This is a genomic window from Lysobacter enzymogenes, from assembly GCF_900106525.1.
In the GTDB taxonomy this organism is placed as follows: domain Bacteria; phylum Pseudomonadota; class Gammaproteobacteria; order Xanthomonadales; family Xanthomonadaceae; genus Lysobacter; species Lysobacter enzymogenes.
In genome coordinates, this window is sequence record NZ_FNOG01000008.1 from 1 (window position 1) to 115,343 (window position 115,343).

Here is a 115,343-nt window from a genome sequence, read left to right on the forward strand (position 1 = left end):
TTTCGTTTCGTCAACCACCCGTCGAAACCGCCTGCCGTACCGCGCTCCGTCCGACCTCACCATCCGTCGTCCGGGCCGCGCATCTTACAGCTTCGTTTCAGTTCGTCAACACTCACCGAAACCGCCGTTTTCCGCGCTCCCTACAAGCGCTGTTCCGCTTGCCGGGCCGCGCATCTTACAGCCTGCTTTCGATTCGTCAACACTCGTCGAAAACCGCTGTTTTTGCGCGTTCCCGCATGCGCTGATCTGCTTGCGGGCCGCGCATCGTACAGCATGTTTTCGATCCGTCAACACGTTTCGAAACCGCCGCCTTCCGCGCGTCCCGCCGACCGAACAAAGCGTCGTTGGGAGCCGCACATTATGCGCAGATGAATGGGGCTTGGGAAGGGGGTCTGCGGGGTTTGGGGCGGATTTTTTCGAGACGCCGCTCAAGGGGCTGAAACGGCAAAGTCTTGCGGGGGCTTGGGCGCTTGCGGCCCTCACCCCAACCCCTCTCCCGCAGACGGGAGAGGGGCTTAAAGCGGGATCAGGAAATCAGGCGGACGCGGGCGAAGGTGCGCTTGCCCACGGTCAGCACGCCTTCGAAACCGGGGGCGAAGGTCAGTTGGGCGTCTTCCACCACTTGCCCATCGACCTTTACCGCGCGCTCCTTGAGCTTGCGGTTGGCCTCCGAGTTGCTCGGCGTCAGCCCGGCCGCCGTCAGCAGGGCGGCGATGCGCAGGCCCTCGGCCGGCACCGTTACGTCGGTCAGCGGCAACGAGGACAGGTCGCCCTCGCCGCGTACGGCCGCATTCCAGCCCTCCACCGCGGTTTCCGCCGCTGCCGCGCCGTGGAACCGCGCCGCCAGCTCGCGCGCCAGGCGCAGCTTGAGGTCGCGCGGGTTGAGCTGGCCGGCGTCGATCTCCTGTTTCAGGCGCGCGGCCTCGGCGATCGAGATCTCGAAGCTGAGCAGATCGATCCACCGCCACATCAGCGTGTCGTCGATCTTCATCGCCTTGGTGACGATGTCGATCGCCGGCTCGTTGATGCCGATGTAGTTGCCCAGCGACTTGGACATCTTGGCCACGCCGTCCAGGCCCTCCAGCAGCGGCATGGTCAGCACGATCTGCGGCGGCTGGCCGTGGTGCTCCTGCAGGCCGCGGCCCATCAGCAGGTTGAACTTCTGGTCGGTGCCGCCGAGTTCGACGTCGCACTTGAGCGCGACCGAGTCGTAGCCCTGCACCAGCGGATACAGAAATTCGTGGATCGCGATCGGCTGCTGGCCGGCGTAGCGCTTGGCGAAGTCGTCGCGCTCGAGCATGCGCGCGACCGTGTGCTGGGCCGCCAGGCGGATCATGTCCGCCGCGCCCATCTGGCCGAACCATTCGGAATTGAAGCGGACCTCGGTGCGCGACTTGTCGAGCACCTTGAACACCTGCTCGGCGTAGGTCTCGGCGTTGGCCAGCACGTCTTCGCGGGTCAGCGCCTTGCGGGTGGCGTTCTTGCCGCTGGGGTCGCCGATCATCCCGGTGAAGTCGCCGATCAGGAAGATCACCTGGTGCCCCAGGTCCTGGAACTGCCGCATCTTGTTGAGCAGCACGGTGTGGCCCAGGTGCAGGTCGGGCGCGGTCGGGTCGAAGCCGGCCTTGATCCGCAGCGGGCGGCCGAGCTTGAGCCGCGCTTCGAGCTCTTCGAGCTTGATGATTTCGTCGGCGCCGCGGGCGATCAGATCCAGGGCTTCTTGTACGGAGGTGGACACAGGCGGACTCGCAGGACGGTCGCGAGCGATTTTGTTAACCGCGTCACGAATTCAGGTTAATTGGGGGTTAAACGAAACTGTACCAGTTGATGGCGAAAAACCCTATTCAGGACAAGGGTTTGACGCGTACTGCTCGCGTGTCTATGGTAACGCCGCTACGTGGCCTTCACACCTCGTCCGAGGACTCCTTCCATGACAGTACCCGAGCAGGCTTCCAGTGTGGGCGCCGAACGACGCGAACGCCTGAAAGCCCTGCGGGAAAAGGCACTGAAACGGAAGGTGCTGGCGCGCCATCTGTCCGATGGCTTCAATGGTCGCTGGAGCGGCCGCCAGTGGGTCCAGGTCGGCCTGTTCGCGACCTTGGGCATGATGGTCGCCGCGGTCATTCCCGGTTTCAGTCAGTCCACCGCCTCGGTGCGCGCACACGAGCCGCGCCAGTCGCTGGCCCTGGCGCTGCCGCCGCTGACCCTGGCCCGGCTCAAGGGCGAGACCGGCGACAGCTGGCAACTGGTGCGGGTCAACCGCGGCCAGACCTTGGGTTCGGTGTTCAAGGACATGGACATTCCGAAGTCCACCATGAGCCAGATCCTCGAGCAGCCCGGCGCGCGCGAAGCGCTGATGCGGATGAAGCCGGGCGCCGAGTTGGGCTTCGACATTCCGGTCAACGGCTCGCTGCGCACCTTCCGCTACGACCAGGACGAGGGCCACCGGGTCGAGCTGAGCATCGCCGGCGACAAGGTCACCGACAAGAAAGTCATCGCCCGCCCGAGCCAGGTCCGCACCGTGGTGCTCAGCGGCAAGGTCGGCAAGTCGCTGTTCCGTTCGGCGCGCAAGGTCGGGCTGACGCCGGCCAACATCAATACGCTGACCGACGACATCTTCAAGTACGACATCGACTTCAACGAGGACGTCGGCGGCGACGACCGCTTCAGCGTGGTGGTCGAGCAGACCTGGCGCGAGGGCGAGCTGATCAGCACCGGCCCGATCCTGGCGGCGACCTTCACCAGCGACGGCAAGCTGCACACCGGCTTCCGCTTCGACCGCGGCGGCAAGCCCGAGTACTTCACCGGCGACGGCCGTCCGCTGAAGAAGAGCTTCATCCGCATGCCGATTCCGTATGCGCGCCTGACCTCCGGTTTCGGCAGCCGCCGCCATCCGGTGCTGGGCAGCATCCGCATGCACGCCGGCGTCGATTACGCGGCCGGCACCGGCACCCCGATCATGGCCGCCGGCGATGCGCGCGTGCAGTTCATCGGCTGGAAGGGCGGCTACGGCCGCGCGGTGATCCTCGATCACGGCCGCGGCTACACCACGCTGTACGGGCACATGTCGAACTTCAGCAAGATCAAGCCGGGCCAGCGCATTCCGCAGGGCACGGTGATCGGCTACGTCGGCGCGTCGGGCCTGGCGACCGGTCCGCACCTGCATTACGAATTCCGGGTCAACGGCGTGCACCGCAACCCGCTGTCGATCACCATGCCGCCGCCGGAGCCGCTCAGCGGCATGGCGCTGGCGCAGTTCCGCCAGCAGACCGCGGTCGCGCTGGGACGGATCCGCCAGGTCGAGAACATCATCTACGCCGATGCCGGCCCGGCGCCGGGCGCGGCCCCGGCGGTCGCGGCGGCGGCCACTGCCAAGACGGTCGCGGTGGCGAAGACCAAGAAGAAGAAGACCTCGCGCGGCTGAGCGGCGCGATCGTCCCGGCGACCTGGTCGCGACAACAGGGGCCCTGCGGGGCCCTTTGTTTTTTGTGCGAATGTCGGGATGCTGCGACGCTGAGTCGGTATCGCGGATGCACGATTCGCAGCAGATCGCGGGGCGCGGTTTACGACCACCACCTATCGGGCGCCGTTGAGCGCCGCTCAAAGGCTTTCGTCATGGCTGAAAACTCTTCGATCCCGGCAGACAGCCACGTCGCTACGCCCACCGCAGGCCTGCGAGGCTTTCGTCATGGTTGATAGCTCTTCGATCCCGGCCGACAGCCGCGTCGCTGCGCCCACCGCAGGCCTGCGAGGCTTTCGTCATGGTTGAGAACTCTTCGATCCCGGCTGACAGCCGCGTCGCTACGCCCGGCGCAGGCCTTTATCTTGGACTTATCTCAGGCACCAGCGCCGACGGCATCGACGCCGCGCTGGTGCGCTTCCACGCCGGCGCCGCGCCGACCCGCTGCGAGCTGGTGCTCGGCCGCACTTATGCCTGGGACGCGACGCTGCGCGAGCGGCTGGTCGCGCTCGGCCAGGGCGGCGATGCGCGCTCGCTGGAGGAACTGGGCACGCTCGATATCCAGACCGCCGAGGCGTTCGCCGAGGCCGCGCGCGCCCTGCTCGAGGAGGCCGGCGTGGCCGCCGCCGAGGTCGCGGCGATCGGCTCGCACGGCCAGACCGTGCGCCATCGCCCGGCCGGCGCCGGGTTCGACGGCCGACATCCTTTCACCTGGCAGATCGGCGACGGCGCGGTGATTGCCGAGCGCAGCCGCATCGCCACGGTCGCCGATTTCCGCCGTCGCGATGTCGCCGCCGGCGGCCACGGCGCGCCGCTGATGCCGGCCTTCCACGCCGCGCTGCTGGGCTCGGCCGACGAGGACCGCGCCGCGCTCAACCTCGGCGGGATCGCCAATTTCACCCTGCTGCCGGCGCGCGGCGAGGTGCGCGGTTTCGACACCGGCCCGGCCAACTGCCTGATGGACGCCTGGGCGCTGCGCCACCTGGGCCAGGCCTTCGACGCCGACGGCGCGTTCGCCGCGCAAGGCCAGGTCGATGCGGCGCTGCTGGCGCGCCTGCTGGACGAGCCTTGGTTCGCGCTGGCGCCGCCCAAGAGCACCGGGCGCGAGCAGTTCCATCTGGATTGGGTCGACGCGCGCCTGGGCGGCGGCGAGCGGCCGCAGGACGTGCAGGCGACCTTGCTGGAACTCAGCGCGGTGACCATCGCCCAGGCGCTGCGCGCGCAGCAGCCGGCGACCCGGCGGGTGCTGGCCTGCGGCGGCGGGGTGCGCAACGGCGCGCTGCTGGCGCGGCTGGCGGCGCTGCTGCCGCAGGCGACGGTGGAGACGACCGCGGCCTACGGCCTGGACCCGGATTTCGTCGAGGCGATGGGCTTCGCCTGGCTGGCGCGGCAGACCCTGGCGGGGTTGCCGGGCAATCTGCCCAGCGTGACCGGCGCGCGCGGGTTGCGGGTGTTGGGGACGGTGCATCCGGCCGCCTGACCGAACCGGCCGAAAGCCCCTGTAGGAGCGGCGCGAGCCGCGACGCGGGCAGTGGGCGGCCGAGGAGTGCGGAGGCGCGATGGGGCTGCGGGACGACTCCGGCCCCAGTGAGTGGCGCCGTGGCTCGGGTTGGCGCGGTCGCGGCTTGCGCCGCTCCTACAGGGAGTTATCGGGGCAGCCGGAGATCTGGCGGGTTGGGCTTTGGGAGGTGGCGCCGTGGTTCGGGTTGGCGCGGTCGCGGCTTGCGCCGCTCCTACAGGGAGCCGGCGGGGCGACCAGAAGCTCAGCCTTCGCGGTTCGGGCGGAATTCTTCCAGCAGTTCCAGGCCGCTGAGGTCGGGGCCGGCCGGGCGCGGGGCCGGGGCGTCCTTGGGGTCGGCGCGGCCGATCATGGCGAAGCCGGGGTCGCTGGGAATGCCTTCCAGCGCCGCGATCGCCTCCTGCAGGGCGCGGCTGTCCTGGGCTTCGAACCGGCCGGCCATTTCGGCCTCGACCGAGAACAGGCCGGTCTCGATCAGGTGCAAGGCGGTGCGCTGCAGGCTCCAGCCGCGCAACTCCGCCACCCGGCGCAGCCGGTCGGAGAGTACGGGGTCCAGGTTGTGCAGGATGATGTCGGTCACTGCGTGCGACGTTGCCACCCAAGCCTGCGCAGCGCAACACAAAATTGGCGAAACCGCGTTCAGGAACACGGCTTGACGGGCACGTTTTCAGCGCGCTCGTTCAGTAACGAAGTCAGGTTCGCGACAGGTCCGCAGGTGCCGGCCGGCGCAGCGCCAAGGCGATGCACAACACCACCGCCGGCAGGCCGACCAAGGCGGTGCCGACGAAGAACAGCGCATAGCCTTCCAGCAGGGTGCGGCCGGCCGCCAGCTCGGTCACCGCGACCCCGGACAGGCCCTTGAGCAGCTTGCCGAGCAAGGCATAGAACGAGCTCAGCAGGGCGTACTGGGTGGCGGTGTAGCCGATGTTGGTCAGGCTCGACATGTAGCCGACCAGGGCCACGCCGGCGTAGCCGTTGCAGAAGTTGTCGATGACCATCGCCGCGGTGAACACGGTCGAATCGCTGCCGTGCAGGGCCAGGTAGGCGAAGGCCAGGTTGGAGGCCGGGCCGAGCACGGCGCCGGCGATCAGGGTCGGGATGAAGCCGAAGCGCACCGCGGTCAGGCCGGCCGCGGCGACGCCGGCGATGGTCGCGACCAGGCCGAACGAGCCGCGCACCGCGCCGACGGTTTCCTTGTCCATCTTCAGGTCGGCGTAGAACGGGTTGGCCATCGGCCCGAGCAGGAAATCCGGCAGCCGGTACAGGCTGATCGCCAGCAGGATCAGCAGGGCCATGCGCCCGTGCTGGCGGAAGAACGCGACGAACGGGCCGATCACCGCGTCGAACAGGCCGCGCGCGGTGAACAGCGCCGGGTGCGGCGCGGCCTGAGCGATCTCGCTGGCGCGCGGCTCGCGCGCCCGCAGCGTGGCGATCACGCCGACGCCGAGCAGCAGCGCCATGAGTTCGTAGGACAACCGCCAGCCGGCGTGCGCGGCCAGGATCAGGATCAGCGAGTCGGTGACGAGCAGCGCGCCGCGATAGCCCAAGGTGGAGGTCGAGGTCAGCAGCCCCTGCTGCTCGCCGTTGTCGGCGCTTTCGATGCGCCAGGCGTCGATGACGATGTCCTGGGTCGCCGAGGCGAACGCCACCACCAGCGCCAGCGCGCCGAACACGGTCAATTGATCGAGCGCGACGCCGCCGAGCAGCAACTGGCCCTGGCGCGGCTCGACCAGCGCCATGCCGACCAGCGCCGCGGCGGCGACGAACTGCGACAGCAGCATCCAGCCGCGGCGGCGGCCGAGCCAGCGGCCCAGCACCGGCGCGTCGATCTTGTCGACCAGCGGCGCCCAGACGAATTTCAGCGAATACGCCAGACCGACCCAGGACAGGAAGCCGATCATGCTCAGCTCGATGCCGTTCTCGCGCATCCAGTAGCCGAGCGTGTTGCCGACCAGATAGATCGGGATGCCCGAGCTGAAGCCGAGCAGCAGCATGGTCAGCACCTTGGGCTGGCCCAGGTTGCTCAACACCAGCCGCCAGCCCTTCTTGACCGGACGAGCCGGCGCGGCGGCCGGCTCGTTGGAGGCGCCGGCCTCAGACGTCATAGTCGACCGTGAACGGCGCGTGGTCGGAGAAGCGCGGGTCTTTCAGGATCGAGCAGCCGCGCAGCTTGGCGCGCAGGCTCGGGGTGGCGAACTGGTAGTCGATGCGCCAGCCCACGTCGTTGGCGCGCGCGGCGCCGCGGTTGCTCCACCAGGTGTAGTCCTGGCCTTCGGCGTTGAGCGCGCGGTAAGCGTCGACCCAGCCGCTGTCGTCGGCGCACATGCCGTTGAGCCAGTCGCGCTCGGGCGGCAGGCAGCCGGAGTTCTTCTGGTTGCTGGTCCAGTTCTTGATGTCCAGGCGGCTGCGCACGATGTTCCAGTCGCCGCACAGGACGTAGTCGCGGCCGCTGGCCAACCACTGGTCGAGAATGGGTTTCAGCCACTGCATGACTTCGAACTTGAAGCCCTGGCGCAGGTCGCCGGAGGAGCCGGAGGGGATGTAGAACGAGACCACGCTGAGGTTGCCGAAGCGCGCCTCGATGTAGCGGCCCTCGTCGTCGAACGGGGCCCAGCCCAGCGCGGTGCGCACTTCGTCGGGCTCGCGCTTGGCGTAGATCGCCACGCCGCTGTAGCCCTTCTTGGTGATCGCGTCGCGGAAGAACGCGCGGTAACCGTCGGGCAGGAATTCCGGGCCGCTGAGCTGGTGCTCCTGGGCCTTGGTCTCCTGTACGCACAGCACGTCGGCGTTCTGGGTCTTGAACCAGTCGAAGAAGCCTTTGGTCGTGGCCGAACGCAGGCCGTTGGCGTTGAAACTGATGATGCGCATGCGCGTTCCGGGGCAGGAAGTGCGCACGATCATAGCAACCGGCCGGGCGCGGGTATCATGCCGCGCATGACCCTGGATCCCGATATCGCCGCCGCAGGCGAACGGCCCGCGCCGCCGGACGTGCGCGTCGGCGTGGTCTCGCCGATGCTGGCCCCGGCCGTGCGCGCGCTGCAGGTCGCGCCCGAACAACTGCAGTTCGTCGGCGACACCGCCTACAACCTGGAACAGACCCGCCTGGACCCCAACAGCGAAGCCATGGCGGTGCTGGCCGGCGAGCGCGTGGTCGGTTTCTACCGCCTGGATTTCAGCGTCGAGGCCATCGCCGGCCGCGCCCTGGGCGAGCCCAGCGTGGGCCTGCGCGCCTATGCGATCGACCGGCGCGAACAGGGCCGCGGCTACGGCACCGCGGCCATGCGCGCCTGCATCGAGGACCTGCGCCGGCGCCACCCGCAGCGGCGCCTGCTGGCGCTGACGGTCAACCTGCGCAACCAGGCGGCCATCGCCGCCTACCTCAAGGCCGGCTTCTACGACACCGGCGAGCTGTACCACGGCGGCTCGGCCGGGCCGCAGCACCTGATGCTGTACCGCCTGGCCGCCGCGCCCTCCCCTTCCCCCACTGCGACCGCGCCATGACCGACCACCGCACCCGCTTCCTGCAACTGGCCCTCAAGGCCGACGCCCTGCGCTTCGGCGAATTCACCCTCAAGTCCGGGCGGGTCAGTCCGTACTTCTTCAATGCCGGGCGCTTCGATTCCGGCGCGGCGCTGGCCGAGCTGGCGCAGTGCTACGCCGATGCGGTGCAGTCGCACGGCCTGGACTTCGACCTGCTGTTCGGCCCGGCCTACAAAGGCATCCCGCTGGCCACCGCGCTGGGCTGCGAATACGCCCGCCGCGGCCGCGACCTGCCGCTGGCGTTCAACCGCAAGGAAGCCAAGAGCCACGGCGAAGGCGGGATGCTGATCGGCGCGCCGCTGGCCGGGCGGCGGGTGCTGATCGTCGACGACGTGATCACCGCCGGCACCGCGATCCGCGAAGCGCTCGGCCTGATCGCCGACGCCGGCGGCACGGTCGCCGGCATCGTCATCGCCCTGGACCGGCAGGAAGCCGTGGACCCTGCACAATCCCGACGCTCGGCGGCAGAAACTGTCGCAATCGAACACGGCCTGCCGGTCGTGGCGATCGCCGGCCTCGACGATCTGCTCGCCTTCACCGGCGCCAGCGCCGAGTTCGCGGCCCAGCGCGAGCGCCTGCTGGCCTACCGCGCCGCTTACGGCCGCCAGGCCTGAGCCGCACGCGCTCCGGCCCGGGTGCGGGCCGGATGCGCGGGCCAAAACTGAGAACTTGGTCACAGGTAATTTTTCAGCCGTGGCCCGACTCTTGCGTCACGCCTTGCCGACAGACAGCCCCGAAGGCGGGAACGCGACATGAAAGCCATCCACACCCTGATCGCCGGCGCCGTCGTGCTGGCGCTGGCCGCGCCGCTCGCCTCCGCCCAGGACGCGTCGAAGAAGAAGCTGTATTGCTGGGACGAAGGCGGCCGCAAGGTCTGCGGCGACGCGCTGCCGGCGCACGCGGTCGACAGCGCCCGCACCGAGATCAGCGCCAAGAGCGGCCTAGCCACCGCCCAGGTCGACCGCGCGCTGAGCGCGGAGGAACGCGCCGCCGCCGAGCAGGCCGCGCGCGCGGCGCGCAGCGCGGCGACGGCGGCCGAGGCGCAAAAGCGCCGCGACCGCGCCATGGCCGAGTCCTACGCCACCGAGGAAGACCTGCGCAAATCCTTCCAGGAGCGGATCGTGCTGCTGGACGAGACGGTCAAAGCCTCGCAGCTGGGCATCGAAGGCCGCCGCCAGACCGTGCTGAGCCTGCTGCGCAAGGCCGGCGAGGCCGAGCTCAACGGCAAGCCGGTCGGTTCGGGCCTGGCCGAGAACATCCGCGGCCAGCACGACGAACTGCTGCACCAGCAGGACGTGCTCAAGCAGCAGGTGCTCGAGCGCAGCCTCGCCGACCAGGACCTGGCCACCGCGCTGGAACGCTACAACGCGCTCAAGGCCAAGAACGCCGCCGGCGGCTGAGCGCGGCGCCAGAGCCGGGACCGGCGCCGAAGCCGAGGCCCGCAAACGAAAAAACGCCGCGGCTGCCCGCGGCGTTTTTCGTTGTCGCCTCACGCAGCGCCGGCCGCAGCCGGCGCGCGCCGGTCAGAACGGCAGCGCCAGATCCGGCTTGATCGCGTGCAACTGGGCGCGGAACAGCCCCTGGATGCGCTCCATCGCCGCCTGGGTGTCGGCGTCGAAACGCATCACCAGGATCGGCGTGGTGTTGGACGCGCGCACCAGGCCCCAGCCGTCGGGGAAGTCCACGCGCAGGCCGTCGATGGTCGACAGGCGCGCGCCCTCGAACGAGGCCTCGTTGCGGAAGCGCTCGACGAAGCTGTGCGGGTCGCCCTCGGGCGCGTCGACCTTGATCTCCGGGGTGGCCACGCCGTTGGGCAGCTCGTTGAGGGTGCGGGTCGGCGGGTCGGCCTGCGCAGCCAGGATCTCGAGCAGACGCGCGGCCGAGTAGATGCCGTCGTCGAAGCCGTACCAGCGCTCCTTGAAGAAGAAGTGGCCGCTCATCTCGCCGGCCAGCTCGGCGTCGGTCTCGCGCATCTTGGCCTTGATCAGCGAGTGGCCGGTCTTCCACATCAGCGGGCTGCCGCCGTGGCGCAGGATGTGGCCCGGCAGGCGGCCGGTGCACTTGACGTCGTAGATGATCATCGCGCCCGGGTTGCGCTCGAGCACGTCGGCGGCGAACAGCATCAGCAGGCGGTCGGGGAAGATGTTCTGGCCGTCGCGGGTGACCACGCCGAGGCGGTCGCCGTCGCCGTCGAAGGCGATGCCCAGGTCCGCGTCCAGGCGCTGCACCATCTTGATCAGGTCGACCAGGTTGTGCGGCTCGCTCGGATCCGGGTGGTGGTTGGGGAATTCGCCGTCGATCTCGCAGTACAGCGGGGTGACCTCGGCGCCGATCGCGGCCAGCACGCGCGGGCCGATGTCGCCGGCCACGCCGTTGCCGGCGTCGACCACGACCTTGAGCGGGCGGTCGATCTGGATGTCGGAGGCGATGCGCTGGACGTAGTCTTCGGAGATGTCGCGCTCGGCCAGCGTGCCCGGCTCGGCCGCGGTGTGCAGGCGGCCGCCGACGATGCGGCGGTAGAGATCGGTGATGGCGTCGCCCGACAGGGTTTCGCCGCCGACCACGATCTTGAAGCCGTTGTAGTCCGGCGGGTTGTGGCTGCCGGTCAGCGACACGCAGGAACCGGCGCGCAGGTGGTAGGCGCCGAAGTAGGTGACCGGGGTCGGCGCCAGGCCGATGTCGACGACGTTGCGGCCGGCCTTGCGCAGGCCGGCGATCAGGCCGGCCATCAGGCTCGGACCGGACAGGCGGCCGTCGCGGCCGACCACGATTTCGGTCAGGCCCTGGTCGTGCATGACCGAACCGATGGCATGGCCGATCAGCTCGGCGATGCCCGGATCCAGGCTCTGGCCGACCACGCCGCGGATGTCGTAGGCGCGGAAGATGCCGTTGTCCACGGCCAGCGGCCGCGGCGCGGCTTCAAGGGTGTTATCGCTCACGTTTATTGCATTCGCATCGGCAATAGGAGCGCTCATGGTCTCAGCCAGCGTCTGAACCGGACCTTCCTCCTCGACCGGGCCGCTGCTGCGGCCCAGCCGCTGGCGCAGCCGCGCCAGCACGAAGGCCAGCAGCGTCAGCACCACCGCGGCGATGAAGCACGGCAGCGCGCCCATGCCGAGCGGGCCGCCGGCGATGTCGGGCACCGCCGCGGCCACGCGCAGGTCGCTGCCGGGGATCGCCGCGGCCATCGCCTCGGCGCCGTTGTTGAGCGCGGCGTCGCCGCGTTCGATCGCGCTGAAGCCGCCCTGGCGCAGCGCCAGATAGCTGCTGTCGCCGATGTCGGCCTGTTCCACGCCCTGGCTGACCCGCTGCAGCGGCAGCTGCACGTAGGCCACGCCGACCAGTTGCTCGCCGGCGCGCGCGGGCGCGGCCAGCGCCAGCACCGGCTTGCCGCCGTCGCGCACGATCGCCGCCATCGGCTTGTCGGCGACGATCGCCGCTTCCATCGCGCCGAGCCGGCCGTAGCCGCTCTTGGGCAGGGCCGCGTATTCGGCGGCCAGATCGGCCGGCAGCACCTCGCCGTGGCTGGCGCCGGGCCAGTCCTTGCCGAGTTCGGCGCTGGCGGCCTTGAAATCGCCGGCCTGCAGCGCGGCCTGCATCGGCGCGGCCGCCAGGCGGTCGCGCAGGCGCTTGTGCTCGACGCCGAGCGCGTTGTGGGCGTTGCTCACCGCCGCATCGCGCACCTGGATCAGGTCGGCGCGGCGCGAGGAGTCCAGGTGCTGCTGCACCCCGGCCCAGGCCATCCACAGCGCCAGCACGCCGCACAGCGCCGCGACCGGCAACAGCACGGGCCTGAGTTGCGCCGCGGAGATCTGCGGCTTTTCCAGCTTCACATCGACCATAACCGGCAACATCCCCTCAAAGTGTTCTGTCCCGCGCGCCGGGCGCGGGCCCCCGCAGTCTGCCCGCTTCGCCCGGCCGCGTCCGTCGACTGCGCCTCGCCGCGCCGGATGCGCGGCGCAACCGCGATCGCGGTCCGCCGCATCCGCCCGCGAACCTGCGCGCCCCGCAAACTACAAGCACGATACGTGCCAGCGCGCCCTCCCCCGGGGACGCGCGGCCGCGCTCAGCGTACGCCGGTGTGGCCGAAGCCGCCCTCGCCGCGTTCGCTGGCCTGGAACTGTTCGACCACTTGCAGGCTGGCGCGCACGATCGGCAACACCACCAACTGCGCGACCCGGTCGCCCGGCTGGATCGTATAAGCCTCGCGGCCGCGGTTCCACACGCTGATCAGCAGCGGGCCCTGGTAATCGGCGTCGATCAGGCCGGTGCCATTGCCGAGCACGATGCCGTGCTTGTGGCCCAGGCCGGAGCGCGGCAGCACCACCGCGCACATCGCCGGATCGCCGACGTGCACCGCCAGGCCCGAGGGCAGCAGCGCGGCGTCGCCGGGCTGCAGCACCAGCTCCTGCTCCAGCGCCGCGCGCAGGTCCAGGCCGGCGCTGGCCGGGGTGGCGTAGGCCGGCAGCGGCCATTCGTTGCCGAAACGCGGGTCGAGGATCTTCAGTTCCAGGGTGTGGTGCATGCGCTCTTCCAAAACGAAAGGCCGGCAGCGCCAGGCGCCGCCGGCCGGGACGGCGCGCCGCGGCTCAGGCCGGCCAGCGCGCCAGGATCAGATCCAGCAATTGGTCGGCCAACGCGGTCTTCGGCGCCGGCCCGAGCGCGCGCTCGCCATCGAGCCAGTACACGGTCAGCGCGTTGTCGTCGCTCTCGAAGCCGCTGCCGGACACGCCGACGCGGTTGGCCGCGATCATGTCGACCTTCTTCTTCTCGAGCTTGCCGCGCGCGTAGAACTCCACGTCGTGGGTCTCGGCGGCGAAGCCGACCACCACGGTCGGGCGGCGTGCGTGCACGGCGACCTCGGCCAGGATGTCGGGCGTGCGCACCAGCGCCAGGGTCAGTTGCTCGTCTTTCTTCTTGATCTTGCCCGGGGCGACTTCGGCCGGGGCGTAGTCGGCGACCGCGGCGGCGCCGATATAGACGTCGGCCGGCAGCTGGGCGATCACCGCCTCGCGCATCTGCCGGGCCGAGCGCACATCCACGCGCTGCTGCAGGCCGGGCGGGGTCGGCAGCGACACCGGGCCGGCCACCAGCACCACCTGGGCGCCGCGGCGCGCGGCGGCTTCGGCGATGGCGAAGCCCATCTTGCCGCTGCTGCGGTTGCCGATGAAGCGGACCGGGTCGATGTCTTCGAAGGTCGGGCCGGCGCTGACCACGATGCGGCGGCCGGACAGGTCGGCGGCGCTCATGCGCGGGGCTCCTGGGCCAGGGCGGCCACGATCTCGTGCGGCTCCAACAGCCGGCCGGGGCCGGATTCGGGCTCGGCCATGCGGCCCTCGCCGGGGCCGAGGAAGCCCACGCCCCGGCCGCGCAGGGTGGCGACGTTGGCCTGGGTCGCCGGATGGCCCCACATACGGTGGTTCATCGCCGGGGCGATCGTCACCGGCGCCTCGGAGGCCAGGCACAGGGTGCTGATGAGGTCGTCGGCGAAGCCGTGGGCGAGCTTGGCGATCATGTCGGCGGTGGCCGGCGCGATCAGGATCCGCTGCGCCCAGCGCGCCAGTTCGATGTGGCCCATCGCCAGCTCGGCGGCCTCGTCCCACAGCGACGTCCGCACCGGCTGGCCGGACAGCGCCTGGAAGGTCGCCGGGCCGACGAAGCGGGTGGCGTTTTCGGTCATCGCCACGCGCACCTGGGCGCCGGCGTCCTGCAGTCGGCGCACCAGGTCGGCGGCCTTGTAAGCGGCGATGCCGCCGCAGACGCACAGCAAGATGCGTTGGGCGTGCAGCGGCAAAGAGGGGTCTTGCGCCATGTTCGGCGGGGCTCGCTGGGGGTCTTCGTCATGCATGCGGGGCAGCTCGGTCCGGCCGCCGCGGCGGCCCGGCGATTTCCTACCTCCGCCCGGGCCGATAGCTTACCCGATGGGCCGCAACGCCCCGATCACGCGCGGCGCGCGCCGGCGCGCAAGCTGCGGGCATGCGAATCCAAGAATGGCCCAGCGCGGAGCGGCCGCGCGAAAAACTCCTCGCCGGCGGCGCCGGCGCCCTATCCGACGCCGAACTGCTGGCGCTGATCCTCGGCTCCGGCGTGCGCGGGCACGACGCGGTCGGCACCGCGCGCCGCCTGCTGGCCGAACACGGCCCGCTGGCGAGCTTGCTGGAACAACCGCCGGCACGGTTGTTGCGCATGCGCGGCATCGGCACGGCGCGCGCCTGCGCGCTCAAGGCCGCGCTGGAGCTGGCCGCGCGCAGCCAGATGGCCGACCTGGAGCGCGGCGGCGCGGTCACCGATCCGCCCTCGGCCGGGCGCTACCTGGCCCAGCGCCTGCGCGGCCGTCCGCACGAGGTGTTCGCGGCGATGTTCCTCAACAGCCGGCATGCGGTGATCGGCTTCGAGGAACTGTTCCAGGGCACCGTCGACGGCGCCGAGGTGCATCCGCGCGTGCTGGTCCGGCGGGCGATGCACCACAACGCGGCGGCGGTGATCGTCGGCCACAACCACCCCAGCGGCCACGCCGAGCCCAGCGCGTCCGATCGCGCCGTCACCCAGCGGCTCAAGCAGGCGCTGGCCCTGATCGACGTGCGCTTGATCGATCATTTCGTGATCGGCGACGGCAAGCCGGTGTCGATGGCGATACGCGGCTGGGTGTGAAGGCGGCGGCGCGGGCCGGAACGCGCTAACCGCGCCGGCGGCAAGCGGCGGCCGTTCACTCTTTCGTCACCGCATCGCGCCGGTTCGCCGCCCCAAAGCCGGTGCGGAAGCGAGTAAAATGCGCGGTTCCGCAACGCCCCGCGAAAGCGCATCTCCCGTGAAAACCACCCTCCACGCTCTGGTCGCACAGGCCATCGACGCTCTGCGCGCCGCCGGCACCGTGCCGGCCGACCTGTCCACGCCCGACTTCGTGATCGAACGTCCGAAGAACCGCGGCCAGGGCGATTTCTCGACCAACGCCGCGATGCTGCTGGCCAAGCCGGCGCGCGCCAATCCGCGCGAGCTGGCGCAGAAGCTGGTCGAGGCGCTGCCGGCCAACGCAGACATCGGCAAGGTCGAGATCGCCGGCCCGGGCTTCATCAACTTCCATGTCGACGAAGCCGCCTGGCGCCGCCAGATCGGCGAGGTGTTCGCGCAGGGCGCGAACTACGGCCGCAACGACACCGGCGGCGGCCGCCGCGCCGGCGTCGAGTTCGTCTCGGCCAACCCGACCGGCCCGCTGCACGTCGGCCACGGCCGCGCCGGCGTGATCGGCGACTGCATCGCGCGCGTGCTCGACGCCAACGGCTGGGACGTGGCGCGCGAGTTCTACTACAACGACGCCGGCGTGCAGATCAACAACCTGGCGCTGTCGGTGCAGGCGCGCGCGCGCGGCCTCAAGCCCGGCGACGAAGGCTGGCCGGAGAGCGCCTACAACGGCGACTACATCGCCGACGTGGCGCGCGCCTACCTCGACGGCGCCACAGTCGAATTCGAAAACCACAGCGTCACCGGCAAGGGCGACATCGACGACCTCGACGCGATCCGCCAGTTCGCCGTGGCCAGCCTGCGCCGCGAGCAGAACGAGGACCTGGCCGCGTTCGGCGTCGGCTTCGACGTCTACTTCCTGGAAAGCTCGCTGTACGAAACCGACAAGGTCGAGGAGACCGTGCGCGAGCTGATCGCCCACGGCCACACCTACGAAGAAGGCGGCGCGCTGTGGCTGCGCTCGACCGACTTCGGCGACGACAAAGACCGGGTGATGCGCAAGTCCGACGGCAGCTACACCTACTTCGTGCCGGACGTGGCCTATCACCTGAGCAAGTGGCAGCGAGGCTATCTGCGCGCGATCACCGAACTGGGCTCGGACCATCACGGCTCGCTGGCGCGCGTGCGCGCCGGCCTGCAGGCGCTCGATGCCGGCATCCCGCAGGGCTGGCCGGAATACGTGCTGCACCAGATGGTCACGGTGATGCGCGGCGGCGAGGAAGTGAAGCTGTCCAAGCGCGCCGGCAGCTACCTGACCCTGCGCGACCTCATCGACGAAGCCGGCCGCGACGCGGTGCGCTGGTTCCTGATCGCGCGCAAGCCCGATTCGCAGCTGACCTTCGACATCGACCTGGCGCGCTCGCAGTCGATGGACAATCCGGTCTACTACGTGCAGGTCTCGCACGCGCGCATGCACGGCCTGATGCGCCAGCTGAGCGAACGCGGCCTGTCCTACGACCAGGCCGACGGCCTGGCCCAGCCGCTGGACCTGAACGACGTCGCCGCGCACGAGCTGATCGTGACGATCCTGCGCTACCCCGACGTGGTCGCCGCCGCCGGCCGCGACCTGGAACCGCATCAGACCGCCGCGTATCTGCTGGAGTTGGCGCAGGCCTTCCAGACGTATTACAACGATCATCAGTTCCTGGTCGACGACGCCGCCCAGCGCCACGCGCGCCTGGTGCTGGCGATGGCGACCCGCCAAGTCCTGGCGAACGGTATGGAACTGTTGGGGATCCACGCCCCGGAGGTGATGTAAGTGGCAGCACGACGCGGCAAATCGCAGGCCAAGCGCAACCACCAGAGCAACGACGGCCTGCCCGGCTGGGTCTGGGGCGTGCTCGGGCTGCTGCTCGGGGTCGTGCTGATCCTGGTCGTCCCCAAATACCTCAAGTCCGACGGCAAGGGCGACGGCTTCTTCCGCCCGCAGCCCAATCCCGACGCGCAGCCCGCCGCGGTCAGCGCCGAGGAGGAATCGGTGGCGCCGGAAGGCAACGCCAAGCCGGCGCGCACCGAGGCCGCCCAGGCCAAGGCCGGCAAGCCGGACAAGGGCGGCAAGCCCAAGGACGGCCCGGAGTACGACTTCTACACCCTGCTGCCCGGCCGCGAAGTGGAAATGAGCGACGCCGAGCTGGCCGCGACCGAAGCCGCCGAGGAACAGCGCCGCGCCGCCCAGCAGCGCCGCGCCGGCCAGACCGCCGCAGCCCATCCCAACCCGGACGCGGCCCAGCCGCGCACCGCCGCGCAGACCCAGGCGCCGGCCACCGCCAACCTGCCCAAGCCGGTCGACACGATCGCGCCGGCGCCGTCCAGGCCGCCGACCCAGGTCGCCACCGCCACGCCGCCGCCGTCGACGGTGACGCCCAAGCCGCCGACGGTGTCCGCCACCCAGGGCGGCGCCGGCACGCCGGCCGCCACGGCGACGACCGCCAGCGCCGCGGCCGCCGCGGTCAGCGACAACACCCGCTACCTGCTGCAGGCCGGCGCCTTCCAGGCCTCCGGCCAGGCCGAGGAGATGAAGGCCAAGATCGCCATGCTCGGCCTCGGCGCGCGGGTGGAATCGGCGCAGATCGGCGACAAGACCGTCTACCGCGTGCGCATGGGGCCCTACGGCACCGCCGGCGACCTCGCCGACGCCAAGCGCAAGCTCGCCGACGGCGGGCTGCCGGGGATGGCGATCAAGGTCCAGTAAGTAAGCCGCGCGGCTGTTTCGCGCCGCTCCGCACGCATCCCGCAACGCCCGGCATCGCCGGGCGTTGCGCGTTTTGCCGGAGCGGTTGCGCGATGAGCGTTGCGGAGCGTGCGTTTCGCGGGGTGCGGCCCGGAGGGAGCCGGTCGTGCCCGCCTAGCCATGCCCTCGCCTCTCCCCCCGAGCCCCGCGCACCTGCGCCTTTGCGCCTTTGCGCCTTTGCGCCTTTGCGCCTTTGCGCCTTTGCGCCTTTGCGCCTTTGCGGCTTGCGGCTTGCGGCTTGCGGCTTGCGGCTTGCGTGAGAGCTTGGCCGAAGGCACGGCCGCAGTCCGTCGCAGGCGCGCCTTCCCTGCGAATCCACTACGCCGGCACCGTCGCCGGCGCAGGCCATCGGGCGGTCGAGCGCGCGCACGACCCAACGCCAGCCCGCCTGCCGCACACCCCCGGTTTTCACCCGCGCCATCGCGCCTGGACGCAACCCAGAATGCCGATTGCCCGCAACCGTGCGTCGGCGCGCGGACGCCTTCCGGCAGCGCGCCCGGCCGCAGCGCGACGGCGGTCACCCTGACCCGCGCATCCCGCGAATAGACTTCGCTGGCTGATGCACGTCGTTGGGGATGGGATGGACAAGCGCATTCTTCTGGGCTGCCTGGGCGGGGCAGGCATGCTGTTGCTGTTCGCGTTGCTGACCAAGCTGTTCGGCCTGGACGCGCGCCAGGCGATCAATACCGGCCTCGGCCCGCTGCCTCTGATCGACGTGCTCGCCGCCTTCGTCGCGATGTTCCTCGGCGGCGCCCTGGCCCGTCACCCTCTGTTCCGCTGGATCGCCCTGCTGCTGATGGCAGCGATGTGGGCGCTGACCCTGTTCACCGTGGTCTCGATGGCGCTGCCCGACAGCCCGCCGCCGATGCGCTCGATGGGCGCCGCGCTGAAATTCAACGCGCTGGCGATCGCGCTGACCCTGGCCGCCGCCTTCGCCGGCGCCCTGCTCGGCGAGCGTTTCGGCCAAAAGCGCGCCGGCGCGCTGGGCCGCGACGGTTTGATGCGCCGCTGAACCCAGCGCCTCCCCGCAGAGACCCCGGCCGCTTCGATTCCGACTGTAGGAGCGACGCGAGTCGCGACCGCGGGGCCGCAACTGCGACGGAGCTTTCGGCGTAGCCGCAATCGCGCGGTCGCGGCTTGCGCCGCTCCTACAGGGAGCTGCGGCCGCTTCGATTCCGGCTGTAGGAGCGACGCGAGTCGCGACCGCGAAGCCGCAACTGCGACGAAGCCTTCGACGTAAGCGCGATGGCGCAGTCGCGGCTTGCGCCGCTCCTACAGGGAGCTGCGGCCGCTTCGATTCAGACTGTAGGAGCGACGCGAGTCGCGACCGCGTAGCCGCAACTGCGACGGAGCTTTCGGCGTAGCCGCGATGACGCGGTCGCGGCTTGCGCCGCTCCTACAGGGAGCTGCGGCCGCTTCGATTCCGGCTGTAGGAGCGACGCGAGTCGCGACCGCGTAGCCGCAACTGCGACGGAGCTTTCGACGTAGCCGCGATGGCGCGGTCGCGGCTTGCGCCGCTCCTACAGGGAGCGGCCGCGACTCAACGCGGATCGGATCGCCCACGCAGCCCGGCTTCGCGCCGGGCCGCCCGCGGCGCGGCGCTCAGGCCGCGTCGCTCTCCGCCTGCGCCCGCGCGCGCTTGAGCGCGATCAACGCCGAGGTGTCGGCTTCGCCGTAGCCGCGTTCGATCAGTTCGGCGTAATCGGCCGCGGCCTGGTCCAGGGTCGCGGTGCGCACGCCGGTGTCGCGGGCGATGCCCTGGACGATGCGCAGGTCCTTGAGCATGTGCTGGCACTTGAAGCCGGGCGCGAACTCGTCGCGCAGCATGGTCGCGCCGCGCTTGTCCAGGAACCAGTTGCTGGCGGCGCCGGCCATCAGCGTCGGCAGCAGCTTGTCCGCGGCCAGGCCGAGCTTCTCGGCCAGCGCCAGGCCTTCGCACACCGCTTCGTTGATGCCGGCCACCAGCACCTGGTTGATCGCCTTGGTCGCCTGGCCGGCGCCGGTGGCGCCCATGTGGGTGATGCGCGCGGCGTAGCTGGCGACGATCTCGTGCACCCGCTCCAGCTGCGCTTCGTCGCCGCCGACCATGATCGACAGCTTGCCGTTGCGCGCGCCCTCCACGCCGCCGGACACCGGCGCGTCGAGGAAGCCGATGTCGTGCGTGCCCAGCAGCGCCGCGGCGCGGCGCGCGGTTTCCACCGACACGGTCGAGTGGTCGACCACGATCGCGCCGGGCTTGAGCACCTCGGCCAGCGCGGCCACGTTCTCCAGCACGTCCGCATCGAGCGAGACGCACAGGATCACCACGTCGCAATCGGCGAAGTTCGCCGCCGAACGCGCGGCGCGTACGCTCAGTTCCGACGCCAACGCGTCGGCCTTGGCCTGGGTCCGGTTGCCGACCGCGGTCAGACATCCCTTGGCGTGCACGTAACGCGCCATCGGCGCGCCCATCGCTCCCAGACCGATCACCCCTGCTTTCATTTCGAACCTTCTGCCCGTCGGGGCGTTGATTGTTGCCAAACCATGATGCGGCATCGCCGCCTTGCGCGCTCGTTTCGCGGCCCGGGCCGCGGCCGGCCAGGCCCGGAGCCGGCCGCAGCGGCCGCCGGTTCGCCCCGGCCCGGAGCCCGCAAAGCGCCCACCGTGCGCCGCCGCGCCCTCGATCCCGTTCGTTGCGCCCGCCCATGAACGGGCGGGCCGCCGCCCGGCCGGGCGGCCTCGTCGCGGCCGCTAGCCACCGCGACGGCTCAAGCGGCGCTCAGGCCGCCTTCCACTCGTACACGTCGACCCGGGAGGAGCCGGTCAGGTGCAGCGGGTCGCCGAACGCCAGCACCCGCGCCTCCTCCAGGTCGGCCGCGCGCAGCACGTAGGCGCCGCCGCTCTTGTCGGCGAAGCCGCCGGCCAATTCCAGCCGGGATTGCGCGCGCAGGCCGTCGAGGAACTCGCGGTGCGGGCCGATCTGATCGGTATCGAACTGCGGCAGGCGCATGACCATGACCAAATAGCGGTTCATCGCGCCTCCTCAGGCCAGCGGGGTGTCGTCGAGATAGGTGTAGCCGGTGAGGCCGGTTTCCAGCGCCGCTTCCAGGCGCGCGGCCTCCTCGGCCGGCAACCCGGCGGCGGCGACCTTGGCGCGGTAGGTCGCGCGCAGTTCGGCCAGCTGGTAGCCGACGTAGTCGAGCATGACGTCGGTGGTGTCGCCGCGGCGCTGCTGGGCGAAGCGGTAGCCGTCGCCGTCGGCGCGCACTTCGACCGCGTCGGTGTCGCCGAACAGGTTGTGGATGTCGCCGAGGATTTCCTGGTACGCGCCGACCAGGAAGAAGCCCAGGCGATAGCTTTCGCCCGACTTCAACGCGTGCAGCGGCAGCGAGGTGTCGAGGCCTTCGGTTTCCACGTAGGTGTCGATCTTGCCGTCCGAGTCGCAGGTCAGGTCGGCGATCACGCCGCGCCGCTGCGGCCGCTCGTTCAAGCGCTCGATCGGCGCGATCGGGAACACCTGGTCGATCGCCCACACGTCGGGCATCGACTCGAACACGCTGAAATTGACGAAATACTTGTCGACCAGGCGCTCGTTGAGTTCGTCGAGCAAGTCGCGATGGCTGCGCTCGCTCACGTCCAGGCGCGCGCGCACCGCGTGGGCGATGGCGTAGAACAGGTCGTCGATGCGCGCACGGTGGGTCAGGTCGATCTGGCCCAGCGCGTACAGCGACAGGCCTTCGCCGTGGTGGTGCTGGGCCTCGTGGAACAGCTCCACCGCCGGACGCAGGTCGAGTTCGTCGTGGATCTCGCGCAGGTGGCGGATCACCGCCGGTTCGTCCTCGTGCGCGGGCGGCACCCGGCCTTCGGGCGCCTCCTCGATCTCCGACACGTTGGCCACCAGCACCGCGTGGTGCGCGGTCATCGCGCGGCCGCATTCGGTGACCACGCGCGGCGGGGTCAGGCCATATTCCTGGCAGGCTTCGGCCAGCGGCTGGACGATGTTCGAGGCGTATTGGTTGACGCCGTAGTTGATCGAGCAATAGCTGCGCGACCGGGTGCCTTCGTAGTCGATGCCCAGGCCGCCGCCGACGTCCATGTAGCGCACGTTGGCGCCGAGCTTGGACAGTTCGACGAAATAGCGGGTCGCCTCGCGCATGCCGTTGGCGATGTCGCGCACGTTGGAGATCTGCGAGCCCATGTGGAAGTGCAGCAGGCCCAGGCAATCCTGCAGGCCGTTGTCGCGCAGCTGCTTCCACAGGTCCAGCACCTGGCGCGGGCTGAGCCCGAACTTGGCCTTGTCGCCGCCGCTGTTCTGCCATTTGCCGGCGCCCAGCGAGGCCAGGCGCATGCGCACGCCCAGGCCGGGCTTGACCCCCAGGGCCTTGGCTTCCTCGAACACCAGCGCCAGCTCGGACGGCTTTTCGACCACGATGAAGGTCTCCATGCCGAGCTTGCGGCCGATCAGGGCCAGGCGGATGTACTCGCGGTCCTTGTAGCCGTTGCACACGATCAGCCCGCCGGGCCGGCTCAGCGCCAGCACGGCCATCAGCTCGGGCTTGCTGCCCGCTTCCAGGCCGAAGCCTTCGCCGGCGTGCGAGGCCAAGGTGCCGGCCACGCCCTGGTGCTGGTTGACCTTGATCGGGTAGACCGCGGTGTAGCCGCCGGCGTAGTCCCAGTCCTGCATCGCCTGGGCGAAGGCGCTCTGCAGCTTGCCCAGGCGGTCGCCGAGGATGTCGGGGAAGCGCACCAGCAGCGGCAGCTTGGCGCCGGCTTCGCGCGCGGCGTCGACCACCTCGGGCAGCGGCACGGTCGGGCCGCGCTCGCCGCGCGGCTTGACCACGATCCGGCCGGCGCCGTCGATGTCGAAATAGCCTTCGGACCAATGCGGGATCGAATAGGTCTTGCGGGCCTGATCGAGCGACCAGTCGGACATCGGCGCGTTACCGTCAAAACTGTGGGGAAGGCGCATTCTACAGGCCGCGTCCGCCCGGGGGACCGTTCCGGCGCGGCGCGGAACGGCCGGATCGGCAAAAAACCGCCGCCGCGGCGGCGCCGGGCCGCGGCGGGGCGAGGTTCGACGCCTCCCGCGGCCGGCCGCGCGACGTGCGTTCATACCGGTCCGCTACAATCCGCGCCCCAAGCCCGGCGCGTCCGGGCGCCGCCGGCCGGGCCCGCCCGCGCCTTTCGATCCAGCCAGGCTGGCCGCACCAGCACATCGTCCGACCCAGGAGCACGCGCATGACCAACGAAGCCCAGTGGCATTACGAGAACTTCGAGCCGACCGGCTCGTCCATCGGCTATCGCATCACCCGCAAGCTCGACGAGGTGCAGTCGCCGTTCCAGAAGATCGAGATCTTCGAGACCACCGACTGGGGCAACCTGATGCTGATCGACGGCGCGGTCATGCTGACCACGCGCGACAACTTCCTCTACCACGAGATGATGTCGCACCCGGCGCTGTTCACCCACGCCGCGCCGAAGAACGTCGTCATCATCGGCGGCGGCGACTGCGGCACCCTGCGCGAGGTGCTCAAGCACCCGGGCGTGGAGGAAGCCGTGCAGTGCGACATCGACGAGCAGGTCACGCGCATGGCCGAGAAGTGGTTCCCGGAACTGTGCGACAGCAACGCCGACAAGCGCGCGCAGCTGCTGTTCGACGACGGCATCGCCTACATGGCCAACCGTCCGGCCGGCAGCGTCGATCTCATCATCGTCGACTCCACCGACCCGGTCGGCCCGGCCGAGGGCCTGTTCAACAAGGCCTTCTACGACAGCTGCTTCAGCGCCCTGCGCGAGGACGGCATCCTGGTGCAGCAGTCCGAATCGCCGCTGATGCTGCTCAAGCTGATCCAGGAAATGCGCACCGAGATGGGCAAGGCCGGGTTCCAGACCTTCAAGACCCTGCCGTTCCCGCAGCCGTGCTACCCGACCGGCTGGTGGAGCTGCACGCTCGCGCGCAAGGCCGGCGGCTTCGAGTTCCGCCAGGACGATGCGCAGGCCAAGGGTTTCGCGACCAAGTACTACAACGCCGGCATCCACCACGGCGCGCTGTCGACCCCGGCGTTCGTGGCGCAGGCGCTGGGCGAGTAAAGCGTCTGCGAGCTTCGCCGAAAAAAGCCCCGCACTCGCGGGGCTTTTTCGTAGTGCGGCGGTAGGAGCTGCGAGTCTGCATGCCGTCATCCCCGCAAACGTGGGGATCCGAAGACTTTAGAGCCCAGTCGCGATGAAGCCCTGGATGCCCGCTTTCGCGGGAATGACGGTAGGTGAGTCTCGCCGCGCCTCTCCCAGATCGTCATCCCCGCGAAGGCGGGGATCCAGAGACTTCAGCGCCATGTCGCGATAAAGCCCTGCACGCCCACCTGTACAGGCAAGACGACAGCAGCGCTTCGCACGAATCGACAACAGCGGCCTCGGGGCGATGCCCTCCGGCCGCCGCCTTACCCCGGCAACTCAGCGGAACGCCGCGATCGCCGCCGCGCGTTCGCGCATGACCCGCTCGTTGTCGCGCGTGCTGGTGCCCAGCGGCCGGCTCACGCCGCCCGACACATAGCTCTGGTCGATGGTCGAGAAGTAGCCGATGCGCGGCTGCGGATTCGAGTTCACCGCCATGATCGTGCGGAAGTTCCCCGCCGTGTTGACGTAGCCGTGGCCGTAGGAGAACGGCGTGGTGGTCGGGTCGTTGTCGTGGCGGGCGCCGAACAGGTGCGCGGCTTCGTGCACGAAGGTGAAGGTGCTGCAGGTGTGGTTCTGCACGAAGAAGCCGTTGGCGGCGTTGGCGCCGATCGCCGCGGCCTGGCCGCACAGCAGCGCGCCGCCGCTGGTCTGCAGGCCGTCGCGCACGACCAGGGTCACCAGGTCGGCGGCGGTGCTGTTGCGCTCGGTGGTCGAATACGCGTCGTACCAGCCGTCGTTGGTGACCCGGATGCGCGAGAGCAGCGTATCGGAGACGTTGGTCGCCTGCCCCTGGCTGGCGAAGCGCACCCCGGCGCTTTCGAAGCGCACCGGCAGGACATTGTTGGCGAACGCGGTATTGGACTGGGCGATGAAGAACGCGGCGCGGTCGTTGGCCGAGTTCTGTCCGCCCAGTTCGGTCACCGCTTCCGGGGTATAGACCTGCAGCACGCGGATGACCGTGTCGGCCAGCAGCGCGTTCGCCGCCGGGCGCGCGGCGAGGGCGCGATCGGGCTGCGCCGGCAGATCGGAGTGCGCGGGCGTGTCGTCGGCGCCTTCCAGGCTGGCCGGATCGCGCTTGACCAGGTACTGCTGCGCGCCGTTCTCGGAGGTCAGCAGTTCGTAGACCTCGCCGCTGGCGGCGACGATCTGTCCGGTGACGCGCTCGCCGCGCACCACGAACAAAGCGGTCGACGGCGGCTGCGCGCCGAGCTGGAGCTGGCCGTTGGCCTGCAGCCGGTCGGCGCCCGACCAGACCGTATCGCCGGCGGGCGTGCGGTACGACTTGGCCAAGCGCATGTGCATGCGCGCGCCCTCGGGCAGGCTCAGCGTCAGCTCGCGCTGCGCGCCGGACAGCAGCTTGCGGTCCACCGACACCGCCGCGGCCCATTGCGCGGTCTTGCCGCGCAACATGCCGTTGACGCTGGCCGGTACGTTGGCGGTCGCCGCCGCGGCCAGGCGCGGGGATTGCGCCTGGAACAACTCCGGCGTCGCGCTCGACTGCGCGCCGGCCAGGCTCGCCGACGCCGCGATGGCGACGGTAATGGACGCTACCAGGATGGTCTTGTGCATATGCGTGTCTAACCCCGAAAAGTGCCGCAACGATGAAGGAATCGAAAGCGGCCGCAGCCGCCGGATCGGTTCGCGCCGGCCTCGCCGCACAGCATCGGCGACGACGCGGTAGCGCGAACGCAACTGAGCTTAGGCACGGGGAATGGGGCGCGATCCGAGCGCGCAAGGGCGGCGTGCGCGGCGAAACACGCGGCGCATCACACATTCACAGATTTGCACGACTATCGATGCGGCGCGGATGCGCGGTGCGCGCGGCCGATCCGCACGACGCGCACTCATATGGACTGCATTCGCTGTGGACGCGAACCGGCGCGGACGGCGCCAAAGAAAAACCCCGCAGTTCGCGGGATTAATTCACAGTACCGCTGTAGGAGCTGCGCAAACTGCGACCGCGACACCGCGGTTACGACGCAAGCGTGGTGTCGCGGTCGCAGCTCGCGCAGCTCCTACAAACGCATCACCCGAACAACTTCGCCGCGCCGACGTTGAGCGCATAGCCGCCCACCGTCAGCGTCGCGAACAAGATCGCCGCCAGCAGCATCGGCTTGGCGCCGGCCTGCTTGATCGCGCCGATGTGGGTGCGCAGGCCCAGCGCGGCCATCGCCATCGCCAGCAGCACGGTGTCGATCTGGATCACCGCCGCCTTCCACGCCGCCGGCAACAGGTGCAGCGAATTGATGCCGCTGACCGCGACGAACAGCAGCGCGAACCACGGGATCACGATCTTCGAGCGCTGCGCGCCGGCCTCGCCGCCCGCGCCCAGGCGCGAGGACAGGATCAGCAGGAACGGCGCCAGCAGCATCACCCGCAGCATCTTCTCGATCACCGCCGCCGACGCCGCCTGCTCGCTCACTGCGCGCCCGGCGACCACCACCTGCGCCACCTCGTGGATGGTCGAGCCGGCGAACACGCCGTAGGCATGCTCGCTCAGGCCCAGATACGGATACGCCCACGGGTACACGAACATGCCGACGGTGCCGAACACCACCACCGTGGCCACCGCCACCGACACCTTGTGCGCCTGGCCCTTGACCACCGGCTCGGTCGCCATCACCGCCGCCGCGCCGCAGATCGCGCTGCCGGCGCCGATCAGCATCGAGGTCTCGCGGTCGAGCTTCAGCCAGCGCGTGCCCAGCCAGGTGGCCAGGCAGAACACCCCGGCGACCACGACGATGTCCACCGCCAGCCCGGCCGCGCCGACCCCGGCGATTTCCTGGAAGGTGACCCGGAACCCGTACAGCACGATGCCCGCGCGCAGCAGCATGGCCTTGCTGAAGTCCACGCCGCTGCCGACCTTGCCGGCGATGGCCGGGAACGCGGTGTTGCCGACCACGATGCCCAGCACGATGGCCAGGGTCAGCGCGCTGAGCCCGGCGGCCTGCAGCGCCGGCACCGCGGCCAGGCCCGTGGCCGCGGCCGCGATCGCCGCCGCCAGCGCCAGCCCGGGCCAGAACCCCGGCTGCCGGTGCGCGCCTTGGGGGGCGACGGGGGCGGACGAGGTCGAATGCAGGGCGGCGGACACGGCGGCGTACTCGGCTGGGAAAGACCGCGCCACGGTAGGCCCGCCCCCTGGTGGAGTCCAATACATATAATTCAAGGATCCATGAGTTGAGCTCATAGCCATGAACCTGCACCTGTTGCGCGTGTTCCTGACCGTGGTCGAGCAGCAAGGCTTCTCGCGCGCGGCCGACACCTTGTTCGTAAGCCAGTCGGCGGTGTCCAAGGCGGTGCGCGAGCTGGAGAGCCAGCTCGACCTGCCGCTGCTGGAGCGCACCGGCAGCGACGGCAAGGCGGTGCGCGGCGGCGTCCACGGCATCGCCCTGACCGACCACGGCCGCGCCCTGTTCGAGCACGCCCGCGCGATCTTCGCCCTGGAGCGCATCGCCATCGAGGACATCCGCGACCGGGTCGAGCTGCGCCACGGCCGCCTGCGCATCGGCGCCAGCACCACGGTGGCGGCGTATTGGCTGCCGCAGCAGCTCGGGCCGTTCATGCGCCGGCATCCGCAGCTGGCGACCGAGCTGATCGTCGGCAATACCGAGCAGATCAGCCGCGCGGTGGTCGATTGCGCGGTCGATATCGGCTATGTCGAAGGCGCGGTCGAGGATCCGCGCATCGCCGTGCGCCATTGGCGCGACGAGCCGCTGCGCCTGATCGCCGCGGCCGACAGCGCGCTGGGCGCGCGCCGGCGGCCGTCGATCGCCGAGCTCTCGCGCCAGGCCTGGCTGCTGCGCGAACCCGGCTCGGGCACGCGCCAGGCCGCGCAGTCGCTGTTCGCCGCGCGCGGCATCGTGCCGGAGCGCACGGTCGAGATCGGCAGCAACGAAGCCATCGCCCGCGCGGTCGCCGCCGGCGCCGGCATCGCCCTGCTGCCGGCGACCGTGGTCGCCGACCTGATCCTGATGCAGCGGGTGCGGCCGATCGCCCTGGGCGAGGACGACGCGCTGAGCCGGCCGCTGTACCGGCTGGAACTGGCCAACCGGCCGCGCGCGCCGGCGTTGCAGGCGTTTCTTGCGCAGGAGAGCGAGTGGTGAGCGGCGGCGCGCGGAGCGGAACGGGCTTCGACATCGGTTCGTAGTGTCGAAGAGACTTCGGCGCGGTTTCGAAACGACGCGCCCGCGCACGCAGCCACCTCGGCAAGCGGAATCGTGCTCACTCCGCCCGTCGCGGCTGAACGACAGACATCGCAGCCGGACCCGCCATCGCACCGGCGCCACCTAGTTGTCGCGCGTTCACCCCGCCGCGCAGGCCTGCGCACGCGCGCTGCGCGGCCGCCGCAACGGCCGTTCGGCCTAGGCGCGAAGGCGCGCAAAGTCGCAGTCGCTAGATCGGACGCCCCATGCCGGCGCCCGCGCGCGCCGCCTAGCGTGGCTTCGCCGCACTGCCGCGGCGCCGACTCTTCCACGCCATGACCCTCGCCTCCCCCGCTCCCCGCCGGCTGCGCCGGTGCCTGCTCGCCGCCGCGGCGCTCGTCGCCGTCGCGCCCGCCCTCGCCGGCCCGGCCACGCTGCCGCCGCTGCCCGAATCCGCGCTGCGGCCGGTCGTCGCCGACGGCGCGATCGTCGCCGACGCGCGCGGCCTGTGGGCCGTGCCCGGCTACGGCGACCTGTACGCGTTGTCCGCCGACGGCGCCTCGATGTACCACTACGCCGGCGGCCTGTGCTGGCCGGTCGGCGCCGCCAGCGGCACGATCCTGGACAAGGTGACGGCGTACTACGGCCGCTCGGCGCGGCCGCGCGACTTCGTCATCGCCAGCTCGCGCCAGGGCACCCAGTTGCACGCGGTCGGCCTGAACCGCCTGCCCGCAGCCTGCGCCGCGCCGATCGACCGCAGCCGGCCGCTGTACACCTTCGACGCGGTCGCGCTGACGCTCAAATCGCTGTACGCCTACAACCGCGAGCGCAACCTCGACTGGAACGCGCGCATCGCCCGTCTGCGCCCGACCGCCGCGCGCGCGCGCAACGACGCCGAGCTGCGTCCGGTCATGGCCGAACTGCTGCGCGGCCTCGACGATCTGCACACCGCCTTGTACGGCGAGACCGACGGCCGCAGCTTCGAAATCCAGGGCCAGCGCGGCGCCCACTTCAATCGCCTGCGCCAACGCTTCGACCAGCAGCCGCACGAACTGGCGTTCCTGGACTGGCTGCAGACCTGGATCGCGCAGGAACGCGTGCAGGCCGACGCGCAACTGCTGCCCGGCACGCGCCGCAGCGCGCTCGACGGCCAGGTGGTGTGGGGCCGGCTGCCCGGCGGCGTGGGCTATCTGGCGGTCACCGCGATGGCCGGCGCCGGCGGCAACGAAGACGAGCAACGCGTCGCCGCGGGCCGCGCGCTCGACGCGGCGCTGGCCGACCTCAAGGACACCCGCGCGCTGGTGTTCGACATCGCCCACAACCTCGGCGGGCTGGACATGGTCTCGGCCGAAATCGCCGCGCGCTTCGCCGATCGCGAACGCCTGGCCTACACCAAGCATCCCTACGCCGACACGCGCGTGCAGCCGCAGCCGTTGCGGATCGCGCCGGCCGCAACCGCGCGCTATCTCAAGCCGGTGTATCTGCTGACCAGCGAATTCACCTGCAGCGCCGGCGAGACCTTCACCATGATGATGCGGACCTTCCCGCACGTGGTGCAGGTCGGCCAGCCGACCCAGGGCATCTTCTCCGACGGCCTGGCCAAGTTCCTGCCCAACGGCTGGACCTTCAGCCTGTCCAACGAGATCTACCGCGACGCCCGCGGCGAATCCTTCGAAGCCCGCGGCCTGCCGCCGGACCGATACGCCTCGGTGTACCCGGCGCAGGAAAGCGCCAACAGCTACGGCCGCGCGCTGCGGCGCGTGGCGCAGTGGGCGGCGCAGCGGTGAACCGACGGCGCGCCTGTGGCGTTCGACGCCGCAGGCACGTCGCATTGGAACGCCCGCGCCGGCTTCGTTTGCGACTGTAGGAGCTGCGCAAGCTGCGACCGCGACAGCACGGCTACGGCGAAAGGTCCGTCGCAAGCGTGGTTGCGCGGTCGCGGCTCGCGCCGCTCCTACAGGGGCTTCGGGCAGTTTCGTTTGCGACTGTAGGAGCTGCGCAAGCTGCGACCGCGACAACGCGGCTACGGCGAAAGGTTCGTCGCAAGCGCAGTTGCGCGGTCGCGGCTCGCGCCGCTCCTACAGGGGGCTTCGGGCGGTTTCGTTTGCAGCTGTAGGAGCTGCGCAAGCTGCGACCGCGACTACACGGCTACGGCGAAAGGTCCATCGCAAGCGCGGTGTCGCGGTCGCGGCTCGCGCCGCTCCTACAGGGGCTTCGGGCGGTTTCGTTTGCGACTGTAGGAGCTGCGCAAGCTGCGACCGCGACAACGCGGCTACGGCGAAAGGTTCGTCGCAAGCGCGGTTGCGCGGTCGCGGCTCGCGCCGCTCCTACAGGGGCTCCGGGTAGTTGCGTTTGCGACTGTAGGAGCTGCGCGAGCTGCGACCGCGACAGCAAAGCTACGGCGAAAGGTTCGTCGCAAGCGCGGTTTCGCGGTGGCGGCTTGCGCAGCTCCTACAGCGGCTTCGGGCGGCTTGCGTCGCGGGCGGTCAGTCTTTGCCGCGCATCAGGCCTTCGCGCCAGGCGAACGCCACCGCCTGGGTCCGGTCGGTCACCCGCAGCTTCGACATCAGATTGCTCAGGTGCGCTTTCACCGTTTTCTCGCTGATCGACAGGCTGGCCGCGATCCGCGCGTTGCTGCCGCCTTCGGCCAGCCGCCGCAGCACGTCCAGCTCGCGCTCGGTCAGTTCCGCGAACGGGTCGGCGGCCGGGCGCCGCGGGCGCTGCATGCTGTTGAGGATGCGCCGGGCGATGCTCGGATGCAGGGTCGATTCGCCCACCGCGGCATGGCGGATCGCCTGCAGCAACGCTTCGCCGCGGGTCGACTTGGGCAGGAACGACTGCGCGCCGGCCTCGATCGCGGCGAACGCCAGTTCCTCGTCGTCGGAGGAAGTCAGCACCATGATGTGGCTGCGCGGGCTGGCCGCGCGGATGCCGCGGGTGGCGGCGACGCCGCCGATGCCGGGCATCATCAGGTCCAGCAGCACCACGTCGGGCGCGTGCAGGCGCGCCATCGCCACCGCGTCCTCGCCGTCGTCGGCCTCGGCCACCACCGCGAAGCCCGGCGCCAGCCGCAGCAGGCTGCGGATGCCCTCGCGCACCACCGCGTGATCGTCGGCCACCAGCAATGTCGTCGTCGTTTCCATCCCTGCCTCGTCCTGTGGGGTCGTCCTGTCGAGCGCGCTCACGCCGGCGCATCGGCATCGAATTCGGCGCGCACCTGCGTGCCGGCGTCGGAGGAGACGATCTTGAGCTGCCCGTGCGGCAACTGATCGGCGCGCCAGCGCAGATTCGCCAGGCCCATGCCCAGCGGCGCGCTGGCCGGGTCGAAACCGCCGCCATCGTCCTGCACGCTCCACCACCAGCGCCCGTCGTAGCGCTCGCCGGCCACGCGCACGCGCCGGCAACCGCTGTGGCGGCGCGCATTGGCGACCGCTTCGTGGGCGATCATCAACAGCTCCTGCGCTAACGCCGGCCGCTCGCGCAGCCAGTCCTCCAACGCGCGCGGCAACGCCAGTTCCCAGGCGATGCCCGAGCCGCCGAGCAAATCGTCGATGTTGCGGGTCAAGGCCTCGCGCAAACCCAGTTCGGCGATCGCCGGCGCGCTGAAACCCGACACCGCGTCGACCAGATCCTGCTGCAGGCGGTCGGCCAGCGCGCGCGCCTGCGCGACCGTGCGCGCCAGCCGCTCGTCGCCGCCGGCATCGTGCTCGAGTTCGGCCAGCTTCAGGCCGAGCACGAAGCTGCGCTGCTTGGCGGTGTCGTGCAGGTCGCGGGCGATGCGATTGCGCTCCAGCGAGCCGCCCAGCGCCTTCTCCAGATGCAGCGTGCGCGACAGCGCATCGGCCATGCGGTTGAAGCGCTCGGCCAGCGCGCTGAACTCGTCGCGCGAACGGTCGGCGATGCGCACCGAGAAATCGCCCTCGGCCCAACGGTCGGCGGCCTGGGTGGCGCGGCGCACCCGCCGCAACAGCAACCACATCCACAGCGCGACGAAGGTGGTGCCGATGCCCAGGGCGTAGAAGAACGTACGGGCCAGATCGTAGGGCACGACGTAATCGGTATCGGTCGCCCAGCCGGGCCAGTAGCTGACGCCGACCAGCGCTTCGCGGCCGCCGCCGAGCGCTACGCGCCGGGTCATCGCCCACTGGTCCGGGCCGTGCAGCAGCGCGTTGCCGCGCGCGGCGCCGGCGCGCAGTTCGGCGTCCAGCGCCCGACGCAGCAGCGGCACCGGCGCCGGCGCGGTGGCGCAGGCGATGCGGGCGCCGTCGAGCACGCGGACGTTCAAACGCCCGTCCTTGAAGTACGCGACCAGATCGACGAAGTCGGACACCTCGCGCACACCCTGGTCGGCCAGGCCCCACAGCACGGTGTCGGCCAGATGCCGGCACGCGACCGGATCGGTCACGTCGATGCGGCCGGCCGGGGCCGCCAGCGCGGCAAAATCGGCGCGTTCGAGCAGGCCGCCGGCGTCGCGCTGGAAGCGCGCGTTCGACAGCCAGACATCGATCATGCCGGCGACGAGCCACACCGCGATGAAGGCGAGGAAGAAACTCGCCACTTGTTTCACGAACAAGCCGCGGGGGCGAAGGAAACGCAACCAGGACAAGGGGGGACTCGCGCTGGCGAAGGAGCGCGAGTGTCGCGGCCGGCCAACGGCGGCCGCATCGGTCGAAAGTCCTACCGCGGTGCGCTGGCGACGCACGAACGCAGGCGGGATTCAGCCAGCGCCGCCAACCGACGGGTCTTCATTGCCGAATTCGCTCGATCGCGGCCTGCAACGACACCGACCGGTCGCCGCGCGCTATTGCAGCCAATGCGGCAGCCAAGCGCGCAAGCCCGCGCGCCGGACGCTTACAACGCGTCGCCGTCCATCTCGCCGGTGCGGATGCGCACCGCGCGTTCCAGATCCCATACGAAGATTTTGCCGTCGCCGATCTTGCCGGTACCGGCGGCCTTCATGATCGCCTCGACCACGGTATCGACCTGATCGTCGGTCACCGCCACTTCCAGCTTGATCTTGGGCAGGAAGTCGACCACGTACTCGGCGCCGCGGTAGAGCTCGGTGTGGCCCTTCTGGCGGCCGAAGCCCTTGACCTCGGTGGCGGTGATGCCGGCCACGCCGGCCTCGGCCAGCGCCTCGCGCACATCGTCGAGCTTGAACGGCTTGATCACCGCCATGACCATTTTCATTCGCCTGCCTCCCGCCTGTAGCGCGGCGCCGGCGGGTACCGGCGCGTTCGGATTGGCGCGCAGGATAGCGCGCCGGCGCGCCGCGACCTAGCCGCGCCGCCGGTCGGGCGGCGTTCACATCGCCTGCGCGGCACGCGTCGGAGGATGGCAACGGCGCGTGAAAGCGGCGGCGAACCGACTCCCCGGAGGCTTGCCGCATGCGCCAGCGCCGTGATGTAGTGACCGCGTCATCCACTTCGGACTTTTCCGACAGCCCGCCCCGGCCCCGGCCGACGGCGTCGCCCCGGTCCGGCGGTCAAGCTGACCCCAATACCGGAGGAGTTTCATCTACATGATCGACTTGAACTACATCGACGACCTCGCCCGCCGCCTCAGCACCCTGGTTCCGCCGGGCGTGCGCGAAGGCCGCGAAGAAATGCAGCAGAACTTCAAATCCGTGCTGCAGACCGGCCTGTCCAAGCTCGACCTGGTCACCCGCGAGGAATTCGAGGTACAGCGCGCGGTGCTGCTGCGCACCCGCGAGAAGCTCGAAGAACTGCAGCGCACCGTGGCCGAGCTCGAATCCCGGCTCGACGACGCGTCCGAACCCCAGCACTGAGTCGTCCGCCATGAACCTGGCGCTCGTGCACAGCCGTGCGCGAACGGGGGTGCGTGCGCCGGCGGTACGGGTCGAGGTGCATCTGGGCGGCGGCCTGCCGTGCATGAACATCGTCGGCCTGCCCGAAGCCGCAGTGCGCGAAGCCAAGGACCGGGTGCGCGCGGCGATCGCCTCGGCGCAGTACGAATTCCCGCAGCGGCGCATCACCGTCAATCTCGCTCCGGCCGATCTGCCCAAGGACGGCGGCCGCTACGATCTGGCCATCGCCCTGGGCATCCTCGCCGCGAGCGGGCAACTGCCGTTGCCGGCGCTGACCGATTGCGAATTCCTCGGCGAACTCGGCCTCACCGGCGAACTGCGCGCGATCGACGGCGTGCTGCCGGCGGCGCTGGCCGCAGCCGACGCCGGGCGCCGGCTGGTGGTGCCGGCCGGCAACGGCGCCGAAGCGGCGCTGGCCAGCCGGGTCGAGGCGCGCACCGCGCGCACGCTGTCGGAAGTCTGCGCGATGCTGTGCGAACGCGCGTCGCTGCCGCGCGCGGTCGCCCCGCCGCTGGCGCGCGCGCCCGAGCTGGACATGCGCGACGTGCGCGGCCAGGCGCAGGCGCGGCGCGCGCTGGAGATCGCCGCGGCCGGCGGCCACCATCTGCTGCTGATCGGCCCGCCCGGCTGCGGCAAGACCTTGCTGGCCTCGCGCCTGCCCGGCCTGCTGCCCGAAGCCGGTGAGGACGAAGCGCTGGAAACCGCCGCGATCGCCTCGGTCGGCGGCGGCGGCCACGGCCGCGCGCTGGATCCGGCGCGCTGGCGCCAGCGTCCGTTCCGCGCGCCGCACCACACCGCCAGCGCGGTGGCGCTGGTCGGCGGCGGCGCCGATCCGCGGCCGGGCGAAATCTCGCTGGCGCACCACGGCGTGCTGTTCCTCGACGAGTTGCCCGAGTGGGAACGGCGCGCGCTGGAAGTGCTGCGCGAGCCCTTGGAATCGGGTGTGGTCACGGTGTCGCGCGCGGCGCGCAGCGCGGAGTTTCCGGCGCGGTTCCAGTTGGTCGCGGCGATGAATCCCTGCCCGTGCGGCTGGGCCGGCGACAGCAGCGCGCGCTGCCGTTGCACCGAAGACGTCATCCGCCGTTACCGCGCGCGCATCTCCGGCCCGTTGCTGGATCGCATCGATCTGCATATCGAAGTGCCGCGGCTGCCGCCGTCGGCGCTGCGGCCGGATCAGCCCGAAGGCGAAGCCAGCGCCGCGATCCGCGAGCGCGTGAGCGCCGCCCGATGCAGGCAGGCCGAGCGCAGCGGCAAGATCAACGCGCGCCTGGATCAGGCCGAAACCGGCCGGCACTGCCGCCTGAGCGAAGCCGATCAAGCCTTGCTGGAACGCGCGGTCGACGGCCTGCAATTGTCGGCGCGCTCGATGCACCGGATCCTGCGGGTGGCGCGCACCATCGCCGACCTCGCCGGGGCCGAGCGCATCGGCACCGCGCACCTCAGCGAAGCCATCGGTTACCGGCGCGCCGACCGCGACAGCGCGACCCGGGCCGCGTGAGCGCGCGCTGCCGGCCATGACAAGCATCACTGGCGGCCGCGCCGCGCCTGAGGCCTTGTAGCGCCTGGCCTGGAACGGCAAGCCGCGGCCGCTATTCATCGCCGCGATCGCGCTCCCGGCTGGGCTATAGTCGCCGCGCGGACCGGGCAGGCGGCGGCCCGCCGGCCGCGGGCGCGCGGCACCAGCGAGGCCTCCGGCATGTCCGAGTTCACCGTCCATACCCTGCTCAAGACGCCGACCGTGACGGTCCGCGACGTCTATTGCCGCGGCGAGTGCAAGCACCGCAGCGCCGAGGAATGCGCGGCCGCGACCCATCTGGTGTTTCCGTACCGCGGCGTCTACGTGCGCCATGTCGGCGAACAGGCCAGCGTGGCCGAGGCCAGCCAGGTGCTGTTCTTCAATGCCGGCGAGGGCTATCGGGTCAGCCATCCGATCGAGGGCGGCGACGCCAGCCTGTCGGTGTCGGTGGCCGAACCGATGCTGCGCGAGATGGCGCCCAAGACGCTGCTGCGCGAGGGCGAGGCGCTGTCGTTCCGCCAGCCGCGCCTGCGCATCGACCCGCGCGCGCAGTCGCTGGCGATGCTGCTGCGCCACAGCCTGCGCCAGGGCATCGCCGAACCGCTGGAAGCCGAGAGCCTGGCCCTGACCCTGGTGCAGCGCGCGCTGGGCCCGCGCACCGCGCACGCGGCCGGCGCCAGCGCCGGCCAGCAGCGGCTGGTCGAGCGGGCCAAGCTGGTGCTGGTCAGCGACCTGTCGCGGCGCTGGACCCTGGCCGAGATCGCCGCCGAGGTCGGGGTGTCGCCGGTCTACCTGACCCAGGTGTTCCAGCGCGTGGAAGGGCTGCCTCTGTATCGCTACCAACTGCGTTTGCGGTTGGCGCGGGCCTTGGATCTGCTCGGCGAGTACGAGGACCTCAGCGCGCTGAGTCTGGACCTGGGCTTCTCCAGCCACAGCCATTTCAGCGCGGCGTTCCAGCAGACCTACGGCCGCTCGCCGTCGGAGTTCCGCCAGTCGGCGCTGCGCCGCTGAAGCCACGCATGATGCTCCCTGTAGGAGCGGCGCAAGCCGCGACCGCGACACCGCAAAAACGACGAGACCCACCACGACCGCGCCCCGGCCGGTGCCACGCGGGACCCGGACCGGCGCCGTATTCGCGGTGGCGCGGTCGCGGCTTGCGCCGCTCCTACAGGGACTCCATGCGGCCGCGCGACGATCGCTAAATTTTCTGACAGCGCCGTCCCCACCCGTGGTGGCCTACTGTGCCTGCCCGATCCCGGGCGCCTTTGGAGAATCCCCATGAGCGAGAAGACCTGTGCGGCCTGCGATTGCCCGCTCGACGAGAACGCGTTCCAGGTCAAGGTCGGCGGCAAGACCGTCGAGGTGTGCTGCGAGGAATGCGCGCAGAAGCTCGACGCGGCCTATGTCTCGGCGCAGTCGCCGGGACGCAACTGATCGTTCCGCCGGACGCATGCCCCGCGCGCTGGAAAACGCGCTGAGCCGGGCCTAAGTCGCCGGTGTGGGAAGACCGGCCGCGCGCCGCCCGAACGGGCGCACGCCGCAGCCGGCGAACGAAGACGACACCGCGGCGTTCGCGCCGCTCACCGATACGCAACGCCTCAGGCGGCGCATCCGCGCCGTCGCGGGCTTCTGCACGCCCGCGACGGCGCTGCGCAACTCAAGGAATGTGCTCATGAACCGCAGAAGTTTCCTGTTGGGCGGCGCCGGCCTGATCGCCGCCGGCAGCCTCGGCGCCATCGTTCATGCCGCCGCGCGCGGCGCGGGTGCGGACGGCGCGGGCGGCGCCGGTGCGAACCTGGATATCGGCGCGGCCGAGTTCCACGCCAGCCGCAAGTTCGTCCGCACCGCGTTCGGCAACATCGCCTACGTCGAGCGCGGCGAAGGCCCGGCGGCGCTGTTCCTGCACGGTTTCCCGCTCAATAGTTATCAATGGCGCGGCGCGCTGCCGCGGCTGGCGCCGTACCGGCGCTGCATCGCGCCGGATTGGCTGGGCCTGGGCTACACCCAGGTCGCCGAAGGTCAGGCAGTGGACCCGGACGCGCAGGTGGGCATGATCCTGGCGCTGATGGACCAGCTCGGCATCGACAGCGCCGATCTGGTCGCCAACGACAGCGGCGGGGCGATCGCGCAGTTGCTGCTGACCCGCCATCCCGAGCGCGTGCGCACCGTGCTGCTGACCAACTGCGATACCGAATTCGACAACCCGCCGCCGAAGCTGGTGCCGGTGATCGAGCTGTCCAAGCAGGGTCGCTTCGTCGACGAATGGCTGCTGCCGTGGTGGCAGGACAAGTCGCTGGCGCGATCGCCGCAGGGCTTCGGCGGCATGTGCTACGCCGATCCCGCGCATCCGGACGACGATGCCATCGACATGTATTTCGGCCCGCTGCTGTCCACCGACAAGCGCAAGGCGCTGACCCACGCCTATGCGATGGGCCTGGAGCGCAACGTGCTCGAGGGCATCGGCCCCAAGCTCGCCGCCAGCCGCGCGCCGGCGCGGGTGTTGTGGGGCATGGCCGACGACATCTTCGACACCAGGCAGGCGCAACCGCTGGCCGACGCCTTCGGCCAGTCGCGCGGGCTGCGCAAGCTCGACGGGCTCAAGCTGTTCTGGCCGGAAGAGCGCCCCGACGTGATCGCCGAGGAAGCGCAGCGGTTGTGGGCGGCGTGGGCGCCGCAGCGGGTGCGTTGATCGGCGCGGGCGGCGCGCGCGGTTTCAGTCGCGCTCAAGGTCGCGTTCGCCGGCGCGGTCGATCAAGTCCAGCGCTTGTCGCGCCAGTTCGCGGGTCAGCTCGAACGCGCCCAGCGCATGCGCGCGCCGCGCCTGGCCCGACCACAGCGACATGAAACCGTCGTCGCCGGCCGCTTCGGCCTGGCCGCGCAACGGCGCCAGCGCGGCGCCGGCGCCGGGAAACGCCGGCGCCAGCGGCGACAGCGGCCCGACTTCGCGCATCGCCCGGTTGACGATGCCGCGCGCGGGCCGGCCGCTGAACACATTGGTCAGCGCGGTGTCGTCGCCCTCGCCCGCCGCCAGCGCGCGCCGGTGCAGCGGCGCGATCGTCGCTTCGGCGCAGAACAGATACGCGGTGCCGACCTGCACCGCCGCCGCGCCGAGCGCGAACGCCGCGGCGATGCCGCGTCCGTCGAAAACGCCGCCGGCGGCGATCACCGGCACCTTCACCGCATCGGCCACGCGCGGCAGCAGCGCGAACAGGCCGGCTTGCCGGCTCACGTCCTCGCCGTCGAAAAATTCGTCGCCGAGAAACACGCCGCGATGGCCGCCGGCCTCGTTGCCCTGGGCGATCACCGCATCGCAGCCGTTGCGCTCCAGCCACACCGCTTCGGCGACGGTGGTGGCCGAGCCGATCGCGCGCGCGCCGGCCGCGCGCACGCGCGCGAGCAGGGCCGGCTCGGGCAGGCCGAAGTGGAAGCTCACCACCTGCGGCCGCAGTTCTTCGACCAGCGCGCACCAGGTGTCGTCGAACGGCGCGCGCGCGGCCGCGGCGCTGGCGGCGTCGGGGTCCAGGCCGAACTCGAGGTAGTACGGACGTAGCCGCGCGCGCCATGCCGCTTCGCGCGCCGGATCGGGCGCGGCGGAGCGATGGCAGAAGAAATTGAGGTTGACCGGCGCGCCGACCGCGGCGCGAAACTGCGCGACCTGTTCGCGCGCCTGTTGCGGCGACAGCATCGCGCACGGCAGCGAGCCCAATGCGCCGGCGCGCGCGGCGGCGATGGCCAGTTCGGCCTTGTGCGCGCCGGCCATCGGCGCCTGCACGATCGGCAAGGCGATGCCGAACAAGTCCTGGATACGGCGATCGGGCCACATGCGTGCGCGCTCCGCGGAGGATGCGCGCAGCATGCCACCGGCCGCGCGCGTCGTGTTGCCCCGCTGTGGCGGCGCGCCGCGGCGAACGTGCGCGCGCGCTCAGTCCCGCGGCCAGACCCCGCCGGCGGGATCGAACTCGGAGGTGCGCATGCGTTCGCCGCGCCAACCGAAGCCGCACACCGCGAGCGGGCCGTCGGCGAGCGGGTCGAGGCCGAACGCGCGCTCGATGTCGACTTCGTTGATCGCCGAGGTCACGAACGCGCCGAGGCCGAGTTCGGTCGCGCTCAGATACGCGGTCTGCGACAAGTGGCCCACGTCGAGCACCAGCGCGCGATAGGCCTTGGCGTGTTGGCGGTACTTCCAGAAGCTGCGCGCATAGCGCGGCGCCAGCACCACGAGCGCGTGCGCGTCGGCGAACCAATGCTGCCCCGCCACGGCCTGCGCGGCGAACTCGGCCAGCGGCGCCGCCGGCGCCGGCAGCGGCTCCAGCGCGTGTTCGACCGGGTGGTAGTGGTACAGGCCCGGCGCCACGCCTTCGACGTTCTGCACGATCAGATAGGCCTCGGTCGCGTGCAGGCCGCCGCCGGAGGGCGTGTGCTTCTTCAGGAACACGGTGTCGTCGCTGATGCGCACCTGCGCCTGCGCCGCGAACACGCGCTGCAGCATGCGCGCGAAGAGTTCGTAAGGCAGGGCGCGGGCGGCGTCGAAGTTGCGGCAGGTCGCGCGCCGCGCCAGCAGGCGTTCGAACTCGCCATCGTCCAGGCGCGGCAGCGGCAGGCGCGCGTCGGCCGGCGCGCGCTCGATCGCGTGCGGCGGCGGCGCGCCGAGCTGGCGGCGCAGGTCGGCGGCGGTGGACATCTCGGCCGCGTCCATCGCCGCCGCACTGTCCAGGCCCTGCCAGCGTCCGAGCCGATGCGCCAGCGCGGCCGGCGGCCACCAGTGGCCGCTGCGCAGCGCCTCGTCGCCCACGCGATGGGCCGCGCGGACCTCGTCGCTGTCGTCCTCGCTCAGCAACAATCCGCAGTCGAGCAGGCCGGCGAGGGTGTCGGCCTGCTCGGCCAGCCACGGCGCCGCGTCGGTCCACGCGCCCGGCCCGATCCGGCCGAGCAGCTCGCGCTGGGCCGGATCGACTTCGATCTCGGCGGCCAGGTGCGGCGCCAGCGCCAGCCAGCGCAGTCGGCGGCGGATGCCGGCCCCGCCGTTGAGCAGCGAGTCCAGGTCGAAGGCAGCGTCTTCGCGCGGCTCCAAGTAGACGATGGCGCAACGGCGGATTCGCATCGTGAGCTCTGCGCAGGGGGCGGCGCCGCTGATGGCGACGCGACGGACGGCTGGGACGGTTCCGGCGTCAGCGACGCATCGGCCGGGCGGCATTGTCGGCCGCGTCGGACCGCTGCGGCAATCTCCGCAGCCTGGCCGCAGCGACGGCAGCGATCGCTCGCCACGATCCGTCGTCCGTCCTGCGCGCGCGTCGCGATCCGCCGCCCCGATTCGTTCAGTCGCTTCAGCTTCGCAAGCCAAAGGTGTGCCGCAAGCTGCCATCAAACCCTATGGAAACCGCCATTTGTCCGGCGCATTCGGGTTGTACCGTTAGAGAGAGAAGGTTAGATTTCACGCTGTTTTCACGCCTGAACGGCACGTCAATCACAAGGGGAATGAGGACATGGCAAACAACGAATCCGGCGAAGGTCATCCGCCGTTGAGCGCGCAGGTCGCCGACAAGCTGCTCGACCTGCTGAGCAAGGACGACGGGTTCCGCGAGCTGTTCGCGAAGGACCCCATCGCCGCGCTGGCCAAGGCCGGGCATCCGCCGGCGCAGGCGCTGGTCGACGGCGGCGCGTACTCGCCGGCCGCGTTCACCTGCATGGTGACCCGCGCCATCGCGCCGAAGGCCGAGATCGAGGCGGCGCGCCTGGAGATCCGCAGCGTGCTGACCTCGGCGTCCTCGCACACCAATCCGCACTGCTTCGAAGCCGGGCGCATCGGCGAAGCCACCAGCGGTTTCGGCGACGGCGGCACCCCCTCCTCCGACTCCTGAGACCCGGCGCCGGCCTCTCGCCAGCGCAGCCGCAACGGCGCCGTTGGCCGCCGGCACGAACCTCGACCCCGCACGGAAGCGACCCAGCGCGCGCAGCGGCAGGCGGCTCAGGCCTACCGCTGCGTTCGCGCAACCGCGCGCGCGACGGTCTCGGCCTTCGCGCGTTCGCCCAGGCCGGTATCGGCGACGTTGACCACCTGCAGCGCCTGGCTGCCGGCGGTTTCGATATAGGCGCGGCCGCGGTTCTGCGCCAGCCAACGCTCTTCCACTTGCGCATCCTGGTCCTGGCCGGCTGCGGCGTAGGCCGCGCGCAGGGCGCTGTGGACCTGGAACAATTCGTCGCCGCGCACCAGCGGCCGCAGCAAGGCGATCGCGTCCTGCGGCTTGCCGTCCAGACGCAGCTGCCCGGCCTGGACGATGATCAGCAGTTGGGTCACCAGCGGGTCGCCGATCCGCTTGGCCAGCGGCTCCAGCACTGGCAGCAACTGCCGCGCGACCTCGGCCTGTCCATGACGCTGACCCAGATAGGCCGCGCTCAGGGCGACGTAAGCCTGCTCGTTGCGCAGCGGATCGGCTTCGTCGCCGGCCTGGGCCGCGGCCTTGCGGCCGATCGCCAGCACCGCCGCCGTCTGCAGCGGACGCCCGCTGAGGCTCTCCACCGTCAGCCGGATCAGCGCGAACTGGTTGGCCAGCACCGGAGTGCCGTGCACGGCCTCGCGCTCGGCGCGCGCGGCGATCTTCTGCGCCTCGTCCCAGCGGCCCTGGTCGACCGCCACCGAGATGCGCTCCAGGTTGTTGGTCAGGCCGCTGGTGCTGGTGTCGTCGGACAGTTGCGCCAGCACCGCCCGGGCTTCGTCGAAGCGGCGCAGCGTCGCCAGCGCGGCGGCGCGGCGGCGGTTGGGGCCGTAGCGGCCGATCTTCTCGCCCTGCTCGAAACTGGCCAGCGCGGCCTTGGCGTCGCCCTGGGCGAGCTGGGCGCGGCCGACCAGTTCGATCGCGCTGCTGCGCAGCGGGTTCTGCGGCGCGGCAGCGGCCTTGGCGAAGCTCAGGGACTCGCTGTAGCGGTTGTTGGCGAACGCGGCCCACGCGTAGTTGTAGTGGCCCGCGTAGTAGTCCGGGTACAAGCCGGCCAGCAGCTTCCACTGCGCCGGCGCGCGCGTCGCCGGTTGCGGGCCGTATTCGGCCGACCAGGCGTCCAGGTACAGCGCGTCGCGCGGCGCCAGATGCGAGCGCAGCGCGACGGCCTTTTCCAGATACGGCTTGGCGCTGCGGTTGTCGGCGTCGCCGACGTGCACGCGCAGCGCAGCCAGGTAGGCCAGGGCGAATTCCGGGTCCAGGGCGATGGCCTGGTCGAAATACCGCTGCGCCTCGGGATGACGGCGCTCGCCGTAGGCTTTCAGGCCCAGCGCATAGGCGCGCAGCGCGTCGAGGTTCTTGGTCGCGACCTTGGGCAGCGGCTCGGAATCGCGCTCGATCGATTTCATCGCTTCGCCGAGCTTCTCGCGCAACGCGGCGGTGACCGTATCGATCGAGCCCAGCGTCGATTCCTTGCCGTGGCCGTCGGCCGACTCGGCATAGACGGTGGTCTGGGTATGCGGATCGATGACCTCGGCGCTCACCCGCACCCGACCGCCGACTTCGGCCACGGTCGGCAGGATCACCGCGCGCGCACCGTCGCGCAGGGCGATCTCCGAGGCGATGGCGCGGTCGAGCACCGTGTCGTTCTTGCGCTGCATGCGCTCGAGCGTGTCGCGCGTCTTCAGATCGGACAGCACGTTGACGTAGCGCGACTGCTCCAGGCTGATGCGGAAGGCCTGTTCCAGCGAATCGTCGAGCACGCTCTGGCCGGTCAGGTTGCGCAGGTCGCCGACCACCACCCAGTCGCGCTGATTGAACGCGATCGCCGGCTGCGGCCGGGTCGCGAACCAGGCGCCGCCGCCGATCATCGCCAGCAGCGCGACCTCGGCCACCAGCGCCGCCGGCCGCCGCCACAGCGGAACGTCGCGCCAGGCCTTGGGCCCGTTCGGCGGCGCGCGCAGCGGGGCGATGCCGGGCTCGCCGACTTCGTAGATTTCCTGCGGCTCCGGCACGCCCTTGAAGCGCCAGCGCCCGTGCGATTTCCATAGCAACTGCTGGCCGCGCTCGCCGAGCTCGCGCGCGGCGCGATGCGCCAGCGGCTCGGCCACCGCCGACAGCAGAATCTGCCCCGGCCGCGCGGTCGCCATCAGCCGGCCGGCCATCGGCTTGGCCAGGCCTTCGACTTCGACCGGCTTGGCGCCGACGCGCACCGCTTCGTCGCTGTTGCGCCAGGTCAGCACCTCGCCGACGTGCAGGCCGGCGCGGGCCTTGAGTTCGAACTTGCGCGCCGCGCCGATCTCGCGCAGGCCGCGGGCGTAATCCAACGCGAAGCCCAGGCCGTCGATGGGCCGCTCGAACAGCAGCAGCAGGCCGTCGGAGCGGTCGATCAGGCGCCCGCGCCAGCGCTGCTGCAGCGACAGCACCAGGCGGTCGTGTTCGCGGAACAGCTCCGCCGCCGGGCCGTCGCCGATGCGCTCGACCAGGGTGGTCGAATCGCACAGGTCGGTCAGCAGCAGGGTGCGAAGCTGCGGGCCGTCGGCGTCGGGGCGGTGGGCGTCGTTCATCGCGGCATCCTTGTCCACGCCGCTCAGACGGCGCTCAGTTCGGCGTCCTGCCAATGCACGCGATTGCCGCCCAGGCGCTTGGCCTGATAAAGCGCGGCGTCGGCTTGCGCGTACCAATCGTTCCAGTCGCGCTTGGCGCTGACCAGGCAGGCGCCGACGCTGACCGGGCAGATCGTCGGCGGCGATTGCGGGATCAGCAACAGCCCGTGCACGGTGTGGACGATGAAGTCGGCGAAGCGCATCACGTCCTGGCGCGTGTGCGCGGCCACCAGCAGGCAGAACTCGTCGCCGCCCAGGCGGCAGGCGATGTCCTCGGTGCCGGCGACCGAGCGCAGGATGTTGGCCACGCTCTGCAGCACGCGATCGCCGGCCAGGTGGCCGTGTTCGTCGTTGACCTGCTTGAAGCGGTCGCAGTCCACCAGCACCAGGCCGATCGTGTCGGCCATGCCGGCCGCGCGCGTTTCCTGCAGATGCAGGGTCAGTCCGCGCCGGTTGTACAGGCCGGTGAGGTCGTCGGTGCGCACCAGTTCTTCGGTCTGGTTGAGCTGGTGGGTGGTGGCGTAGAGGCTGTCGAGCGCGGCTTCCAGATCCTGGTTGCGCCGGCGCAGGCGACGGATGAGGCTTTGTTCGTTGAGCACCACGCGCATGATCGCGCGGCGCAGGAAGTAGGACACCAGCGACGGGTCGCGATCGACCAGGCGCTGGAATTCCTCGTGGCGCAGCTCCACCAGCAGGCCGTCGGTGGCGGCGATGGCGTCGGCGCTGCGGGCGTGGTCGCCGATCAGCAGGCCGAGTTCGCCAAAGAATTCGCGCACGCCCAGGCGCTTGGTGACCAGGTCGTCGCCGAAGTCGAGCACGATCGCGCCGCGCGCGATCACGAACATGGTGGTGCCCAGTTCGCCGCGGCGGAACAGCACCTGGCCGGCCTCGACCCGGCGCGGTCGCCCGATCTCGGCGAACAGTTCGAATTCGCCGGGAGTCAGCACCGCCATCGCCACGTCCGTCGGCGCCGCGGTCGCTGTCGAATTGTCGGTTTCGCGGCCCAACGAAGGCGCCGCCATATCGCGATTCATCCCGATCTCCCCGCGCCCACTTCCCCTGTGGAGCTTTGACGGCAGGATAGCACCTGAGTCTGAGCAGCTAACGCCGCCAGGGGGGAGGAACGGCCACGCCGCACGGCGCCGTTCTCGCCTCTCCCCTGTCCGGCCGCGAGTGTAATCCCGCCGTCCGCGCCGGCGCGGCCGGTCCGCGTTGCAGGCCTGCAACAAACGCACGCCGCGACCCCGGCCGCATTCATGCGCGCGCCGGCATGGCCTTCGGCACTGCATGGCCGGGGCCGAATGCTGTTCATACTCGGACCCGACCTGTCACGGAAACGGAGAACCGCCATGCCCGCTCGTCCGCACCGCCGTCCCTCGCCTGCCGGTCTCGCCCTGGCCCTGCTCGCCGCCCTGGCCGCCGCACCGGCGTTCGCCGCCGCGCCGGCTACGAGCGAGGTCGAACTGATTCCGCGCTCGGCCCTGTTCGGCAACCCCGAGCGCAGCAACGCCCAGCTCAGCCCGGACGGACGCTACCTGAGCTGGCTGGCGCCGCTGCGCGGGGTCATGAACGTGTGGGTGGCGCCGGTGGACGATCCGGCCCAGGCGCGCGCGGTCACCGACGACGCCGCGCGCGGCATCCGCAATTACGTCTGGAGCTATCGCAGCGGCACCTTGCTGTATTTGCGCGACAGCGGCGGCGACGAGAACTTCCATCTCTACGCGGTCGACGTCGCCCAGCCCGGCGCGGCGCGCGACCTCACCGCCTATCCCAAGACCCGCGCCAACCTGGTCCGCCTCGCCCATCGCCATCCCGAACGCATCCTGGTCGGCATGAACGACCGCGACGCGAAGTGGCACGACCTGTACGAAGTCGACCTCGCCAGCGGCGCGCGCAAGCTCGTGCTGGAGAACAAGGACCGGCTGTCGGGCTACCTCGCCGACGGCGACCTCAAGATCGGCCGCGCCACCCGCACGCGCGAGGACGGCAACGGCGAATTGCTCGCCGCCGACGGCCGCGGCGGCTGGAAGGTGGTCGACACGATTCCCTTCGAAGACAGCCAGACCACCGAGTACGAAGGCTACAGCGACGACGGCCGCACCTTGTACCTGACCGACGCGCGCGGCCGCGACACCGCCGCGCTGTACGCCATCGACGCCGACGGCAAGAAATCGCTGCTGCTGGAAGACGCGCGCGCCGATGTCGGCGCGCGCTTGAGCGATCCGGTCAGCGACAAGGTCCAGGCCGCCTCGGTCTATTACCTGCGCCAGCAGTGGAAAGCGCTGGATCCGGCGATCGGCCAGGACCTGCAGTGGCTGCAGAAGAAGCTCGGCGACGGCGAAGTGTCGGTGGCCTCGCGCAGCCTCGACGACCGCGCCTGGGTGGTGAACTACAGCGCCGCGGAAAAGCCCGGCGCGACCTATCTGTTCCGCCGCGGCGAAAACGAGCGCGCGTTGACCCGGCTGTTCTCCAGCCGACCGGCGCTGGACGGCAAGCCGCTGGTGCCGATGTGGCCGGTCGAGATTCCCGCGCGCGACGGCAAGACCCTGGTCAGCTACCTCACCCTGCCCAAGAGCGCCGACCCCAACGGCGACGGCAAGCCCGACAAGCCGGTGCCGCTGGTGCTGTTCGTGCACGGCGGGCCGTGGGCGCGCGACTACTACGGCTACCACCCGTATGCGCAGTGGCTGGCCAACCGCGGCTACGCCTCGCTGCGGGTCAACTACCGCGGCTCCACCGGCTTCGGCAAGGCCTTCGTCAACGCCGGCGACGGCGAATGGGCCGGCAAGATGCACGACGACCTGATCGACGCGGCCGGCTGGGCGGTGCAGCGTGGCGTCAGCAAGAAAGAAGACGTCGCGATCATGGGCGGCAGCTACGGCGGCTACGCCACCCTGGTCGGCCTGACCTTCACCCCGGACGCGTTCAAGTGCGGCGTCGACATCGTCGGCCCGTCCAACCTGGAAACCCTGCTCAAGACCATTCCGCCGTACTGGGCCAGCCTGTTCGAACAGTTCGCCCGGCGCATGGGCGACCCGCGCACCGAAGCCGGGCGCAAGCAACTGGCCGCGCGTTCGCCGATCACCCGCGTCGACCAGATCGACAAGCCGCTGCTGATCGGCCAGGGCGCCAACGACCCGCGCGTCAACCAGGCCGAGAGCGACCAGATCGTCGAGGCGATGCGCAAGAAGAACATCCCGGTCACCTACGTGCTGTTCCCCGACGAAGGCCACGGCTTCGCCCGGCCGGAGAACTCGATGGCGTTCAACGCGGTGGCCGAGGGCTTCCTCGCCCAATGCCTGGGCGGGCGCGCGCAGCCGATCGGCGAGGACTTCAAGGGTTCGAGCATCTCGGTGCCGGCCGGCGCGGACGGGGTGAAGGGGTTGAGCGAGGCGCTGAAGACGCACACGCAGGAAGTGAAGAAGTAAGCCGCCCGCTGGCGCGATGGCGATGGCGATGACGAACGCAGCGGCGCCGGATGCGGCGCCGGTCCGTTCGCATCGGCCAGGCCGGTCGGCCGACCGGCAAATGCGAACTGGCGCGCAGAACCGGACGCACGAGCGTGCGCTTGTGCGTGCGCGCAGCGTATCGGCGCGGCTCTTTCTCTACTGTCGACCGGGCCGGACAGTCGGTCCGGCGACCAACCGGAGAAGGATTTCGCCATGAAGCTATCTATTTTTTGCGCCGCTCTGGCGCTGGGCCTGGGCCTGTCGGGCGCCGCCGCGGCCCGCGACAACTCGCCTCAGGCGCAAGACACGCAAGCGTCCGCAGCGCTTTACTGGCACTGCATCTACCAGTCCGAATTCGGCGGGATCTACGAATTCACCCAGCGCGGCCGTTGCCTGCTGGTGGTCGACAGCGAGATCTACGGCCAGCTGACCTTGATCGACGCCTACCAGGCGTAACCGCGCCGTTCCGGCGCGTTGCCGCCACAGCCTCAACGACGAAGGGCTCCTCGCGGAGCCCTTCGCCTTATCCGCCGATCGGCGCATGCCGCGCCGACCCGCATACGCCGATCAAGCCGCGGCCTTCTTCGACTCGTGGAACTGCTCCTCCTCGGTCGAGCCCTTCAGCGCCACGGTCGAGGACTGCCCGCCCTGGATGGTCTGGGTCACCGCATCGAAGTAGCCGGTGCCGACCTCGCGCTGGTGCTTGACCGCGGTGAAGCCCTTCTCGGCCGCGGCGAACTCGGCTTCCTGCAGCTCGACGAACGCGCTCATCTGCCGACGCGCGTAGCCGTGGGCGAGGTTGAACATGCCGTAGTTGAGGCTGTGGAAACCGGCCAGGGTGATGAACTGGAACTTGTAGCCGTAGCTGGCGATTTCCTTCTGGAACTTGGCGATGGTCGCGTCGTCGAGGTTCTTCTTCCAGTTGAAGCTCGGCGAACAGTTGTAGGCCAGCAGCTTGCCCGGGAACTGGGCGTGGATGGCTTCGGCGAACTTGCGCGCGAACTCCAGGTCCGGCTTGCCGGTCTCGCACCACACCAGATCGGCGTAGGGCGCGTAGGCCAGGCCGCGGCTGATGGCTTGATCGAGGCCGTTGCGGGTCTTGTAGAAGCCTTCGACGGTGCGCTCGCCGGTGGTGAAGGGCTGATCGTTCGGATCGATGTCGGCGGTCAGCAGGTCGGCGGCTTCGGCGTCGGTGCGCGCGACGATCAGGGTCGGCACGCCCATCACGTCGCTGGCCAGACGCGCGGCGACGAGCTTTTCCACCGCCTCGCGGGTCGGCACCAACACCTTGCCGCCCATGTGGCCGCACTTCTTCACCGAGGCCAGCTGGTCTTCGAAGTGCACGCCCGAGGCGCCGGCCTCGATCATGCCCTTCATCAGTTCGAAGGCGTTGAGCACGCCGCCGAAACCGGCCTCGGCGTCGGCGACGATGGGCTGCAGGAAGTCGATGTCGCCGGTGCCTTCGGCGCACTGGATCTGATCGGCGCGCAGCAAGGTGTTGTTGATCCGGCGCACGACCTGCGGCACCGAGTTGGCCGGGTACAGCGACTGGTCGGGGTACATCTCGCCGGCGATGTTGGCATCCGCCGCCACCTGCCAGCCCGACAGATAGATCGCCTTAAGCCCGGCCTTGACCTGCTGCATGGCCTGATTGCCGGTCAGCGCGCCGAGCGCGTTGACGAAGTCCTCGGTCTGCAGCGACTTCCACAGCTTGTTGGCGCCGAGCTTGGCGATGGAATGCTCGACCGGCACGGTGCCGCGCAGGCGCACCACGTCTTCGGCCGAATACGGGCGGGTGATGCCGTTCCAACGCGGGTCGGTGGCCCATTCGTGGCGCAGTTGCTCGGCGGTCGGCAGCGTGTGGCTCATGACATCGATTCCTTGCGTGTGGGTCGTAGCGACGTGGGTATGGAGTAAGACGAGTGTTTGAAGTCCGACTGTAGGAGCGACGCGAGTCGCGACTGCGGGGTTTCGGGCTTGCGTCGCAAGCGTTGTTTCGCGGTCGCGGCTTGTGCCGCTCCTACAGGGAGTCAGTCGAGGCGTTCGTAGGCGGGCAGGGTCAGGAACTCGGCCAACGTCGGCGCGTGGGTGAGTCCGTCGAGCAGCGCGATGGCCTCGCCGAGCTTGCCGGCACCCGGCAGCTTCGCATCGCCCGCCAGCTTGCTCGGCAGGCCGATCAGCGCGCGCTCGAGCAGGGCGAAGTCGACCGGGGTGCCGTCGTCGAGGAACAGCGACGGCGCGTGCAGCCACTGCCACAACTGGGTGCGGGCGATCTCGGCGGTGGCGGCGTCTTCCATCAGCCAGTGGATCGGCACGCAGCCGTTGCCGTCGAGCCACGCGGCGAGGTAACGCACGCAGACTTCGACGTTGCCCTCGAACCCGGCGCGGGTGATGGTGCCGAAGGACGGCTTGATCAGGTCTTCGGCGATGATCAGCACGTCCTCGCGCAGCACGTGCTGCTGGTGCGGGGTCGGCATGCGCTCGTCGAAGATGCGCATCGCCAGCGGGATCAGCGCCGGATGCGCGACCCAGGTGCCGTCGTGGCCGGCGGTGACTTCGCGCAGCTTGTCCGCGCGCACCTTGGCCAGCGCGGCTTCGTTGGCGGCTTCGTCGCCATTGATCGGGATCTGCGCAGCCATGCCGCCCATCGCGTGGGCGCCGCGCTTGTGGCAAGTCTGGATCAGCAGTTCGGAATAGGCGCGCAGGAACGGCTGGGTCATCGTCACCTGGCCGCGCTCGGGCAGGATCTTGTCGCGGTGCGCGCGGAAGGTCTTGATGTAGGAGAACACGTAGTCCCAGCGGCCGCAGTTGAGCCCGGCGATGCGCGTGCGCAGCGCATGCAGGATCTCGTCCATCTCGAACACCGCCGGCAAGGTCTCGATCAGCACGGTGACCTTGATCGAACCCGGCTCCAGCTCCAGCTCGCGCTCGATGTGTTCCAGCGCGTCGTTCCACAGCTGCGCCTCTTCCATCGACTGCAGCTTGGGCAGGTAGAAGTACGGGCCGCGGTCCTTGGCGGCGAGCGCGGCGGCGTTGTGGAAGGCGAACAGGCCCAGGTCGAACAGGCCGCCGGAGACCGGCGCGCCGTCGATGCGCAGGTGCTTCTCGTCCAGATGCCAGCCGCGCGGGCGCACCATCAACACCGCCTGTTCTTCGAACGGCTTGAGCGCGTAGCGCTTGCCGGTGTCGGGCGCGGCGAACTCCAGGGTGCCGGCGACCGCGGCGGCGAGCGAGCGCTGGCCGGCGATGAGGTTGGCCCAGGTCGGCGCGGTGCTGTCCTCGAAGTCGGCCATGTAGACCTTGGCCCCGGAGTTCAGCGCGTTGATGACCATCTTCGGGTCGACCGGGCCGGTGATCTCGACCCGGCGGTCGAGCAGCGCTGTCGGCAGCGGGGCGACGCGCCAGCGGCCGGCGCGGATGGCGGCGGTGTCGGCGCGGAAATCGGGCAGGCCGCCGGCGTCGAAGAAGGCCTGGCGCTCGCGGCGCGCGGCCAGCCGGGCCTGGCGGGCGGGTTCGAAACGGCGGTGCAGGTCGGCCAGGAACTCGAGGGCGGCCGGGGTCAGCACCTGCTCCTGGCCGGCGGCGCGGCCGCTGAGCTCGATGCCCTCGCCCGGCCCGCGTTGCCCGGGACGGGGGTCCTGCCACTGCGTCATGACTGCCGACATGTTGCGACTCCTGTGGGGAAGGACCGCTCCCAGCGAGCGTGTCCCTGGACCCAGACCATGCGGCGGCGTGTTGTATTTGACAATCAAGTTTTTTCAATGCATATCATTTGCTTAGCTTATATATGGAATTCACGTGACTTCGACGCGTTCGCTAAGTCCGCGATTTGCCTACAAAAGCGACAAGCTCAAGCCGCTGCGCGCGTTCTGCCAGACCGCCCGTCTGGGCTCGGTCTCACGCGCGGCTGAGGCTCTGTACCTGAGCCAGCCGGCCGTGACCCTGCAGTTGCAGGCGCTGGAACGGGAAATGGGCGTGCGCCTGCTCGAGCGCAGCGGCCGCCGGCTGAGCCTGACCCGCGAGGGCGAGGCGCTGTACGAACTGGCGCGGCCGCTGGTCGAGGGCCTGGACGGGCTGGAGGGCGTGTTCCGCGAGCGCATCCGCGGGCTGGATGCGGGCGAGCTCAACGTCGCCGCCGGCAGCTCGACCATCCTCTACCTGCTGCCGAAGATCGTCGAAGCCTTCCGCGCCGCCCACCCCGAGGTGCGGCTGACCCTGCACAACGTCACCGGCGCCGGCGGCCTGGACCTGCTGCGCTCCGACGGCGTCGACCTGGCCGTGGGCTCGATGCTCGACGTGCCCGGTGACCTCAGCTACGCGCCGGTGTACCGCTTCGAGCCGATGCTGATCGCGCCGCGCGACCATCCGCTGGCCAAGCTTGAGACTTTGACCCTGCAGGACCTGAGCCCGTACGGCCTGATCCTGCCGCCGCAGCGCCTGACCACCTACCGCATGGTCGACCTGGTCTTCCAGCAGAACCGCGTGCCCTACACCGTGGCGCTGGAAGTCGGCGGCTGGGAAGTGATCAAGCAGTACGTGGCGATGGGCCTGGGCATCAGCATCGTCACCGCGATCTGCCTGACCGAAGCCGACCGCGCGCGGCTGTCGGCGCGTTCGCTGGCCGAGTACTTTCCTTCGCGCAGTTATGGCGTGGTGGTGCGCAAGGGCAAGTATCTGTCGCCGCAGGCGCGGGCGTTCACTGAGCTGATCCAGCCGGCGCTGTTCGAGCGTGGGGATTATTACGCGACGGGGCAGTCGGATCGTTGAGTGCGGCCCTCATCCGCCCCTTCGGGGCACCTTCTCCCGCAAGCGGGAGAAGGAACAACAAAAAGCCCCTCTCCCGCTTGCGGGAGAGGGGTTGGGGTGAGGGCAAACCGCCCGCGAACGAACCTCAGTAACGCGCGCTCACCTTGACGCCCGAGAACGCGCTCGCCGCATGCACGGCCACGTACACATAGCCCGCCGGCGGATTGGCGATCGTCACCGACTCCGCATTGCCGGCCTTGGCCGAGCGGTATTGATACGAATCGCGCGACGGCCAGTTGCCGGCGCTCACGTACAGGTCCGCGTTGCCGCTGCCGCCAGCGGTGTCGATGCGCAGCTGGCTCACGCCCCCCGGCAAGTACAGATAGAAATATGCGTAGTTGCCGGCGCTGGCCGCGGCGTTGCTGCGCGAACAATTGCGCCCCAGCGTGCGCGCGTCGCCGCCGCTGCACTCGGGCAGGCCGGGTTCGCTGACGCTGATCGAGCGCGTCGCCGTCGCGGTCGCGCCGCGGTCGTCGGTGACGGTCAGGGTGACGGTGTAGCTGCCGCCGGCCGCGTAGGTCTTGCTCGGGTTCGCCGCGGTCGAGCTGCTGCCGTCGCCGAAGCTCCAGCTGCGCGCGACGATGCGGCCGTCGCTGTCGCTGGAAGTGTCGGTGAAGCTCACGCTCAAGCCGCTCGCCGCGACGCTGAAGTTCGCCGTCGGCGGCTGGTTGGGCGTGCCGGTACAGCCGCTGCCGGCCGGATCGGCCACGCACGGCAGCCAGGCCTTGAACGCGGCGTCGTTGCTCTGGCCGATGCCAGCCATGTAGGTCGCATAGCCGCTGTAGTCGCCCGGACGGAACTTGGCCAGGATCGCGTTCACCTGCGCGCGGCGCTGTTCGAACATGAAGCGCACAGCCAGGTAGCCCCAGCGATAGACCCGGTTGGTGCCGCTGTCGTAATCATTGGCGTAGACCGTGCTGAGCGCGTAGGTGCCGCGCGCGGCCTCGGCGATGGCGCCGTCGTTGGCGACGTTGCGGTACTGGTAGGACAGGTACTCGGCGAAACCTTCCACCCACCACACGGTCTTTTGCTGCATCGCCGCCTGGAAGTCGCCCCACATGTCGAAGCGGCCGTCGAGGTAGTGCACGTACTCGTGGGTCAGGTTCCAGATCTCGAAGCTCGGCCGCAGCCACTCGGCTTCATAGGCGATGAAGCGCGCCTGGTTGCCCGGCGCCGACGGATCGCCTTCCAGGTACATGCCGCCGTTGTTGGTGTCGATGCCGAAGATCGCGCCGGCGTAGATGCCGTAATCGTCGCTGCTGTCGAACACCGCCATTTCCAGACTGGCGTTGTTGTCGCCGGCGACCGGCACGCCGCCGGTGGCGAGTTCGCGGTGGAAATAGGCTTCCTGCCCGGCCACGGTGGCGCAGGCGCTGGCCAGCTCGCTCGCGCTCATCTGCTGCGCGCGCAAGGTCAGCGTGGCGCTGCAGGTGTGGCGGATCGGCAACGCCGCCGCTTGCAGGCGCGCAACGAAATCGCACTGGCCGTAGTACGCGCAATTGCCGGCGTCGTAGTACTGCGCCATTTCGCCGACGCCGACCCACAGCCGCGCGGTCGTGCCGGTGATCGCGCTGCGGTCGATCAAGGTCTTGGCGCGCGCACGCGCCAGGGTCTTGAGCGCACCGTCGTATTGCAGGAAGCGCGCCATTTCGCGGCCGGCATTCGACACCAGATAGGCGCGGTCGGTGCCGAGCAGGGCGAAGTTGCGGTTGGCGAAGTTGTACAAGGTATCGACGATCGAGTTGTCCGACTGCACCAGGTTGCGGAACGCGGTGTCCTGATGCCCGCGGAAGGTCACCATGTAGGCGTTGTTGACCGCGACCTTCATCCAGTAATACGCGTCGAAGCGGCTGTCGTAGCTGTCGAGCAGGCGCTTGACCACGTACAGATAGCGCGCGTTCTCGGCCGAGCTGTCGATCAGGGTCACGTACTCGGCCAGGATCTCGCCGTGCACGTCGTCGATGCGGCCGAAGTTGGCGTTGGCGGCGAACGCGTCCAGCGCCGGCCGCACCGCGTTGCGCAGCGCCGCGCCGTAGCTGCCGACCGCGCTGTCGTAGTACTGCACGTAGTAACCCGCGCGCAGGAACAGCACCAGTTGCAAGGTGCCGCCGGCGTTGCTGCCGTCGTAGGCGCGCGCCGAGGCGGCCAGCGCATCGGCGACGCTGACCATCTGCGCCTCGCGGAACGTGGCGTAGGCCTGGCTTCCGCTCAGGCCGAACAGTTCGTTGACGCAGTCCGGCGCGGCGGCGCGCACCGCCGCGGCCAGCGCGGTTCCGCTGAGCGCGCCGAAGGCGTTGGGATCGCAGGTCGCGGCCGCCTTTGCCGTGCGCGCGAACGACAAGCGCGAGGGACGCTTGAGCGGATCGCGGCGCAGGCTGGCGCCGTCGTAGGCGCTGTCGGCGCGGTCGGGCAGCGACGGTTGTTGCGGCGCGCGCTGGGTCGGCGCCAACGCGCGCGGCTGGCGGTGTTCGCCGAACAGCTGGCGTTCGGTGGCCGGTTGTTTGCGCGCGGCGCCGACGGCGCTGCGCGAAGCGGCGAACGGTGCGGCGGCGGCGCGGTGGCCGGGTGTCGGTGCGGACGCGGCGGTGCTGCCAACGGTAGCGGTCGAAGCCGCAGACGAAACCGCGGTCGCGGCCGGCTCGAACGCGGACGGCATGGCGAAACCGGCGAACACGGCCAACGCGGCGGCGCCGCTCAATAAGGCCCGCAACGGGCCCGGACGGAAAACGAAGAACATCGCGAATCTCCTTGATGGAAGGACGGCCGCGGCGGCCGCGCGGCGCGCGGCGGCGCCTGCACGAACGGCAGCGGCCGGGACGAATCGGACGACGGTGGTGCGGTGCGGCCCGCCGCGCGGTGTGCGGCGCGGCGAGCGATTGCAACTGCGGTACGGCGATGCGCTGGGCGGCATGGGTCTGCGACGGGCGCGGCGGCCGCCGCGCGGGACGCGCAGTCCCGTGCGGCCGCATCGCTGCGTCCGTCGCGTTCTGCGCTCTCTTGGCTGCGCGCCGCCCGGCCGCGCCGCGCGCGCGCATGCCGGCACGGCCGGCCCAGGGCCGAACCCGGCATGCGCTGCGATGGCGACGGCCGCCCCTGACGGCCGCGGGCTACCGATCGGCCGCGGCCCGACGCACTGACATACGCGCGTCACTTCGGGCTGCTAATCGGTATACCGTATACGATATGTGCGGAATCTGTGGCGATTCCGTGACTCAGGTAGTGGCTCGGGGTGACATCGCTGCCGCTCATCGGCGCATCCGCAGGCCGCTTCTTCGTGCCGCGCCGCGCTTTTGCGAAACCCATCCCACTAAAGTACTAAGCCGCTCACGCTCGCTCCCCGCGCAGACGCGATGGCCGCCACATTTCCGGCGCCGGCCTTGGATAGACTGGCCGCATGAGCATCCTGCCGCGTTCGCTGTCCGACCAAGCCTTCGAAGTGGTGCGCGAGCGCATTCTGTCGACCCAGATCCCACCGCTTGCGCCGATCCGGCAGGAACTGCTGGCCGAGGAACTGGGCATCAGCAAGATCCCGCTGCGCGAGGCGCTGAGCCGGCTGGAAGAACAAGGCCTGCTGTCTTCGCACCCGAACCGTGGCTTTTTCGTGCCCCCGCTGACCTCGACCGAAGCCGAGGAAGTGTTCGCGTTGCGCCTCAAGATCGAACCTGAAGCCGCCGCCCAGGCCTGCCTGATCGCCTGCGAGACCGGCCAGGAACTGGCCCGCGCCGCGTTCCTGGCCTGGGAGCAGGCCGACCACGGCGACCCCAACGCCAGCGTGCGCTGCAACCGCGCCTTCCACCTGGCTCTGGTGACGCCGGGCGGGCGCCAGATCACCGCGCAACTGGTCGAGCGCCTGCAAGTGCTGGCCGAACGCTACGTGCGTAAGCACCTGGAACCGGTCGGGCGCGAAGCGCGCGCGGCCAACGAACACCTCGGCATCCTGCAAGCCTGGCTGCAGCGCGACGCAGCGCTGGTCGACCAACTGCTGTCGACCCACATCCTCAGCACCCTGCACGACCTGCGCGCGCAACTCGAACACATCCCCTCGACCGCACCGATGCTGCCGGACTTCCGCCGCGCCCCGCGGCGGCGGCGGGAACCCACCGAAGCGACGTAGCCCCGCCGCACCGTCCGAAGCCGCGCAACGTCCCGCCCATCATTGCGGCGAAAGCCAAAGCACACCCGAAGCCCGCCGCTCCGCAATCGCGCCGCGAAGCCACGCCTCTACCTAACATTCCGGCGAAAGCCGGAATGCACATAGCCATTGCTATGGCTGTTGCTCTTTGCTCCCCCCGCCGCCCCGAACTCGCCACAGGCAATGAGAGACCCGAAGGGCGGCGCGCACGATGCGCGCCGTGCGCCACCCAGGCCATGGATGGCCTGTGTGGCGCATCCCCGCGTCAGTTCCGAACCTTAGTGGCTCTTGATCCGAAAACAAGGAAAGCGCCTTTCTTTGGTTACTTTCTTTGGCAAGACAAAGAAAGTGACCCGGCCGCTTGCGGACGGAAGCTGTTGATCTTGAGCTTGTCGTCAAACGCAACCAACGGGCTTAGGCGAAGTTCGTCGCAGGTGCGTTGTCGCGGTCGCGGCTTGCGCCGCTCCTACAGTCGGATACGAAACCAACCGAAGCGACATCGATTCCGGCTTACGCCGGAATGACGGCGTGGGGATTGCGGGCTTCGGGAGATCACGGCGGAGCCACGCCGCTCCGGTTGCTCAAACCGTCCCGCGATTCTTCCCAATGAACGGCCGGCAATACTCGCGAATCCGCTGCATATCCGCGTCCATATCCTCACCCAGATGGAACGCCGGCCCAATGCCGATCACCTTGTCGGGATAGTGGAAATACGCCAACACCACCGGCACATCCGCGTTCTTGGCGATCTTCCAAAAACCCGCCTTCCACTTCTCCACCCGCTTGCGCGTACCTTCCGGCGCGATCCCGAGCCAGAACTTCTCCGCGCCCTTGATCATCGCCACCGCCTGGTCGATCACCCCGTGCGCCGCGCTGCGGTTGATCGGGATCACCCCGAAGCGGCGCAGCATGAAGCCCACCACCGGCACCTTGAACAGCGATTCCTTGGCGATGATGTTGACGTTCAAGCCCATCGCCGCCTTGGCCGCGAACGCCCACACCCCGTCCCAGTTGGACGAGTGCGGGATGCCGATCAACACCGCGCGCGGCACGTCGGGGAACTGGCCGACCATGCGCCAACCGCCCAGGCGCAGGATCGTGCGGCCGGTCCAGCGCGCCAGCCGGCTCGGCTTGACCCGCGGCACGTTGGGCGGCAGCGGCAACGCCACCGAACCGTCGGGCGCACCGGGCGGATGCTGAAATTTGGCGTTGGCGGCGCCGTCCATGGGGGTCTCGGGTTCGGCTGACATGCAGTCTCCGTGGGCTCGCGGTTCAATCCCACTCGCGCTGCGAGCGAGCGCGCTTGGTCTGGCCGCGATCGCGCTTGGCGCCGAGGCGGCGCTCCTTGGCGGCGCGGCTGGGCTTGGTGGCCACGCGCGGCTTGGGCGCGCGCAGGCCGCTGTCGACGAACGCGGCCAGACGCTCGCGCGCGTCCTCGCGGTTGCGTTCCTGGGTGCGGAAGCGCTGGGCGCTGATCACCAGCACGCCGTCGTTGGTCACGCGCCGGTCGCGCTTGGCCAGCAACCGCTCGCGCACGGCCTCGGGCAACGACGGCGACTGGGCGACGTCGAAGCGCAATTCCACCGCAGTGGCGACCTTGTTGACGTTCTGCCCGCCCGGACCGGTCGACCGCACGAAGCGTTCGACCAGTTCCGCCTCGGGAATGGTGATGGCCATGCTCTCCTCCGCCGGCGATTGTAGTCGGCGGCGGCCGTTCGTCCATGACGGGCTTTTGACGGCGCTCACAGCGGCGCGCGGCTTGGGCGCGGTTTGAGCGACGATGCCGGCGCGATCGCCCCAAGTCACGGGGGCGTCGTTGACGCGGCCGGCACACGGAGGGACCATGGCGGTCCACGCTCGATCCGTGCGCTCCAAGGAGGAACCCGCATGCAGCGCCCGCTCCGTCCGTTCGCCACGTTGTGGCCGGCCGTCCTGGCCCTCGCAGTCCTGTCCGCCGCGGCGCCCGCCGCCAGCGCCCAGGCCATTCCGCAGCGCTACGACCCGGCCAACGTCAACAGCCAGCTCAACGATCCGGCGTTCCAGCGGCGCATGGCCCGCGCCGCGCGCTCCACCGCCGAGACCCTGGTCGGCCGCCCGGCCAACGCCACCGACAACCGCATCCTCGGCCAGTTCGACCAGGTCCAGAGCCAGGCCCTGCAGCAGATGCAGAACGCCTTCAGCCGCATGCCGCAGGACCAGCAGGTCGACGCGCGCGCGCTGCAGACCCTGTCGCAAACGCCGGAAGGCCGCCTGGTGCTGGAACAGCTCGCCGCCGAACAGCGCCGCGCGCCGTCTTCCTACGGCGCGCAGAACCGCGGCCCGCAAAGCGAATACGACCAGTTGTTCCAGCAGGCCTATCCCGACGGGATGCAGGGCCCGGCGCCGTCGGTGTCCTCGCGCAACGGCTACGCGCCGCGCTCCTCGGTCGGCGGCGCGCTCGGCGGCGCGCTGCTGCAGGACATCACCAACGCCGCGATCCAGCGCTCGATCGGGCCGCGCGTACAGGTGCAGGGCAATACCTACTACTACGAAGACCGGCCGCGGCGCCGACCCTGATCACCGGCGCTTGCGGCACACCGGGCCCGAACACGCTCCAGCGCGAGCGTATTCGGGCCCGGCGTCGTTTTAGCGCCGCGTTTTCGCGTTTGTCCACACCGGTCCGGCGCGCCTGCGCCGGCTCAGTCGGCGCGTTCGAACAAGGCCAGCGCCTTGGCGAACTCCGCATCCGCCGGCGCGGTCGCCTCGATCCGCTGCCCGCTGTGCGGATGCACGAACGCCAGGCGCTGCGCGTGCAGCAGCATGCGATGGATGCCGAGCATGCGGAAACTGCGGTTGTGGCGGCCGTCGCCGTGGCTGGTGTCGCCGATCAGGTGATGCGACAGGTGCTTGAGGTGGCGGCGGATCTGGCGGAAGCGCCCGGTCAGCGGCTGCGCGCGCAACAGCGCGTAGCGCGAGGTGGCGAAACCCGCCGACGGCAGCGCCAGCTCGGTCTGCGCCAGCACCGCGAAGCGGGTCTGCGCCGGCTTCTTGAGCGGCTTGCCGGGCCCGCCGTCGAGATCGTGGTCGACCTCGAACGCGTCCTGCGCCGGCCAGCCGCGGCACACCGCCAGGTAATCCTTCTCGACCTCGCGCGACATCAGCACCTTGCCCAGGGCCGAGGCGGTGTCGCGGTCGAACGCCAGCAGCAGGCAGCCGCTGGTGGCGCGGTCGAGCCGGTGGACCAGGAAGATCGGCCGGCCGAACTGCTCGCGCAGGCGGTCGGCGGCGAAGTCGGTCTCGCCGCGCGCCAGCGCGCTGTCGTGAACCATCAGCCCCGCCGGCTTGTCGATGATCGCCAGGGCCTGGTCGGCGTACAGCACCGGCAGGCCGGCGGCGGCGGTCTCGCTAGTGTGCGTTGCGTCTGAATTCGACATCGGATGCGTGCGCGCCGGCAGCCGGCGTGGGGGGTAATCGGGTTCCATTGTCGTCTATGCCTCAGGGCGGCGCAGCCCCGCCGCCGCATCACGTCGTCATGCCTGCCGTCGCACTCGCCGCCGCACCGCCCGCCTACACAAAGGAGTGTCCATGTCCGCACCGCAACGCCTCGCCGTTCCGCTCGCCCTGGCCCTGAGCCTGGCCCTCGCCGGCGCCCGCGCCGAGCCCGCGCGCCCGCCGCAGGGCGTCGCCGCCGGGCCCTGCGCGCAAGGCATCTGCGAATACCGCCTGGGCAACGGCCTGCGCGTGCTGCTGTTCCCCGACGCCAGCCAGCCGACGGTGACGGTGAACCTGGTCTACCGGGTCGGCTCGGCGCAGGAGAACTACGGCGAAACCGGCATGGCCCACCTGCTCGAGCACATGATGTTCAAGGGCACGCCGGAGCACCGCGACATTCCCGCGGAAATGAAGAAGCGCGGCATCAACTTCAACGCCAACACCGCCCAGGACTACACCAACTATTACGGCTCCTTCCCGGCCGACGAGGGCACGCTGGACTGGCTGCTGACCCTGGAAGCCGACCGCATGCTCCATTCCGACGTCGCCAAGGCCGATCTCGACAGCGAGATGACCGTGGTCCGCAACGAGATGGAAAGCGGCGAAAACAACGCCTTCAACGTTCTGGACGAGCGCACGCGCTCGACCGCCTATCTGTGGCACCACTACGGCCAGAGCACCATCGGCGCGCGCAGCGACGTCGAGCACGTGCCGATCGAGCGCCTGCGCGCCTACTACCGCACCTGGTACCGGCCCGATAACGCGACCCTGGTGGTCGCCGGACGCATCGATCCGCAGCGCACGCTCGACACGGTAGCGCGCCGCTTCGGCGGCCTGGCCAAGCCGGCGCAGCCGATCCCGGTGTTCTACACCCGCGAACCGGCCCAGGACGGCGAACGCGAAGTGGTGATCCGCCGGGTCGGCGACCTGCGCCTGCTGATGGCGGCCTATCACACCCCCGCCATCACCCACGCCGATGCCGCGCCACTGGCGGTGCTGCGCGAACTGCTCGGCCGCACTCCCGGCGGGCGCCTGCACAAGGCTCTGGTCGAAACCGGGCTGGCCGAGAGCGTCGGCGCCGGCGCCGATACCTTCCGCGACCCGGGCCTGTTCAATGCCCAGATCGCGCTGGCCAAGGGCGGCGACGCGGCCAAGGCGCAGCAGGTGCTGCTGGCGCAGTTGGAAGGCATCGCCCAGCGGCCGATCGACGCGGCCGAGGTCGAGGCCGCCCGCCAGCGCATCCTCAACGCCTACGAACAGGCCGACGCCAACGTCTCGGGCATCGCGATGAGCCTGACCGACTCGATCGCCGTCGGCGACTGGCGCCTGTACTTCCAGTTCCGCGACGCGGTCGAAAAAGTCGACGCCGACGCGGTCAACCGGGTCGCGCGCGCCTACCTGCGCGCGAGCAACCGCACCCTGGGCCGGTTCGAACCCGAAGAAAAGCCCGACCGGGTCGAGGTGCCGCAGGCGCCGGACGCGGCCGACGCGCTGAAAAGCTATGTCGCCAAGCGCGGGGTCGACGCCGGCGAGCAATTCGATCCCAGCCCGGCGAACATCCAGGCGCGCACCCGCACGCTGACCATCGACACCGGCGTCGGCGCCGGCCTCAAGCTGGCCCTGCTGCCGAAGAAGACCCGCGGCAACACGGTGACGTTCTCGGCCAACTTCCGCTTCGGCGACGCCGATTCGCTGCGCGGGCGCGATGTCGCCGCCAGCCTGGCCGGCGCGCAGTTGATGCGCGGCGGCGGCGGCCTCAGCCGCGAACAAATCGACGCGCGCTTCCAGGCGCTCAAGACCAGCGCGCGCGTCGGCGGCGACCTGCAATCGGCCTCGATCGGCCTGCAGACGCGCCGCGACCAACTCGCCGATGCCGTCGCACTGGCGGCCAAGCTGCTGCGCGAACCGGCCTTCCCCGAGGCCGAGTTCGAACAGTACCGGCGCCAGGCCATCACCGGCCTGGAAGCGCAGCGCCAGGAACCCGACACGCTGGCCGGGCAGGCGCTGGCCCGCCACTTCGACCCGTGGCCGGCCGGGCACCCGCTGCACGCGCGCAGCCTGGACGAATCGCTGGCGGCGATCCGCGCGCTCAAGCTCGAGGAACTGCGCGCGTTCCACCGCGAGTTCTACGGCAGCGCCGAGGGCGAGATCGCCGTGGTCGGCGATTTCGATCCCGACGCGCTGGAACGCCAGCTGCGCACGCTGTTCGCGGCCTGGAAGGCCGGCCACGCGTTCGCGCCCATCGCCACGCGTTACACCGCGGTGGCGCCGGAGCAGCGCCGTCTGGACGCGCCGGACAAGGCCAACGGCGTGCTGCTGGCGCGCGCCAACCTGTCGCTGAAGGAAACCGACCCCGATTACCCGGCGCTGGTGGCGGCCAACTACATCCTCGGCGGCGGCATGAAATCGCGCCTGATCGACCGTCTGCGCCAAAAGGACGGCCTCAGCTACAGCGCGGGCAGCCGCCTGGACGCCGACGACAGCCGCGACGGCCGCGACGACGACGGCAACTGGAGCATGCAGGCCATCGCCGCGCCGCAGAACCTGGACAAGGTCGAACGCGCCACGCGCGAAGAACTGACCCGCCTGGTCGAAAGCGGCGTAGCCGCCGACGAACTGCGCGACGCAGTCTCGGGCCTGCTGACCCGACGCGAGCAAGCGCGCGCCTCCGACAGCAACGTCGCCGGCCTGCTCAGCCGCAACCTGTTCTTCGGCCGAACCATGCAATCCACTGCGGACCTGGACGCCAAGCTCAAGGCCTTGACGGTGGAGTCGGTGAACGCAGCGATCAAGCGGCACCTGAAGCCACAAGACTTCAGCGTGTATCTGGCCGGGGATTTCGACGCTGCGAAGAAGGCCAGCGGAAAGTAAATCCGCGCAGGAAGCGAAGTTGTGGCCGTCGCCATTGCTCTTCGCTCCCCCCGCCACCGCGAACTCGCCACAGGCAATCAGAGACCCGAAGGGCGGCGCACAGGATGTGCGCCGTGCGCCACCCAGGCCATGGATGGCCTGTGTGGCGCATCCCTGCGAACGCACCGAACCTTAGTGGCTCTTGATTCGAAAACAAGGAAAGCGCCTTTCTTTGGTTACTTTCTTTGGCAAGACAAAGAAAGTGACCCGGCCGCTTGCGGACGGAAGCTGTTGATCTTGGCTGGTCGTCACTCGTTGCTACGAGAGAAGCAGAAGCAACATCAAAATGGATTCCGGCTTTCGCCGGAATGACGGGCTGGAGGTTGCGGGGCTTCGGTAAGTTGCGGCGGAGCTGCGTCGCTGCGGTTGGTCGCGACTTGCGTCGCTCCTACAGGAACTCCGGCCAGTTTCGTATCCAACTGTAGGAGCGGCGCAAGCCGCGACCGCGAAAACGAAACAACGACGACTACCGCGCCTCATCGCAAAAAAACGTCGCAACGCGCAAACGCCGCAACGCCCGACCGCTACTTGAACCACCGCCGCCGCGGCCAAGCCGCCAACAACGCCCACACCCCGCCCAACCCCGCGATCCACGACGACGCCGGCACCGACCAGAACCGCGGCCCGCCGGACTCCAGCCCGTACAACACCGCCGAAACGATCAGCAAGCCCGTCCCCAGGATCGCCGACACCGTCCGCCGCACCGCATCCTTGATCGTGCGGTTGAGCTCGACGATATCGCCCGAACGCATCTTCAACTCATGCTGCCCGGCCACCTGCTGGCTCAACCAGGCATGCAGCAACCGCGGCATCTCCGGCGCGCGCGTCACCAACTCCGGCAAGCGCTTGCGGAACTCCCCGGCCAGCCGCTGCGGGCTGTAGCGATCGAGCAAGATGCGCTGCAGCACCGGCCGCGCCACCGCCCAGATATCGAGCTTGGGATCGAGCAGCCGGCCGACGCCTTCGATGTTGAGCAAGGTCTTCTGCAACAGGATCAGCTGCGGCTGCAAGGTCAGCTCGTAGCGCTGCGCGGTGCGGAACAGCTTGAGCAGCACCTCGGCCAGCGAAATCTCGCTGAGCGGACGGGTGAAGTACGGCTCGCACACCGCGCGCGTGGCCGCTTCGAGTTCGTCGATGCGGATGTGCGCCGGCATCCAGCCGGCCTGCACGTGCAGCTCGGCGATGCGGCGGTAGTCGCGGTTGAAGATCGCCATGAAGTTCTCGGCGAGGTAGTACTGATCCTCGTCCGACAACTGGCCCATGATGCCGAAATCCAGGGCGATGAAGCGCGGGTTGTTGCGCCGCGCCGGGTCGCTGTCGACCCAGATGTTGCCGGCGTGGGCGTCGGCGTGGAAGAAGTTGTCGCGGAACACCTGGGTGTAGAACACCCGCACGCCCTTGGCGGCGAGCGCGCGGCGGTCGATGCCGGCGGCGTCGAGCGCGGCGATGTCGTCCGACGGTATGCCGTAGACGCGCTCCAACGTCAGCGCGCGCTCGGAGGTGTGGGTCCAGATCACCTCGGGCACGTACATGTCGTCGCTGTCGGCCCAGAACCGGCGCAGCACGCTGGCGTTGGCGCCTTCGCGCTGCAGGTCGAGCTCGGCGGCGAGCGTGCTTTCGATCTCGGCCACGATCGCGCGCGGACGGATCTTGTCGGCGCTGGGATGGGTGCGGTCGACCAGCGCGGCCATCGCCTTGAGCAGGGCGATGTCGCCGGCGATCTTGCCCTCGATGTCGGGGCGCAACACTTTGACGACGACTTCGCGCGCCGGCCGCTCGCCCTGCGCCGGCAGGCGCGCGGCGTGGACCTGGGCGATCGAGGCCGAGGCCAGCGGCTCGATGTCGAAACGATCGAAGGCCTCGTCGATGCGCCGCTCCAGCGCGCCTTCGACGATGCGCCGCGCGGTCTCGCCGTCGAACGGCTTGACCCGGTCCTGCAGCAAGGTCAGCTCGGCGGCGATGTCCGGCGGCACCAGGTCGCGGCGGGTGGAGAGGATCTGGCCGAACTTGACGAAGATCGGGCCCAGCTCCTGCAGCGCCAGGCGCAGGCGCGCGCCGCGCGACATCGCCTCGACCTCGGCCGAGGCGCGCGGCACGAACGGACGCGCGAGCTTGAGCCAGCGTTCGACCGGGGTGTCGTCGAGTAAGGCGTCGAGACGGTAGCGCAGCAGCACGCGGCCGATGCGCCAGGCGCGGGCGGCGGATTTCATGCGCGGACCTTTTGCGGGAGGGCCTGCCTTTGTGGGAGGGCCCGCTTTTGTGGGAGGGCCTTCAGGCCCGATGCTCTTGTTTCAGATGTGGAAGAAACCTCGCCGCTGACCGAACAGCGTCGGGCCTGAAGGCCCTCCCACAAGAGCCTGCGGCGCCGCGGCGGCATGCTCATGCGCGCTCGCCCGCGCGCGCGCTCAGGCGCACCACCCGCGCGGCCGCGCGTTCGACGTCGTCGCGCAGCGCATCGACGTCGTCGTGGAAGGCGTCGAGCTCGGCGCGCGGCACCAGGTCGCGGCTTTCTTCGGTCAGGTATTCGGCGGCGTTGCTGGCGAACGCGCCGGCGGCGTCGCGCGCATGGCGCAGCGCGCCGGCCACGGCGTTGGCGATCTGCACGCCGACCAGGTCGCCGAACACTGCGGTGAAGGGCTGCTGCCAGTCCGGATCGAACCGCTCGGCCAGACGCTGCAGGCGCCGGGCCAGATCGGCGTCGCCCTCGATGCGCAGTTTCCCGACCGGCGCGGCCTGTTCGTTGCGCGCGGCGCCGAGCAGGCTCGGCAGTTGCGCGAAGATCGCGCCGAGGGTGCTGCGCACCGACAGGTCCGGTTCGTCGCTGCTGCGCACCGGGCCGACTTCCAGGCGTTCGCCGGCGACCAGGATGCGCGCGGCCAGCGGCGGCTCGGCCAGATGCAGGGCGATGCTGCGGCCGTCGAGCGCGGACAGGCCGGCGCGGGTGTCGGGATCGAGCGCGAGCGCGCGGTTGAGCGCGGCTTCCAGGGCGCGGCCGGCGAGCGGCTTGAGCGCATCCAGGGGCGAGGCGGAATCGTTCATGCGTCCATTCTATCCGGCCCCGCCCAGGCGGCTGTTAGCGCTTTGTGCAAGCGCGGTGCGGTTTAGCGACGCGGCGTGGCGGCGCGGCACGAATGCGGCCCGCAGCCCCTGTAGGAGCGGCGCGAGCCGCGACCGCGAAACCCGGCGTCCGGCGCGAGATCGAAGCCCCGCGGTCGCGGCTCGCGCCGCTCCTACAGGAACTCCGGCCACTTTCCTACTGCGCCGCCTTCACCCGCGCCAGCCCTTCGTCGAAGCTCACCTGCGGCACGTAGCCGAAGTCGCGCTTGGCCGGGCCCATGTCGTACCAGTGCGTGGTCGACAGCTGCTCGGCCAGGAACCGGGTCATCGGCGGCTCGCCCTTGAGCGGCAGCAGCGTCCACAGGCCTTCGCAGATCGCGCCGACGACATAGGCGGCGCGGAACGGCAGGGTCTTGTCCACGGTCGGCGCGCCGACCGCGCCGAGCAGGCCGTTGAGGGTCTCGCGCACGGTGCGCGGGTCGCCGTTGCTGATGAAGTAGGCCTTGCCGGCGCAGGCCGCGCCCGGCGCCAGATGCTCGAAGGCGTCGAAGTGGGCCTGGGCGGCGTTGTCGATGTAGGTGGTGTCGATGCGGTTCTCGCCGGTGCCGACGAAGCGCAGGCGGCCGCTGTTGGCGCGCTGGACCAGGCGCGGCAGCAACTGGTTGTCGCCGACGCCCCAGATCAGGCGCGGGCGCAGCGCCACGGTCGCCAGCTGCGGCGAGTTCGCCGCGAGCACGGCCTTTTCGGCGATGGTCTTGGTGGTGGCGTAGGCGGCCTTGAAGCCGTCGCCGTAGGGCACGGTCTCGGCGCTGCCGCCTTCGACCGGGTTCGTCGCGCGGTGGGTCACGCTGGGCGTGGAGGTGTAGACCAGCTTGCCGATGCCGTGCGCGCGGCAGGCCGCCAGTACGTTTTCGGTACCGACGACGTTGGCCTGGTGGTAGCTCTCGTAACTGCCCCAGGCGCCGGCCTTGGCGGCGTTGTGGAAGATCGCCTCGCAGCCTTGCGCAGCGGCGACCACCGCGTCGCGGTCGGCCAGGTCGCCCTGGATCTGGGTCACGCCGAGCGGGTCCAGCGCCGGGTAATGGCCGCGATTGAAGCTGACCACCTCATGGCCGCGCGCGACCAGGCCGCGGCACAGCGCCTGGCCGAGGAAACCGCCGCCGCCGGTCACCAGGATCTTCATCGCGTTCGGTTCCAAGAATGGGGAGGCAAATGATAGGCCCTGCGGCGCGGGCGGAGTGTCGCCTGGGCGACAGCCGCGGGCTCTTGTGGGAGGGCCTTCAGGCCCGATGCTTTTCTCTCAGGTCGCCGTGATCTGGAACAAAAGCATCGGGCCTGAAGGCCCTCCTACAACAAGGGCCTCCCACAACCGCAGGCCCGACGCGGCGCTCAGTCGCCGATCGCGCGCGCCTGCAGCGCCAGCTTCTCGCGCCCGATCTTGGCGTTGTGGCGGATGTCGACCGGGAAGCCCGGATGGAAGCGGAAGCGCTCGATCCCGGCGGTGTGGGCGTGGCCGGCGCCGATCTCGCGCAATTCGGCGAGGATGCGTTCGCGCTCGCGGTTGCCCACGCGCGGCTGGTGCAGTTCCACCCATAGCAGCGGCCGCTGCTGGCCCTGCGCGCCAGTGCCGACCAGCGCGGTGCGGCGCACCTTGGGATGGGTGTTGAACACCGGTTCGACCTGCTCGGTGTACAGCGGCCCGTTCGCGGTTTCCACGCGGTGGCCCTTGCGCCCGCAGAACCACAGCCGGCCTTGCTCGTCGAGATAGCCCACATCGCCCATGCGATGGACGATGCGCTCGCCCTGCGCGGTGCGTTCGCGGATCTTGGCCAGCCGGGTCATGCCGTCGCGGTTGAAATACGCATCGGTCGCGGTCGGCCCGGCCACGGTGATTTCGCCGACCGTACCGGCCGGCACCAGCAGTTCGTCCGACCACTGTTCGATGGCCTCGTCGCTGATCCGCACGATGCGCACCTGATTGCGCGCCACCGCGCGGCCGACGCAGGTGCCGGCGCCGGCCTCGGTGGCCGCGCGCGTGGATTGCAGTTCGCGGCCCTCGATCACCGCCACCGGCAGGCATTCGGTGGCGCCGTAGGGGGTCCAGAACTGGGCGTCCTCGTGCATCAGCTCGCGCAGCTTGGCGACCGTGTCCGGCGGCACCGGCGCGCCGGCCGAAGTGACCCGGCGCAGCGTCGGCAGCGGCTGGCCGTAATCGGCCAGCACCTTCATCAGCGCCGGCGAGCCGAACAACTGGTCGCAGCCGAACCGGCGCAGCGCATCGTGCAGCTTGGCCGGATCGGCCTGCGCCGGCCGGGTCGGGTCCATGTCGGGGATCACCGAGGTCAGGCCCAGCGCCGGGTCGAACAGCGCGAACGGCGGGAACGTCGGCAAGTCCACCCCGCCCGGCGCGATGCCGAAGGCCTCGCCCATCATCTCGATCTGGGCGACGAAGTGGCGATGGCGGAACACCACGCCCTTGGGCACGCCGGTCGAGCCGCTGGTGAACACGATCGCCGCGACTTCCTCGGCCTTGGTGTCGGCCAACTGCGAACCGGCGCCTTCGCCGGCGCGTTCGACGCGTGCGAGCGTGTCGTCGGCAAGGAATGCGCGCGCGCCGGTGGTGATGCGGATGCGCGCCGACTTCGCCCAGCCCAGCACCACCCGGGCGATGTGCGCCAGCGGAATGCCGATGAAGGCCTCCGGCGCGGCTTCGTCCAGGCATTGACGCAGCGCGCGCTTGTCGATGCCCGGATCGATCAGCACCGGCACCGCGCCGGCCTTGAACAGGGCGAACATCAGCAGGAAGAACTCGGGCGAGGGCCGCACCATCACCGCGGTGCGGGTGCCGCGGACGATGCCGCGCTTGGCCAGGCCGGCGGCGATGGCGTCGCTGCGGCGGTCGAGCTCGGCGTAGGTCAGCTCGACGTCGTAGCGCGCCAGCCCGTCGGGCCCGCGCGTGCCGGGGCAGCGCATGGCCACGCGTTGCGGCGATTGCGCGGCCAGCCGCGGCAGCGAGGCGGCGATGTTGCAGACGGCGTCGGAAGCGTCCATGCGTCGGTCTCAGCCCAGCGGATTGCGGTCGAGGAAGGCGCGGATCGCCGGCACCAGCTCGGCGGCCTTGTCTTCCAGCACGTAGTGGCCGGCGTCCTGGAACGCATGCACTTCGGCCTGCGGCAGCGCGTCGGTGAAGCCCTTGAGGAAGTGGTGGTCGAACACGAAATCGCCCAGGCCCCAGCCGATGAAGGCCGGGCGGTCGGCGTACTCGGGCAGTTTGCGGCCCATCGCCTGCACCAGCGGCCAGGCCTTGTCGCCCTCGCCCAGCGGGATGTCCTGGACGAAGCGCGAAGTGGCGATGCGGTTGGCCCAGGAGTCGTACGGCGCGACGTAAGCGCGGCGCACCTCGGCCGGCATCGCCTTGGACACGCCCAGGCGCGCGGCGCCGCCGGCGAAGGCGTTGAGGCCGCGGATCAGGCCGGTGCCGATGGCCGAATCGCGGCCCAGGCGCAGGCGCTTGGGCAGCGGCTTGGCCGCCGGCAGCGGGAACGCGCCGGTGTTGGTGATCACCAGGCGCTTGATCTGGTCGGAATGCTTCAGGCCCCAGCCGAAGCCGATGCCGCCGCCCCAGTCGTGCACGGCCAGCGTCATCGGGCCGCTGATGCCCAGGTGCTGCAACAGCTTCTCGACGTCGTCGACGCGCGATTGCAGGGTGTATTCGTAGCGCTCGTCGCCGGGCTTGTCGGACAGGCCCATGCCGACGTGGTCGGGGACGATGCAGCGGTAGCGGTCGTGCAGGCCCAGCACCAGCTTGCGCCAGTAATAGCTCCACGACGGGTTGCCGTGCAGCATCACCACGACTTCGCCGTCGCGCGGGCCCTGGTCGAGATAGCTCAGGCCGATGCCCGGACGGACCTCGAAACGTTGCGGCTGGAACGGGTAGTCGGGGAAGCGGGGGCTGGACGTCATCGGGGGCTCGTTGGCGGCGCGCCGTCGGGGCGGGCCAGGGCGGACAGGCGGCCATTATCCGGTGCCGGGGCCGGATGGGGAATTTTTGCGGTCTGGGCGTGGCCCGGCGCCCCGCGGATCCCCCGAAGCCCCTGGTAGGAGCTGCGCAAGCTGCGACCGCGAATTCCGGCGGCCGGCGCGAGCTGGAAACCCCGCGGTCGCGGCTTGCGCCGCTCCTACAGGTAGCCCATGCGAGTCCGCCGGCGCCCGCGAATCGCCCCGCAGCCCCTGTAGGAGCTGCGCGAGCTGCGACCGCGAATTCCGGCCTCCGGCGCGAGCTCGAAACCCCCGCGGCCGCGGCTTGCGCCGCTCCTACACGCAGCCCATGCGATCGGCCCAGCGGTCGCAACAAAACCTATCGTTTGAACATGCCGCCCCTGTGCCGATGGCCGCGGGCGCTTGCCGCACACTCGCCCCATGATGACTGCCGCCGCCCCGCCCCGCCATGCGTAGCAAGCTGTTCGTCCCGGGCGCGCGGCCGGAGTTGTTCGACAAGGCCCTGGCCGGCGCCGCCGATGCGCTGTCCTTCGATCTGGAGGACGCGGTCGCGCCCGAGCGCAAGGCCGCCGCGCGCGTGGCGGTGGCTGCGTTCCTGGCGTCCAGCGCCGCCGCGGCCTCGTCCAAGCTGATGATCGTGCGGGTCAACGCGCCCGGCAGCGAGCACTTCGCCGCCGATCTGGCCGCGGTCGCGCGCGAGGGCACCGACCTGATCAACCTGCCCAAGATCGAATCGGCCGCGGCCCTGCACGAGGCCGTGGCCGCGCTGGAACGGGCCGAGACACGCAACGGCGTGGCCCGCCCGATCGGCCTGCTGGTCAACATCGAAACCCCGCGCGCGCTGCTCGCCGCGGCGGCCATCGCCGGCGCGCACCCGCGCGTGGCCGGGCTGCAGCTCGGGCTGGCCGACCTGTTCGAAGCCCAGGGCATCGCCCGCGACGACCGCGCCAACGTCCACGCCGCGCTGTTCGCGGTGCGCATGGCCGCGGCCCAGGCCGGGGTGTTCGCGCTCGACGGCGCCTACGCCGACCTGCACGACGAAGCCGGCTATTTCGACGAAGCGCTGGTCGCCAAGCGCCTGGGCTTTCTCGGCAAGACCTGTCTGCATCCGCGCCAGGTCGGGCTGGCCAACCGCGCCTTCGCCGCCAGCGCCGACGAACTCGCGCGGGCTCGGCGCATCGTGAGCGCGGCCGAAACCGCCGCCGACGGCGGCCGCGGCGTGTTCGTGGTCGATGGGCGCATGATCGACCGGCCGTTCCTCAAGCGCGCGCAGGCCTTGCTCGCCACCGCGGAACGCACGTGAACGGCCGCGGCGTGCGCGCCGCGGCATCCACGCGCGGCGCACAGGGCGCCGCGCAGGTTTAGGGGAACGGGAACGGATGTCGCAGCAGTCGCAGTCGCTGAAACCGGGTCGTCGCGCGCCAGCGGCGCGTTCAAGTCTGGCCGGCGCACGCCGCGCCCTGTGGCCGCCGATATCGGCGGCGCGCGCGCTGTCGCTGTGGATGCTGTTGCTGTTGGCGGCGCTGGCCGCGCCGCTGCAGGCCGAACCGCTGACCCCGCTGCGCAGCGGCGAATTGCCCGCGCTGCAAACCGCCGCGCCGCCGCTCGGGCTGGCGCAGCTGGACGGCGCCACCGTCGCCGTCGGCAGCGAAAGCGCGTGGCGCCTGGATCCCGGCGCCGCGCAATGGCGCGCGCTGCAATGGACGCCGCCGCCGCGGCTGCGCGCGATCCTCGGCGACGGCGCGCGCGCGTTCGCGCTGTCCGCCGACGGCGCGTTGGCGCGGCTTCAAGCCGACCCCGCGCGGCTGCAGGCGCTGCCGCTGCCGGCCGCGCCGGAACCGCTGCGCGACGCCGCCGCGGCGTGGTCGGCCGACACGCTCTATCTCGCCGGCCTCGGCGCCGACGGCGCGCCGCGCCTGTACCAGCGCCCGCTCGGCGACGAACGCGCGGCCTGGGCCGCGGCGCCCGCCTGGACCGCGCCGGGCGCGCCGCGTACCGCGCTGTTCCAGACCAAATCGCTGTTCCTGGTGCTCGCCGACCCCGCCGGCGGCGCCGACCGGCTGCTGCGCTGGACGCCCGGCCAGGGCGGCTGGAGCGAGGCCAGCCGCGTGCCCGGCCAGATCGCCGGCGCCGGCCGCGCCACCGGCCAGGCCCACCTGCTGATCCCGGTGAGCGCCAGCGCGCATGCGCCGGCGCAGCTCAAGACCTTCCAGACCATCACCGGCGCCTGGGCCGAACTGCCCGGCGCGCAGGTGCCGGCCGACGCGCTCGCCACCGCGGCCTGGCCCGACGGCCTGATGTGGGCGCGCGCCGACGGCGCCCAGACCCGCTTCGCCACCGCTCAGATCCAGTCCAACAAGCTGCGCCTGCACTGGCTCGACTGGGCGGTCATCGTCGTCTACCTCGCCGGCATGATCGGCATCGGCCTGTATTTCTATCTGCGCGAAAAACGCGGCAGCACCGACAGCTTCTTCGTCGGCGGCCGCAGCATCCCGTTCTGGGCCGCCGGCATCAGCCTGTACGCGGCCAACACCAGTTCGATCAGCTTCATCGCGATTCCGGCCAAGGCCTTCGAAACCAACTGGCAGTACATGGCCAACAACATCATCGCCGTCGGCGGGCTGGTGTTCGTGGCGATCTGGATCGTGCCGCTGCTGCGCCGGCTCGACCTGATGTCGGTGTTCTCGTACCTGGAAACCCGCTTCCATCCGTCCATCCGCATGCTCGCCAGCGCGCTGTGCGTGTTCGTGCAGATCGGCAGCCGCATGAGCGTGATTCTGTTCCTGCCGGCGCTGGCGATCGCCACCATCACCGGCATCAGCGTGTTCTGGAGCGTGCTGCTGATGGGCGGCTTCACCATCGTCTACACCGCGATGGGCGGGATGAAGGCGGTGATCTGGACCGACTTCGTCCAGGTCATCGTCAAGATGGGCGGCGCGATCTTCGCCATCGGCTTCATGATCTGGGGCCTGCGCGGCGGCTTCGGCCAGTTCTGGTCGACCGCGATGGCCGAAGGCAAGATGCACACCTTCGATTTCAGCTTCGACCTGACCAAGGCCACCGTGTGGGGCTTCTTGTTCCTGGTGCTGTTCGAGGTGGTGCTGACCTTCCCCAAGGACCAGGTGCTGATGCAGCGCACCTTGTCGACCAGCTCGGCCAGGGAAGCCGGCCGCTCGATCTGGGCGTTCGCGGCGATCATGATTCCCGGCGGCATCGTGTTCTACACCATCGGCACGGCGATGTTCGTGTACTACCGCGAGCATCCCGAGCGCATGAATCCGTTGCTGCCGATCGATGCGACCTTCCCGATGTTCATCGCCGCCGAACTGCCGGTGGGCGTGACCGGGCTCATCATCGCGGGCATCTTCGCCGCGGCGATGGCGACGCTGTCGGGGATCATGAACTCGGTGGCGACGCTGATCTCGGTGGACTTCTACGAGAAGCTGCACAAAGGCCACAGCGCGCAGCAGAGCGTGCGCTTCGCCGAACTCATGACCGTGGTGGTCGGTCTGGTCGGCATCGGCGCGGCGCTGCTGCTGTCGAAGTTCGACATCCATTCGCTGTTCGACGTGTCGATCGAACTGGCCGGTTTGCTCGGCGGCGGTTTCGCCGGCGCCTACACCCTGGGCATGTTCACGCGTCGCGCCAACTGGCAGGGCGTGGCGATCGGGATCGGCGCCAGCGTGGTGCTGACCTTGGGCATCTGGACGCTGCGCGCGGTGCATCCGTACTACTACCTGGCGATCTCGATCGCGCTGTGCATCGTGATCGGTTACATCGCCAGCCTGTTCTTTCCGGCGCCGACGCAGTCGCTGGATGGGTTGACGATTTATCGCGACAGGCCTTCATCCGCCCCTGCGGGGCACCTTCTCCCGCAAGCGGGAGAAGGAACAGCCAAGTCCGATTAGGCTCTAGAAAGCCCCTCTCCCGTGTACGGGAGAGGGGTTGGGGTGAGGGCCGCCCCCCACACAAAGATGACTAATGGAAGTAGCCCACCCCACCCACCTGAGGTAGCGTTGCCCGACAACGAACGCGAGCCGCCGTGGAAACCCAGTTCCTCAACACCTTCGTCACCATCGTCGACCAAGGCTCGATGGCCGCCGCCGCGCGCGTGCTCGGCATCACTCCGGCCGCGGTGGCGCAGCAGATCCGCACGCTGGAACGCGAGATCGGCGCACCGCTGATCGCGCGCGTCGGCCGCACCGTCAGCGTCACCGAGGAAGGCGCGCGGATCCTGCCGCGCACGCGCGAGCTGTTGCGCAACATCGCCGACCTGCGCAGCGTCGCCACCGAAAGCGAAATCGCCGGCGAACTGCGCCTGGGCGCCTGCCCGACCGCATTGGCCGGGATCCTGCCCGATGTGCTCGCGCGCATGGTCGAGACCTTTCCGCAGATCAACGTCTTCATCAAGCCGGGCTATTCGGCCGACCTCTATCACGCGGTCGAACAGGGCGACCTGGATGCGGCGATCGTGCTGCAGGCGCCGTTCCCGCTGCCCAAGACCTGCGAGTGGCAGCTGCTGCGCGAGGAACCGCTGATCGTGCTGGCGCCGGCGCACCTGGCCGACCGCGACCCGCATGAACTGCTCGCCACCCAGCCGCTGATCCGCTACGACCGCCATCAATGGGGCGGCCGCCAGGCCGAGGAATACCTGCGCGCGCAGCGCATCGTCCCGCGCGAACGCTTCGAATTGAACGCGCTCAACGCCATCGCGGTCATGGTCGACCGCGGCCTGGGCGTGTCGCTGGTGCCCGACTGGGCGCAGCCGTGGCCCGAAGGCCTGAAACTCGCGCGCATCCCGCTGCCCGACGCCTCGGCCAAGCGCTGCATCGGCATCGTCTGGTCGCGCTCGAGCGTGCGCGTGCGCCTGGTCACCGTGCTGTTGCAGGAAAGCAAGAAAGCCATGCAGCAGCGCAGCGCCCCGAACCCCCTGTAGGAGCGGCGCAAGCCGCGACCGCGAAACCACGCATACGACGCGAGCGTGAACGCCCGCGGTCGCAGCTCGCGCAGCTCCTACAGCCTGAAACGAAACCCCACCGCTGTTTCCCGACTCCTAACCGCTATCTCCTAGCGTTTACGTTGCAGCGCAGCAAGAATTTGTAACGCCTCACCCAACAAAACCTAGCCTCTGAACATAGCGCGCAACGGTTCTATGCCCGCAGGCGAACGCATAGTCTCGCCAGCATCCGGGGATCGCGCGATGTCGGGGACGTCGCCACAAGGACGCGGCCACGCTGCCGTCGGGCCAACGCCGGAACGATGCGCGACGCCGCTCGCGGCGCGCGCCGGCCTTCGCACCACCACGACGGAACCGAACATGCTCAAGCCACTTTCCGCCGCGATCGGCAGCGCCTTGCTGCTCTCCTTCGCCGCCGGCACCGCCACCGCCCAGGACGCCGCTGCGGCCGCCGCGCCGGCCGCGCCCGAGAGCGAAACCGCCGCCGCCAACCGCGCCGCGGTCAACCTCGACAACGTCGTGGTCACCGGCACGCGCAGCCCCAAGGCGGTCGACAAGATTCCCGGCGCCATCACCCTGGTGTCGAAGGCCGAACTCGCGCGCAGCCTGGTGCTGACCGAAGACGCCACCGCAGTGCTGGCGCGCACCGTGCCCGGCTACGCCGAATCCTCGCAGGCGATGAGCAACACCGGCGAGAACCTGCGCGGCCGCGTCGCCCTGCGCCTGTTCGACGGCGTGCCGCAAGGCTCGCCGCTGCGCGAGGGCACCCGCAACGGCACCTTCACCGACATGGGCATCGTCGGCCGGATCGAGGTCATCAACGGTCCGTCCGCGTCCGAAGGCATCGGCGCGGCCGGCGGCATCATCAACTACCTCTCCGCCGCGCCGACCAAGGAAGGCAACGAGTTCACCGTCGTCAGCCGCTACACCACCCAGTTCAAGGACGACAGCGCCGGCTGGAAGCTCGGCTTCAACTTCGCCCGCAAGGCCGGCAACTTCGACATGCTCGCCAGCGCCTCGTTCCTGGACCGCGGCATCACCTACGACGGCAGCGGCCGCCGCATCGGCATGAACACCAGCGGCTCGCTCGCGGACACCGAATCGCGCAACCTGTTCCTCAAGGCCGGCTACGACTTCGGCGAAGACGGCACCCAGCGCATCGAAGGCTCGGTCAGCCACTTCAACATCGAAGGCAAGGCCAATTACATCCAGGTGCTGGGCTGCCGCCCCGACGAGCGCGCGCTGTGCGGCGAGACCCGCACCAACACCTCCGAGCGCGGCAAGATCTTCGGCTCCAAGGCCGCGATCAACGACTTCAAGCAATACCAGCTCACCTACACCCACAGCGATTTCTTCGGCGGCACCCTGACCGTGAACGGCTACAAGGCCGACCAGGAAATGCGCTACCTGCCGGAAAACACCATCGACCGCCAGGATCCGCTGCTGGGGCCGATCGGCCAGGTCTGGGACCAATCGGAAATCGTCACCAACAAGAAGGGCCTGCGCACCTCGTGGGCGCGGCCGTCGCTGTTCGCGGTCGAAGGCCTGGAACTGCGCGTCGGCGTCGACCTGGTCGAAGACACCGCCGAGCAGCGCCTGGCGCTGACCGACCGGCTGTGGGTGCCGCCGATGGAGTACAAGAGCCGCGCGCCGTGGATGCAGCTGTCCTGGGACATCGGCCCGGTGACCCTGTCCGGCGGCCTGCGCCGCGAAGACGGCGAGCTGCACGTGAACGACTACACCACCACCTGGTATCGCGACCGCCGCCACGTCGGCGGCGGCACGCTCGATTACCAAGAGAACCTGACCAACTTCGGCGCGGTGTGGCGGGTCAACGAGCAGTGGTCGGTGTTCGGCTCCTACGGCGAAGGCTTCACCCTGGCCAACGTCGGCATCCCGCTGCGCAACGTGCAGTGCTCCGGCGACGGCGGCAGCATCCAGACCGACGGCTGCCCGAACGACCCGCCGATCAGCGTCGGCGACCTGCTCGACCTCAACGCCATCGTGGTCAAGAACACCGAGTTCGGCTTCAACTGGCGCGGCGAGCGCGGCTCGCTGAGCGCCTCGCACTACGATTCCAAGTCCGACTACGGCCAGTCGCTGGCGATCGACCCGGTCACCAACGACCTGGTGCTGCTGCGCGCGCCGGTGCGGATCAAGGGCGTCGAGCTGTCCGCCGACTGGCGCTTCAACGACGCCTGGCGGGTCAGCGCGGTGTATTCGCGCACCCGCGGCAAGACCGCGTTCTGGACCGCCGACGCCGCCGGCCGCTTCGGCGCCGGCGGGCTCAACAAGCCGATGGGCGTGCTCGACATCAATCCCGACAAGTTCGCCTGGACCCTGACCTGGAACTTCCGCCCCAACGCCGACGTGAGCCTGGGCGCGACCACGCTGTTCTCGCGCGACCTGTCCGGCAGCGACGTGCGCGGGTTCGACAACCGCGCCTTCAGCTTCAGCGAAAGCACCAAGGGCTACACCTTGTTCGACCTGGGCTTCAACTACGAGACCGAGCGCTACGGCAAGCTCTCGCTCGGCATCGAGAACCTGCTGGACAAGCAATACATCCTGAGCTGGTCGCAGCCGCCGGGCGGGTTCCAGAACTACTGGGCCGGGCGCGGGCGCACGATCTCGCTTTCCCACACCTTCAAGTTCTGAGTTCCTAAGTTCTGAGATCTGCGGCGCAGGCCGGACCGGAACGCCCTCATCCGCCGCGGCAAGGACAGCCGCGGCGGCCTTTTCTTCGTTGCAGGAATCGACTTGCCCACTCGCGCTTTCCGCTGTCGCCGCTGGTCCGTCCTGGTCGTGGGACTGATGGCGATGGGTGCGGCTTGCGCCGAGGCCGGGCACGACAGCGTCGGGCCTGAAGGCCCTCCCACAGCAGGTGCCGCGCCGATGCAGGCATCGACGGATATTGTGGGAGGGCCTTCAGGCCCGACGCTTTCCGCTCAGCCTTCAACGAACCCCTCGCCCTACGCGGCACTGCACGCTTTCCTGGACCGCTCCACCCGACCGGGCGGCTACCTCGGCGCAGTCAGCCTGATCGTGCACAACGGAAAAATCGTCGATTTTCAAGCCTACGGCCAACGCGACCTCGCCCGCCGCGCGCCGATGCGGCGCGACGCGATCTTCCGCATCTATTCGATGAGCAAGACCATCACCTCCGCCGCGGTGATGCAATTGGCCGAGCGCGGCCTGATCGATGTGGAAGCGCCGATCCAACGCTACCTGCCCGAACTGGCGGACCGCCAAGTCGTCGCTGGCGGCACCGCGGCCGCGCCGCGGCTACGCCCGGCGCAACGGCCGATCACCGTGCGCCACCTGCTGACCCACACCGCCGGCTTCGCCGCCGGCCTGCCCGGCGACGAAACCGCCGCGGCGCTGACCCAAGGCCACGACCCGCACGCCGCGCGCGACCTCGCCGGCTTCGTCGCCCGCCTCGCCCAGGCGCCGCTGGCGGCCGATCCCGGCACGCGCTTCGGCTACGACGGCGCCGCCACCGAAACCCTGGCGCGGCTGGTCGAAGTCGTCTCCGGACAAACCTTCGATGCCTACCTGCGCGAGCATCTGTTCGCGCCGCTGCAGATGCGCGACACCGGCTTCGCGGTTCCCGCCAGCGAGCGCAAGCGCATCGCCGACCTCACCACCACCGGCGACGACGGCCGCCTGCGCCTGGACGACGGCCCATCGCAGCGCGAACCCGGCGCGCCGCTCAACGCCTATCCCAGCGGCGCAGGCGGCTTGTATTCCACCGCCTGCGATTACGCCCGTTTCGCCCAGATGCTGCTCGACGGCGGCCGCATCGCCGAACGCTCCGGCTTCGCCCAGTGCGACGGCAAGCGCGCGCGCGGCCCCGGCCCGCGCGTGCTGCGCGCCGATACCGTCGCCGCGATGCTGCGCAACCAACTGAGCATGCTCGATCCGCCGGTGCATCAGTTCGATCCCGGCGAAGGCTTCGGCTTCGGCGGCGCGGTGGTCATCGACCCGGCCAAGCGCAGCGCGCCGGCGTCGCTGGGGCAGTTCGGCTGGCCTGGCGCGGCCTCGACCACCTACGCCATCGATCCGCTGCGCAAGACCGTGGCGATCGCGCTGTTGCAGCACCTGCCGCGCACCGGCGCCGCCGGCGATCCGCCGCGCCTGAGCCGCGATTTCTACCGCCTCGCGTTCGCCGCCGCGGACGCCGCACCGAGCCCGCCATGACCGCGCCATCGCCCCGCACCGTTCTCGTCGCCGGCTCGGCCAATCTCGACTTCGTCGTGCGTGCTGCACACGCGCCCGCGCCCGGCGAAACCGTGCTTGGCCGCGAACTGGCGACCTATCCCGGCGGCAAGGGCGCCAATCAGGCGCTGGCCTGCGCGCGCGCCGGCGGCGCGCCGACCCGCATGCTGCTGGCCTTGGGCGCGGACGCGCACGCCGAGCCGATCGAACGCTCGCTGCGCGACGGCGGGGTGGAACTCGTCGTGCGCCGCTGCAATGAGCGCGCCACCGGTACCGCCTTCGTCTGCGTGGCCGACGACGGCGAGAACGCAATCGTGGTCGCGCCCGGCGCCAATGCCGCGCTGCGCGGCGACGACCTGCCCGCGCTCGACGGCGTCGGCTGGTTGTTGTTGCAGCTCGAATCGCCGCTGGACGCGGTCGCAGCGTGGGCGCGGCAGGCGCGCGCGGCGGGCGTCGCGGTCGCGTTGAACGCCGCCCCGGCGCAGGCCTTGCCGATGGCGCTGCTGGACGACATCGACCTGTTGATCGTCAACGAAGGCGAGCTGAGCGCGCTGACCGGCATCGCCGACCTCGACGCCGCGCTCGCCGCCGTGCGCGTGCCGCACGTGGTGGTGACCCTGGGCGCGCGCGGCTGCCTCGCCCGCGTCGATGGCGTGCGCTTTCGCCAGAACGCGTTCGCCATCGAAGCCGTCGATACCACCGCCGCCGGCGACACCTTCTGCGGCGCGTTGATCGCCGCGCTGGCTCGCGGCGACGACGATTTTCCGACCGCGCTGCGCCGCGCCTGCGCGGCCTCGGCGCTGGCCTGCACCCGGCCCGGCGCGCAGACCAGCGTGCCCAGTCATGCCGAGGTCGAAGCGCTGTTGCACACTGCGGTGGACCCGGTTTTTGTGGGAGGGACTTCAGTCCCGACGCCTTCCGGGCAGGTCGCCTCGGTTTGAAAAGAAAGCATCGGGACTGAAGTCCCTCCCACAGTCGCTACGCCTCTCATCCTCGCTAATCCGAAATCCGCCATGTCCAACTACGATTCCGCCGCCGACGACGCCCCCGAAGCCGAACGTCCGCGCGTGCGCAGCGAATACAAGTTCTCCCACGTCACCACCCAGCGCTATCTGCCGCTTCCGGGCAAGGCGCCGGGCTGGCCGTTCGCCGAGATCGGCCATTGGAAGATCGATGTCGACGCCAGCCTCGACGACTGGATCGAAGAACTCAAGGACTGGCGCCGCGAACACCTGGTGCGCATCGGCTACGACGACGCGCATTACCGCCGGCCCGAGCTGCAATGGGCGCAGCGCAATTTCGTCCACGCCCAGATGATGGTCGAGGACCGCTATTTCTACGATCCGGTCGCGGGCCGCTACACCGTCGACCGTTATCTCGACGATCTGGAACGCCGCTACGGCGGCATCGACAGCGTGCTGATCTGGCCGGTCTATCCCAACATCGGCGTCGACGACCGCAACCAGTTCGATCTGGCCCGCGACCTGCCCGGCGGCCTCGACGGCCTGCGCGGCGCGGTCGCCGATTTCCATCGCCGCGGCGTGCGCGTGTTTCTGCCGACCATGCCCTGGGACCACGGCACCCGCGACAGCGGCCGCCGCGACTGGGACTGCGTCGCCGAACTGGTCAAGGCCGTCGGCGCCGACGGCGTCAACGGCGACACCTACAACGGCGTGCCGCGCGCGTTCTTCGACGCCTGCGACGCCGTCGGCCATCCGGTGGTGCTGCAGCCCGAATCGACCATCAGCGCCGAGGAAGCGCTGATCTGGAACGTGCAGAGCTGGGGCAAGAAGGCGCCCAACGAACCGGTGCCGCCGGTGGCCAAGTTCAAGTGGCTGGAACCGCGGCACATGATCAACTACGAGAACCGCTGGGGCCGCGACCGCAACCACGATCTGCAATACATCTTCTTCAACGGCATCGGCTACAACGCCTGGGAGAACATCTGGGGCCTGTGGAACCAGCTCACCGAGCGCGATGCGGAAACCTTGCGCCGCATCGCCGCGGTCGAACGCGAGTTCGCGCCGCACTTCGTCAGCGCCGATTGGCGGCCGTATGCGCGCACCTTGCAGCACGGCGTGTTCGCCAGCCGCTTTCCGCACGAGGGCGCGACGGTGTGGAGCGTGGTCAACCGCAACGAATCCGATCTCGACGGCGAACTGATCGCGGTGGCGCACGCGCACGGCCAGCGTTACTTCGACCTGTGGAACGGCGCCGAGCTGACGCCGCGCGTGGACGGCGAACGCGCGGTGCTGGCGTTCGCGCTGGAACGCCGCGGCTTCGGCGCGCTGCTGGCGTTGCCGGCCGGCGCCGCGCGCGACGGGCTCGATGCATTCCTGGCGCGGATGCAGGCGATGTCGGCCAGGCCGCTGCGCGAGTACAGCGCGCAATGGACCTCGCTGCCGCAGACCCTGGTGGCGATCGCGCCGACCGCGCCGGCCGCGGCCGCGCCGGCAGGAATGGTCGAAATTCCCGCCGCCGACTTCGACTTCGTCGTCGGCGGCGTGCAGATCGAAGGCCAAACCTGGGACGGCGCGGACGTGCAGTACCCGTGGGAGAACAGCGCGCGCCGCAACCATCGCCGGCGTTTGAACCTGTCGCGCTTCTTCATCGACCGCACCCCGGTGACCAACGCGCAATACCTCGAATTCGTCCGCGCCAGCGGCTATGTCCCGCGCGATGCGCACAACTACCTGCGCGACTGGATCGACGGCGCACCGCGCGCCGGCTGGGAACACCGCCCGGTCACCTGGGTCGCGCTCGAAGACGCCCGCGCCTACGCGCACTGGGCCGGCAAGCGCCTGCCGCGCGAGTGGGAATGGCAGTACGCCGCGCAAGGCGGCGACGGCCGCCGTTACCCGTGGGGCGACGATTGGCGCGACGACGCGGTGCCCGCGCCGAACCGCGGCCGCCGCGTGCGCGCGCCGGATCCGGTCGACGCGCATCCGGCCGGCGCCAGCGTGTTCGGCGTGCTCGACCTGGTCGGCAACGTCTGGCAGTGGACCGACGAATACTTTGATGAACACACCCGCGCGGCGATCCTGCGCGGCGGCAGTTCCTACCAGCCGCAGACCTCGCATTGGTACTTCCCGCAGGCCTACCGCCTCGACCAGCACGGCAAGCTGCTGCTGATGGCGCCGGGCAAGGACCGCTCGGCCTGCATCGGCTTCCGCTGCGCGATGGACGCGGAGTAAGCGCATGCACCGCTACGCCCCCGCACTCGACCCGGCCGGCATCGTCCTGCGCGGCCCGCTCGGCGAAGCGCTCGACGCCAACCTCGGCGGCCGCCTGTCGCATTTCATCGTCGACGAAACCAGCCCGGCGATCGCGCTGTTCGCGCCCGAGCGCCGCCGCCACAACAGCGAAGGCGACTGGTACGGCGAACACGCCGGCAAGTGGCTCAGCGCCGCGGCCAAGGCCGCCGCGCGCAGCGGCGATGCGCACCTGCTCGGCAACGTGCGCCGGGTCGCCGACTTCCTGGTGTCGGTGCAGGAACCCGACGGGTATCTGGGCACCTACGCGCCCGAACGCCGCTTCATGCGCAAGCAGCCGCCGAAGCCGGTGAGCTGGGACGGCGCGCCGAGCGTGCGCACCTGGGACATCTGGACCCACGCCTATCTGATCCTCGGCCTGCTCGAAGTGCACAAGCACTTTCCCGAGCCGCGCTACCTCGACGCCGCGCGCCGCATCGGCCGGCTGTGCCTGCGCACGCTGAGCGACGGCGGCATCGACATCACCGAGCTGGGCAACCACTTCGGCCTGTCGGCGACGGTGTTGCTGGATCCGGCCGTGGAGCTGTACTTCGCCACCGGCGAGCGCGATTTTCTCGACCTGGCCCTGACCGTGCTCGGCCAGGCCGATGCGCATCCGCCGCTGGCGTTGCTGACCCGCGCGCTGGCCGGCTTCGATGCGGCCGAGATCGCCACCGGCAAGGCCTATCAGCTGGCCTGGAACCTGGTCGGGCTGGCCAAGCTGCATCGCGCCAGCGGCCACGCCGATTACCTGCGCGCGGCCGAGTCGTTGTGGCGCAGCATCCGCGAGCGCCATCTGACCCTCGGCGGCGGGCCCTGGGGCGGCGTCGCCCATCGCTCGCGCGAAGTGTTCAACGCGCCCGGCGCGTTCAGCCCGCAGGCTTATGTCGAAACCTGTTCGACCCTGGCCTGGATCCAGCTCAACCGCGAACTGCTGGCGATCACCGGGCAAGCGCGCTACGCCGAGGAGATCGAGCGCTCGGCCTACAACGACCTGCTCGCCGCGCAGGCGCCCGACGGCGAGGACTGGTGCTATTACGTGTTCCCGAACGGGCGACGCGTGCACACGACGTACTGGCGCTGCTGCAAGTCCAGCGGCGCGATGGCGGTCGAGGAACTGCCGGGCGTGGCCTACGCGCTGGGCGAGGACGGATCGACGACGCTGAACCTGTACGCCGCGGGTTCGGCGCGCATCGCTCATCCGCTCGCCGGCGAGTTGCTGTTGCAACAGACCACCGACTACCCGTTCGACGGCGCCATCCGCATCCAGGTGACGCCGCAACGCGCGGCGCAGTTCGCGCTGCGGCTGCGGATTCCGTCGTGGGCGCAGGGCGCGCGCATCGAGGTCAACGGCGCCGCCGTCGCCGGCGAGCCGGTCGCGGGCGACTATTTCGCCATCGAACGCGAATGGCGCGAAGGCGACACGGTCACGCTGCAGCTGCCGATGCGGCCGGTCGCGCACCGCGCGCGCAACCGCAACGTGCAGGAATCGCGCGCGCCCGACGGCAGCGCGGTCGCGCAGGAAGTGCTGCATCACGAATACGTGGGCTTCACCTGCGGCCCGCTGGTCTACGCCACCGGCCTGATCGACGGCTTCAAGAGCGAGGAAACCGTGCGCCTGCCCGCCGCGCCCGAATCGGACTGGCTGCAGTGGACGCCGCCCGCCGGCGACGCGCCGCCGCAACTGCAACTGCGCCTGGGCTATCGCGCGCCGCTGTTGTTCGAGCCGTATTACCGCGCCGGCGGCCGCAGCGACGGCGCCTGGCGCCTGACCTGGCTGTCGCTGGCGCCGGCCGGTGCGGCCGATCCGGGCCCGCAACGTGACTTCGCGCACGATGCACACGCCCCAAGCAAGAATTCGTAACGCCAGAACATATGCCGCCTGCCTGTTCGCGCGACGCGCGCGGGCGCACAGTTGAATCGCCCGCACCGTCGAACCGTCCAGGCTCCGCCATCCCACGCATGCATTCCCGTTCCCCGCTTCCGTCCGATCCGAACCGCGCCGGCGCCGGCCCGCTGGCCGGCGTGCGCGTGCTCGACCTCAGCGCCTACATCGCCGGCCCCTACGGTTGCGCCCTGCTCGCCGACCAGGGCGCGGACGTGATCAAGGTCGAGCCGCCCGACGGCGACAACCTGCGCCAGTACCCGTCCACGCTGGCCAGCGAGAGCCGCGCCTTCCTCGGCGTCAACCGCAGCAAGCGCGGCATCGTGCTCGACCTCAAGCGCGCCGAAGACCACGCCGCGCTGCTGCGGCTGGTGCGCGAGGCCGACGTGCTGGTGCACAACTTCCGGCCCGCCGTGCCCAAGCGCCTGGGCATCGACTTCGAACGCCTGCAGTTGATCAACCCGCGCCTGATCTATTGCGCGGTCAGCGGCTACGGCGAAACCGGGCCGATGAAGGACAAGGCCGGTTACGACCAGGTGCTGCAGACCATGACCGGCATGTGCGCGCTGCAAGGCAAGCGCGGCGGCCCGCCGGAAATCATCTACGGCTCGGTGGTGGACTACTACGCCGCCGCCCTGCTCGCCGGCGGCGTGGCCTCGGCGCTGTTCGAGCGCGAGCGCAGCGGCCTGGGCCAGTTCGTCGGCGTGTCGCTGCTGCGCAGCGCGCTGACCATGCAATCGGCGCGGCTGATCTGGGCCGAGGGCGAGGGCCTGGACATCGGCCGCGACATGCGCTCGGGCGGCGTCACCGGCATCCACCCGACCCGCGAGGGCCATCTGTACATCTCGGCCAACACGCCGCGCTTTTGGCAGGCGCTGTGCGAAAAGACCGGGCTGGCCGCGCTGGCCGCCGATCCGCGCTACGACAGCGTGCGCAAGCGCGCCCAGGCCGCCGCCGAGATCGTGCCGCAACTGCACGCGGCGCTGGCCGCGCGTACCGCGCTGGAATGGGAAGCCGCATTCGGCGACGAAGTTCCGTGCGCAGCGGCGCGGCGCATCGAGGACATGTTCGAACACCCGCAGGTGCTGGCCGAAGGCATCGTCGCACCGATCGAGCACCCGGGCGTAGGCCGCTATCGCGGCGTGGCGCAGTCGATCAAGTTCGGCCGCACGCCCGGGCCGGCGCCGTTCGCAGCGCCGGTGTTGGGGCAGGACACCGAAGCGGTGAAGCGCGAGTTGGGCGAGTCCGGGGATGTGGCGGCGCGCAAGCGCGGGTGAGCGGGTTTCGTGGCGGCGATGGCGCTTTCGTCGTCGTCGCAATGGCGCGGTCGCGGCTCGCGCCGCTCCTACAGGGGCTTCGGCCGCTTCGTATCCGACTGTAGGAGCGGCGCGAGCCGCGACCGCGACAACCCAACCACCGCGCCGCTCAATTCCCGAACTTGTCCCACAGCGCCTCGAAATGCCCCGAGAAGCTGCGCACCAGATTGGCATCGTCGGTCACCACCAGATTCTCTTCGTTGCTGGTGGTCGCGCTGCGGGTCCAGTTGAAACTGCCGTTGGCCAGCAACCGCCCGTCGAACAGGGCGAACTTGTGGTGCATGTGAAACGGGCTGTCGTCGATGCGCAGCGGCACGCCCGACTCCAGCAGGCGCGGCACGTCGCTGCCGTCGTCGTAGCGTTTGTCGTTGTCGCTGATCACCCGCACCGCGATGCCGCGCTGGTGGCAGGCCAGAATCTCCTCGGCCAGGCGGTCGTCGGAAATCGTATAGACGCAAACGTCCATGCTGCGCTTGGCCGAGCGGCACAGCTCGCGCAGCTTGCGCAGGCAGGCATCGCCGGGGGCGAAGAACGCGCTGGACACCCTCGCCGGCGCTTCGGCGACCGCGTCCAACGTCTTGACCACCTGCTCCAGCCAACGCAGCGAATCCAGCGTGCGCGGCGGCTGCGCCAGCATCAGCTCGCGGGCCATGTCGAAGGCGCGGTTGCGCAGGTAGCGCACGCGATCGGCCGGCAGCCGCGCGCCGAGTTCGCGCAGTTCGAACTTCTCCTCGACGTCCAGGGCCAGGTCGGCGACGCTGTCGCGCAGGGTACGGTCGAGTTCGGCGAAATCCATCGGAACCTCAGCGCTGGGTGCGGCCGTTGAGCCGGTCGGCGAATTCGTTGAGCGCGCGCTGCAGCTCGCGCTGCTGTTCGGTCATTTCGGCGCGGGTCGGCGCGTCCTGGACCTCGCGTTCGCCGAGCTGCTGGAACAGCTCCACCATCGCCGCGTTGACCCGGCTCTGGCGCTCGTCGTTGTCCTGCAGGCGCTCGACCAGCGGCACGAACGCCTGCTGCAGCTGCGGGCCGAGCCCGCTCAGCGCCGCGCTCAGGGCCGCGCCGGCATCCGCCGGCGGCGCCGCATCGGGCTCGGCCTGCGTCGCGGCGATGCGCTCCAGCGCCGCCAGCAGCTGCGGCCACGGCGCCGGGTCGGCCGGCTTGGCCTGCACCGCCTTGGCCTGTACCGCGCCGGCGCGGTCGGCGGCCGCGTCCAGCGCGCGCACGCTCTCGACCAGATCGTTGAGCTGTGCCACCACGCGCCCGCCGACATCGGCCTCGCCCGCGCCCATCGCCTTGTTGCGCAGGAAATCGCGCTTGATCTGGGCCCAGCGCGCCGCCTGTTCCTCGCTGTGCACGCCGCGCAGCTCGCCGAGCTTGAGCAAGTTCTCCTCGGCGCCGGAGGTCAGCAACTGCGCCTCGCCGAGGTAGTGATCGCCGATCAACTGCTGCAGCTCGGCCGCGTTCATCACCGGCGAAATCTTCTCCGCCAGCTTGTTCATGTTGCGATAGCTGCCTTGCAGCTTGAACGGCGGCTCGGTGCGGTAGGTCTCGGCCTGGGCGGCGCTGGCGATGTACTGCTGGTTGACCCGGTAGACCACGTCGCGCACCTGCACCAGCCGCTCCAGGGTGGCGACGATTTCGTTGATCTCCGCGCCGCTGTAGGCGTGGCGCAGCTCGTTGGCTGAAAACGCCTTGCCCTGGGCCTTGTCGATCAGCTTGTACAGATCGCTCATCTCGCGCGTGGCCAGCGGCGCCAGCACCGGATTGGAGGTCAGGCTGTTCTCGATGTAGCTCAGCAGGAAGGCGTGTTCCATGCCGCCGAGCACATCGCCGAGGTTGTAGATGTCGGCGCGGTTGGCGAGCATGTCCGGAATCTTGAACACCTCGCCGGACTCGGTGTACGGATTGCCGGCCATGACCACGCAGAACTTCTTGCCGCGCATGTCGTAGGTGCGGGTGCGGCCCTTCCACACGCCTTCGATGCGGCGGGTGCCGTCGCACAGCGAGATGAACTTCTGCAGGAACTCGGGATGGGTGTGCTGGATGTCGTCGACGTACAGCATCACGTTGTTGCCCATCTCCAGCGCCAGATTGAGCTTCTCCAGCTCCTGGCGCGAGGTCGCGTCCGGCGCCTGGGCCGGGTCGAGCGAGCGCACCTCGTGGCCGAGCGCGGGGCCGTTGATCTTCATGAAGATCAGGCCCAGCCGGTGCGCCACGTATTCCATCAGCGTGGTTTTGCCGTAGCCCGGCGGCGAAATCATCATCAGCAGGCCCATCAGGTCCGAGCGCTTGCTCTCGCCGACGGTGCCCATCTGCTTGGCCAGGTTGTCGCCGATCACGCCCAGGTAGACGTCGTTGATCAGCTTGTTGCGCACGAACGAACTCAACGGCCGCGGCTTGAACTCCTCCAGGCGCAGCGCCGCGCGCTCGCGCGCGACGATCTGCTGGCGCAGCGCCTGATAGGTCTGGAAGCCGGGCACGAACTGTTCGCGATGGTGGCGCAGCCGCGCCGACCAGTCGTCCACGGCCAGGCGCATGCGGCCCTCGCGGATGCGCGGGTGCTCGCCGAGCAGGCCTTGCAGGTCGGCGCCCAGCTCGGTCTCGCTGGTGGTCTTGGCGAAGTCGTCGTCGAGCAGCAGCAGCGCCGCGGCCTCCGCCGCGTAGGCCGCTTGCGCGGCCAGTTCCGGCGTGCGCGCCAGCGCGTCGATCCAGTTCGTCGCCAGCGCCCAGCGCGCGGCCGGACGCTCGCGCAGCGATTCCAGCGCGGCGGCGAAACCGTCCCACATCCGCGCCGCTTCGAGCTTCTCGCGCAAAGCCTTGAGCAGTTGCGCGGCGTAGCGGCTGAACACGAACCGCGGCTGCGGCGCCGACAGTTCCAGCACCAGGTATTCGGCTGCGCGCGGGGTCAGCGCCGGGTCCACCGGCATCGCCTGCGCCTGCGCCCACGCCGCCATCGCCGCGGCGACTTCGCCGCGCAACGCGGCCAGGCCGTCGGCGCTGGCGAACAGGCGCTGGATGTCGGCCGCGGTGCGCGCGCGTTCCGGCCACAGCGCCGGCTCACCCTGCCCGCCCTGCAGCGACCAGAAGTACGCCGCCCACGCGCGCGCGGCCGGCTCGAAGCTGAGGCTGCCGGCGCTGTCGCGCAGCGGCAGCAACACCTGCAGGATCAGCGCGGCGTCGTGGTCGTGGATGCCCTTCTCATAGCCTTCGCGATAGCGCGGCGCGGCGAAGTCGCGGATCGTGCGCGCCAGCGCGTCCGGCTGCGCCAGCTGTTCGCGCAGCAGGTCCATGCTGAGGTTTTCGCGCCCGGCCTGCGCCGCTTCGATCGCCAGCCCGGCCAGATACTCGCCGCGGTACAGCTGCGGCGATTCGGAATCCATCGACACGCCCCAGTAGTCGCGCGCCGCGTCCAGGCCGGCATCATTGATCGGCTCGAAGAAATCGGTGCCGGTCAGATGCAGGTTGAGCGCGTCGCCGCGCGGCATCAGGGTCAGGTCGAGTTCCTGAGTGTTGACGCTGAAACGATGACGCGGGCCGAGCTTGATGACCCCGCCGCCGTCCTCGAACAGTTCGCTGCGGTCGCGCAGCGCGCGCACCGCCTGGTCGCGCGCGCCCTTGAGCCGCGCCTCGACATCGTCGGCCTTGACGTTGTCCTTGAGCGCGCGCAGGCGCTCGGCCAACTCGCGCAGCTTGAGGATCAGCGCGTCGCCGGCGAAGAACGCGTTGAGCTCGTCGCTGTTGGCGAAGCGCGCGGTGCGCCGGCCCAGGCCTTCGAGGATGCGCGCGGCCGCGTCCATCACCGCCTGCGCCTTGCGCTGGCGCTCGTCCAGCAAGGTCTGCTTGTGCGCTTCGAAGGTTTCCAGCAACTCCTCGCGCTTGGCCAGGATGTCGCCGAGGAAGGCCTCGTGTTCGCCGAACTGGCTTTCCAGTTCTTCCAGTTGCACCAGCAGGCGCGAGAGCTGTTCGTCGGCCTTTTCCGGATCCTGCGCCAGCGCCAGCGCGCTGGCGATGCTCTGGCCGAACAGGGTGAACTGGGCGCCGAACTGGGCCACCGATTCGGCCGAGCCCAATTGCTTGCGGCGCTGGTCCGCGCGCGCCTTGGCCTGGTTGAGCTTGGCGTAGATTTCCGAGATCGCCTCGACCACGCGCGTGCGTTGGGTCGCGTCGTCGACTTTCAGCGTCGCCATCAGCCCCGATAGCATGTCCAGATCGCCCGACATCGCCTGCAGCTGGGTCAGCGGTTCGGTCAGTTGCGTCACCGTGGTCGCGGCCTGGGCCTGGGCATCGAGCTGCGCGAGCTTTTCGCCCAGCGGCGCCAGCGCCTTGTCGCCGGCCAGGAACGCGCCGGTGGCCGCGCCGATGCGCTCGTGCGCGGCGATCAGCGCCTGCTCCATCTCGTCGATCTTCGCCACATCGATGTAGCGGTACTCGCGGATGGTCAGCAGGTGCCCGCGCTGCGCGGTCAGGCCGTTGAGCGCATCGACGAAGGGCTGCACTTGTTCCCAGTTGTCCGGCTGCAGACTGTCGAACAAGGCCTTCTGCTTGCTCTGCGCCTCGCGCATGGCGCGCTCGGACTGGCTGCGGATGCCTTCGACTTTCTCGTACTCGTCCAGCACCGACTCGGCGGTGGCGGCGATCTCGCGCAGCAGCGGCGCCACATCGCCGCAATTGGGGTCGCTGAGCCAATGGTGGGCGTCGAACAGGCGCCGGGTGTTCTGCGCGAGCAAGCCGTAGCGCTGCGCCGAGACCTCGGTGGCCTCGATCTCGCGGCTCAGGCTGATCAGCTCGGACATGCCGCGCACCAGCTCGGCGTTGCCGATCTTGCCCATGAAGGTGTTGCCGGCCGGTTGCTTTGCTGCGTATTCCTCGCTGGCGTAGGGCGTCTGCCACACCTGCATCGGGTGCACGCGGGTCGGCTCGTCGCTTTCGGTGGCGAAGATCACCATGCGCCCGTCTTCCAGGCGCGCGTAACCGTGGCCGAAGATCGGCGTCTGCAGGCGCCGCTCGATCAGGTTGTAGGTGAACATCGCCGTGCGGCCCTGCTCGGGCTCGTAGAACAGGTACATCACGTCTTCGCCGTTGGGCGAGCGGATGTTGCGCTTGTAGCGCATACCGTCCATCGACTGATCGAAGCGCTTGTGCTCGCCGTTCTGCAGGTAATAGCCGCCGGGGAAGATGATGCCGTGGTCTTCCGGCAGCTGGATGCAGGCCAGGCCGATCTCGTCCAGCCGCACCACCTTGCGGGTGAGCGTGTTGAACACCAGGTAGCGCCACTGCTCTTCGCGATACGGCAGGATCTTGAGCAGGATCAGGCTGCCGACCCGGGCGTAGTCGACCTGGGCGTCGTCGAGCGACTGGGTCTTGTCCTGGACCGGCTCGCGGTAGATGCCCTGACCGTCCTCGGTGTTGTTCTCGACCTTGATCGTGAGATCGCCGCCGACGGTTTCGACGAACACGCTGTCGAGAATATTGAGATGCGGATGGCGGCCGTTGACCACCATGTCGCGGCCGGCGCGGATCCACTCGAAGTCGTACGGCGCCGGCAGCGCGATGTCGCGCTCGCCGCGGTTGTCGATATAGCGCACCTCACCGTCGGGCGAGACCGACCAGCGGAACACGCGCAGGTCGGTGATGCGCTCGCCGATCTGGAACGCGGCCAGCAGCTTGCCGTCGCGCACGATCAGCTGGATCAGCCGGGTGTGCTTGTAGTACGCGTACAGCTCGCGGAAATCGTGGGCGAAGCTGTCGATGCCGAGGAAACTGCCCTTGAGCTCGACCGGGGTGACATCAAAGCCCTCCGGCCCCTGCACCAGCTTGTACAGCGAGAACACGTCGGCGACCGCGGTCTCTTTCTTGAGCCCCATGAACACGTTGTAGCCGAACACCAGGAACTCGCCGACCTGGACGATGTCGCGGGCGACGCAGTTGTTCTCGGTGCGGATGCGGAAGCGCCCGACCACCTCCATCTGGCTGCTGCCGAATTCGGCCAGCCGCTGCTTGTTCAAGCCGTCGGCCAACGCGCGCAACTTCTGGCCTTGTTCGGCCAGGCGCTTGCTCAGCACCTCGTAGGCGCCGCCCTGGGCGACGGCCTGATCGACTGCGCTGCTGTCGCCGGCCGTTGCCGAGCCAGCAGTGGAAGCGCCCGCGGCCGCTGCCGCGGCGGGCTTGGTATCCGCCATGTTTCGTCCTACCGATAGTACCGTCGGCGCGCACGCGCGCCGACGGCGTCACATCGATGCGCCGCCGTCAGCGGCGGCGCATTCCCTGGCTGAGCGCCGCGCTCAGGAATCCAGCGCGGCGGCGCCGTCGGCCGCCTTGTCGCCGGCGGGCTTGGTCTCGGCCTTGGCCAGGATGCGCTGCAGCACGTCCTGCACGATCGGGCTCTTGCCGGCCACGCCCTCGATCGCCTTGCCGACCGACAGCGCCTTGGCGAAGGAATCGAAGAACGCGCCTTCGCCGCCGACGATGTCGATGTTGGCCTTGCTGAGCGCGGCCGACAGCACCTCGGACTGCTCCTTGGCGATTTCCTTGTTGGCCTCGATCCCGGCGATCGCCTGCTCGAAGCTCTTTTCCAGCTGCATGCGGAACTCTTCGTGCGCGCGCGCCTGGTCGCTGAGCGAATCCAGCGCGCCGAACTTCTGCGCCAGGCCCTCGGCCTCGGACTTGAACTTCTGCAGCAGCACCTCGGCTTCCGACAGGCCCAGGGCCTGGGTCGCCTTGGCCTTGGCCGCACCCAACTGCTCCTCGCCGCGCGCCTGCGCGAACAGGTTCTCTTCCAGCACCTTGGCGTCGGACAGGCCCTGCTTCTGCTTGGCCTCGGCCTGCGCCTCGATCACGCGCGCCTGCGCCAGACCCTTTTCCTGCTCGCCCTTGGCTTCCGCGCCCATGGTTTCGGCGATCACGCGCGCCTTGGCCAGGCCTTCCTTCTCGGCCGCGGCCGCGGTGACTTCGCGCACCCGCGCATCGGCCAGGCCCGGCGCGGCGCGCTCGGCCTCGATGCCTTCGGCCAGCTTCTTCTTGGCCTCGGCGGTCTTGCCGGCGGCCTCGAACTCGGCCTGAGCCAGCGTGGTCATCTCCACCGCCTTGTGCTTGGACGCGGTCTCGTCGGCCTCGGCCTGCTTGACCTGGCGCACCAGCTCTTCCTCGGCCGACGCCTGCGCGGCGAGCACGGCGACCTGCTTGGCGCGGTCGGCCTCGGACACCTGGCGCACTTCCTTGATCCGCTCTTCTTCCTGCGCCACGGTCTTCTCGACCGCAATGCGCTCGCGGATGACGTTGGCGATTTCCTTGCGCTGCTCTTCCAGCGCGCGTTCCTTCTCGATCCGGTTCAGCTCGACCTCGCGCTCGCGCGAGACCACTTCCAGATCCTTGGCGCGGGTGACCTTCTCGACCTCGATCACCACCGCGCGCTGGCGGTTCTGCTGCGCCACTTCGACTTCGCGCTGGCGGTTCTGCTCGCGGATGTCGATCTGTTCCTGCGCGGCGATGCGCGCCTGCTCGGCCTTCAGGCGCTCTTCTTCCTGGACCTTGGCGGTCTCGGCCTGCTCGCGCGCCTGGATGGTCTGGATCTCGCGCTTCTGCCGCGCCTCGGCGTCGGCCTGCTGGCGTTCCAGCGCCAGCATCGCCTCGCGGGTCTCGACGTTCTTCTTGGTGATCGCCAGCTGCTCGTTGCGCTCGAGCTCGTTGGTGATGACGTTCTGCGCCGCGGTCAGCTCGGTGATCTTGCGGATGCCTTCGGCGTCGAGGATGTTGGTCGGATCCAGCGAAGCCTTCGGCGTCTGCTCCAGGTAATCGATCGCCACGTCTTCGAGCACGTAGCCGTTGAGGTCGTTGCCGATCACCTCGATGATGCGGTCGCGGAACTCCTGGCGGTTCTCGAACAGCTTGACGAACTCGATCTGCTTGCCGACGGTCTTGAGCGCCTCGGAGAACTTGGCGTTGAACAGCTCGTTGACCGCGGTGCGGTCGGACGCGCGGTCCACGCCGATGGCCTTGGCGACCTTGAGCACGTCCTGCTGGGTCTCGTTGACGCGCAGGTAGAAGGCGACGGTGATGTCGGCGCGCATGTTGTCGCGGCAGATCAACCCGTCCTTGGCCCGACGGTCCACTTCCAGGGTGATCAAGGAGATCTTCATGAACTCCTTCTTGTAGATCACCGGATAGACCAGCGCACCGGTGAAGTGCACCTTCGGCGTGGCGGACATGTCGTTGACGATCAAGGCCGTGCCCTGCGGCACCTTGATGTAGAAGGCCTTGAACATCAACAGCATGACGAAAATCATCAGTACGACGACGACGATGGCGGCGCCGACGATCATCAAGTTGCCCATTTGCATCTCCCTATGACACGACTGCATGTCGCGGCCGACAAGGCGGCGACGGTTCGTTGGCGGGCGGCTGCGTTCAGCCGCCGCGGAATTCGTCCTCGCTGACCGCGCGGTAGGCGTTCTGGTCCTCGAGGTATTCGATCAGCACGACCCGGTCGCCGCGCTTGAAGCGCTGCGGGTCTTCGTCGCGGATCTGCAGGATCAGGCCCGCGCCGCCGTCTTCGACGCTGGCGGTGCCGGTGCCGCGGTTGACCGGGCTGCGGATGGTCGCGACCTGGCCGAGGATCGGCCGCGCCGGCCCGGGCTGCATCTTGCGCAACAGCTTGCGCAGCGGCCGCAGCGCCAGCGCGGCGACCGGCAGCGACAGGCAGAAGTTGACGAAGATGATCAAAGCGCCCGCGGCGATGCGCAGCGGCGTGCCCGGCACCAGGCTCAGCAGGTAGATGTCGGCGTAGTAGGTCAGGATCCAGCCGACCAGCACGATCACGCTGACCACCACGGTGATCGGGATGCCGCCCAGGCCCAGGCGCATCAGCGGATCGAAGATGCCGTGCTGCGGATGATGCGCGCCGTCGACCAGGGTGTGGTCGCCCAGGCCGTGCGCGCCGTGGCCGTGGCCGTCGCCGCCGATCCATCCATCGATCATTTCGCCGCCGGCCAGCCCCACCGCCGACAGCAGCCAATAGCCCACGACCACGCCGAGCAGGACGGTGTAGAACGCCGTCGGCAACGTCAGGATCGTGCTGAAGAAATCGCCCATTTCGTTTCCCTCCCCCGCTTGCCGCATCGCCCGCGGCGCCTCCATGAAACCGGCCGACCCCATGTCGACCGGCCGTATCGATCCGGGCGCTCAGCCCGGCAGCTTCTGCCGCAACCGCGCCAGCACCGCTTCGGCGCCGGCCTCGTCGGCGATGATGCCGGCGTCGCGCAGTTTGCGTTCCAACGCATCGCCGTTGTCGTGGCGCGCCAGTTCCGCCGCCGCCTCCATGCGCGCGCCGCGTTCGGCCTGCTTGAGCTTGATCCGGGCCAGCGAATCCACCGCGGTCTGCAGGCGGTTGTGCGGCCCGGCGTAGCGCTGCGCGACCGCGGCCTGCGCGCGCTGCATGCTTTCGGTGGCCTTGACCGTGTCGAGCTGCTGCTTGAGCCGGCGGATGTTGCCTTCGGCCATCGCCACCGCGCGGCGCAGTTCGGCGACGCTGGCGGCGAGCTGGCCCAGATGCGCTTCGTCGTCGCCGCGCGCGGTTTCCAGCGCGGCGATCTTGTCGGCGACCTCGCGCGCCAGCGCGTCCTCGCCCGACTCCAGCGCCTTGATCGCATAGCCTTCGTACTCGGCGATCTTGTCCGCGCGCTGCGCCAACGCGCGCTCGGCCAGGGTGTGGCGCGCGATCAGATGCGCCAGCGATTCGCGCGACTGGCGCAGGTCGATGTCGCAGTCGCGGATTTCCTGGTCGAGGATGCGCAGCGCCTGGCTATCGGCCCAGGCCTCGCCGAGTTCCTGCGCGCCGGCGCGCACCGAAGTCAGCAGCTTGCTCCAGATGCCGTCGTGCTTGGCCATCACGCCGCCTCCAGCAGTTGCGTCTCGTAGGCCTCGGTGGCCTTGATGACGTTGTCGGCCAGGGTTTCGATCTCATAAAGCACGTTCGACAGCGACGACGACGCGCTGAGCGCGCCGAACATCATGTACACCGCTTCGCCGTCGGCGAGGGTCTCGATGCCGATGGTCGACAGCGGGAACACCTTGTGGGTGCGCAGCACTTCTTCGTTGAACGCGTTGGCGTCGCGCACGTGCGCGACCGGCCACAGCAGCGCCTCGACCACGATCTGCTCGCCGACCACGGCCACGAACAGCGGCAGGTCGCCATAGTCGGCCATGACCAGGTGCAGGCTCGGCTCGGCGCCGTCGATCAGTTCGATCTGCGAGTCGCCGTAGACGAATTCCTCGAGCTGGCACAGCGCGTCGTACAGCCCCGTCGCGGTCCAGACCTTGCCGTCGTTCATGTCCCTCTCCACCTGTCCGCGCCCGGCCGCCGCACCGCGCGGCTGCCGCATCCGCTTCTCCACCGCCAGCAGTTCGTCGGCGAACTCGGGCAGCACCCACAGCTCTTTCTTGACCAGGCCTTTCTCGCGCAGTCGTTCGCGGTGGCGGCGCTGGTAGTAGGCGGAGGATCGGCGTTCCATGCGGTCCAAGGTAAGTCATTACATGTGACACAGGCAAGATGTCACATGTGAGAGCCGACGAACGGCGGGGCGAGGCGGTTGAGTCGCCTTCGGTGCTTTCGGATCAAGGGCTTGGGAGCGGCCAGGAGGGCCGCGTCGGTGCGGGTGGATGCGCGGTCGCGGTTTGCGCCGCTCCTATAGGGGCTGCGGGCAGGAGCGGCGCGGCCGGGAAGTCAGGCGGGGATGCCGTGCTGCTGGCGCGCTTCGGCGATGCGGCGCTGGACTTCGGGATCCAGCGAGCCGAATTCGGCCTGCTTGAAGATGTTGCCGAGCACGCGCTTCTCGTCCTCGTCGATGGTCTGATCGCGCAGGGCGAGGTCGAGCAGGTTCTGCAGCTCGGCGACGTCGAGGGTGCCGTCGTTGGTGAAGACCTGGATCGAGGCGAGCGCGATCACGAGGTGGCTCTTGGGCTGGGCCATGGTTGCAACTCCGTTGCGGATGATGAAGTCCCGGTGCGGCGGCCATCGCGGCCGGCGCGTGATGGGATCGACTATAGCAAGGTCGGTGCGGGCGTCGTGGTGCACAGCGGGGCAGCGGCGCGGGAATGGGTTCGCCGTAATCGTGTTGTCGCGGTCGCGGCTTGCGCCGCTCCTACAGGGGCTTCGGTCGGCTTCGTATCCGACTGTAGGAGCGGCGCGAGCCGCGACCGCGACAACGCAACCGCGACGAAACCCAATGCAACGCACGCATCGACCGCGCAAAACAAAACGGGCCCGATGCTCGCGCATCGGACCCGCTCGTTTGCAGCCGGCGCCGCGAGGCGCCCGGCTCAATCGGCGATCACCACACCACTTCGGCCATCGAGCAGTTCAGGCCCGAGCCGATGCCCAGCAGCGCGACCCGGTTGCCCTTCTTCAGCCGGCCCATCTCGCGCAGCTTGCTCAGCACGATCGGCACCGAGGCCGGGCCGATGTTGCCGTGTTCGCCGAAGATGGTCATGACCTTGTTCGGGTCGATGCCGAAGGCCTTGAGGAAGGCCTGGGTGTGCGCGCGGCTGACCTGGTGGATGACGAATTCGTCGAGCTCTTCCACCGCCCAGCCCAGCGCGGCGCGCGCGGCGGTGAAGGTCTTCTGGCCGAGCTTGAGGCCTTCGATCATCAGCATGCGGCCGTCGGCGACCATGCGGTCGTGGTGCAGGTCGCCCACGCACAGGTGGTTCCACTCGGTGGCCGAACGGGTCACGCCGCCGCGGTAGCGCGGCGCGCCCGGCGCCAGTTCGGCGCGGGCCAGCACCATCGCGGCGGCGCCCGAACCCAGAGTCAGCGTCGCCATTTCGTCGCGCAGCTGCGATTCGGTGACGTCGGCGCGCGAGAGACGGTCGAGGGTCTTCTCGTAGGCCTTGTTCGCGGTTTCGCCGTCGACGACCAGGGCGTAGTCGATCTCGCCGCGCTCGATCATGCGGCCGGCGATGTCCATGCCGTTTATGAAGGCCAGACAGGCGTTGGCGACGTCGAAGTTCTGGCAGTTCTCGCCCAGGCGCAGGTTGCCGGCGACGATCGAAGCGGTCGACGGCTCCAGGTAGTCGCGGCTGACCGAGGTGTTGACCAGCAGGCCGATGCGGTCGGCGTCGACGCCGGCATCGGCCAGCGCCTTGACTCCGGCCAGGGTGGCCGCTTCCGAAGGCTTGACCTCGCCGTCCCACAGACGGCGCTCGCGTACGCCGGCGATGTTCTGCAGCACGTCCACCTTGATGCCGAGGCGATCGAGCGTCGGCTTGAGCCGGGCGTTGATTTCCTCAGTGGTCAGCTTTCGCGGCGCGTCGACATGGGCGAGGCCGGCGATGGCTACGTGTTGGAACAGCATGGGCGCGAACCCTTGGCAGGCGAAAAGTGCGACAGGTTAGCGCCTTCGTGCCCCCTATGCACCAGCAAAGGTCATGCCTGGGCCTGGACCTGAACCAAGCCGAAAGGGTTATTTCTGTTTTTATTCAGTGACTTACAGCGGTTTTTGCACCGCAAAAAAGCCGTACGCCGGCGTTTGGATTTGCGCTCAACCGCCGATCGGGAAGGTCTGGGCGCTGCCCGAAGCCGGGTTTTGCGCGGCCGGGGCGGTCGTGCGCGGGGCATTGGCGCCGCAGCGGAAGGCGGCGAAGCGCTGCGCGCCCTCGGCCGGCGGGGCCAGCGCCTGGATGGTGTCGGCCTGCAACGCGGGCGCTTCGTTGCGCGCCAGGGTTTCCAGTTCCTCGCGCACGCGCAGCTCGTTGCGCTCGTAGAAGGCGATGTTGTGCTTGACCGCGACCTGCACCTCGCCGCGCTTCTCGCAGCCGGGCGCCGCGCCCGGGGACAGCACGCGTACCGCCTGCGCGCCGGGGGCCATGTTGACCCAGGTGCAGGCCGAGACGCTCAGAGCCAGGAACACGATTGCCGGTGCGCGCATGCGGAACCTCGATGAGTGCGGTTGGAACCGGGCGGCATTGTCGCCGGAAACGGCTGAGCGCGATAGGAACGCGACGGCCGCGAAAACAAAACGGGCCGCCCCTGCGGGCGGCCCGTCGATGTCACGCTCTCATTGCAAGGCGCCGCCGCGACGCCGGCGCCGCGGCCGGGCTCAGCGCACCGGCTTGCCGTCGCTGTCGATGACCTTGACCTCGCCCAGGCCGAGCGCGCGCACCGGCTGCTCGATCTTGGACAGGTCGCCGACCACCACCCAGGTCAACGCGGCCGGATCGAGCGTCTTGGCCGCGGCCTGCGCCAGCGCCGGCGTCATCGCCTCGTTGCGCGCCTTGTATTGCAGGATGTAATCGGCCGGGCGCCCGTAGCGCAGGTCGGCGCCGACCTGGCCGAGCAACGCGTCGCCGGTTTCGTAAGCGCCCGGCAGGCTCAGCGTGTTGGCGGCGCGGACCTTGGCCACTTCGGCCTCGCTGATCGGCTTGCTGCCGCTGCTGAAGGCTTCGATTTCGCGCTTGAGCTCGGCCAGCGATTCGACCGTCTTGTCCGACTGCACCGCCGCCTGGGCGATCCACGGGCGCTGGCCGAGCGCGTTGCCCGAGCCGCTGTAGGAACCGTAGGCCCAGTGCTTGTCCTCGCGCAGGTTCATGTTGAGGCGCGAGCTGAACTCGCCGCCGAGCACGCCGTTGGCGAAGTCGAAATCCACCGTGCTCTTGTCGCCGGTCGGCGCGATCAGCTCGCCGACGTAGAGGTTGGACTGGATCGCGCCGGGCTGGTCGACCAGGAACACCCGCGGCGCCTTCGGCCGCGCCACCGCGGCCAACGCCGGCAGCGCCGGCGCGTCGGCCGCTCCCTTCCAGTCGCCGAAGCGCTTTTCCAGCAGCGGCACGATCTGCGCCAGGGTGGTGTCGCCGACCACGATCGCGCGGGCGCGCTGCGGCTGCAGCCAGTCGCGGTGGAAGGCGACCAGGTCGTCGCGCTGGATCGAGCCGATCGAGGCCTCGGTGCCGGTGCCGGTGAACGGAATCGCATACGCGTGGCCGCCGCCGTACAGCAGCGGCGGCAGCACCCGCAGCGCCGCGGTCTGCGGGCGCGCCTTCTCCTGCTTGATCCCGGCCAGCCACTGCGCGCGCACGCGGGCGATTTCGCCCTCTTCGAAGCGCGGGCGGCGCACGGTGTCGGCGAACAGGTCCAGCGAGGGTTCGAGCTTGTCGCTCAGCGCCGACAGGGCGACGCTGGCGCCGTCGAGGCTGGCGCCGCTGCTGAGTTCGGCGCCCAGCGATTCCTTGCGCGCCGACAGCTGCAGCGCGCCGTAGTCGCCGGCGCCCTCGTCGAGCATGGCCATGGCGAAGCTGGCGGTGCCGATCTTGCGGCCCAGGTCGGCGCTGAAGCCGCCGGGGAATTCCATCTGCAACTGCACCACCGGGGTTTCGTGGCGCTCGATCAGCACCACCTGCATGCCGTTGCTGAGCGTCGCGGTCTGCCGCTGCGGGAACTTCAGCGCCGGGAAGCTCGCGGTTTTCGGCACGCCGAGGCTGCGGTCGACCTCGGACTTGACCGTCTTGAAGCGCGGATCCGGCGCCGGCAGCGCCGCGGGCGCGGCGGCCGGCGCGGCGCGCGCGGTTTCCGGCAGCGCCGAGGCCGGCTTGTCGCCAGGCACCACCACGATGGTGTGCGAGCCCTTGCCCAGCCACTTGCGCCCGGCCGCCTGCACGCTGGCGATGCTGGCCTTGTCGAGATCGGCCAGCTCGTTGCGGTAGCAATCGGGCTTGCCCAGGAACACCGCGCAGCGGGCCAGCACGTCGGACTTGCCGCCGAAGCCGCCGATGCGCTCGATCCCGCGCACGAACTCGGCGCGGCTGGCGGTCTTGGCCCGGTCCAGTTCTTCCGCGCTCGGGCCCTGCGCGATCAGGCGCGCGATTTCCTCGTCGATGGCCGCGCGCACTTTCGCCGGGTCCACGCCCTGCTTGACGTTGGCGACCACGACCAGGGTGCCGCTGATTTCGGCGTCGTTGATCGAGACGCTGGCGCTGTCGGCGATGCGGTCGCGGTGGACCAGGCGCTCGTCCAGGCGCGAGGCGGCGCTGCCGCCGAGCACCTGCGCGAACAGGCCCAGGTCGGTGCCGTCGGCGGCGCCGAACTGGGCGACCGGCCAGGCGCGGTACACGCGCGCCTGCGGCACGCGGTCGCCGATGGTTTCCTCGGTGTCGCGCTCGCGCTGGGGGATGCGCGTGGCCATGTCCTTGAGCGTGGCGGTGGCGGGGATGTCGCCGAAGTAGCGCAGCGCCTTTTGCTTGGCGGTGGCCGCGTCGATGTCGCCGGCCAGCACCAGCACTGCGTTGTTGGGGCCGTACCAGCTGCGGAACCAGGTCTTCACGTCCTCCAGCGAGGCCGCGTCGAGGTCGGCCATCGAGCCGATGGTCGACCAGCTGTACGGATGGTCGGCCGGGTACAGCGCTTCGTAGAGCTTGCCGCTGATGCGGCGGCCGTAGGGCTGGTTCTCGCCCTGGCGCTTCTCGTTCTGGACCACGCCGCGCTGTTCGTCCAGGGTCTTTTGGTCGATCGCGCCGAGCAGGTGGCCCATGCGGTCGGATTCCATCCACAGCGCCATGTCCAGCGCGGTGGTCGGGACGTTCTGGAAGTAGTTGGTGCGGTCGACGTTGGTGGTGCCGTTCTGGTCGGTGGCGCCGACCAGTTCGAACGGGCCGAAGAATTCGTCGCGATGGTTTTCCGAGCCCTGGAACATCAGGTGCTCGAACAGATGGGCGAAGCCGGTGCGGCCGGGCTGCTCGTTCTTGCTGCCGACGTGGTACCAGACGTTGACCGCGACGATCGGCGCCTTGCGGTCGGTGTGCACGATCACCCGCAGGCCGTTGGGCAGGGTGAACTCCTCGTAGGCGATGCCGACCGCGGCGGCGGGCCGGGCGGCGGCGGCCGGCGCGGCCAGGACCGCGGCGGGCGCGGCCAGCGCGGCGGCGAGCGCCAGGGCGAGCGCGGCGGCGCGCGGAAGACGGGACGAGGAAAGCTGGGGCATGACGGCTCCGGTCGAGATGGCGTCCATGGGCGGACCACCGGCCATCTTAGGCGGCCGCGGCCGCGCCGGGCATGGGCCGGCGGTCACGTGGGGTGGCGGCCCGCTGCGGCGTTGCGCTTCCGGGGTGCGGGTGCGGGTGCGGGTGCGGGTGCGGGTCGGGTGCGGACGTGGGCGCCGGTGCGCGACCCGGGCGCGGCCGTCGACGCCGGGCCGCATAATGGCGCGATGTTCAACGTCATCCTGTTCCAGCCGGAGATTCCGCCCAACACCGGCAACGTCATCCGCCTGTGCGCCAACACCGGCGCGGCCCTGCACCTGATCGCGCCGCTGGGCTTCACCCTGGAAGACAAACAGCTCAAACGCGCCGGCCTGGACTACCACGAGTACGCCAGCCTCAAAGTGCACGACAGCCTAGACGCCGCGCTGTCCGCGATCGCCGCGGCGCAGGGCGCGGCCCCGCGCCTGTTCGCGCTGAGCACGCGCGGCCGCGAACGCTTCGACGCCCCGCGCTACGCCGCCGGCGACGCCTTCCTGTTCGGCCCGGAAACCCGCGGCCTACCGCAAGCGGTGCTGGACGCGCTGCCGCCGGAGCAACGCTTGCGGCTGCCGATGCGGCCGGGCAACCGCAGTTTGAATCTGTCGAACACGGTGGCGGTGGTGGTGTTCGAGGCTTGGCGGCAGTTTGGATACGCGGGTGGACAGTGAGGTAGTTCTAGGCGACCGCGTCGATCGAGCGCCGGTTGCAGAGACCTGCCGACTCAACTGCCGAGTGTCGATCTCGGAGCGAATCCAGGCGTTTTTCGACAAAATCACGTACGACCGGGTTCACGAACGATGACGGTCCCGCCGGTGCACTTCGGCGCACAACCGCTTCCGCCCGGATTGGGCGCGCCGCCGCCACCGGATCCACCACCACCCCCTTCTCCGCCCGGTCCGCCGGAACCGCCCATGCGGGGCTTGGACTGCGTTCTCGGCTCTTTCGGCTTGAAGGAATAAAACAAGTAATCGCTGGTTACCGTGTAATGCGCGCACTCTTTCGTATTGCACACGATAAAAACATCGCCCACGTCCCAGCGCATGAGACCGATCAGGGGAAGGTTGTCGTCGATGGCCTTCTTGGTAGTCGCATCCGGGACCGGATGATCCAAGCGGCATGAATCGCAAATAATTGGCCCATTGTAGCTGGTGCCCGCGATCAGGATCGACGACACCCCTAATGCCGCCACCGCGGCAAGCGCAATGACGATACGACGTCTCTTAGTCGCCGCAGCACGCTCTATAGATTTCCTCACCTTGTTGCCTCCCCCGTTTCAGTTGATCGCCGTCGAGCGCCGCAGCGTATCGCTGCAAAACGCCCGTCGGACTCGGCTGCGCCTTTTCGGCGGCATACATGTAGGCATAAGCCTTGACAGCGTCCTTATCTCCAAGCCCCCCACGCCCGTACAATCCGGCGAGATCCACCATCGCATCGACGCTTCCCATCGACGCTGAATCGGTCAGATACTGGAACACCCTGCGTTTGTACTGAGACATTCGCTCGATGTTTCTCAGTCCATCGCTCGGCGAGCCGATGAACGGCTCAGGATGAGCCGCATAGATCAGCCGAGCCTCGACCATGCCTGCGGCTGCCGCGTCTTCTATCCACTTGGGCGCCGAATCCAGTTGTTCTTTTGAAAGGTTTTCGCATTCGCTCCAGGCGCTAGATGGGTCAACAGAAGCGCGCTGCCCTTTCTCGACGATCGAATCCCGAGTTGTAGCCAGCTGCCGACAACCATCGAGCTTCAGAAAGAGCGCGACGGCCGCGCGCCGATCGCCGGCCTCGGCAAGAGGTTTCAGTCTGGCGTAAGCGTTTGCTGCATCCCCCACCGGAACATCGAAGTTCATGTCCGCAGCGAACGGACCTTTTTGGCGCGCAACGGCTCTGTGTGCAGGAGCGTTGGATGCGGACTTTCCGGCCGAAAGCTGCGCCTGCGCGCTCTGCGCGCCGGAGAGATCGGGTCCGCGGCTCGGCACGACCGCTTCCGGAGCGGAGCGGAGCCAGAACAAGAGCAGTGCCGCCCCAACCAACACGGCCAAGCCGATGAATACCTTTTTCATCGCACGTGATCTACCGCCAACGAATAGGAAATCGACTCTAACAAAAGCAATCATGCCTCCCTTTCACGCGCGGCCGATCCGCAGCGAAAGGAAAAATCGCTCCATGTGTTGAACGTGTTCTGTCCGGACCGGATAGATCCGGCCATATCGGCCGCGTCCGCCACAACGTCCAATCCGCGTGAAACCCGAACCCTTCAAGAAGGCTCGCAAGATATAAACGAAGAACGAAGCTGCTCCCCTATTCGCATAGTGCGGCACACTCGAATTTTCAGACGCGTCAGAAAGCACTAACGCCCGGCTACCAAACGTGGGCCACGAAACTATCCACGACGGAATCGAATGGACCGAATTCGATTCAAACGACCGCCCAGACGCGAAGCGTCAAGAGCCGCAGGCGACTTGCATCGGTGCGCGAAACGGCACACCTACGTTCCACCTGAAGCCATCAGGCCACCGCGCACTCGTTACAACAACCGATCGCGCTTCACCGCCAAATACTTCTCCACCAACGACGCCGCCAGTTGGTCGCAGGCCACGTCCAGCACCATCACCCCCTGGCTGCGCAGCGCTTCGTGCGCCTGGGCGCGGTGTTCCAGGTATTGCGCGGCGGCGCCGGCGCGGATGGCGCCGGACAGGTCGTCGACTTCTTCGTTCAGCGCTTCGTCCAGCGAGCCTTCGCGCAGGCTGGCCACGCACACCAGGTGGCGGGCGCGCAGCATGCGCACGGCGGCGAGCAGGTCGTCCATGTCTTCGTCGCGCAGGTTGGTCACCAGCATCACCAGCGAGCGGCGGCGCTGGCGCAACGACAGCTCGGTGGCGGCGGCGAGGAAGTCGGTGGCGACCGGTTGCGGCTGCAGCGCGTAGCTGGCGCGCAGCAGGTTGTCGATCGCGCCGACGCCGCGCTGCGGCGGCACCCAGCGGCTCTGGCCGCCGCTGGCGAGCAGGCCGACGCCGTCGCCCTGGCGCAGCGCCAGGTAGGACACCACCAGCGCCGCGTCGAGCACGTGGTCGAAGTGCGACAGCTCGCCGTCGCGCGCCATCAGCCGGCGGCCGGTGTCGAGCATCAGCACCAGTTGTTGGTTGCGCTCGTCCTGGTATTCGCGCGAGATCAGGCGCCGCGCGCGCGCGGTGGCCTTCCAGTCGATCTGGCGCAGGCTGTCGCCGACGCGGTATTCGCGCATCTGATGGAAGTCGGTGCCTTCGCCGCGGCGGCGCTTGACGTGCGCGCCGACCAGACGCGAGGCCTGTTCGGCGCTGAACATCGCGAACTTGGCCAGCGGCGCGAAATTGGGGAACACCCGCACCCGCTGCGGCGCGCCGGTCGCCCGCGACTGCCACCACAGGCCCCACGGCGAGTGCAGCCGCAGTTGGGTGCCGTCGAACTGGAAATCGCCGCGGCTGTTGGCGCGCAGGTGGTAGTCGAAGCCGGCCGATTCGCCGGGCTTGAGGTCGAGCCGGCGCGGCAGGTCGCGCATCGCCCAGCCGCCGGGATGCAGGTCGAACACGTCGAGGCGTTGGCGCCGTTCGCTGTCGATCTGCAGGCTCACCGGCCGCTCCACGCCGATCGCCCAGGTGTCGTGCATGCGCCGCTGCACGCGCGGGGTCGGCGCGCGCCACACCCGCCACAGGTCCAGCGCCAGCAGCGCCACTGCGATCAACACCGCCAGCTGCCACCACTGCGGGCTGAGCCGGCCCGCGCTCGCCGCCAGCCCCAGCACCGCGCACGGCAGCGCCAACCAGCCCAGCCGCAACGACGGCCGCGGCCAGGTCCGGCGCGCCGACGCGCGCTCGCCCGGCGCCGCGGGCGCGGCGCCGGCGAGGGCCGGCAGCGGCGGCGGCGCCGAACTCATTGCCGCGGCGCTTCCACCGTGGCCAGCAGCGCGTGCAGCACGTCGTCGGACGATTGGCCTTCGATCTGCAGCTCCGGCGCCAGCGCGATGCGATGGCGCAGCACCGGCTTGGCGATTTCGCGCACGTCGTCGGGGGTGACGAAATCGCGGCCCGACAGCACCGCCTGCGCGCGCGCCGCGCGCACCAGACCGAGGCTTCCGCGCGGGCCGGCGCCGAGCGCGATGCCGGCCCAGTCGCGGGTCTTGGCGACGATCCGCACGGCGTAGTCGATCACCGCCTCGTCCACCCGCACCAACGCGGTGCCCTGCTGCATGGCCACGATTTCCTCCGGGCCGAGCACGCGCCGCACCTGCGACAGATCGAAGTCCGACGCGCTGCGGCCCAGGCTCACCGCGGTGACCATGCGCTTCTCGTCGGCCAGGGTCGGGTAGTCGATCAGGATCTTGAGCAGGAAGCGGTCGAGCTGCGCTTCCGGCAACGGATAAGTGCCTTCCTGTTCGACCGGGTTCTGCGTGGCCAGGGTCAGGAACGGCGGCGGCAGTTCGAAGCTGTGGCCTTCGATGGTGACCTGCAGCTCCTGCATCGCCTCCAGCAGCGCCGACTGGGTCTTGGCCGGGGCGCGGTTGATTTCGTCGGCCAACAGCAAGTTGGTGAAAACCGGGCCCCTGCGGATATTGAAGCTCTCCGTTTTAGGGTCGTACACCGCATGGCCGCTGATGTCGCTGGGCATCAGGTCGGGGGTGAACTGGACGCGCGCGTAGCCGCAGTCCAGCGCCTTGGACAGCGCGCGCACCACCAGGGTCTTGCCCAGACCGGGCACGCCTTCGAGCAGCGCGTGGCCGCCGGCGAGCAGCGCGATCAGGATCTGGTCGAGCACTTCGGCCTGGCCGATGAAGGCCTTGCCGACTTCATCGCGCACGGCGGCGGCGCGTTCGGCCAGCGCGGCGCCGGTGATCGGGACGAGCGGAGCGGCTTCGAGGCTCATAGACGGTTTCTCATGCGGATCAAAGTGGCGATGCGGGTGCGGAAGGCGGCGTGGTCGCGCGCCACCGGATGGGCCAGGGCCTCGCGGATCTGCGCCGGCCCGAGCCCGGGTTCGTTCTTGTAACGTTTGGCCAACAGTTCCACCTGCGCCTCGCCTTCGATCGAGGCGGCGTAGGGGTCGCGCCGGCGCAGCCGCTGCAGGAACGCGGCCCGCGCCGAGGCGTACAGGCTGGGGCCGTAGCCGTAGCGGTAGATATGCTCGCCGCTGGCGACGATGTGCTCGAGCAGCGAGCGCCGCTCCATCGCCGGCGCCGGCTTGAGCGGGCCGAAGCGCTGCATGCGCTGCCACAGCCAGGCCAGCAGCCACAGCAGCAGCGGCAGCCAGGCCATCCAGCTGTTGACGATCAGCGTGCGCCACAGCGACGGCACTTCGGCCGCGTAGATCAGGTGCACGGTGCCGGCCTTGTAGTTCGGCGCCAGCACCTGGCGCGCGAGCGCGGCGTTGGAGGCCTGCGCGATCTCGTCGTCGCCGGCGCGCGGGCCGGCGAACATCGACAGGCCCGAGCCGCCGCGGTTGGACAGGAAATCCAGATCGGCCAGCACGTCGACCTTGCCTTCGCCGTACGGCAGGCGGGCGTAGACGTAGGCGCTGTCCTCGTCGCCCCACGCCGCTTCGGGCTCGGTTTCGGCGTTGTAGAAATAGAACCGGCGCGCGCCGCAGAACACCCCGCGCGGCTCGCGGCCGCGCTCGAACAACTGCACGCAGCTAGTGCGCTCGCTCTGGCTGCCGCCGTCGGAGGCGTCCAGCAGGGTCACGCCGACTTCGTCGAGCACCGGCACCCGCGCCTCGCCGACGCGTTCGCGCCACGGCGGGGTGCGCACGATCAGATGGCCGCCGCGCGCCACCCATTCCAGCAGGGTCTCGGCATCGCTCGCGGCGAGGGTGCGCGGGTCGCGGTAGATCAGCACCGTGTCGCGCGCGCCCAAGCTGTGGGTGGACAGCAGCAGGCGCTGGCGCGCGTCGACCTTGACCCCGTCCTTGAGCAGCGCCAGCTTGAGCACGTACAGCGGATTGCTGGCCGCCTCGCCGGTGCGCGGCATGTCGACGACTTCTTCGCTGCGCACGAAATCCTGGCGCCACAGCGAGTAGCCGGCAAAACCGAGCAGGCCGACCACCAGCACGATGACGATCGCGTAGATGCCCTGCCGGTTCATGCGGCCCACCCGAAGCGCCGGCTCAGCACGCCGACCAGGTCGTCGAACTCGTCGCTGGCCGGCAAGGTCTCGGCGTAGGCGGCGTATTGCCACACCCGCACCGCGCGCGCGAACGCGTCGCGGTCTTCGGCCAGCGGCAGCTTGCGCGAAGCGCGCAGGCACTGCGCTTCGGTCGCGCCCGGCACCAGGGTCACCTGGGCGCGCTGCGCCATCGATTCGACCGCGGCGCGGTACATCAGCGCCAGCGCGTCGCGATGGCGGCCACCCTGCCACAGGCGGCGGATCGCGGTGGGAATGTCGTCGGGCAGCGGTTCGGGCTCCAGCAGCGCGGCGCTGCGCACCTCGCCCGGCACCGGCGCGTCTTCGCCGGCGCCGCCGCGGAACCAGCCCAGCCAGCGGCCGAGGCTGAAGATCAGCAGGCCGACGATCAGCGCGACCACGCCCCACAGCACCACCTCCAGGCCGGTCGCCAGGCTGCTGCTGATGCCGTTGAAACTGCCGCGATCACGTGAGCGCCGCGGCTCGTCGGGCTTGGCTTCGTCGGCCTTGGCGCGCGGCTTCCAGGTGGACTGCTTCTGTTTGGGCGAGACCGTGGGATCTTTCAGCGACTGCTCGACCGCGCGCCGCAGCGAGGCGTCGTCGCTGCGCGAGGCGCCGTAGAGCGCGTCCAGGGTCGAGGACTGGGGGTCGGCCTTGTCGCCGTATTCGCGGATCGGCACGGTCGGGTAGGCGGGTGCTTCTTCGGCGTCTTCGGTTTCTTCGTCGTCGTAGGACGCTTCGGCGGCCGGGGCTTCATCGCTCGCAGTGGCGTCCGCATCGGCCTGCGCTGCGGGCGCGGACGCCGCGGCGTCGTCGCTAACGAACTGCGTCGAATTCCCGGCAGCGGCATCCTGCGCCGCCGCCGGCGGCAGCCACGCGCCCAGGCCCACCGCCAGGCACAGCGCCAGCAGCGACGGCGCCGCCGCCGCGCTCAGGCGCGCGCGCAGGCGGCGGAACACGATCTCGATGTCCCAGCCTTCGATCTCGGTGCGGCGGTTGAGATACAACCCGAACCCGGCGCCGACGTAGAACGGCTCGATCACGCTCATCGCCACCCACGCCAGCGCGTTGAGCAGCGCCACCATCCAGCCGGGTTGTTCCAGGAAGGACTCCCACAGCGACTTGAACGTGTCGGGCAGGTAGTCGAAGGGAATGAACATCGCCCCGGCGAACACCAGCCCGAGCATCAGCACCAGTTCGAAGTTGAGGCAGATCAAGGTCAGCAGCGCGCTGACGCCGTACACCGGCGCGCCGAGCGCGGCGCGGCGCTGGCGCGCTTCGCCGCCGTCGCCGCCTTCGAGCAGGTCGACCGGCAGGTACAGCGGGCGCGCCGGGCCGAGCCGGCGCCAGGTCAGGTACGGCAGCCACCAGCGCCCGCCCCAGCTCAGCGCGGCGCGCACGGTCTGGCGTGGGGTCGGGGTTTCGCCGAACACCGCGCGCGAGATCACGAACAGCGGGATGCGGTCGAACCAGGGCTTGAGCCACCACATCAGCAGGCCCGACAGCCACAAAAGGTCCAGCGCCCAGCCGGCGGCGTTGAGCGCGATCAGCAGCGGCAGGGTGACCAGCAGCCACGGCTTCCAGATCGCGCCGGCGTAGCGGCGGACCAGGGCCATGCCCAGTTCGCAGGCTTCCCAGGCGGTGCGCGGGCGCAGGGCGACGGTGAGCGCTTCGAGCTTCATGCGGCGTCTTCGTCGTCCTGATAGGCCGCGTTGCGGCCGCCGCGCAGCAGCCACAGCGCGGTCAGCGACCACAGCAGCGCGCCCACGGCGTACTTGATCGAGGCCGGCATCCAGCCGATCGACGACCAGAACGCTTCGACGAAGGCGGCGAACACCAGCATCGCGAACACGCCGATGCAGATCTTGGCGCCGCGGCGGCCGCCGTGGATCAGCGAATCCACGCGCCGGCGCTGGCCCGGCGCGATCAGGCTCAGGCCCATGCGCAGGCCGGCGCCGCCGGCGATCACGATCGCGGTCAGCTCCGGCGCCGAATGCCCGGCGACGAAGCGCCAGAACGGATCGCCGTGGCCGACCGCCTGCAGGTGCCCGGCCACGCCGCCGATCATGATGCCGTTGAAGATCAGCACGAACACCGTGCCCAGCCCGGCGACCAGGCCGGTGGCGAAGGTCTGGAAGCCGATGCCGACGTTGTTGCCGATGTAGTGGGCGAACATCTGCAGGTCGTCTTCGTTGGTGCGGCCCAGGTCGCGCTTGCCGGTCGGGTCGTACATTTCCTCGAACTGGGCCAGCATCTGCGGCGCGAACAGGCCTGAGGCCAGATCCGGCTTGACCTGGATGGCGACGAAGATCGTCACCAGCGGAATCACGAACAGCAGCGCCGCGGCCAGCATGCAGCGCCACTCAGCGCGGACCAGGCGCGGGAACCCGGCCAGCAGGAATTCGACCGCGTGCCGCGGGTGCGCCGGCTTGGTCCGGTACAGCACGCTGTGGCCGCGCTGCATGAGCTGCTGCAGGCGGTCGGTGACCACCGCGCTGTAGCCGCGCCGGCGCGCCAGCGCCAGTTGCTGGCACAGGCGGCGGTGGCGCGCGGGCAGCTCGTCGTCGCGGATGCCGCGCCACTCGCGCCGGTTCGAACGGGCGGTGCGCGCGTTGTCGCCGCGGCGTTCCAGCCACTGCTCGAACTCGCCCCACTCGGCCTGATGGCGTTCGACGAAACGCTCTTGCTTCATCGTGGCGCGCCCTGCGTCATCGCCGCCCCAGCAGCCAGTTGGCGATGCCGTACAGGCGCGCTACCGCGGCCTGGCCGCGCGCGTGCACCAGCGGTTCGGCCAGGTCGGCCAGTTCGGCCTGGCGCGCCGCGGTCAGGCCGGGGCCGCGTTCGGCGAAGGCGACCACGGCGGATTGTTCGTGCGGCAGCAACAGATGATCGGGCGCCACCGCCGGCGCCACCGCGGCCGCGTGCAGCACCGCCTGGCGCGGCGCGTGCACCACCAGGGTGCGCGCGACCATGTCGCCCAGGCGCCGGCCCCACGGGTCGATCAGGCAGGCGGTCAGGCCGACCGCATAGAACAGCGGCAGCGCGTCCACCACCCGCAACAGATTGCGGGCGAAGGTCGCCATCCAGCCCACCGGCGCGCCGTCGGCGGCGACCACGCGCAGCCCCAGCGCCCACTTGCCGGGCGTGCGGCCCTGCATCAGCGCTTCGAACAGCACCGGGTAGAACCAGGTCAGGGCGAAGCTGACCAGCATCAGCATCGCGGTGCCGGCCTTGCCGAACGGAATCGCCAGCAACTGCACCAGGGCGATGTAGATCGCCGCGCGCGCGATCAGGTCCACCAGGTAGGCCAGCGCGCGCGGCACCGGGCCGGCGGCGCGCAAATGCAAGGCCACGCCTTCGGGCGTCACCACCTGGCGGTACGTGTCGAGCATCAGGCCTTGACGACCTTGGTGTCGCAGATCAGGTCGTGCAGGCAGCGGCTTTCCTCGCCGAAGATCCACAGCGCGTTGACCAGGGCGAACAGCGCGCCCAGGCACGGCACCTGCTCGATCAGCGCGATCACGAACATGCGCAGGCCGACGATGCGGCCGAACGAGCACGGCGAGCCGTCGTTGCGCACGATCTTCATGCCCAGCCAGCGCTTGCCCAGGGTCTGCGAGCTCTGGTACAGCAGCACCAGCTGATAGGCGAACAGGCCCAGCGCGAACAGGCCGCCGAGCGCGATCATGCCCAGCTGCAGCGGCGAGGGTTCGTCGTTGTTGGGCGCGATCGCCACCGACAGGAACGCCGGCAGCATGCACACCAGCATCAGGCCGCCGTCGATCAGCCGCGCCACCAGGCGCAGGCCGCGGTCGGCCTTGATCGAGTCGTCGGCGAGTTCGCCGGGCAGCGGCGGCGGCGCGGTCGGTGCCGCGTACGGATTCTGCGTATCTTCCATGTAGCGATGACTCCCTGGTCCTGCTTTTTATTTCCCCTGCCGCGACTGTAAACGCGGCGAACGGGCCTGACTAGACGGGCGCGGCCGCGGGCGGCTCAGGCCGAGCGCATGCCCAGGTAACGGTCCTTGAGCCGCACATAGTGCTGCGCGCTGTATTGCAGTTGCTCGATCTCGCGCTCGCTCAGGCGCCGCGCCAGCCGCGCCGGGTTGCCCAGCCACAGCTCGCCCTCGCCGACCACCTTGCCCGGCGCGATCACCGCGCCGGCGCCGACGAAGCCGAAGCGGCTGACCCGGGCGCCGTCGAGGATCTTGGCGCCCATGCCGATCAGGGCGAACTCGTCGATGGTGCAGGCGTGGACGATGGCGCCGTGGCCGATGGTCACGTCGTTGGCGATCAGCGTCGGCAGCCCGCCGGGGCGGGTGAACGGCCCTTCGTGGGTGACGTGGACGATGGTGCCGTCCTGGACGTTGGTGCGCGCGCCGATGGCGATGGAATTGACGTCGCCGCGGACCACGCAGCCGGGCCAGATCGAAACGTCGTCGCCGAGGGTCACCGCGCCGATCACGGTCGCGGCCGGGTCGACGTAGACGCGCTCGCCGAGGGTGGGAAAGGTGTCGAGATAGGGTCGAAGGCTCATGCGCGCATTGTAGGCGCTGGCGGCGGCGCAGCCGCGGCGCGGGCGCGGACCGCCCGATCCGGGCAGGGCGATGAGGCGCGGGCTTGCGCGCCCTCCTTTCACCGTCATCCCCGCTTTCCACCGTCATCCCCGCGAAGGCGGGGATCCAGGGCTTCACCGAGGCAGGGCTGCGAAGTCTCCGGATCCCCACCTTCGCGGGGATGACGGCCTGGGAGGACACCGGCGCTCATGACGGCGGCAGCCAGGGGCGATGCCGGCGACAGACGTAGTCGCCCTCGGCGATGGCCGAGACTCGCGGCCTTCCGCCGTCGTCGCAACGGCAGCCACCGCTCCCCAACTCGACCGCCGCGCCCCCCGCACCTGTCCTCTGCCGCCCCACGCCGTTCCCGTTTTCGGCCGCCCCGGCGTACTAGACTGCGGCGTATGGACATTCTCGCCGACACGCCCATCGCCGACCTCGCCGCCACCCGCGAACGCCTGCGCGCCGCCTGGCAGGCGCGCAAGCCCGACTACGCCCAGCGCCGCGCCGACCTGATCCGCCTGCGCGACGCCTTCCGCGCACAAATTCCGCAGATGGATGCGGCGATCCGCGCCGACTTCGGCCACCGCTCCAGCCACGAGAACCTGCTCTCGGAGGCGATGATCACCCTGGCCGAGATCGACCACGCGCTCTCGCACCTGCGCGCCTGGACGCGCCCGCGCCGCGCCGCGGTCGGTTGGCGGTTCTGGCCGGCGCGCGCGCAGATCCGGCCCGAGCCGGTCGGCGTGGTCGGCATCCTGTCGCCGTGGAACTACCCGGTGAACCTGGCCCTGGTGCCGCTGGTCTCGGCCATCGCCGCCGGCAACCACGTCTATCTCAAGCCGTCCGAACACACCCCGCGCACCTCGCAGTTCCTGCGCGAGCTGTTGGCCGAGGTGTTCCCCGAAGACCGCGTCGCCGTCGCCCTGGGCGGGCCGGAACTCGGCGCCGCGTTCTCGGCGCTGCCGTTCGACCACCTGCTGTTCACCGGCTCCACCGCGGTCGGGCGCAAGGTCATGGCCGCCGCCGCGCCGAACCTGACCCCGGTGACCCTGGAACTCGGCGGCAAGGCGCCGGCGCTGGTGTGCGCGGACTACCCGCTGGAGCAGGCCGCCGCGCGCATCGCCACCGGCAAGTGGTTCAACGCCGGCCAGACCTGCATCGGCGTGGACTACGTGCTGGTCGACGAAGCGCGCCGCGACGCCCTGGTCGAGGCCCTGCTGGCGCAGTTGAAAGCGCGCTACGGCGAGATGGCCGCGCCGCAGGACTACACCCGCATCATCAACGCCAGCCAGTACGCGCGGCTGGCGTCCTACCTCGACGACGCGCGCGAGCGCGGCGTGCGGGTGGTCGAGCCGTTCGCAGACCCCAGCGCGCGCGAGACGCGCGCGGCGCAGCGGCTGTTCCCGCCGGCGCTGGTGATCGAACCCGGCGACGACGCCCAGGTGATGCAGCACGAAATCTTCGGCCCGATCCTGCCGGTGCTGTCCTACCGCACGCTCGACGAGGCCATCGCCCGCATCAATAAGCTCGACCGGCCGCTGGCGCTGTATCCCTTCAGCCGCGACTCGGCCCAGATCGAGAAGATCCTCGCCCAGACCCTGGCCGGCGGCGTCACCGTCAACGACACCTTGCTGCACTTCGGCGCCCACGACCTGCCGTTCGGCGGCATCGGCCCCAGCGGCATCGGCGCGATCCACGGCCGCAACGGCTTCGACGCCTTCAGCAAGCTGCTGCCGGTGTTCTACCAGCGGCCGTGGGCGGGCAGCGATCTGCTCAAGCCGCCGTACAAGGGCAAGATCGACGCGATGATCCGCTTCCTGGCCAAATAGCGCGTTCGCAACCACCGCCCACGGGAACGACAACCGCGCGCGGCGGCAGAGCCGCCGCCGCGAATGCGATGATGACGGCGCGGCGCGAGGCCGCGCCCGAGGACCGCATCGCGCATGGAAGCCCAACCGCCCCACCCCGCTGCGCCGCCCAAGCCGCCGCGCTCCAACGCACCGACCTGGGTCGCCTTCGCGCTGCCGCCGCTGGCCTGCGCGCTGTGGCTGGCCTGGGCCGCGCTGACGCTGGGCCACGCCGAGGCCGAAGGCGGACGCGCCTACGACATGGTGCTGTACGGCGTCGGCGGCGCCGGCCTGACCGCGGTGCTGGCGATCGCGGTGCTGATCTGGGCCGGCCTGCGCGGCTTCATCGGCCACGCCCTGCTCGCGCTGCTGACCGGCCTGCTGCTGTCGCCGCCGCTGCTGTGGTTCGGCGCCGGCGCGGTGCTGTCGGCGCGGCGCACGGACTTCGAACAACGCCAGGCGCAGGTGACCGCACTGGCCGAAACCATCGCCCGCGGCGACGCCGCGCGCATCCGCGCCGCCATCGACGCCCTGCCCGACGCGCCCGGCCCGGCGCAAGCGCTGTGCATGCTGCAAGGCCGCCGCACCTACAAGCTGGTGCATTGGGTCTGGTTCGACGAATACGCCAACGGCCCGAACCTGCCCAGCGAGCAGCTGCTGACCGCGGCCGCGGCGGTGGTCGACGGGCCGGCGACGGCGCAGGTCAAGCAAGCCACCCTGCGCACCGCCCTGCGCGCCTTGGGCGAACGCAACCAGCCTGAGCGCTTCGGCGCCTGGGCCGCGCTGTGGCGGCGCACCCTGCCGCAGCCGCCGCCGCGTCCGTTGCTGCTGTCCGCCGAGCCCGACGCGGCCGGCGATTGCGCTTACGGCGAGCCGGTCGATTTCGTCCTGCGCCACTGGCGCGACGCCGGCGTGCGCGCCTGGCTGGACGCCGGTTTCGGCTTCGCCGCGGACCGCGACCAACCGGTCTCGGCGCTGCGCGCATTGCGCCGCGCCGACAGCCTGCGCGCGCTGCTCGCCGCCGATGCGCAGTTCGCCGCGCTGCTGCGCGAGGACGAGTACGTCGGCGAGCAGGCGCTGTCGGCCCAGGCCGATTCGCTCAGCGACACCCTGGACGCGAGCGAGCATCCGCAAGACGCGGCCGAACTGGTCGAAGCGCTGCGCGCGGCCGGCG

At 70.0% G+C, this 115,343-nt stretch carries 84 protein-coding genes and 5 pseudogenes (1 of these 89 running past the window's edge); 38 read left to right on the top strand and 51 right to left on the bottom strand.

The genetic code is table 11. The annotated features are described in order from the left end of the window. On the top strand, positions 1–245 hold a 245-nt coding region (locus tag BLU84_RS27570), incomplete at its 5' end, for a hypothetical protein (RefSeq protein ID WP_211664576.1). 281 nt (positions 246–526) lie between these two features. Here BLU84_RS27570 and tyrS read toward each other — a convergent pair. Continuing rightward, positions 527–1,738 carry a tyrosine--tRNA ligase gene (tyrS, locus tag BLU84_RS18885; protein ID WP_074870903.1) on the bottom strand — a complete coding sequence of 404 codons (1,212 nt, stop codon included), beginning with the start codon at positions 1,736–1,738 and terminating at the stop codon, positions 527–529. Positions 1,739–1,930: 192 nt separating this feature from the next. Here tyrS and BLU84_RS18890 point away from each other — a divergent pair, with 192 nt between their 5' ends. Together BLU84_RS18890 and BLU84_RS18895 are read left to right on the top strand one after the other, a co-directional pair. After that, complete coding sequence (locus tag BLU84_RS18890; protein WP_074870904.1) at positions 1,931–3,424, top strand: M23 family metallopeptidase; 1,494 nt, start codon at positions 1,931–1,933, stop codon at positions 3,422–3,424. A gap of 337 nt (positions 3,425–3,761) precedes the next feature. After that, positions 3,762–4,940: an anhydro-N-acetylmuramic acid kinase gene (locus BLU84_RS18895; protein ID WP_074870905.1), complete on the top strand. Its 1,179-nt coding sequence runs from the start codon at positions 3,762–3,764 to the stop codon at positions 4,938–4,940. Between the two features lie 283 nt (positions 4,941–5,223). Here the strand turns inward: BLU84_RS18895 and BLU84_RS18900 are convergent, their stop codons facing one another. From BLU84_RS18900 to BLU84_RS18910, 3 genes are all read right to left on the bottom strand, one after another. Next, positions 5,224–5,559, bottom strand: a complete 336-nt coding sequence (locus tag BLU84_RS18900) for a hypothetical protein (RefSeq protein ID WP_074870906.1) — start codon at positions 5,557–5,559, stop codon at positions 5,224–5,226. Positions 5,560–5,671: 112 nt separating this feature from the next. Further along, on the bottom strand, positions 5,672–7,084 hold the full coding sequence (locus BLU84_RS18905) for an AmpG family muropeptide MFS transporter (protein WP_074870907.1): 1,413 nt from the start codon (positions 7,082–7,084) through the stop codon (positions 5,672–5,674). After that, positions 7,074–7,847 (bottom strand): exodeoxyribonuclease III, encoded by a 774-nt coding sequence (locus BLU84_RS18910; RefSeq protein WP_074870909.1) that lies wholly within the window; start codon positions 7,845–7,847, stop codon positions 7,074–7,076. The genes BLU84_RS18905 and BLU84_RS18910 overlap by 11 nt, the downstream gene beginning before the upstream one ends. A 66-nt stretch (positions 7,848–7,913) precedes the next feature. On the opposite strand from BLU84_RS18910, the gene BLU84_RS18915 reads away from it, so the two are divergent. The 3 genes from BLU84_RS18915 (at position 7,914) to BLU84_RS18925 (ending at position 9,919) form a co-directional block, all read left to right on the top strand. Next, positions 7,914–8,480: a GNAT family N-acetyltransferase gene (locus tag BLU84_RS18915; RefSeq protein WP_170849202.1), complete on the top strand. Its 567-nt coding sequence runs from the start codon at positions 7,914–7,916 to the stop codon at positions 8,478–8,480. Continuing rightward, entirely contained in the window at positions 8,477–9,133 is a 657-nt protein-coding gene (pyrE, locus tag BLU84_RS18920; protein WP_074870911.1) for an orotate phosphoribosyltransferase, read from the top strand. Before BLU84_RS18915 ends, pyrE begins: the two co-directional genes overlap by 4 nt. A 138-nt stretch (positions 9,134–9,271) precedes the next feature. Then, positions 9,272–9,919 carry a hypothetical protein gene (locus BLU84_RS18925; protein ID WP_074870913.1) on the top strand — a complete coding sequence of 216 codons (648 nt, stop codon included), beginning with the start codon at positions 9,272–9,274 and terminating at the stop codon, positions 9,917–9,919. Between the two features lie 123 nt (positions 9,920–10,042). Here BLU84_RS18925 and BLU84_RS18930 read toward each other — a convergent pair whose 3' ends face one another. The 3 genes and pseudogenes from BLU84_RS18930 to coaBC all read right to left on the bottom strand — a co-directional run bounded on the left by BLU84_RS18930 (position 10,043) and on the right by coaBC (position 14,331). Next, on the bottom strand, positions 10,043–12,361 hold the full coding sequence (locus tag BLU84_RS18930; protein WP_074870916.1) for a phosphomannomutase/phosphoglucomutase: 2,319 nt from the start codon (positions 12,359–12,361) through the stop codon (positions 10,043–10,045). A 224-nt stretch (positions 12,362–12,585) separates the two neighbouring features. Beyond that, positions 12,586–13,044, bottom strand: a complete 459-nt coding sequence (dut, locus tag BLU84_RS18935) for a dUTP diphosphatase (protein WP_074871389.1) — start codon at positions 13,042–13,044, stop codon at positions 12,586–12,588. 64 nt (positions 13,045–13,108) lie between these two features. Next, positions 13,109–14,331: pseudogene (coaBC, locus tag BLU84_RS18940) on the bottom strand (bifunctional phosphopantothenoylcysteine decarboxylase/phosphopantothenate--cysteine ligase CoaBC). Positions 14,332–14,495: 164 nt separating this feature from the next. Here coaBC and radC point away from each other — a divergent pair. The 4 genes from radC (at position 14,496) to BLU84_RS18960 (ending at position 19,000) form a co-directional block, all read left to right on the top strand. Next, complete coding sequence (gene radC / locus BLU84_RS18945) at positions 14,496–15,170, top strand: RadC family protein (RefSeq protein ID WP_074870919.1); 675 nt, start codon at positions 14,496–14,498, stop codon at positions 15,168–15,170. Positions 15,171–15,327: 157 nt separating this feature from the next. Further along, on the top strand, positions 15,328–17,016 hold the full coding sequence (argS, locus tag BLU84_RS18950) for an arginine--tRNA ligase (protein WP_074870923.1): 1,689 nt from the start codon (positions 15,328–15,330) through the stop codon (positions 17,014–17,016). Next, positions 17,017–17,949, top strand: coding sequence for an SPOR domain-containing protein (locus BLU84_RS18955; RefSeq protein ID WP_074870925.1), 933 nt, complete (start codon positions 17,017–17,019; stop codon positions 17,947–17,949). It abuts the gene before it with no gap. Between the two features lie 661 nt (positions 17,950–18,610). Further along, positions 18,611–19,000, top strand: coding sequence for a hypothetical protein (locus BLU84_RS18960; RefSeq protein ID WP_139175124.1), 390 nt, complete (start codon positions 18,611–18,613; stop codon positions 18,998–19,000). 590 nt (positions 19,001–19,590) lie between these two features. Here BLU84_RS18960 and BLU84_RS18965 read toward each other — a convergent pair. From BLU84_RS18965 to speA, 3 genes are all read right to left on the bottom strand, one after another. Beyond that, positions 19,591–20,469 carry an NAD(P)-dependent oxidoreductase gene (locus BLU84_RS18965; protein ID WP_074870929.1) on the bottom strand — a complete coding sequence of 293 codons (879 nt, stop codon included), beginning with the start codon at positions 20,467–20,469 and terminating at the stop codon, positions 19,591–19,593. Positions 20,470–20,746: 277 nt separating this feature from the next. Continuing rightward, positions 20,747–21,001, bottom strand: a complete 255-nt coding sequence (locus BLU84_RS18970; protein WP_074870932.1) for a YciI family protein — start codon at positions 20,999–21,001, stop codon at positions 20,747–20,749. A gap of 9 nt (positions 21,002–21,010) precedes the next feature. After that, on the bottom strand, positions 21,011–22,900 hold the full coding sequence (speA, locus tag BLU84_RS18975) for an arginine decarboxylase (RefSeq protein ID WP_074870935.1): 1,890 nt from the start codon (positions 22,898–22,900) through the stop codon (positions 21,011–21,013). Positions 22,901–23,205: 305 nt separating this feature from the next. Here speA and speE point away from each other — a divergent pair, with 305 nt between their 5' ends. Then, positions 23,206–24,057, top strand: a complete 852-nt coding sequence (gene speE, locus BLU84_RS18980; RefSeq protein WP_074870937.1) for a polyamine aminopropyltransferase — start codon at positions 23,206–23,208, stop codon at positions 24,055–24,057. Positions 24,058–24,417: 360 nt separating this feature from the next. Here the strand turns inward: speE and BLU84_RS18985 are convergent, their stop codons facing one another. Then, entirely contained in the window at positions 24,418–25,710 is a 1,293-nt protein-coding gene (locus BLU84_RS18985) for a M12 family metallo-peptidase (protein WP_074870940.1), read from the bottom strand. Positions 25,711–26,167: 457 nt separating this feature from the next. Further along, positions 26,168–27,151 (bottom strand): YeiH family protein, encoded by a 984-nt coding sequence (locus BLU84_RS18990; protein WP_233431190.1) that lies wholly within the window; start codon positions 27,149–27,151, stop codon positions 26,168–26,170. Positions 27,152–27,332: 181 nt separating this feature from the next. Between BLU84_RS18990 and BLU84_RS18995 the strand changes: the two genes are divergently transcribed. Beyond that, complete coding sequence (locus BLU84_RS18995; RefSeq protein ID WP_074870943.1) at positions 27,333–28,244, top strand: LysR family transcriptional regulator; 912 nt, start codon at positions 27,333–27,335, stop codon at positions 28,242–28,244. A 374-nt stretch (positions 28,245–28,618) separates the two neighbouring features. Continuing rightward, positions 28,619–30,070, top strand: a complete 1,452-nt coding sequence (locus tag BLU84_RS19000) for a S41 family peptidase (protein ID WP_074870946.1) — start codon at positions 28,619–28,621, stop codon at positions 30,068–30,070. A gap of 699 nt (positions 30,071–30,769) precedes the next feature. Here the strand turns inward: BLU84_RS19000 and BLU84_RS19005 are convergent. From BLU84_RS19005 to BLU84_RS19015, 3 genes are all read right to left on the bottom strand, one after another. Further along, positions 30,770–31,426: a response regulator gene (locus BLU84_RS19005; RefSeq protein WP_074870948.1), complete on the bottom strand. Its 657-nt coding sequence runs from the start codon at positions 31,424–31,426 to the stop codon at positions 30,770–30,772. Between the two features lie 38 nt (positions 31,427–31,464). Continuing rightward, a complete protein-coding gene (locus BLU84_RS19010; protein WP_211664577.1) occupies positions 31,465–32,850 on the bottom strand; it encodes a HAMP domain-containing sensor histidine kinase in 1,386 nt (461 codons plus the stop codon). Positions 32,851–33,134: 284 nt separating this feature from the next. Continuing rightward, on the bottom strand, positions 33,135–33,473 hold the full coding sequence (locus BLU84_RS19015) for a P-II family nitrogen regulator (protein WP_031371341.1): 339 nt from the start codon (positions 33,471–33,473) through the stop codon (positions 33,135–33,137). A gap of 331 nt (positions 33,474–33,804) precedes the next feature. Here BLU84_RS19015 and ubiK point away from each other — a divergent pair, with 331 nt between their 5' ends. The 5 genes from ubiK (at position 33,805) to BLU84_RS19035 (ending at position 38,315) form a co-directional block, all read left to right on the top strand. Next, positions 33,805–34,071 (top strand): ubiquinone biosynthesis accessory factor UbiK, encoded by a 267-nt coding sequence (gene ubiK / locus BLU84_RS19020; RefSeq protein WP_074870951.1) that lies wholly within the window; start codon positions 33,805–33,807, stop codon positions 34,069–34,071. 10 nt (positions 34,072–34,081) lie between these two features. Further along, positions 34,082–35,608, top strand: a complete 1,527-nt coding sequence (locus BLU84_RS19025) for a YifB family Mg chelatase-like AAA ATPase (RefSeq protein ID WP_074870953.1) — start codon at positions 34,082–34,084, stop codon at positions 35,606–35,608. 198 nt (positions 35,609–35,806) lie between these two features. Then, positions 35,807–36,637 carry a helix-turn-helix transcriptional regulator gene (locus BLU84_RS19030; protein ID WP_074870955.1) on the top strand — a complete coding sequence of 277 codons (831 nt, stop codon included), beginning with the start codon at positions 35,807–35,809 and terminating at the stop codon, positions 36,635–36,637. A 267-nt stretch (positions 36,638–36,904) separates the two neighbouring features. Then, positions 36,905–37,060 carry a hypothetical protein gene (locus BLU84_RS27280; RefSeq protein WP_170849203.1) on the top strand — a complete coding sequence of 52 codons (156 nt, stop codon included), beginning with the start codon at positions 36,905–36,907 and terminating at the stop codon, positions 37,058–37,060. A 238-nt stretch (positions 37,061–37,298) separates the two neighbouring features. Then, entirely contained in the window at positions 37,299–38,315 is a 1,017-nt protein-coding gene (locus BLU84_RS19035) for an alpha/beta fold hydrolase (RefSeq protein WP_074870957.1), read from the top strand. A gap of 24 nt (positions 38,316–38,339) precedes the next feature. Here the strand turns inward: BLU84_RS19035 and BLU84_RS19040 are convergent, their stop codons facing one another. Together BLU84_RS19040 and BLU84_RS19045 are read right to left on the bottom strand one after the other, a co-directional pair. Further along, positions 38,340–39,449 (bottom strand): NAD(P)H-dependent flavin oxidoreductase, encoded by a 1,110-nt coding sequence (locus BLU84_RS19040; RefSeq protein ID WP_139175126.1) that lies wholly within the window; start codon positions 39,447–39,449, stop codon positions 38,340–38,342. 99 nt (positions 39,450–39,548) lie between these two features. Continuing rightward, positions 39,549–40,727 carry a putative peptide maturation dehydrogenase gene (locus tag BLU84_RS19045; RefSeq protein ID WP_074870961.1) on the bottom strand — a complete coding sequence of 393 codons (1,179 nt, stop codon included), beginning with the start codon at positions 40,725–40,727 and terminating at the stop codon, positions 39,549–39,551. A gap of 382 nt (positions 40,728–41,109) precedes the next feature. Between BLU84_RS19045 and BLU84_RS19050 the strand changes: the two genes are divergently transcribed. Then, positions 41,110–41,484 (top strand): NHLP-related RiPP peptide, encoded by a 375-nt coding sequence (locus tag BLU84_RS19050; RefSeq protein ID WP_074870964.1) that lies wholly within the window; start codon positions 41,110–41,112, stop codon positions 41,482–41,484. Positions 41,485–41,597: 113 nt separating this feature from the next. Here the strand turns inward: BLU84_RS19050 and BLU84_RS19055 are convergent, their stop codons facing one another. Together BLU84_RS19055 and BLU84_RS19060 are read right to left on the bottom strand one after the other, a co-directional pair. Next, complete coding sequence (locus BLU84_RS19055; RefSeq protein WP_139175127.1) at positions 41,598–44,126, bottom strand: putative peptide modification system cyclase; 2,529 nt, start codon at positions 44,124–44,126, stop codon at positions 41,598–41,600. 23 nt (positions 44,127–44,149) lie between these two features. Then, on the bottom strand, positions 44,150–45,199 hold the full coding sequence (locus BLU84_RS19060; protein ID WP_074870967.1) for a GGDEF domain-containing protein: 1,050 nt from the start codon (positions 45,197–45,199) through the stop codon (positions 44,150–44,152). A gap of 344 nt (positions 45,200–45,543) precedes the next feature. Between BLU84_RS19060 and BLU84_RS19065 the strand changes: the two are divergent. Together BLU84_RS19065 and BLU84_RS19070 are read left to right on the top strand one after the other, a co-directional pair. Then, positions 45,544–47,593 (top strand): annotated as a pseudogene (locus BLU84_RS19065) (S9 family peptidase); the annotation flags it as partial. Positions 47,594–47,827: 234 nt separating this feature from the next. Then, the gene (locus tag BLU84_RS19070; RefSeq protein ID WP_074870971.1) at positions 47,828–48,070 is read left to right on the top strand and encodes a hypothetical protein; all 243 of its coding nucleotides are present in this window, start codon (positions 47,828–47,830) and stop codon (positions 48,068–48,070) included. 111 nt (positions 48,071–48,181) lie between these two features. Here the strand turns inward: BLU84_RS19070 and aceA are convergent, their stop codons facing one another. Together aceA and aceB are read right to left on the bottom strand one after the other, a co-directional pair. Continuing rightward, positions 48,182–49,483, bottom strand: coding sequence for an isocitrate lyase (aceA, locus tag BLU84_RS19075; protein WP_074870973.1), 1,302 nt, complete (start codon positions 49,481–49,483; stop codon positions 48,182–48,184). 161 nt (positions 49,484–49,644) lie between these two features. Continuing rightward, positions 49,645–51,279, bottom strand: coding sequence for a malate synthase A (gene aceB, locus BLU84_RS19080; protein WP_074870975.1), 1,635 nt, complete (start codon positions 51,277–51,279; stop codon positions 49,645–49,647). Between the two features lie 133 nt (positions 51,280–51,412). On the opposite strand from aceB, the gene BLU84_RS19085 reads away from it, so the two are divergent. Then, complete coding sequence (locus BLU84_RS19085) at positions 51,413–52,381, top strand: LysR family transcriptional regulator (RefSeq protein ID WP_074870977.1); 969 nt, start codon at positions 51,413–51,415, stop codon at positions 52,379–52,381. A gap of 124 nt (positions 52,382–52,505) precedes the next feature. On the opposite strand, the gene BLU84_RS19090 is transcribed toward BLU84_RS19085, so the two are convergent. After that, positions 52,506–55,157 (bottom strand): collagenase, encoded by a 2,652-nt coding sequence (locus tag BLU84_RS19090; protein ID WP_074870980.1) that lies wholly within the window; start codon positions 55,155–55,157, stop codon positions 52,506–52,508. A 657-nt stretch (positions 55,158–55,814) separates the two neighbouring features. On the opposite strand from BLU84_RS19090, the gene BLU84_RS19095 reads away from it, so the two are divergent. Then, positions 55,815–56,534, top strand: a complete 720-nt coding sequence (locus tag BLU84_RS19095; RefSeq protein WP_074870982.1) for a GntR family transcriptional regulator — start codon at positions 55,815–55,817, stop codon at positions 56,532–56,534. A gap of 599 nt (positions 56,535–57,133) precedes the next feature. Here BLU84_RS19095 and BLU84_RS19100 read toward each other — a convergent pair. Both BLU84_RS19100 and arfB read right to left on the bottom strand, forming a co-directional pair. Next, positions 57,134–57,802: a 1-acyl-sn-glycerol-3-phosphate acyltransferase gene (locus BLU84_RS19100; protein ID WP_233431186.1), complete on the bottom strand. Its 669-nt coding sequence runs from the start codon at positions 57,800–57,802 to the stop codon at positions 57,134–57,136. A 22-nt stretch (positions 57,803–57,824) separates the two neighbouring features. Beyond that, a complete protein-coding gene (arfB, locus tag BLU84_RS19105) occupies positions 57,825–58,229 on the bottom strand; it encodes an alternative ribosome rescue aminoacyl-tRNA hydrolase ArfB (protein WP_074870986.1) in 405 nt (134 codons plus the stop codon). A 210-nt stretch (positions 58,230–58,439) separates the two neighbouring features. Here arfB and BLU84_RS19110 point away from each other — a divergent pair, with 210 nt between their 5' ends. Beyond that, complete coding sequence (locus tag BLU84_RS19110) at positions 58,440–59,108, top strand: hypothetical protein (RefSeq protein WP_074870988.1); 669 nt, start codon at positions 58,440–58,442, stop codon at positions 59,106–59,108. A gap of 122 nt (positions 59,109–59,230) precedes the next feature. Here the strand turns inward: BLU84_RS19110 and BLU84_RS19115 are convergent, their stop codons facing one another. Beyond that, positions 59,231–59,965, bottom strand: a complete 735-nt coding sequence (locus BLU84_RS19115) for a pseudouridine synthase (protein WP_074870990.1) — start codon at positions 59,963–59,965, stop codon at positions 59,231–59,233. Positions 59,966–60,116: 151 nt separating this feature from the next. Here BLU84_RS19115 and BLU84_RS19120 point away from each other — a divergent pair, with 151 nt between their 5' ends. Next, a complete protein-coding gene (locus BLU84_RS19120) occupies positions 60,117–62,894 on the top strand; it encodes a M16 family metallopeptidase (protein WP_074870993.1) in 2,778 nt (925 codons plus the stop codon). Positions 62,895–63,457: 563 nt separating this feature from the next. Here the strand turns inward: BLU84_RS19120 and ubiB are convergent. The 3 genes from ubiB to oleD all read right to left on the bottom strand — a co-directional run bounded on the left by ubiB (position 63,458) and on the right by oleD (position 67,173). Then, on the bottom strand, positions 63,458–65,143 hold the full coding sequence (gene ubiB, locus BLU84_RS19125; RefSeq protein ID WP_074870995.1) for a ubiquinone biosynthesis regulatory protein kinase UbiB: 1,686 nt from the start codon (positions 65,141–65,143) through the stop codon (positions 63,458–63,460). A 169-nt stretch (positions 65,144–65,312) separates the two neighbouring features. After that, positions 65,313–65,972: a ubiquinone biosynthesis accessory factor UbiJ gene (locus tag BLU84_RS19130; RefSeq protein WP_074870997.1), complete on the bottom strand. Its 660-nt coding sequence runs from the start codon at positions 65,970–65,972 to the stop codon at positions 65,313–65,315. Positions 65,973–66,186: 214 nt separating this feature from the next. Continuing rightward, positions 66,187–67,173, bottom strand: coding sequence for a 2-alkyl-3-oxoalkanoate reductase (oleD, locus tag BLU84_RS19135; protein WP_074870999.1), 987 nt, complete (start codon positions 67,171–67,173; stop codon positions 66,187–66,189). An 85-nt stretch (positions 67,174–67,258) separates the two neighbouring features. Here oleD and BLU84_RS28800 point away from each other — a divergent pair. Next, positions 67,259–67,333: pseudogene (locus BLU84_RS28800) on the top strand (DUF6053 domain-containing protein); the annotation flags it as partial. A gap of 46 nt (positions 67,334–67,379) precedes the next feature. Here BLU84_RS28800 and oleC read toward each other — a convergent pair. Both oleC and BLU84_RS19145 read right to left on the bottom strand, forming a co-directional pair. After that, the gene (gene oleC / locus BLU84_RS19140; RefSeq protein ID WP_074871001.1) at positions 67,380–69,041 is read right to left on the bottom strand and encodes an olefin beta-lactone synthetase; all 1,662 of its coding nucleotides are present in this window, start codon (positions 69,039–69,041) and stop codon (positions 67,380–67,382) included. A gap of 9 nt (positions 69,042–69,050) precedes the next feature. Then, positions 69,051–69,953 carry an alpha/beta fold hydrolase gene (locus BLU84_RS19145; protein WP_074871003.1) on the bottom strand — a complete coding sequence of 301 codons (903 nt, stop codon included), beginning with the start codon at positions 69,951–69,953 and terminating at the stop codon, positions 69,051–69,053. 484 nt (positions 69,954–70,437) lie between these two features. Here BLU84_RS19145 and BLU84_RS19150 point away from each other — a divergent pair, with 484 nt between their 5' ends. From BLU84_RS19150 to BLU84_RS19175, 6 genes are all read left to right on the top strand, one after another. Next, positions 70,438–71,292: an HpcH/HpaI aldolase/citrate lyase family protein gene (locus tag BLU84_RS19150; protein WP_074871004.1), complete on the top strand. Its 855-nt coding sequence runs from the start codon at positions 70,438–70,440 to the stop codon at positions 71,290–71,292. Positions 71,293–71,368: 76 nt separating this feature from the next. Further along, a complete protein-coding gene (locus BLU84_RS19155) occupies positions 71,369–73,897 on the top strand; it encodes a sodium:solute symporter family protein (RefSeq protein ID WP_074871006.1) in 2,529 nt (842 codons plus the stop codon). 134 nt (positions 73,898–74,031) lie between these two features. Then, the gene (locus BLU84_RS19160; RefSeq protein WP_074871007.1) at positions 74,032–74,925 is read left to right on the top strand and encodes a LysR family transcriptional regulator; all 894 of its coding nucleotides are present in this window, start codon (positions 74,032–74,034) and stop codon (positions 74,923–74,925) included. 381 nt (positions 74,926–75,306) lie between these two features. Then, complete coding sequence (locus BLU84_RS19165) at positions 75,307–77,601, top strand: TonB-dependent receptor (protein ID WP_074871009.1); 2,295 nt, start codon at positions 75,307–75,309, stop codon at positions 77,599–77,601. Positions 77,602–77,838: 237 nt separating this feature from the next. Beyond that, positions 77,839–79,143 (top strand): serine hydrolase domain-containing protein, encoded by a 1,305-nt coding sequence (locus tag BLU84_RS19170; RefSeq protein WP_267889194.1) that lies wholly within the window; start codon positions 77,839–77,841, stop codon positions 79,141–79,143. Further along, the gene (locus BLU84_RS19175) at positions 79,140–80,102 is read left to right on the top strand and encodes a ribokinase (protein WP_074871012.1); all 963 of its coding nucleotides are present in this window, start codon (positions 79,140–79,142) and stop codon (positions 80,100–80,102) included. Before BLU84_RS19170 ends, BLU84_RS19175 begins: the two co-directional genes overlap by 4 nt. On the opposite strand, the pseudogene BLU84_RS28805 reads toward BLU84_RS19175, so the two are convergent. After that, positions 80,087–80,176 (bottom strand): annotated as a pseudogene (locus BLU84_RS28805) (hypothetical protein); the annotation flags it as partial. The gene BLU84_RS19175 and the pseudogene BLU84_RS28805 overlap by 16 nt on opposite strands. Here BLU84_RS28805 and BLU84_RS19180 point away from each other — a divergent pair. From BLU84_RS19180 to BLU84_RS19190, 3 genes are all read left to right on the top strand, one after another. Further along, positions 80,175–82,355, top strand: a complete 2,181-nt coding sequence (locus tag BLU84_RS19180) for an SUMF1/EgtB/PvdO family nonheme iron enzyme (protein WP_074871014.1) — start codon at positions 80,175–80,177, stop codon at positions 82,353–82,355. The pseudogene BLU84_RS28805 and the gene BLU84_RS19180 sit on opposite strands and share 2 nt — an antisense overlap. Positions 82,356–82,359: 4 nt before the next feature. Then, positions 82,360–84,276, top strand: coding sequence for a glycoside hydrolase family 127 protein (locus BLU84_RS19185; protein ID WP_083382868.1), 1,917 nt, complete (start codon positions 82,360–82,362; stop codon positions 84,274–84,276). A 98-nt stretch (positions 84,277–84,374) separates the two neighbouring features. Then, a complete protein-coding gene (locus BLU84_RS19190; RefSeq protein WP_074871017.1) occupies positions 84,375–85,574 on the top strand; it encodes a CaiB/BaiF CoA transferase family protein in 1,200 nt (399 codons plus the stop codon). Positions 85,575–85,722: 148 nt separating this feature from the next. On the opposite strand, the gene BLU84_RS19195 is transcribed toward BLU84_RS19190, so the two are convergent. The 10 genes and pseudogenes from BLU84_RS19195 to BLU84_RS19240 all read right to left on the bottom strand — a co-directional run bounded on the left by BLU84_RS19195 (position 85,723) and on the right by BLU84_RS19240 (position 101,578). Then, the gene (locus BLU84_RS19195; protein WP_074871021.1) at positions 85,723–86,409 is read right to left on the bottom strand and encodes a phospholipase D-like domain-containing protein; all 687 of its coding nucleotides are present in this window, start codon (positions 86,407–86,409) and stop codon (positions 85,723–85,725) included. Positions 86,410–86,416: 7 nt separating this feature from the next. Beyond that, a complete protein-coding gene (locus tag BLU84_RS19200) occupies positions 86,417–91,792 on the bottom strand; it encodes a DNA repair ATPase (protein WP_083382870.1) in 5,376 nt (1,791 codons plus the stop codon). Positions 91,793–91,894: 102 nt separating this feature from the next. Then, positions 91,895–93,943: a flotillin family protein gene (locus tag BLU84_RS19205; protein WP_139175129.1), complete on the bottom strand. Its 2,049-nt coding sequence runs from the start codon at positions 93,941–93,943 to the stop codon at positions 91,895–91,897. 73 nt (positions 93,944–94,016) lie between these two features. Continuing rightward, positions 94,017–94,700 carry a hypothetical protein gene (locus tag BLU84_RS19210; protein WP_074871024.1) on the bottom strand — a complete coding sequence of 228 codons (684 nt, stop codon included), beginning with the start codon at positions 94,698–94,700 and terminating at the stop codon, positions 94,017–94,019. A gap of 90 nt (positions 94,701–94,790) precedes the next feature. Continuing rightward, a complete protein-coding gene (locus BLU84_RS19215) occupies positions 94,791–95,495 on the bottom strand; it encodes a PspA/IM30 family protein (protein ID WP_074871026.1) in 705 nt (234 codons plus the stop codon). Further along, positions 95,495–96,118, bottom strand: a complete 624-nt coding sequence (gene bacA, locus BLU84_RS19220) for a biofilm formation regulator BacA (RefSeq protein ID WP_074871029.1) — start codon at positions 96,116–96,118, stop codon at positions 95,495–95,497. Before bacA ends, BLU84_RS19215 begins: the two co-directional genes overlap by 1 nt. Before the next feature lie 212 nt (positions 96,119–96,330). Beyond that, complete coding sequence (locus BLU84_RS19225; RefSeq protein WP_074871031.1) at positions 96,331–96,576, bottom strand: hypothetical protein; 246 nt, start codon at positions 96,574–96,576, stop codon at positions 96,331–96,333. 361 nt (positions 96,577–96,937) lie between these two features. Then, positions 96,938–97,960: a 3-oxoacyl-ACP synthase III gene (locus BLU84_RS19230; protein WP_074871033.1), complete on the bottom strand. Its 1,023-nt coding sequence runs from the start codon at positions 97,958–97,960 to the stop codon at positions 96,938–96,940. A 270-nt stretch (positions 97,961–98,230) separates the two neighbouring features. Continuing rightward, a pseudogene (locus tag BLU84_RS19235) lies at positions 98,231–98,533 on the bottom strand (DUF4156 domain-containing protein); the annotation flags it as partial. 171 nt (positions 98,534–98,704) lie between these two features. Continuing rightward, on the bottom strand, positions 98,705–101,578 hold the full coding sequence (locus BLU84_RS19240) for a M16 family metallopeptidase (protein ID WP_074871393.1): 2,874 nt from the start codon (positions 101,576–101,578) through the stop codon (positions 98,705–98,707). 225 nt (positions 101,579–101,803) lie between these two features. Here BLU84_RS19240 and BLU84_RS19245 point away from each other — a divergent pair, with 225 nt between their 5' ends. Then, positions 101,804–102,283 carry a tRNA (cytidine(34)-2'-O)-methyltransferase gene (locus BLU84_RS19245; RefSeq protein WP_074871396.1) on the top strand — a complete coding sequence of 160 codons (480 nt, stop codon included), beginning with the start codon at positions 101,804–101,806 and terminating at the stop codon, positions 102,281–102,283. 104 nt (positions 102,284–102,387) lie between these two features. Here BLU84_RS19245 and BLU84_RS27285 read toward each other — a convergent pair whose 3' ends face one another. From BLU84_RS27285 to BLU84_RS19290, 10 genes are all read right to left on the bottom strand, one after another. After that, complete coding sequence (locus tag BLU84_RS27285; RefSeq protein WP_083382871.1) at positions 102,388–102,789, bottom strand: hypothetical protein; 402 nt, start codon at positions 102,787–102,789, stop codon at positions 102,388–102,390. Positions 102,790–102,835: 46 nt separating this feature from the next. Beyond that, entirely contained in the window at positions 102,836–103,675 is an 840-nt protein-coding gene (locus BLU84_RS26715) for a hypothetical protein (RefSeq protein WP_139175130.1), read from the bottom strand. 464 nt (positions 103,676–104,139) lie between these two features. After that, the gene (locus tag BLU84_RS19255) at positions 104,140–105,525 is read right to left on the bottom strand and encodes a DUF58 domain-containing protein (protein WP_083382873.1); all 1,386 of its coding nucleotides are present in this window, start codon (positions 105,523–105,525) and stop codon (positions 104,140–104,142) included. Beyond that, on the bottom strand, positions 105,522–106,511 hold the full coding sequence (locus tag BLU84_RS19260; RefSeq protein ID WP_074871038.1) for an AAA family ATPase: 990 nt from the start codon (positions 106,509–106,511) through the stop codon (positions 105,522–105,524). Before BLU84_RS19260 ends, BLU84_RS19255 begins: the two co-directional genes overlap by 4 nt. Next, on the bottom strand, positions 106,508–107,725 hold the full coding sequence (locus BLU84_RS19265; protein WP_074871041.1) for a DUF4350 domain-containing protein: 1,218 nt from the start codon (positions 107,723–107,725) through the stop codon (positions 106,508–106,510). Before BLU84_RS19265 ends, BLU84_RS19260 begins: the two co-directional genes overlap by 4 nt. After that, on the bottom strand, positions 107,722–109,446 hold the full coding sequence (locus BLU84_RS19270) for a DUF4129 domain-containing protein (protein WP_074871043.1): 1,725 nt from the start codon (positions 109,444–109,446) through the stop codon (positions 107,722–107,724). Before BLU84_RS19270 ends, BLU84_RS19265 begins: the two co-directional genes overlap by 4 nt. Beyond that, a complete protein-coding gene (locus BLU84_RS19275) occupies positions 109,443–110,456 on the bottom strand; it encodes a stage II sporulation protein M (protein WP_074871045.1) in 1,014 nt (337 codons plus the stop codon). The genes BLU84_RS19270 and BLU84_RS19275 overlap by 4 nt, the downstream gene beginning before the upstream one ends. Positions 110,457–110,472: 16 nt before the next feature. Then, a complete protein-coding gene (locus BLU84_RS19280) occupies positions 110,473–111,156 on the bottom strand; it encodes an RDD family protein (protein WP_074871048.1) in 684 nt (227 codons plus the stop codon). Beyond that, positions 111,156–111,662, bottom strand: coding sequence for an RDD family protein (locus BLU84_RS19285; protein ID WP_074871049.1), 507 nt, complete (start codon positions 111,660–111,662; stop codon positions 111,156–111,158). The genes BLU84_RS19280 and BLU84_RS19285 overlap by 1 nt, the downstream gene beginning before the upstream one ends. Positions 111,663–111,757: 95 nt before the next feature. Next, on the bottom strand, positions 111,758–112,300 hold the full coding sequence (locus BLU84_RS19290; protein ID WP_074871400.1) for a gamma carbonic anhydrase family protein: 543 nt from the start codon (positions 112,298–112,300) through the stop codon (positions 111,758–111,760). Positions 112,301–112,723: 423 nt separating this feature from the next. Here BLU84_RS19290 and BLU84_RS19295 point away from each other — a divergent pair, with 423 nt between their 5' ends. Together BLU84_RS19295 and BLU84_RS19300 are read left to right on the top strand one after the other, a co-directional pair. After that, on the top strand, positions 112,724–114,151 hold the full coding sequence (locus BLU84_RS19295) for a coniferyl aldehyde dehydrogenase (RefSeq protein ID WP_074871051.1): 1,428 nt from the start codon (positions 112,724–112,726) through the stop codon (positions 114,149–114,151). A 114-nt stretch (positions 114,152–114,265) separates the two neighbouring features. Further along, positions 114,266–115,343, top strand: the 5' portion of a protein-coding gene (locus BLU84_RS19300; RefSeq protein ID WP_074871053.1) for a hypothetical protein. Its footprint extends 230 nt past the window's final position; only the first 1,078 of its 1,308 coding nucleotides appear in the window; the start codon lies at positions 114,266–114,268; its stop codon lies beyond the right edge, outside the window.

Bases quoted from the DNA above. Each gene is read 5' to 3' on its own strand.
- BLU84_RS18890 (WP_074870904.1), top strand. From the start codon at position 1,931: ATGACAGTACCCGAGCAGGCTTCCAGTGTGGGCGCCGAACGACGCGAA.
- BLU84_RS18895 (WP_074870905.1), top strand. From the start codon at position 3,762: ATGGTTGAGAACTCTTCGATCCCGGCTGACAGCCGCGTCGCTACGCCC.
- BLU84_RS18905 (WP_074870907.1), bottom strand. From the start codon at position 7,084: ATGACGTCTGAGGCCGGCGCCTCCAACGAGCCGGCCGCCGCGCCGGCT.
- BLU84_RS18910 (WP_074870909.1), bottom strand. From the start codon at position 7,847: ATGCGCATCATCAGTTTCAACGCCAACGGCCTGCGTTCGGCCACGACC.
- BLU84_RS18915 (WP_170849202.1), top strand. From the start codon at position 7,914: ATGACCCTGGATCCCGATATCGCCGCCGCAGGCGAACGGCCCGCGCCG.
- pyrE (WP_074870911.1), top strand. From the start codon at position 8,477: ATGACCGACCACCGCACCCGCTTCCTGCAACTGGCCCTCAAGGCCGAC.
- BLU84_RS18925 (WP_074870913.1), top strand. From the start codon at position 9,272: ATGAAAGCCATCCACACCCTGATCGCCGGCGCCGTCGTGCTGGCGCTG.
- BLU84_RS18930 (WP_074870916.1), bottom strand. From the start codon at position 12,361: ATGGTCGATGTGAAGCTGGAAAAGCCGCAGATCTCCGCGGCGCAACTC.
- dut (WP_074871389.1), bottom strand. From the start codon at position 13,044: ATGCACCACACCCTGGAACTGAAGATCCTCGACCCGCGTTTCGGCAAC.
- radC (WP_074870919.1), top strand. From the start codon at position 14,496: ATGCGAATCCAAGAATGGCCCAGCGCGGAGCGGCCGCGCGAAAAACTC.
- BLU84_RS18960 (WP_139175124.1), top strand. From the start codon at position 18,611: ATGCTGTTGCTGTTCGCGTTGCTGACCAAGCTGTTCGGCCTGGACGCG.
- BLU84_RS18965 (WP_074870929.1), bottom strand. From the start codon at position 20,469: ATGAAAGCAGGGGTGATCGGTCTGGGAGCGATGGGCGCGCCGATGGCG.
- BLU84_RS18970 (WP_074870932.1), bottom strand. From the start codon at position 21,001: ATGAACCGCTATTTGGTCATGGTCATGCGCCTGCCGCAGTTCGATACC.
- speA (WP_074870935.1), bottom strand. From the start codon at position 22,900: ATGTCCGACTGGTCGCTCGATCAGGCCCGCAAGACCTATTCGATCCCG.
- speE (WP_074870937.1), top strand. From the start codon at position 23,206: ATGACCAACGAAGCCCAGTGGCATTACGAGAACTTCGAGCCGACCGGC.
- BLU84_RS18985 (WP_074870940.1), bottom strand. From the start codon at position 25,710: ATGCACAAGACCATCCTGGTAGCGTCCATTACCGTCGCCATCGCGGCG.
- BLU84_RS18995 (WP_074870943.1), top strand. From the start codon at position 27,333: ATGAACCTGCACCTGTTGCGCGTGTTCCTGACCGTGGTCGAGCAGCAA.
- BLU84_RS19000 (WP_074870946.1), top strand. From the start codon at position 28,619: ATGACCCTCGCCTCCCCCGCTCCCCGCCGGCTGCGCCGGTGCCTGCTC.
- BLU84_RS19005 (WP_074870948.1), bottom strand. From the start codon at position 31,426: ATGGAAACGACGACGACATTGCTGGTGGCCGACGATCACGCGGTGGTG.
- BLU84_RS19015 (WP_031371341.1), bottom strand. From the start codon at position 33,473: ATGAAAATGGTCATGGCGGTGATCAAGCCGTTCAAGCTCGACGATGTG.
- ubiK (WP_074870951.1), top strand. From the start codon at position 33,805: ATGATCGACTTGAACTACATCGACGACCTCGCCCGCCGCCTCAGCACC.
- BLU84_RS19025 (WP_074870953.1), top strand. From the start codon at position 34,082: ATGAACCTGGCGCTCGTGCACAGCCGTGCGCGAACGGGGGTGCGTGCG.
- BLU84_RS19030 (WP_074870955.1), top strand. From the start codon at position 35,807: ATGTCCGAGTTCACCGTCCATACCCTGCTCAAGACGCCGACCGTGACG.
- BLU84_RS27280 (WP_170849203.1), top strand. From the start codon at position 36,905: ATGAGCGAGAAGACCTGTGCGGCCTGCGATTGCCCGCTCGACGAGAAC.
- BLU84_RS19035 (WP_074870957.1), top strand. From the start codon at position 37,299: ATGAACCGCAGAAGTTTCCTGTTGGGCGGCGCCGGCCTGATCGCCGCC.
- BLU84_RS19040 (WP_139175126.1), bottom strand. From the start codon at position 39,449: ATGTGGCCCGATCGCCGTATCCAGGACTTGTTCGGCATCGCCTTGCCG.
- BLU84_RS19045 (WP_074870961.1), bottom strand. From the start codon at position 40,727: ATGCGAATCCGCCGTTGCGCCATCGTCTACTTGGAGCCGCGCGAAGAC.
- BLU84_RS19050 (WP_074870964.1), top strand. From the start codon at position 41,110: ATGGCAAACAACGAATCCGGCGAAGGTCATCCGCCGTTGAGCGCGCAG.
- BLU84_RS19055 (WP_139175127.1), bottom strand. From the start codon at position 44,126: ATGAACGACGCCCACCGCCCCGACGCCGACGGCCCGCAGCTTCGCACC.
- BLU84_RS19060 (WP_074870967.1), bottom strand. From the start codon at position 45,199: ATGAATCGCGATATGGCGGCGCCTTCGTTGGGCCGCGAAACCGACAAT.
- BLU84_RS19070 (WP_074870971.1), top strand. From the start codon at position 47,828: ATGAAGCTATCTATTTTTTGCGCCGCTCTGGCGCTGGGCCTGGGCCTG.
- aceA (WP_074870973.1), bottom strand. From the start codon at position 49,483: ATGAGCCACACGCTGCCGACCGCCGAGCAACTGCGCCACGAATGGGCC.
- aceB (WP_074870975.1), bottom strand. From the start codon at position 51,279: ATGTCGGCAGTCATGACGCAGTGGCAGGACCCCCGTCCCGGGCAACGC.
- BLU84_RS19090 (WP_074870980.1), bottom strand. From the start codon at position 55,157: ATGTTCTTCGTTTTCCGTCCGGGCCCGTTGCGGGCCTTATTGAGCGGC.
- BLU84_RS19095 (WP_074870982.1), top strand. From the start codon at position 55,815: ATGAGCATCCTGCCGCGTTCGCTGTCCGACCAAGCCTTCGAAGTGGTG.
- BLU84_RS19100 (WP_233431186.1), bottom strand. From the start codon at position 57,802: ATGTCAGCCGAACCCGAGACCCCCATGGACGGCGCCGCCAACGCCAAA.
- arfB (WP_074870986.1), bottom strand. From the start codon at position 58,229: ATGGCCATCACCATTCCCGAGGCGGAACTGGTCGAACGCTTCGTGCGG.
- BLU84_RS19110 (WP_074870988.1), top strand. From the start codon at position 58,440: ATGCAGCGCCCGCTCCGTCCGTTCGCCACGTTGTGGCCGGCCGTCCTG.
- BLU84_RS19115 (WP_074870990.1), bottom strand. From the start codon at position 59,965: ATGTCGAATTCAGACGCAACGCACACTAGCGAGACCGCCGCCGCCGGC.
- BLU84_RS19120 (WP_074870993.1), top strand. From the start codon at position 60,117: ATGTCCGCACCGCAACGCCTCGCCGTTCCGCTCGCCCTGGCCCTGAGC.
- ubiB (WP_074870995.1), bottom strand. From the start codon at position 65,143: ATGAAATCCGCCGCCCGCGCCTGGCGCATCGGCCGCGTGCTGCTGCGC.
- BLU84_RS19130 (WP_074870997.1), bottom strand. From the start codon at position 65,972: ATGAACGATTCCGCCTCGCCCCTGGATGCGCTCAAGCCGCTCGCCGGC.
- oleD (WP_074870999.1), bottom strand. From the start codon at position 67,173: ATGAAGATCCTGGTGACCGGCGGCGGCGGTTTCCTCGGCCAGGCGCTG.
- oleC (WP_074871001.1), bottom strand. From the start codon at position 69,041: ATGGACGCTTCCGACGCCGTCTGCAACATCGCCGCCTCGCTGCCGCGG.
- BLU84_RS19145 (WP_074871003.1), bottom strand. From the start codon at position 69,953: ATGACGTCCAGCCCCCGCTTCCCCGACTACCCGTTCCAGCCGCAACGT.
- BLU84_RS19150 (WP_074871004.1), top strand. From the start codon at position 70,438: ATGCGTAGCAAGCTGTTCGTCCCGGGCGCGCGGCCGGAGTTGTTCGAC.
- BLU84_RS19155 (WP_074871006.1), top strand. From the start codon at position 71,369: ATGTCGCAGCAGTCGCAGTCGCTGAAACCGGGTCGTCGCGCGCCAGCG.
- BLU84_RS19165 (WP_074871009.1), top strand. From the start codon at position 75,307: ATGCTCAAGCCACTTTCCGCCGCGATCGGCAGCGCCTTGCTGCTCTCC.
- BLU84_RS19170 (WP_267889194.1), top strand. From the start codon at position 77,839: ATGCAGGCATCGACGGATATTGTGGGAGGGCCTTCAGGCCCGACGCTT.
- BLU84_RS19175 (WP_074871012.1), top strand. From the start codon at position 79,140: ATGACCGCGCCATCGCCCCGCACCGTTCTCGTCGCCGGCTCGGCCAAT.
- BLU84_RS19180 (WP_074871014.1), top strand. From the start codon at position 80,175: ATGTCCAACTACGATTCCGCCGCCGACGACGCCCCCGAAGCCGAACGT.
- BLU84_RS19185 (WP_083382868.1), top strand. From the start codon at position 82,360: ATGCACCGCTACGCCCCCGCACTCGACCCGGCCGGCATCGTCCTGCGC.
- BLU84_RS19190 (WP_074871017.1), top strand. From the start codon at position 84,375: ATGCATTCCCGTTCCCCGCTTCCGTCCGATCCGAACCGCGCCGGCGCC.
- BLU84_RS19195 (WP_074871021.1), bottom strand. From the start codon at position 86,409: ATGGATTTCGCCGAACTCGACCGTACCCTGCGCGACAGCGTCGCCGAC.
- BLU84_RS19200 (WP_083382870.1), bottom strand. From the start codon at position 91,792: ATGGCGGATACCAAGCCCGCCGCGGCAGCGGCCGCGGGCGCTTCCACT.
- BLU84_RS19205 (WP_139175129.1), bottom strand. From the start codon at position 93,943: ATGGGCAACTTGATGATCGTCGGCGCCGCCATCGTCGTCGTCGTACTG.
- BLU84_RS19210 (WP_074871024.1), bottom strand. From the start codon at position 94,700: ATGGGCGATTTCTTCAGCACGATCCTGACGTTGCCGACGGCGTTCTAC.
- BLU84_RS19215 (WP_074871026.1), bottom strand. From the start codon at position 95,495: ATGGCCAAGCACGACGGCATCTGGAGCAAGCTGCTGACTTCGGTGCGC.
- bacA (WP_074871029.1), bottom strand. From the start codon at position 96,118: ATGGAACGCCGATCCTCCGCCTACTACCAGCGCCGCCACCGCGAACGA.
- BLU84_RS19225 (WP_074871031.1), bottom strand. From the start codon at position 96,576: ATGGCCCAGCCCAAGAGCCACCTCGTGATCGCGCTCGCCTCGATCCAG.
- BLU84_RS19230 (WP_074871033.1), bottom strand. From the start codon at position 97,960: ATGCTGTTCCAACACGTAGCCATCGCCGGCCTCGCCCATGTCGACGCG.
- BLU84_RS19240 (WP_074871393.1), bottom strand. From the start codon at position 101,578: ATGCCCCAGCTTTCCTCGTCCCGTCTTCCGCGCGCCGCCGCGCTCGCC.
- BLU84_RS19245 (WP_074871396.1), top strand. From the start codon at position 101,804: ATGTTCAACGTCATCCTGTTCCAGCCGGAGATTCCGCCCAACACCGGC.
- BLU84_RS26715 (WP_139175130.1), bottom strand. From the start codon at position 103,675: ATGAAAAAGGTATTCATCGGCTTGGCCGTGTTGGTTGGGGCGGCACTG.
- BLU84_RS19255 (WP_083382873.1), bottom strand. From the start codon at position 105,525: ATGAGTTCGGCGCCGCCGCCGCTGCCGGCCCTCGCCGGCGCCGCGCCC.
- BLU84_RS19260 (WP_074871038.1), bottom strand. From the start codon at position 106,511: ATGAGCCTCGAAGCCGCTCCGCTCGTCCCGATCACCGGCGCCGCGCTG.
- BLU84_RS19265 (WP_074871041.1), bottom strand. From the start codon at position 107,725: ATGAACCGGCAGGGCATCTACGCGATCGTCATCGTGCTGGTGGTCGGC.
- BLU84_RS19270 (WP_074871043.1), bottom strand. From the start codon at position 109,446: ATGAAGCTCGAAGCGCTCACCGTCGCCCTGCGCCCGCGCACCGCCTGG.
- BLU84_RS19275 (WP_074871045.1), bottom strand. From the start codon at position 110,456: ATGAAGCAAGAGCGTTTCGTCGAACGCCATCAGGCCGAGTGGGGCGAG.
- BLU84_RS19280 (WP_074871048.1), bottom strand. From the start codon at position 111,156: ATGCTCGACACGTACCGCCAGGTGGTGACGCCCGAAGGCGTGGCCTTG.
- BLU84_RS19285 (WP_074871049.1), bottom strand. From the start codon at position 111,662: ATGGAAGATACGCAGAATCCGTACGCGGCACCGACCGCGCCGCCGCCG.
- BLU84_RS19290 (WP_074871400.1), bottom strand. From the start codon at position 112,300: ATGAGCCTTCGACCCTATCTCGACACCTTTCCCACCCTCGGCGAGCGC.
- BLU84_RS19295 (WP_074871051.1), top strand. From the start codon at position 112,724: ATGGACATTCTCGCCGACACGCCCATCGCCGACCTCGCCGCCACCCGC.